At 72.4% G+C, this 114,572-nt stretch carries 98 protein-coding genes and 2 pseudogenes (2 of these 100 running past the window's edge); 38 read left to right on the top strand and 62 right to left on the bottom strand.

The genetic code is table 11. The features are described 5' to 3' along the window. The 3 genes from IF55_RS00740 to IF55_RS00730 form a co-directional block, all read right to left on the bottom strand. Positions 1–1,236, bottom strand: the 5' portion of a protein-coding gene (locus IF55_RS00740; protein WP_030879437.1) for an MFS transporter. Its footprint begins 111 nt before the window's first position; the window shows 1,236 of its 1,347 coding nt (coding positions 1–1,236); its start codon is at positions 1,234–1,236; its stop codon lies off the left edge, out of view. Beyond that, a complete protein-coding gene (locus tag IF55_RS00735) occupies positions 1,233–2,876 on the bottom strand; it encodes an acetate--CoA ligase (protein ID WP_030879435.1) in 1,644 nt (547 codons plus the stop codon). The genes IF55_RS00740 and IF55_RS00735 overlap by 4 nt, the downstream gene beginning before the upstream one ends. Positions 2,877–3,172: 296 nt before the next feature. Continuing rightward, a complete protein-coding gene (locus IF55_RS00730) occupies positions 3,173–4,006 on the bottom strand; it encodes an enoyl-CoA hydratase/isomerase family protein (protein ID WP_245661009.1) in 834 nt (277 codons plus the stop codon). A 221-nt stretch (positions 4,007–4,227) separates the two neighbouring features. On the opposite strand from IF55_RS00730, the gene IF55_RS00725 reads away from it, so the two are divergent. The 3 genes from IF55_RS00725 (at position 4,228) to IF55_RS00715 (ending at position 9,205) form a co-directional block, all read left to right on the top strand. Next, positions 4,228–5,205: a LysR family transcriptional regulator gene (locus IF55_RS00725; protein ID WP_030879432.1), complete on the top strand. Its 978-nt coding sequence runs from the start codon at positions 4,228–4,230 to the stop codon at positions 5,203–5,205. A gap of 201 nt (positions 5,206–5,406) precedes the next feature. Continuing rightward, a complete protein-coding gene (locus IF55_RS00720) occupies positions 5,407–7,497 on the top strand; it encodes a hypothetical protein (RefSeq protein WP_030879430.1) in 2,091 nt (696 codons plus the stop codon). Positions 7,498–7,582: 85 nt separating this feature from the next. Then, positions 7,583–9,205, top strand: a complete 1,623-nt coding sequence (locus tag IF55_RS00715; RefSeq protein WP_048831367.1) for a type 1 periplasmic-binding domain-containing protein — start codon at positions 7,583–7,585, stop codon at positions 9,203–9,205. Between the two features lie 53 nt (positions 9,206–9,258). Here the strand turns inward: IF55_RS00715 and IF55_RS00710 are convergent, their stop codons facing one another. Next, positions 9,259–9,852 carry a TetR/AcrR family transcriptional regulator gene (locus IF55_RS00710; RefSeq protein WP_030879425.1) on the bottom strand — a complete coding sequence of 198 codons (594 nt, stop codon included), beginning with the start codon at positions 9,850–9,852 and terminating at the stop codon, positions 9,259–9,261. A 160-nt stretch (positions 9,853–10,012) separates the two neighbouring features. On the opposite strand from IF55_RS00710, the gene IF55_RS00705 reads away from it, so the two are divergent. From IF55_RS00705 to tnpB, 3 genes are all read left to right on the top strand, one after another. Continuing rightward, positions 10,013–10,789: an SDR family oxidoreductase gene (locus tag IF55_RS00705; protein ID WP_398244017.1), complete on the top strand. Its 777-nt coding sequence runs from the start codon at positions 10,013–10,015 to the stop codon at positions 10,787–10,789. A gap of 67 nt (positions 10,790–10,856) precedes the next feature. After that, entirely contained in the window at positions 10,857–11,441 is a 585-nt protein-coding gene (locus IF55_RS00700; protein ID WP_030879412.1) for an IS607 family transposase, read from the top strand. Continuing rightward, positions 11,438–12,895 carry an IS607 family element RNA-guided endonuclease TnpB gene (gene tnpB / locus IF55_RS00695; protein WP_030879410.1) on the top strand — a complete coding sequence of 486 codons (1,458 nt, stop codon included), beginning with the start codon at positions 11,438–11,440 and terminating at the stop codon, positions 12,893–12,895. The genes IF55_RS00700 and tnpB overlap by 4 nt, the downstream gene beginning before the upstream one ends. A 160-nt stretch (positions 12,896–13,055) precedes the next feature. Here the strand turns inward: tnpB and IF55_RS00690 are convergent, their stop codons facing one another. Next, the gene (locus tag IF55_RS00690; protein ID WP_030879408.1) at positions 13,056–13,778 is read right to left on the bottom strand and encodes a GntR family transcriptional regulator; all 723 of its coding nucleotides are present in this window, start codon (positions 13,776–13,778) and stop codon (positions 13,056–13,058) included. Positions 13,779–13,863: 85 nt separating this feature from the next. Here IF55_RS00690 and IF55_RS00685 point away from each other — a divergent pair, with 85 nt between their 5' ends. Both IF55_RS00685 and IF55_RS00680 read left to right on the top strand, forming a co-directional pair. Further along, positions 13,864–14,460 carry a helix-turn-helix domain-containing protein gene (locus IF55_RS00685; RefSeq protein WP_030879407.1) on the top strand — a complete coding sequence of 199 codons (597 nt, stop codon included), beginning with the start codon at positions 13,864–13,866 and terminating at the stop codon, positions 14,458–14,460. A gap of 264 nt (positions 14,461–14,724) precedes the next feature. After that, positions 14,725–15,924 (top strand): beta-ketoacyl-[acyl-carrier-protein] synthase family protein, encoded by a 1,200-nt coding sequence (locus IF55_RS00680; RefSeq protein ID WP_030879404.1) that lies wholly within the window; start codon positions 14,725–14,727, stop codon positions 15,922–15,924. Positions 15,925–16,053: 129 nt separating this feature from the next. Here IF55_RS00680 and IF55_RS00675 read toward each other — a convergent pair whose 3' ends face one another. After that, entirely contained in the window at positions 16,054–16,509 is a 456-nt protein-coding gene (locus tag IF55_RS00675) for a carboxymuconolactone decarboxylase family protein (protein ID WP_030879402.1), read from the bottom strand. A gap of 106 nt (positions 16,510–16,615) precedes the next feature. Between IF55_RS00675 and IF55_RS00670 the strand changes: the two genes are divergently transcribed. The 3 genes from IF55_RS00670 (at position 16,616) to IF55_RS00665 (ending at position 18,387) form a co-directional block, all read left to right on the top strand. Continuing rightward, a complete protein-coding gene (locus IF55_RS00670; protein ID WP_078643320.1) occupies positions 16,616–17,578 on the top strand; it encodes a sigma-70 family RNA polymerase sigma factor in 963 nt (320 codons plus the stop codon). 345 nt (positions 17,579–17,923) lie between these two features. After that, positions 17,924–18,172 carry a hypothetical protein gene (locus IF55_RS39095; protein WP_157854308.1) on the top strand — a complete coding sequence of 83 codons (249 nt, stop codon included), beginning with the start codon at positions 17,924–17,926 and terminating at the stop codon, positions 18,170–18,172. Continuing rightward, a complete protein-coding gene (locus IF55_RS00665) occupies positions 18,169–18,387 on the top strand; it encodes a hypothetical protein (RefSeq protein ID WP_157857221.1) in 219 nt (72 codons plus the stop codon). The genes IF55_RS39095 and IF55_RS00665 overlap by 4 nt, the downstream gene beginning before the upstream one ends. Before the next feature lie 192 nt (positions 18,388–18,579). Here IF55_RS00665 and IF55_RS00660 read toward each other — a convergent pair whose 3' ends face one another. Further along, entirely contained in the window at positions 18,580–20,028 is a 1,449-nt protein-coding gene (locus tag IF55_RS00660; protein WP_030879381.1) for an aminotransferase-like domain-containing protein, read from the bottom strand. Here IF55_RS00660 and IF55_RS00655 point away from each other — a divergent pair. Continuing rightward, positions 20,027–20,923, top strand: a complete 897-nt coding sequence (locus IF55_RS00655) for a DMT family transporter (RefSeq protein WP_030879365.1) — start codon at positions 20,027–20,029, stop codon at positions 20,921–20,923. The two genes, IF55_RS00660 and IF55_RS00655, sit on opposite strands and share 2 nt — an antisense overlap. 124 nt (positions 20,924–21,047) lie before the next feature. Further along, positions 21,048–21,242 carry a DUF1918 domain-containing protein gene (locus tag IF55_RS00650; RefSeq protein ID WP_030879340.1) on the top strand — a complete coding sequence of 65 codons (195 nt, stop codon included), beginning with the start codon at positions 21,048–21,050 and terminating at the stop codon, positions 21,240–21,242. Positions 21,243–21,266: 24 nt separating this feature from the next. On the opposite strand, the gene IF55_RS00645 is transcribed toward IF55_RS00650, so the two are convergent. Continuing rightward, the gene (locus IF55_RS00645) at positions 21,267–22,502 is read right to left on the bottom strand and encodes a glycoside hydrolase family 10-like protein (protein WP_030879338.1); all 1,236 of its coding nucleotides are present in this window, start codon (positions 22,500–22,502) and stop codon (positions 21,267–21,269) included. A 171-nt stretch (positions 22,503–22,673) separates the two neighbouring features. Between IF55_RS00645 and IF55_RS00640 the strand changes: the two genes are divergently transcribed. Together IF55_RS00640 and IF55_RS00635 are read left to right on the top strand one after the other, a co-directional pair. After that, on the top strand, positions 22,674–23,531 hold the full coding sequence (locus tag IF55_RS00640; protein WP_030879336.1) for a 3-hydroxybutyryl-CoA dehydrogenase: 858 nt from the start codon (positions 22,674–22,676) through the stop codon (positions 23,529–23,531). Between the two features lie 193 nt (positions 23,532–23,724). After that, on the top strand, positions 23,725–23,982 hold the full coding sequence (locus IF55_RS00635) for a hypothetical protein (RefSeq protein WP_030879333.1): 258 nt from the start codon (positions 23,725–23,727) through the stop codon (positions 23,980–23,982). Positions 23,983–24,050: 68 nt separating this feature from the next. On the opposite strand, the gene IF55_RS00630 is transcribed toward IF55_RS00635, so the two are convergent. The 10 genes from IF55_RS00630 to infC form a co-directional block, all read right to left on the bottom strand. Continuing rightward, positions 24,051–24,581 (bottom strand): NUDIX hydrolase, encoded by a 531-nt coding sequence (locus IF55_RS00630; protein ID WP_030879329.1) that lies wholly within the window; start codon positions 24,579–24,581, stop codon positions 24,051–24,053. A 47-nt stretch (positions 24,582–24,628) separates the two neighbouring features. Beyond that, positions 24,629–25,966: an NsdA family TPR-like regulatory protein gene (locus tag IF55_RS00625; protein WP_030879324.1), complete on the bottom strand. Its 1,338-nt coding sequence runs from the start codon at positions 25,964–25,966 to the stop codon at positions 24,629–24,631. A 281-nt stretch (positions 25,967–26,247) separates the two neighbouring features. Further along, positions 26,248–27,462 carry a PP2C family protein-serine/threonine phosphatase gene (locus IF55_RS00620; protein ID WP_048831358.1) on the bottom strand — a complete coding sequence of 405 codons (1,215 nt, stop codon included), beginning with the start codon at positions 27,460–27,462 and terminating at the stop codon, positions 26,248–26,250. A gap of 472 nt (positions 27,463–27,934) precedes the next feature. Then, the gene (pheT, locus tag IF55_RS00615; protein ID WP_030879316.1) at positions 27,935–30,463 is read right to left on the bottom strand and encodes a phenylalanine--tRNA ligase subunit beta; all 2,529 of its coding nucleotides are present in this window, start codon (positions 30,461–30,463) and stop codon (positions 27,935–27,937) included. Next, on the bottom strand, positions 30,463–31,608 hold the full coding sequence (gene pheS, locus IF55_RS00610) for a phenylalanine--tRNA ligase subunit alpha (RefSeq protein ID WP_030879313.1): 1,146 nt from the start codon (positions 31,606–31,608) through the stop codon (positions 30,463–30,465). Before pheS ends, pheT begins: the two co-directional genes overlap by 1 nt. A gap of 160 nt (positions 31,609–31,768) precedes the next feature. Next, positions 31,769–32,959: a sensor histidine kinase gene (locus IF55_RS00605; protein ID WP_030879310.1), complete on the bottom strand. Its 1,191-nt coding sequence runs from the start codon at positions 32,957–32,959 to the stop codon at positions 31,769–31,771. A 39-nt stretch (positions 32,960–32,998) separates the two neighbouring features. After that, positions 32,999–33,853, bottom strand: a complete 855-nt coding sequence (locus tag IF55_RS00600; protein ID WP_030879307.1) for a TrmH family RNA methyltransferase — start codon at positions 33,851–33,853, stop codon at positions 32,999–33,001. Positions 33,854–34,011: 158 nt separating this feature from the next. After that, on the bottom strand, positions 34,012–34,395 hold the full coding sequence (rplT, locus tag IF55_RS00595; protein ID WP_030879305.1) for a 50S ribosomal protein L20: 384 nt from the start codon (positions 34,393–34,395) through the stop codon (positions 34,012–34,014). Positions 34,396–34,497: 102 nt separating this feature from the next. Then, positions 34,498–34,692 carry a 50S ribosomal protein L35 gene (gene rpmI / locus IF55_RS00590; RefSeq protein ID WP_030879301.1) on the bottom strand — a complete coding sequence of 65 codons (195 nt, stop codon included), beginning with the start codon at positions 34,690–34,692 and terminating at the stop codon, positions 34,498–34,500. Positions 34,693–34,818: 126 nt separating this feature from the next. Next, positions 34,819–35,514 (bottom strand): translation initiation factor IF-3, encoded by a 696-nt coding sequence (infC, locus tag IF55_RS00585; protein ID WP_078643317.1) that lies wholly within the window; start codon positions 35,512–35,514, stop codon positions 34,819–34,821. A 306-nt stretch (positions 35,515–35,820) separates the two neighbouring features. On the opposite strand from infC, the gene IF55_RS00580 reads away from it, so the two are divergent. Continuing rightward, positions 35,821–36,210 carry a DUF1844 domain-containing protein gene (locus IF55_RS00580; RefSeq protein ID WP_030879296.1) on the top strand — a complete coding sequence of 130 codons (390 nt, stop codon included), beginning with the start codon at positions 35,821–35,823 and terminating at the stop codon, positions 36,208–36,210. 204 nt (positions 36,211–36,414) lie between these two features. Here the strand turns inward: IF55_RS00580 and IF55_RS00575 are convergent, their stop codons facing one another. The 4 genes from IF55_RS00575 to IF55_RS00560 all read right to left on the bottom strand — a co-directional run bounded on the left by IF55_RS00575 (position 36,415) and on the right by IF55_RS00560 (position 40,395). After that, positions 36,415–37,134, bottom strand: coding sequence for an MIP family channel protein (locus IF55_RS00575; protein ID WP_037963808.1), 720 nt, complete (start codon positions 37,132–37,134; stop codon positions 36,415–36,417). Positions 37,135–37,220: 86 nt separating this feature from the next. After that, positions 37,221–37,955: an SseB family protein gene (locus tag IF55_RS00570; protein ID WP_030879292.1), complete on the bottom strand. Its 735-nt coding sequence runs from the start codon at positions 37,953–37,955 to the stop codon at positions 37,221–37,223. Positions 37,956–38,044: 89 nt separating this feature from the next. Next, on the bottom strand, positions 38,045–39,283 hold the full coding sequence (mycP, locus tag IF55_RS00565) for a type VII secretion-associated serine protease mycosin (RefSeq protein WP_245661008.1): 1,239 nt from the start codon (positions 39,281–39,283) through the stop codon (positions 38,045–38,047). Positions 39,284–39,552: 269 nt separating this feature from the next. Further along, on the bottom strand, positions 39,553–40,395 hold the full coding sequence (locus IF55_RS00560; RefSeq protein WP_048831356.1) for a hypothetical protein: 843 nt from the start codon (positions 40,393–40,395) through the stop codon (positions 39,553–39,555). A gap of 350 nt (positions 40,396–40,745) precedes the next feature. On the opposite strand from IF55_RS00560, the gene IF55_RS00555 reads away from it, so the two are divergent. Further along, positions 40,746–41,948 carry an amino acid deaminase/aldolase gene (locus IF55_RS00555; RefSeq protein WP_030879288.1) on the top strand — a complete coding sequence of 401 codons (1,203 nt, stop codon included), beginning with the start codon at positions 40,746–40,748 and terminating at the stop codon, positions 41,946–41,948. 37 nt (positions 41,949–41,985) lie between these two features. Here IF55_RS00555 and IF55_RS00550 read toward each other — a convergent pair whose 3' ends face one another. The 4 genes from IF55_RS00550 to IF55_RS00535 all read right to left on the bottom strand — a co-directional run bounded on the left by IF55_RS00550 (position 41,986) and on the right by IF55_RS00535 (position 47,006). Beyond that, the gene (locus IF55_RS00550) at positions 41,986–43,287 is read right to left on the bottom strand and encodes an HAD family hydrolase (protein ID WP_030879286.1); all 1,302 of its coding nucleotides are present in this window, start codon (positions 43,285–43,287) and stop codon (positions 41,986–41,988) included. A gap of 80 nt (positions 43,288–43,367) precedes the next feature. Continuing rightward, a complete protein-coding gene (locus IF55_RS00545; protein WP_030879283.1) occupies positions 43,368–44,153 on the bottom strand; it encodes a 3-oxoacyl-ACP reductase in 786 nt (261 codons plus the stop codon). A 70-nt stretch (positions 44,154–44,223) separates the two neighbouring features. After that, positions 44,224–45,585, bottom strand: a complete 1,362-nt coding sequence (locus tag IF55_RS00540; protein ID WP_030879282.1) for an aldehyde dehydrogenase family protein — start codon at positions 45,583–45,585, stop codon at positions 44,224–44,226. A 14-nt stretch (positions 45,586–45,599) separates the two neighbouring features. After that, complete coding sequence (locus tag IF55_RS00535) at positions 45,600–47,006, bottom strand: glutamine synthetase family protein (protein ID WP_030879279.1); 1,407 nt, start codon at positions 47,004–47,006, stop codon at positions 45,600–45,602. Between the two features lie 72 nt (positions 47,007–47,078). Between IF55_RS00535 and IF55_RS00530 the strand changes: the two genes are divergently transcribed. The 4 genes from IF55_RS00530 (at position 47,079) to IF55_RS00515 (ending at position 51,401) form a co-directional block, all read left to right on the top strand. Beyond that, positions 47,079–47,801 (top strand): FadR/GntR family transcriptional regulator, encoded by a 723-nt coding sequence (locus IF55_RS00530; RefSeq protein ID WP_030879276.1) that lies wholly within the window; start codon positions 47,079–47,081, stop codon positions 47,799–47,801. Between the two features lie 214 nt (positions 47,802–48,015). Then, the gene (eat, locus tag IF55_RS00525; protein ID WP_048831354.1) at positions 48,016–49,527 is read left to right on the top strand and encodes an ethanolamine permease; all 1,512 of its coding nucleotides are present in this window, start codon (positions 48,016–48,018) and stop codon (positions 49,525–49,527) included. Then, positions 49,524–50,222, top strand: a complete 699-nt coding sequence (locus IF55_RS00520) for a gamma-glutamyl-gamma-aminobutyrate hydrolase family protein (protein ID WP_030879268.1) — start codon at positions 49,524–49,526, stop codon at positions 50,220–50,222. The genes eat and IF55_RS00520 overlap by 4 nt, the downstream gene beginning before the upstream one ends. A 147-nt stretch (positions 50,223–50,369) precedes the next feature. After that, a complete protein-coding gene (locus IF55_RS00515; RefSeq protein ID WP_245661007.1) occupies positions 50,370–51,401 on the top strand; it encodes a methyltransferase in 1,032 nt (343 codons plus the stop codon). Here the strand turns inward: IF55_RS00515 and IF55_RS00510 are convergent. Further along, positions 51,391–51,933, bottom strand: a complete 543-nt coding sequence (locus IF55_RS00510; RefSeq protein WP_030879261.1) for an HAD domain-containing protein — start codon at positions 51,931–51,933, stop codon at positions 51,391–51,393. The two genes, IF55_RS00515 and IF55_RS00510, sit on opposite strands and share 11 nt — an antisense overlap. Before the next feature lie 18 nt (positions 51,934–51,951). Further along, positions 51,952–52,935 carry a LysR family transcriptional regulator gene (locus IF55_RS00505; RefSeq protein WP_078643311.1) on the bottom strand — a complete coding sequence of 328 codons (984 nt, stop codon included), beginning with the start codon at positions 52,933–52,935 and terminating at the stop codon, positions 51,952–51,954. Between the two features lie 70 nt (positions 52,936–53,005). On the opposite strand from IF55_RS00505, the gene IF55_RS00500 reads away from it, so the two are divergent. Continuing rightward, on the top strand, positions 53,006–54,121 hold the full coding sequence (locus IF55_RS00500; RefSeq protein ID WP_037963741.1) for a TDT family transporter: 1,116 nt from the start codon (positions 53,006–53,008) through the stop codon (positions 54,119–54,121). On the opposite strand, the gene IF55_RS00495 is transcribed toward IF55_RS00500, so the two are convergent. From IF55_RS00495 to IF55_RS00480, 4 genes are all read right to left on the bottom strand, one after another. After that, the gene (locus IF55_RS00495; protein WP_030879253.1) at positions 54,090–54,842 is read right to left on the bottom strand and encodes a helical backbone metal receptor; all 753 of its coding nucleotides are present in this window, start codon (positions 54,840–54,842) and stop codon (positions 54,090–54,092) included. The two genes, IF55_RS00500 and IF55_RS00495, sit on opposite strands and share 32 nt — an antisense overlap. Before the next feature lie 251 nt (positions 54,843–55,093). Continuing rightward, positions 55,094–55,852, bottom strand: coding sequence for an IclR family transcriptional regulator (locus IF55_RS00490; protein WP_245661006.1), 759 nt, complete (start codon positions 55,850–55,852; stop codon positions 55,094–55,096). 759 nt (positions 55,853–56,611) lie between these two features. Next, positions 56,612–59,239, bottom strand: a complete 2,628-nt coding sequence (locus tag IF55_RS00485) for an ABC transporter permease/substrate binding protein (RefSeq protein WP_030879248.1) — start codon at positions 59,237–59,239, stop codon at positions 56,612–56,614. Further along, positions 59,232–60,365, bottom strand: a complete 1,134-nt coding sequence (locus IF55_RS00480; RefSeq protein ID WP_078643452.1) for a quaternary amine ABC transporter ATP-binding protein — start codon at positions 60,363–60,365, stop codon at positions 59,232–59,234. The genes IF55_RS00485 and IF55_RS00480 overlap by 8 nt, the downstream gene beginning before the upstream one ends. Before the next feature lie 230 nt (positions 60,366–60,595). Here IF55_RS00480 and IF55_RS00475 point away from each other — a divergent pair, with 230 nt between their 5' ends. Beyond that, positions 60,596–61,501: a 5'-3' exonuclease gene (locus tag IF55_RS00475; protein ID WP_030879242.1), complete on the top strand. Its 906-nt coding sequence runs from the start codon at positions 60,596–60,598 to the stop codon at positions 61,499–61,501. Between the two features lie 48 nt (positions 61,502–61,549). Further along, entirely contained in the window at positions 61,550–62,401 is an 852-nt protein-coding gene (locus tag IF55_RS00470; protein WP_030879240.1) for a siderophore-interacting protein, read from the top strand. Between the two features lie 73 nt (positions 62,402–62,474). Here the strand turns inward: IF55_RS00470 and IF55_RS00465 are convergent, their stop codons facing one another. The 11 genes from IF55_RS00465 to IF55_RS00415 all read right to left on the bottom strand — a co-directional run bounded on the left by IF55_RS00465 (position 62,475) and on the right by IF55_RS00415 (position 74,151). After that, the gene (locus IF55_RS00465; protein ID WP_030879238.1) at positions 62,475–65,300 is read right to left on the bottom strand and encodes a DEAD/DEAH box helicase; all 2,826 of its coding nucleotides are present in this window, start codon (positions 65,298–65,300) and stop codon (positions 62,475–62,477) included. 212 nt (positions 65,301–65,512) lie between these two features. Next, entirely contained in the window at positions 65,513–66,502 is a 990-nt protein-coding gene (tatC, locus tag IF55_RS00460; RefSeq protein WP_030879234.1) for a twin-arginine translocase subunit TatC, read from the bottom strand. Between the two features lie 65 nt (positions 66,503–66,567). After that, positions 66,568–66,855 carry a Sec-independent protein translocase subunit TatA gene (tatA, locus tag IF55_RS00455; protein WP_030879231.1) on the bottom strand — a complete coding sequence of 96 codons (288 nt, stop codon included), beginning with the start codon at positions 66,853–66,855 and terminating at the stop codon, positions 66,568–66,570. A 213-nt stretch (positions 66,856–67,068) separates the two neighbouring features. Next, positions 67,069–67,275 (bottom strand): hypothetical protein, encoded by a 207-nt coding sequence (locus IF55_RS00450; protein ID WP_030879227.1) that lies wholly within the window; start codon positions 67,273–67,275, stop codon positions 67,069–67,071. 47 nt (positions 67,276–67,322) lie between these two features. Continuing rightward, complete coding sequence (locus tag IF55_RS00445; protein WP_030879224.1) at positions 67,323–67,562, bottom strand: hypothetical protein; 240 nt, start codon at positions 67,560–67,562, stop codon at positions 67,323–67,325. A gap of 165 nt (positions 67,563–67,727) precedes the next feature. Next, a complete protein-coding gene (locus IF55_RS00440) occupies positions 67,728–68,675 on the bottom strand; it encodes a helix-turn-helix transcriptional regulator (protein ID WP_030879222.1) in 948 nt (315 codons plus the stop codon). A gap of 17 nt (positions 68,676–68,692) precedes the next feature. After that, entirely contained in the window at positions 68,693–69,712 is a 1,020-nt protein-coding gene (locus tag IF55_RS00435) for a helix-turn-helix transcriptional regulator (protein WP_030879219.1), read from the bottom strand. A gap of 113 nt (positions 69,713–69,825) precedes the next feature. Next, positions 69,826–70,200, bottom strand: coding sequence for an FKBP-type peptidyl-prolyl cis-trans isomerase (locus IF55_RS00430; protein ID WP_030879214.1), 375 nt, complete (start codon positions 70,198–70,200; stop codon positions 69,826–69,828). Positions 70,201–70,345: 145 nt separating this feature from the next. Continuing rightward, positions 70,346–71,371, bottom strand: a complete 1,026-nt coding sequence (locus IF55_RS00425) for an FKBP-type peptidyl-prolyl cis-trans isomerase (RefSeq protein WP_030879210.1) — start codon at positions 71,369–71,371, stop codon at positions 70,346–70,348. Positions 71,372–71,520: 149 nt separating this feature from the next. Next, positions 71,521–72,882 carry a Pup--protein ligase gene (pafA, locus tag IF55_RS00420; RefSeq protein WP_030879208.1) on the bottom strand — a complete coding sequence of 454 codons (1,362 nt, stop codon included), beginning with the start codon at positions 72,880–72,882 and terminating at the stop codon, positions 71,521–71,523. Between the two features lie 9 nt (positions 72,883–72,891). Next, positions 72,892–74,151: an MFS transporter gene (locus IF55_RS00415; RefSeq protein ID WP_030879202.1), complete on the bottom strand. Its 1,260-nt coding sequence runs from the start codon at positions 74,149–74,151 to the stop codon at positions 72,892–72,894. Positions 74,152–74,393: 242 nt separating this feature from the next. On the opposite strand from IF55_RS00415, the gene IF55_RS00410 reads away from it, so the two are divergent. Continuing rightward, on the top strand, positions 74,394–75,377 hold the full coding sequence (locus IF55_RS00410; RefSeq protein ID WP_037963796.1) for a LacI family DNA-binding transcriptional regulator: 984 nt from the start codon (positions 74,394–74,396) through the stop codon (positions 75,375–75,377). Between the two features lie 82 nt (positions 75,378–75,459). Here IF55_RS00410 and prcA read toward each other — a convergent pair whose 3' ends face one another. The 6 genes and pseudogenes from prcA to arc all read right to left on the bottom strand — a co-directional run bounded on the left by prcA (position 75,460) and on the right by arc (position 81,472). Further along, positions 75,460–76,257 carry a proteasome subunit alpha gene (gene prcA / locus IF55_RS00405; protein WP_030879198.1) on the bottom strand — a complete coding sequence of 266 codons (798 nt, stop codon included), beginning with the start codon at positions 76,255–76,257 and terminating at the stop codon, positions 75,460–75,462. A gap of 78 nt (positions 76,258–76,335) precedes the next feature. Continuing rightward, a complete protein-coding gene (gene prcB, locus IF55_RS00400) occupies positions 76,336–77,181 on the bottom strand; it encodes a proteasome subunit beta (protein ID WP_030879183.1) in 846 nt (281 codons plus the stop codon). Then, positions 77,133–77,345: pseudogene (locus IF55_RS36600) on the bottom strand (endonuclease VII domain-containing protein); the annotation flags it as partial. The gene prcB and the pseudogene IF55_RS36600, both read right to left, overlap by 49 nt. A gap of 118 nt (positions 77,346–77,463) precedes the next feature. Further along, the gene (locus IF55_RS00395) at positions 77,464–77,682 is read right to left on the bottom strand and encodes a ubiquitin-like protein Pup (RefSeq protein WP_030879180.1); all 219 of its coding nucleotides are present in this window, start codon (positions 77,680–77,682) and stop codon (positions 77,464–77,466) included. Positions 77,683–77,825: 143 nt separating this feature from the next. Continuing rightward, positions 77,826–79,337, bottom strand: a complete 1,512-nt coding sequence (gene dop, locus IF55_RS00390; RefSeq protein WP_078643305.1) for a depupylase/deamidase Dop — start codon at positions 79,335–79,337, stop codon at positions 77,826–77,828. A 368-nt stretch (positions 79,338–79,705) separates the two neighbouring features. Continuing rightward, entirely contained in the window at positions 79,706–81,472 is a 1,767-nt protein-coding gene (gene arc, locus IF55_RS00385; RefSeq protein WP_030879177.1) for a proteasome ATPase, read from the bottom strand. A 253-nt stretch (positions 81,473–81,725) separates the two neighbouring features. Between arc and IF55_RS00380 the strand changes: the two genes are divergently transcribed. Next, complete coding sequence (locus IF55_RS00380) at positions 81,726–82,031, top strand: ferredoxin (protein WP_030879174.1); 306 nt, start codon at positions 81,726–81,728, stop codon at positions 82,029–82,031. A 64-nt stretch (positions 82,032–82,095) separates the two neighbouring features. Here IF55_RS00380 and IF55_RS00375 read toward each other — a convergent pair whose 3' ends face one another. The 3 genes from IF55_RS00375 to IF55_RS00365 all read right to left on the bottom strand — a co-directional run bounded on the left by IF55_RS00375 (position 82,096) and on the right by IF55_RS00365 (position 85,101). Next, a complete protein-coding gene (locus IF55_RS00375; RefSeq protein ID WP_245661005.1) occupies positions 82,096–82,704 on the bottom strand; it encodes a hypothetical protein in 609 nt (202 codons plus the stop codon). Between the two features lie 187 nt (positions 82,705–82,891). Continuing rightward, entirely contained in the window at positions 82,892–83,797 is a 906-nt protein-coding gene (locus tag IF55_RS00370) for a tRNA (adenine-N1)-methyltransferase (protein WP_030879171.1), read from the bottom strand. A 44-nt stretch (positions 83,798–83,841) separates the two neighbouring features. Continuing rightward, positions 83,842–85,101: a site-2 protease family protein gene (locus tag IF55_RS00365; protein WP_078643302.1), complete on the bottom strand. Its 1,260-nt coding sequence runs from the start codon at positions 85,099–85,101 to the stop codon at positions 83,842–83,844. Between the two features lie 197 nt (positions 85,102–85,298). On the opposite strand from IF55_RS00365, the pseudogene IF55_RS00360 reads away from it, so the two are divergent. Continuing rightward, a pseudogene (locus IF55_RS00360) lies at positions 85,299–86,114 on the top strand (RecB family exonuclease); the annotation flags it as partial. 317 nt (positions 86,115–86,431) lie between these two features. Then, positions 86,432–87,103: a response regulator gene (locus IF55_RS00355; protein WP_030879167.1), complete on the top strand. Its 672-nt coding sequence runs from the start codon at positions 86,432–86,434 to the stop codon at positions 87,101–87,103. A 127-nt stretch (positions 87,104–87,230) separates the two neighbouring features. On the opposite strand, the gene IF55_RS00350 is transcribed toward IF55_RS00355, so the two are convergent. The 3 genes from IF55_RS00350 to metH all read right to left on the bottom strand — a co-directional run bounded on the left by IF55_RS00350 (position 87,231) and on the right by metH (position 93,727). After that, on the bottom strand, positions 87,231–88,832 hold the full coding sequence (locus tag IF55_RS00350) for an ABC transporter substrate-binding protein (protein WP_030879164.1): 1,602 nt from the start codon (positions 88,830–88,832) through the stop codon (positions 87,231–87,233). A 418-nt stretch (positions 88,833–89,250) separates the two neighbouring features. Continuing rightward, positions 89,251–89,952, bottom strand: a complete 702-nt coding sequence (locus IF55_RS00345; protein WP_030879160.1) for an HAD family hydrolase — start codon at positions 89,950–89,952, stop codon at positions 89,251–89,253. A gap of 244 nt (positions 89,953–90,196) precedes the next feature. Then, complete coding sequence (gene metH, locus IF55_RS00340; RefSeq protein ID WP_030879158.1) at positions 90,197–93,727, bottom strand: methionine synthase; 3,531 nt, start codon at positions 93,725–93,727, stop codon at positions 90,197–90,199. A gap of 248 nt (positions 93,728–93,975) precedes the next feature. Between metH and IF55_RS00335 the strand changes: the two genes are divergently transcribed. The 7 genes from IF55_RS00335 to IF55_RS00305 all read left to right on the top strand — a co-directional run bounded on the left by IF55_RS00335 (position 93,976) and on the right by IF55_RS00305 (position 103,045). Beyond that, the gene (locus IF55_RS00335; RefSeq protein ID WP_030879155.1) at positions 93,976–94,740 is read left to right on the top strand and encodes an IclR family transcriptional regulator; all 765 of its coding nucleotides are present in this window, start codon (positions 93,976–93,978) and stop codon (positions 94,738–94,740) included. 392 nt (positions 94,741–95,132) lie between these two features. Then, entirely contained in the window at positions 95,133–95,918 is a 786-nt protein-coding gene (locus tag IF55_RS00330) for an MIP/aquaporin family protein (RefSeq protein ID WP_030879152.1), read from the top strand. Positions 95,919–95,956: 38 nt separating this feature from the next. Further along, positions 95,957–97,483, top strand: coding sequence for a glycerol kinase GlpK (glpK, locus tag IF55_RS00325; protein WP_030879150.1), 1,527 nt, complete (start codon positions 95,957–95,959; stop codon positions 97,481–97,483). Between the two features lie 5 nt (positions 97,484–97,488). Next, positions 97,489–99,099 carry a glycerol-3-phosphate dehydrogenase/oxidase gene (locus IF55_RS00320; protein WP_030879149.1) on the top strand — a complete coding sequence of 537 codons (1,611 nt, stop codon included), beginning with the start codon at positions 97,489–97,491 and terminating at the stop codon, positions 99,097–99,099. A 177-nt stretch (positions 99,100–99,276) separates the two neighbouring features. Next, positions 99,277–100,665, top strand: a complete 1,389-nt coding sequence (locus tag IF55_RS00315) for a PLP-dependent cysteine synthase family protein (protein WP_030879146.1) — start codon at positions 99,277–99,279, stop codon at positions 100,663–100,665. 247 nt (positions 100,666–100,912) lie between these two features. Then, entirely contained in the window at positions 100,913–101,584 is a 672-nt protein-coding gene (locus IF55_RS00310; protein ID WP_030879145.1) for a FadR/GntR family transcriptional regulator, read from the top strand. A gap of 345 nt (positions 101,585–101,929) precedes the next feature. Beyond that, positions 101,930–103,045 carry a PAC2 family protein gene (locus IF55_RS00305; RefSeq protein ID WP_048831330.1) on the top strand — a complete coding sequence of 372 codons (1,116 nt, stop codon included), beginning with the start codon at positions 101,930–101,932 and terminating at the stop codon, positions 103,043–103,045. Between the two features lie 130 nt (positions 103,046–103,175). Here IF55_RS00305 and mshC read toward each other — a convergent pair whose 3' ends face one another. The 4 genes from mshC to IF55_RS00285 all read right to left on the bottom strand — a co-directional run bounded on the left by mshC (position 103,176) and on the right by IF55_RS00285 (position 106,844). Further along, a complete protein-coding gene (gene mshC / locus IF55_RS00300) occupies positions 103,176–104,405 on the bottom strand; it encodes a cysteine--1-D-myo-inosityl 2-amino-2-deoxy-alpha-D-glucopyranoside ligase (protein ID WP_030879140.1) in 1,230 nt (409 codons plus the stop codon). Positions 104,406–104,501: 96 nt separating this feature from the next. Next, the gene (locus IF55_RS00295; RefSeq protein WP_030879138.1) at positions 104,502–105,446 is read right to left on the bottom strand and encodes an SCO1664 family protein; all 945 of its coding nucleotides are present in this window, start codon (positions 105,444–105,446) and stop codon (positions 104,502–104,504) included. Continuing rightward, on the bottom strand, positions 105,410–106,000 hold the full coding sequence (locus IF55_RS00290) for a DUF3090 domain-containing protein (protein WP_078643298.1): 591 nt from the start codon (positions 105,998–106,000) through the stop codon (positions 105,410–105,412). Before IF55_RS00290 ends, IF55_RS00295 begins: the two co-directional genes overlap by 37 nt. 142 nt (positions 106,001–106,142) lie before the next feature. Beyond that, positions 106,143–106,844, bottom strand: a complete 702-nt coding sequence (locus IF55_RS00285) for a histidine phosphatase family protein (protein WP_030879135.1) — start codon at positions 106,842–106,844, stop codon at positions 106,143–106,145. Positions 106,845–106,906: 62 nt separating this feature from the next. Here IF55_RS00285 and IF55_RS00280 point away from each other — a divergent pair, with 62 nt between their 5' ends. Then, on the top strand, positions 106,907–107,902 hold the full coding sequence (locus tag IF55_RS00280; protein WP_030879132.1) for a magnesium and cobalt transport protein CorA: 996 nt from the start codon (positions 106,907–106,909) through the stop codon (positions 107,900–107,902). A 259-nt stretch (positions 107,903–108,161) separates the two neighbouring features. On the opposite strand, the gene IF55_RS00275 is transcribed toward IF55_RS00280, so the two are convergent. The 3 genes from IF55_RS00275 to IF55_RS00270 form a co-directional block, all read right to left on the bottom strand. Next, positions 108,162–108,950 carry a hypothetical protein gene (locus tag IF55_RS00275; protein ID WP_030879129.1) on the bottom strand — a complete coding sequence of 263 codons (789 nt, stop codon included), beginning with the start codon at positions 108,948–108,950 and terminating at the stop codon, positions 108,162–108,164. Between the two features lie 229 nt (positions 108,951–109,179). Next, positions 109,180–109,287 carry a pentapeptide repeat-containing protein gene (locus tag IF55_RS41390; RefSeq protein WP_398244175.1) on the bottom strand — a complete coding sequence of 36 codons (108 nt, stop codon included), beginning with the start codon at positions 109,285–109,287 and terminating at the stop codon, positions 109,180–109,182. A gap of 41 nt (positions 109,288–109,328) precedes the next feature. Further along, positions 109,329–110,378 carry an LLM class F420-dependent oxidoreductase gene (locus IF55_RS00270; protein ID WP_030879127.1) on the bottom strand — a complete coding sequence of 350 codons (1,050 nt, stop codon included), beginning with the start codon at positions 110,376–110,378 and terminating at the stop codon, positions 109,329–109,331. A 270-nt stretch (positions 110,379–110,648) separates the two neighbouring features. Between IF55_RS00270 and IF55_RS00265 the strand changes: the two genes are divergently transcribed. Both IF55_RS00265 and IF55_RS00260 read left to right on the top strand, forming a co-directional pair. Beyond that, positions 110,649–111,632, top strand: a complete 984-nt coding sequence (locus IF55_RS00265) for an aldo/keto reductase (protein WP_030879124.1) — start codon at positions 110,649–110,651, stop codon at positions 111,630–111,632. A gap of 557 nt (positions 111,633–112,189) precedes the next feature. After that, positions 112,190–114,572, top strand: partial view of a helix-hairpin-helix domain-containing protein gene (locus IF55_RS00260; RefSeq protein ID WP_398243980.1) — the 5' portion only. Its footprint extends 152 nt past the window's final position; 2,383 of the gene's 2,535 nt are visible here — the first part of the coding sequence; its start codon is at positions 112,190–112,192; the stop codon falls past the right edge of the window.

The raw sequence follows: 114,572 nt of genomic DNA, 5'->3' as shown, positions 1-114,572 counted from the left end.
GGCGAGGGGGGTGCCGGCGAGGGAGACGAGACCGGTGGCCACGAAGGGGGCGGTGCCGCCGAAGAGGACGTAGGCGGCGGTGTAGCCGATGGCGGAGCCGCTGGCGCGGAGCTGGCTGGGGAACATCTCGGCCATCGCCGCCACGTTGGACGTGCCGATGATCGACACCAGTACCGCGAGGACGATCGTGCCGACGGCGGCGCCCGGCAGGCCGGTGCCGATCAGCCAGAAGGCGGGCAGTGTCGTGACCGCGAAGCCGCCGCAGGCCACGAGCAGCATCGGTTTGCGGCCGTAGCGGTCGCTGGCGGCGGCTGCCGCCGGGCAGGCCGCGCTGTAGGCGAGCATGGCCAGCATGCTCGTGAGCATGGCCTGCGATTTGGTGTAGCCGACCTCCTCCGACATGTACGCGATCATGTAGCTGCTCATGAGGTAGTAGCCGACGGCGTTGGTGATGCTGTAGCCGAACAGCGTCAGCACCTGCCGGCGGCAGACGCGCCAGGCCTCGCGCAGCGGGGCTTTCCGGACGTTGTCGCGTTCCTCCATGGCACGGAAGACGGGGGTGTCGTCGATCCGGCTGCGGAGGAACAGGCCGATGAAACCGAGCGGCCCGGCCAGCAGGAACGGGATGCGCCAGCCCCAGCTCCGCAGCGACCCGTCGTCGAGCGTGGAGGTGATCACGAGCCCGGTGAGCGCCCCGGCCACGGACGCCAGGCCGACGGTCAGCGCCACCACGCTCGCGTACCGGGCGCGGCGGCCGTCCGGCGCGTACTCCATGATGAACGCCGAGGCGCCGGTGTACTCGCCGCCCGTGGAGAAGCCCTGCATGGCCCGGAGCAGGAACAGCAGGATCGGGGCGGCGATGCCGAACGTGGCGTAGCTGGGCAGCACGCCGATGAGGAGCGTCGAGCCGCTCATGCACAGCACGCTCAGCGCCAGCATGCGGTTGCGGCCAATCCGGTCGCCGTAGCGGCCGAAGAATGCCGCCCCGATCGGCCGGGCGATGAAGCCGCCCGCGAAGACGGCCCAGGTCGCGAGCAGCGCCGCCGTCTTGTCGTACTGCGGGAAGAAGAGCCCGGCGATGGTGGCGGACATGATGGCGTAGGCCCCTGAGTCGAACCACTCCACGAAGTTGCCGATGGCCGTCGCCGTGGCGACCTTGCGGTGCACGGACGGCGTGGCGGGGGCCTCCTCGGCGGCGACGGGGGGCGCCGAGGGCGAGTGGCTGTCGGTGGTCATGGCCGGCCGTCCTTCCGGGGTGGTGTCACGTCCGCGGGGGCGGCGGATTCGAGGTCGCGGGCGCGCAGAGCGGCCCGCTGGATCTTGCCGGTGGCCGAGCGCGGCAGTTCGTCGACGAACTCGATCAGCCGGGGGTAGGCGAACTTCGAGTGCGCGGCGCGGGCGAACCGGGTGATGTCCCGGGCCAGGCTCTCATCCGCCGTGTGGCCGGGGTTCAGCTCGATCCACGCCTTGACCGCCTGGCCGCGGACGGGGTCGGGGACGCCCACGACTCCGGCGTCGGCGACGGCGGGGTGACGTCGCAGGACTGCCTCCACTTCGTACGGTCCGACACGGTACCCGGAGGTCTTGATGACATCGTCGGTGCGGCCGAGGAACCAGAAATATCCGTCCTCGTCCATCACGGCCTGGTCCTTGGTCCGGTACCAGGTCCCGCCGAACGACTCGGCGGACGCCTCGGGCCGCTTCCAGTAGCCGAGCGGGAACTGCGGGTTGGAGCCGGCCCGCAGACAGATCTCGCCGGGCTGCCCGACGGCGACCTCCCGCCCGTCGGCGTCCAGCAGCGCGACGTCCCACCCGGGCAGCGGCCGGCCCATGGAACCGGGCTTGACCGGCACCCCGGGAAAGTTGCCGAGCAGGGGGTAGGACTCGGTGGAACCGTAGTAGTCCAGCGGCGTCACGCCGAATTCGGCCCGGAACCAGTCGATCAGATCGGTGGTGAGCGGCTCGTTCGAGCAGCACACCACCCGCAGCGACTGCGGGTACCGGCTCCCCGCGTCCTCGACGTCCTGCTTCATCTTGCGCAGGAAGGTCGGGTTGACCAGGGCCGTGGTGACCTTGTTGCGGGCCATGCTCGCCAGCAGCCCTTCGGGGTCGAAGCCGCCGGCCGGCCGGTACACCAGATGCACGGCGCCCGCCCGGAGCGGCCCCATGAGCTTGGCCATGGACCAGGCCCAGTCCCCGGCGCCGTAGAAGACATCGCCGGGCCGCAGATCGTGGCAGTAGTGGAACTCGTTGTGCCCGAGCAGCGTGCGGTGGGCGTGCACGATGCCCTTGGCCTCGCCGGTCGTGCCGGAGGTGTAGAAGATCAGGGCCGGGTCGTCGGCGGCGGTGTCGGCCGTCTCGTACTCCGGGGGGCGCGCGGCGATCGCCGGGTCGTCGACGTTCACGACGGTCCCGTCGAACCCCTCCGTCCGCTCCAGCGCCGCCGTCTCGGTGACCAGCACGGTGGCGCCGGAGTCGCCGAGCCGGTAGCGGATCGGCTCGTCGGCCCAGAGCAGGGACATCGTCACCAGCACGGCGCCGGTGCGCAGGACGCCGAGGTACGTGGCCGGGGTGTCGGGCCGCTGCGGCAGCAGGACCGCCACCCGGTCACCCTTGCGCACGCCGAGCGCGTGGAGGTGGGCGGCGATCTGCCGCGAACGGTCCTGGACCTGCTGCCAGCGGACCTCCTCGCGGTGGCCGGTGTGGTCCTCGAAGACGAGCGCGAGCCGGTCGCCCGGGTGCCGGTCGGCGACGTCCGCCGCCATGTTGTACCGGTCCGGGACCTGCCACTGATGGTCTTCGACGAGGCGGCGGTAGGCCTGTTCGCCCTCGCCGGAGAGGGCTGCGCCGGGCTGCGGCGATGCGGTGGTCGTCATGAGAGTTTCCTCTGGTACGCGGGAGGGGTGCCGGGTCGGAGCACCACGTGACCCGCATCGAACGTTGCTCTGGTAGGTGGGAGGGCGGCGGGAGTTGGCGGGAGTTCGCGGTGGCGCGGCTCCGGGGCCCTGGCCGCGGGGGCTACGGGCCCGGCTACGGGCCTGGGCTCAGGCTCCGGGGCTATGGGCCTGGGCTACGGGCCCGGGGGCTCAGACTCCGGGGCTACGGGCCCGGGCTCAGGCCGGGGCTACGGGCCCTCGCGCTCAGGCTCCGGGCCGCGGGCGCCGCGGCGGCGTCAGCGGCGGCGGCCCGCGAGGAAGCGGGCCATCTCGCGCTGCGGCTCCCCGGTGGCGTAGGCGGCGATGTGCACCTTCTTGGCGGCGGCGATCGCGTCGTCGAGGCCGGCGTCGTCCAGCTCGCGGAGCCGGCCCTTGGTCAGCGCGAGGGCGCCCGGCGGCAGCTCCGCGAGGCGGGCGGCCTCGGCCAGCGCCTCGGCCTTGACCTGGTCCGCGTCGACGAGGCGGGAGAGCAGGCCGAGCCGCTGCGCCTCCGGCCCCTCGACGAGCCGGCCGGTGAGGGCGAACTCGGCGGTCTTCGCGCGGCCGAGGATGCCGCTCATGGCCCAGATGCCGGTGATGCTCGGGATGCCGGAGAGCACTTCCGGCTGGCCCATCCGGACGCCGGCGTGGCCGATGCGCAGATCGGCGAGGAGCGCGAACTGGAAGCCGGAGCCGGCGGCGACTCCGTTGACGGCGGCGATGACGGGCTTGTCGAGGGCGCGCACGGTGCGGAACAGCAGGCCGAAGTCGTCGATCCACGCCTCGGCGGCGGCGTGGTCGTCGGGGTCGATGGCCGCGGTCTCCGCGAGGTCCTGTCCGGCGCAGAAGGCGCGTCCGGCGCCGGTGAGGACGACGGCGCGACAGGTCTCGTCGCGGCCGATCTCCTGGAGCGCGGCGACGAGCCGGGCGCGCATCTCGCCGGTCCACGCGTTGAGCTTGTCGGGGCGGTTGAGGGTGACCTCGGCGACGTGGACGTCGCCGGGCAGGGCGGCCACCGGGTGGCGGGCCACGATCACGGTGCTGTCGGCGCCGGCGGTGGTGCTGTTCTCAGCCATGTGGTTCTCAGCCATGTGGCCAGGCCTTTCAGGAGACATCGATAGGCATATGGGGACGTGCGAAGACATGCGGAGACATACGGCGGCCGCCGTGCGCATGCGGGGCCGGAGCGGCGAAGTGACGGTTCGGTGTCCGGCGGAGGGCGTCCCGTGAGCAGCCATGCAAACAGGCGTTGATGTGATCCAGCCAACACCAATGGCGACTGACCGTGATATCGCAGCGATATGGTTGCCGCATGGAGCTCCGTCACCTGCGGTACTTCGCCGTGCTCGCCGATGAACTGCACTTCGGCCGGGCCGCGGCGCGGCTGCAAATGGCCCAGCCGCCGCTCTCGCAGCGCATCCAGGACCTGGAACGGGAGTTGAACGTCCGGCTCTTCGACCGCACCCGGCACCGCGTCCAGCTCACCGAGGCCGGCGCCCTGCTGCTGGAGCACGTACGGCCGGTGCTCGCCGGGGTCGAGACCGCCCGGGACGCGATGCGCAGGATCAGGCCCGGCGAGGCGGGCGTGCTCCGGGCCGGCGTGCCCCCGGACACCGAGCCGCGGGTGCTGCGCACGCTGACCGCGGAGTTCGCCGTGCGCGCTCCGGACGTACTGCTCGACGTCCACGAGTTCACGACCGACGAGCAGTTGGAGCGGCTGCGCAACGGCGAGCTCGACGCCGGTGTCGTGCGCCACCCGTCCGACACCGTGGGCCTCGAATCCGGCCCCGTGGCCCGCCGGGAGCTGGGCGTGGTGCTGCACGCCGACCACCCCGCGGCGGGCGGCGGCCCCGTGCGGCTGCGCGATCTGGACGGGGCGCCGCTGGTGATCTTCCCCCGGGCGATGGCCCCGCGCCTGTACGACCACATGCTGACCATCTGCCGCGACGAGGGCTACCTCCCGGGCTCCATCCGCCACGCGCGCAACCCGAACTTCGTCCACGGCCTCGTACTCGCCGGCCGCGGCATCCACCTCAACGAGGCCCCGTCCTCCCCGCTCACCGAGGGGCTGGTGTGGCGCCCGCTGAACGGGACGGCGCTGACGTGGCAGACGTCCGTGGTGTGGGTGCCGAGCCGCCACAACGAGTCGATCGCCGCGTTCGCCGAGGCCGTGCCGATGGGGCTCGCGGCGGCGGGGCACCTCTTCGAGCCGACGGGCGGCGACCAGGCCGCGGACCAGGCCGCCTTTCGAACCGCCGACCGGACCGCCACCCGAACCGACCAGGGCTGAACCTTCGTACGAGCGGAAAACCGACGGGCCGACGGGCCGACGGTCGGCTACCTACGCGATGCACTCATCAACGATCACATGACGTCACGAGTCCATAACTGATGGAAAGCCAACGCGCAGAAAACACACCCCAGTTGACGCCCGCGCCCTATCCTCCCCTCACCACGCACCGGGACCCGCGGCCCACCGCGAAGGGGGATCATGGCTGAACTGTACGGGCGGAAGGCGCTGCTCCAGGACGTGGTGCCCCCGCTCGTAGGACTGGACCACACCGGCAGGCGCCGCATCGCCCCGCCCCGCCAGGGGTACGCCCCCGTCCTCCACTGCGTCGGCGGCCAGGGCAGCGGCAAGACCGCGGTGCTGGAGGCGCTGGCCGAGCAGTACCGGCAGCGCGTACCCCAGGCGTACGCGGACCTGGCGGCGGCCGACTTCGGCCAGGCCGGCCTCACCACGGCCGTCACGGCCGACACGCCCAACGCCTCGGTCATCTCCGACCTGCTGTTCCTGCTCAGCTTCCGGCTCAGTCAGCCCCCGCGCGACTTCGGCAAGGCGCTGGCCCTTCCCCGGCTCACCCAGGGGCTCATCGCCATCAGCAGTTGGCAGGTCCAGGGCGCCGAGGACGGCGTGCCCGCGGCGGTACGGCCCGCCGAACTCGCCGCCGCGAGCGGCAGGCTGGCGGTGCTGCTCCACGGGAGCCAGCCCGACCCGCAGCAGCGGGCCGAGCGCGTCGGACGGTGGATCGGCAGGGCCGTCGAGGCCGTCGGCCCGCTGGCGGGGCTGCCCGCCGAGATGAACACGATGGTGCAGGCCATCGTCGAGACCATCTCCACCGAGCTGTTCGGCCAGCGCGCGCACCGCGCCGGGCTCGCCTGGTGGGCGGCGCTCGACGTCGCGCCGATGGGGGACGGGTACGACCACCTGACCGCGCTGGCCATGGACTTCCGCGACGAGGCCGTCAAGCGCACCCGGGCCGAACGCCATCTGCTGGCCGCCCTGCTGGCGGACATCGCGGACTACTACGGGCCGCTGCGCACCGCCAACGCGGTCCCGCGCCCGCTGCTGCTCCTGGACAACGTGCACACCGCGCCGGGCGCCAAGTTCCTCGACCTGCTGCTGACCGCGCACCACGACGCCGCGACGGCGCGCCGGACGATGCGCCCGGTCGTCGTCACCACGGCGCTGCGCGAATCCGGGGGCACCGCGCCCGACACCCGGACGATGCGCGGCCCGGGCTGGCGCGACGTGCGGCCCGCCGCGAAGGAGGACTGGCTGCTCCCCGTGCGCCTCGCGGCGCTGGAACTGGACGACATCTTGTACATGTTCGGCACCGAGAGCCCGCCGCCCGGCATCACCCAGTCGATCCTGCGGCTCAGCGCCGGCCGGGCCGCCGCCGTGCACGCCCTCGTCCACGCCGTCATCGGGCAACTGCGCACCGGCGGGACGGTGTCCCCGGCGGCCCTGCTCGACACCCCGGCCGCGGGCCGCCCGGAGACGCCCGTACACGCCCTCCTGCTGGAGCGGCTGCTCCCCGACGCCACCGCGCGCGGCCGCCTCACCTACTACGCGCCGGCGCTCGACGACGGCGCGGCCCACCGGCTCAGCGGCGCCTTCCCGCCGGGCGACGCCGGCGCCGTCCCCGTGCAGCAGGCCAAGAGCCACCTGCGCGACCACCACTGGGAGCAGCGCGCCTGGCCCGGCCTCGACGGCCCGTTCGTCGGCCACCACGCCCTGCGCGTCCTGCTGCTGCACGCCCTGCGCGACCTCACCGGCCGGGCCGCCGGGGCGGGCGACTGGCGCGACATCCACCGCCAGTTGCGCGCCCACTACGACCCGCAGGAGCTGGGCCCCGGCGCGTACACGCACGACAACCGCTATCTCCACCACTCGCTGGCCCTCGGCGAGAGCGACGTGGTCGTACGGACGCTGCACCGCCGTTTCGCGCAGGGCGACGCCCTGGCGTGGCTGGCCGCGGTCAACCTCGTGTGCGCCGCGCCGCATCCGCCGCCGTCCCTGCCGCCGTCGTCGGAGGACGCCTCGCCGTGTCCGGCCTGCGCGGCCGAGGGCGGCCCCGTGCCCGTACACCAGGCCATCGAGCTGCTGGTGCGGAACCTGTGGCGGCAGTCGGCGCCGCAGGCCGTGCCCGACGCCTCGTCGATCGACAGCATCGGGCTCCAGTTGCTCACCCTGTCCCAGTACAGCGATCCCGCGCCGCAGGAGATCTTCTACCGGGCCTACGCGCGGTGGCCCCAGCAGCTACGCGACTGGACGCAGGCGCCGGACCTGCTGACCTGATGCCCAGCCGGGCGGCGCGCCGTGGAGGGCGGCCCGCCGCACCGCACCGAAGACCGCAACCGTCGACGCGGAAGGAGCCCGGCCTATGACGCCGCTGCTCGCCGGCACGTTGTACCGCCTCCGGCAGGCCCTGCGGGCCCTCGCCGCGTTCTGCCGCCGCCTCCTGCCCGAGGGCAGGCTCTACCGCCGCCTGCTGGCCGTCGTCACGGTCGTCGTCGTGGGAGTGGGCGCGTACGTGGTCTACGCCTCCGTCATCCGGCACGACCCGTCGTGCGGGGCGGGGGTCGAGGAACGCGGCCCGAAGAAGGAGTGCACCGGCGTCACCGACGGCACGGTGGTCTTCGCCCCGCCGCTGAAACAGGTCAGCGAGCGCATCAAGGCCGAGAACGACGCGGTCGCCGGCAAGACGCCCGTCACCATCGCGCTGATGGTCCCCATGATCTCCAGCAACCCCGCCGAGCAGCGCGAACTCGTCGAACAGGTCCAGGGCGCGTATCTGGCCCAGTACCGCGCCAACCACCGCTCCAACAATCAGCGCCCGCCCGTGCGGCTGCTGCTCGCCAACCCCGGCCACAATTACGAGTTCTGGCGCCCGGTCGCCGACCGGCTCGTCGCCGCCGCGGCGTCCGAGACCGAGAACCTACGGGCCGTCACCGGCATCAACATCAGTCTCGACGCCACCAGCGCGGCGCTCTCCTACCTCACCAACACCAAGGGCATCCCCGTCGTCCCGGGCCCCCTCACCGGCAACGACTTCGCCAACACCGCCGAGCGCCCGCACGCCTACCGCGGCCTGGCCCGCGTCGTCCCCACCAACACCGACCAGGCGGCGGCCCTGGAGTCCTACAGCACCGGCGCCAAGAAGGACGAGACGATGGTCGTGGAGGACATCAGGGAGGGCGACAACTACCTCGCCACCCTGCGTCAGGCCTTCGAGCGCCTCGCCCGCGGGGCGAAGAACGCCCCGGAGACCTTCCGCTCGCCCCAGGACTTCAACGACGAGGGCAACCTCTCCAACGACTTCCACCAGATGGTCCCGGACATCTGCGCCTCCGACGCGACGACCGTCTACTTCGCCGGGCGGCCCGTACAACTGCGGCAGTTCCTGGTCGAGTTGGGGAAACGTACCTGCGACAAGCACTACACGGTGGTCAGCGGTTCGCACGCGGCGACGCTGACCGTGGACGCCGAGTTCGCCGACGAGTGGTCCTCGCTCACCAGGGGCGCGGGCATCACCGTGCGGTACGCGGGGCTGGCCCACCCCGACGCGTGGTCCGAGGGCAGCCCGGGGACCACCCGCGAGGCGCGGGAGGCGTTCAAGGAGTTCAGCGACCTGGCCGCGGAGTTCGCCCCCGGCTCCTCCCACCCGATCGGCCCGGTCTCCCTGACCGACTCCCGGACCATGGTCACCTACGACTCGGTCATCACGGCGGTCGCGGGCATCCGCAACACCACCGTCGGCGCGATCCGGATGCCCACCCTCGCCGAGGTGGCCGGCGGCTGGCTGCGGCTGCACGGCACCCACACGGTGCACGGCGCGAGCGGCTCGATCTGCCTCGACCGGTACGGCAATCCGTACAACAAGGCCATACCCATCGTGCACCTGGACCCGGTCGCCAAGAAGGCCGTCTTCGACCGTCTCGCCTGGCCGCAGGGCCGCCCGTCACCGGCCAACTGCACGGCGCCCAACAAGCCGGGCGGCAACTGAGCGGCGGCTGAACGGCCGGCGGTCTTCGAGGCCGCGCGATCCGCCTCGCCGCCTCAGGCTCCGGGCCGCGCTGACGGCGGCTCGGGTTCCAGGCCGCGCAGCGTGATGCCGATGAGGCGTTCGGCCTGGTCCCGCTGGTCGGGCGCGGCCGAGGTGAGGGCGATGCCGGCGAGGGCGGCGAACAGGTCGGTCGGGTGGATCTCGGGGCGGATCGTGCCCGCGGCGGCGCCCGCCTCCATGAGGGCCGAGAGGGCCGACTGGATCATGGTGCGGCTGTCGGCGTAGGGGTTGGCACCCGAGGCGACGGCGGCCCGCAGGGCGTCGGCCATGCCGAGTTTGGCGCCGGCGTAGTCGATGAAGCGGTACGTCCACTCGCGCAGCGCCTCGCGCGGCGGCAGCTCCGCCAGGAGTTCGGGGGCGGCGTCGCAGAGCCGGGCCACTTCGTTGCGGTAGGCCGCCTCGACCAGGGCCTCGCGGGTGGGGAAGTTGCGGTAGAGGGTGCCGGTCCCCACCCCCGCTTCCTTGGCGATGCGCTCAAGGTGCGCGTCGAGCCCTTCCTCGGTGAACACGCGCACCGCGGTGGCCAGGATCTTGTCCCGGTTGCGCTGTGCGTCGGCCCTCAGCGGGCGGCCTGGGTCTCGGGCCATCGGCGGCTCTCCTTCTCCGTCGCTGCCTCCCCGCTTGCTAAGTGGAGGCACCTCCACTTAGTCTCCGATAAGCGGCGGCGCCTCCACTTTAACGGCAGGGGCCTCTCCCCAGGCGCGCCCTGTCCACGCCCCCTCCCCTCCCCCGAAAGGGCTGTCGACCATGTCCGCAAGCACCACGAGCACCGAGAAGACCGACCACATGGGAGCTTCTGGAATCGACGGCAAAGTCATCGCGATCACGGGCGCCGGCAGCGGCATCGGCGAGGCCACCGCGCTCCTCCTCGCCGAGCGCGGCGCCAAGGTCGTCCTGGGCGCGCGCCGCCCGGAGCGGCTGGAGGCCGTGGCCGCCCGCGTCAAGGAGGCCGGCGGCGACGCCGCGTGGGTCCGTACGGACGTCCGGCGCAAAGAGGACCTGGCCGCCCTCGTCAAGGTGGCACGGGACCGGTACGGCAAGCTCGACGCCCTCGTCAGCAACGCCGGAGTGGGCCTGATCTCCCCGCTCGACGACCTGCGCGTCGAGGACTGGGAGGAGATGGTGGACGTCAACCTCAAAGGCGTGCTGTACGGGATCGCCGCCGCCCTCCCGGTCTTCCGGGAGCAGGGCTTCGGACACTTCGTCAACACCGTGTCCACGGCCGGGCTGCGCATCGTGCCGCTCCAGTCGGTGTACGCCGGCACGAAGAACGCCGTACGCACCATCTCCGAGGGCCTGCGCCAGGAGGCCGGCGACAGCCTGCGCGTCACCGTCGTCTCCCCCGGCGCCGTCCGTACGGACTTCACGGACCGCCTCGACCCGGCGCTGCGCGCCCAGACCGACAAGCTGATGGAGATCGCCCTGCCGCCGGAGGCGGTGGCCCGTGCCATCGCCTTCGCCATCGAGCAGCCGGACGGGGTCGACGTGGGCGACATCGTCGTACGCCCCACCGCACAGGGGTGAAAGCTGCTACAGATTCCCTAATCATTCATAGCCATCTCTAGTCGGACATCTCACATATCTTGGTCTTGTGAAACTTTCGGAGTGGGCGCGGCAGCAGGGCGTGAGCTACCAGACCGCCTGGCGATGGGTGAAGGACGGGAAGATGCCCGTTCCGGTCTGCCAGGCGCCGTCCGGTACGTGGCTGGTCGCCGAGCCCGCTTGGGCCGTCTCTGCGGCCTCCGGGCGGGTGGTGGCGTACTGCCGTGTCTCCTCTGCCGACCGGAAAGCCGACCTGGACCGGCAGGCGTCACGGGTGGTGGATGGCGCGAACGGGCTCGGTCTGCCGGTCGCGGAGGTCGTCACCGAGGTCGGGTCGGGACTGAACGGGCGGCGCCGCAGACTGCACCGCCTGCTGTCCGACCCGCAGGTGGCGGTGATCGTGGTCGAGCGTCGTGACCGGCTGGCCCGGTTCGGCGTCGAGCACCTGGAGGCCGTCCTGTCGGCGTCCGGGCGGCGCCTGGTCGTCCTCGACCCCACCGAGACCGCTGACGATCTGGTGCGCGACATCACCGAGGTGCTGACCTCGATGTGCGCCCGTCTGTACGGGCGGCGGGCGGCGAAGAACCGCGCCGCCCGCGCGGTGGCCGTGGCGACCGCCGAGGACGCCGAGTGAAGAAGTTCCGGCCGCAGCCCGGGTTCGTCGTGCAGGCGTACCGCTTCGCGCTGGACCCCAACGCCGCCCAGGAGCACGCGCTGCGTTCGCACTGCGGTGCCGCCCGTGCCGCCTACAACTGGGCTGTCGGCTGGGTGGAGGCGTCGTGGTGGCAGCGCCGCGCGGAGGAGTCCTACGGGATCGCCGAGGAGCAGCTGACGCAGTGGCGGCCGTGGTCGCTGCCGTCGCTGCGGAAGGCGTTCAACGAGGGCAAGCACACCGACCCGAGGTTCGCGGCCTGGTGGGAGGAGAACTCCAAGGAGGCGTACTCCACCGGCCTGGCGAACGCCGCCGCCGCGTTCGACAACTACGCGAAGTCCAAGCAGGGCAAGCGGCGTGGCCGGAAGATGGGCGCGCCGCGTTTCAAGTCGAAGCGGAAGGCACGTCTGTCCTGCCGGTTCACCACCGGCACGATCCGCGTCGAAGCGGGTGGCCGGCATGTGACGCTGCCCCGCCTGGGCACGATCCGTGTGCATGAGCCGACCGTGAAGCTCCTGGACCGTGTCCGGGCCGGGACGGCCCGGATTCTGTCCGCGACGGTGCGGCACGAACGCGGACGCTGGTTCGTGTCCTTCCAGGCCGAGGTGGAGCGGGACCTCGACCGCGTGGCGCGGCCGGATGCCTCGGTCGGTATCGACCTCGGGGTGAAGACCCTCGCGGTCATGGCCGACAGCACCGGCGAGATCCGCACCGTGCCCAACCCGAACCACTACGACCGGGCACGCAAGCAGCTGCGCCGCGCCTCCCGCACCGTGTCCCGACGCCAGCGCCCCGACCGGCGCACCGGACAGAAGCCATCGAAGCGGTGGGAGAAGGCCAACGCCGCCCGCAACAAGGTCCACCACCGCGTGGCGGACCTCCGCGAAGACGCCCTGCACAAGCTCACCACCGCCGTGGCCGCCGAGTACGGCACCGTCGTGATCGAAGACCTCAACGTCGCCGGCATGCTCCGCAACCGGCGCCTGGCCCGCCGGATCGCCGACGCGGGATTCGGCGAGATCCGCCGCCACCTCGACTACAAGACCCGCCAGCGCCACGCCACCCGCACCATCGTGGCCGACCGCTGGTACCCCTCCTCCAAGACCTGCTCCGGGTGCGGCGCGGTGAAAGCCAAACTGCCGCTGCACATCCGGACCTACGAATGCGACGCCTGCCACCTGGTCATCGACCGGGACGACAACGCCGCACTCAACCTCGCCGCTCTCGCGGCAGCCGTAGTAACTGGTACCGGAGTGGCCGGAGACCAGGACACCGCCCCGGCGGTGTCGAAGCCTCGTGGAGCCGACCAGAAGACCCGCGCCACCCGCACCCGCCGCAAGGCGAGCGCGGGGCGGGCAGGTGGCGCAACCCTGCCGCACCAACGGCAGACAGAAACGAGAGACCGTACTCAAGCCGAAGCTCTCCTGCTTTGGTGATGTGACGGACCTTCCGGGCCGAAATGCCCGGAATGCTGAGACCTGATTACGGTCTCGGCAACGGGTAGCCCGTCGAGGCGGCGCGCGCGGGGAGTCCATCTCGCCGCCCGTACGCCCCACCCCGCAGGGATAGGCCCCCTGTGCCGCGCGGCTCAGCCGATCAGCCCCCCGCCACCGGCCCCTCAGCGGGATCGTCCGTCAGCGCGGCCGCGGTCTGGGTGAGGTGCTGGGACAGCACCTCGGCGGCGGCGTCGGCGTCGCGGGCCACGGCCGCCTCCTCCAGCCGGCGGTGCTCGTCGGCGCCGGCCCGGCCGGGGTCGCGGTGGGCCGACCAGCGGCGCGCCAGTTCGCTCGCGGTCCACATCCGGTCGAAGGTCTCCAGCAGGACCGGGTTGCCGCACCCCTCCAGCAGGGTCCGGTGGAAGACCCGGTGCGCCTCGGACCACGCGGCGCTGTAGTACACCCCTGCCTCCGGTTCCTCCGGCCCGTACGCCGGGGTGCGGCTCAACCGGTGGTGGGCGGCGCGCACGCGGGCCTCCCAGTCGATGTCGCCGCGCTCCACGGACATGCGCAGCACGACGGGCTCGATGGTCCGGCGGGCCTCCGCGATCTCCTGCCAGCGGCGGTCGGAGTAGGCGGGGACGGCGAAGCCGCGGTTGGGCAGCCGGTCGGCCAGCCCTTCACCGGCCACCCGTACCAGCGCCTCGCGGACCACGGCCAGGCTCACGCCCTGCTCCTTGGCGAGGTCCTGGGGCTTGAGGGCCTCGCCGGGCGCGTACGTCCCGCGCATGATCGCATCGCGCAGATACGCGTAGATCTGCTCGGAGAGCATCCGCTTCCCGGACGCGGCCGGGGAGGCGGCCCTTCGGGTCGTCTGAGTCATAGCTACACCATAGATGATTCGATAAATAATCGATTATTTTCTGTCCTCTTCGCCCGTACTTTGCCGGTCCGGCAAAGATGGGGATATGAGCGAGGACGAATTCTCCCAGGTGCTGGCCGGCGTCGGGCCGCGGCTGCGCGCACTGCGGAAGTCGCGCGGGATCACCCTGGCCCAGCTCGGCGAGCAGACCGGGATCTCCCTGAGCACGCTCTCCCGGCTGGAGTCGGGGCGGCGCGAGCCGACGCTGAAGCTGCTGCTGCCGCTGGCCAAGGCGTACGGCGTGCCGCTCGACGAGCTGATCGGCGCGCCAGCGACCGGCGACCCGCGCGCCCACCCGCGGCCGTTCACGCGGCACGGCAAGACCTGGATCCCGCTGACCCGGCACCTCGGGGGGCTGCACGCCTACAAGCAGATCCTCCCCGTCGCCGGGGCCGACCGCCGCGACGAGCGGCCCGAGCAGTCCACGCACGAGGGCTACGAATGGCTCTACGTCCTCGCCGGCCGCCTGCGGCTCGCCCTCGGCGAGCACGAACTGCTGCTCTCCGCGGGCGAGGCGGCCGAGTTCGACACCCGCACCCCGCACGGCTTCGGCAACGCGGCAGACCAGCCCACCGAATTCCTCGTCCTCTTCGGACCCCAGGGCGAACGCATGCAGGTACGGGTGCGAACCACCGCCAAATGAAGCCCGCCCCCGGGTACCTCCCTGTGGGGTTTTCACAAACCTTGCGCATCGGACTCCGTTGATCGCGGCATCCGAATAACCGGAACCTCCCTGCCAGTGTGGCCAGTGAGTCGATCTCCACGGGCCGACGCCGGCGCGAGGAGCCGCGACGAGTTGTGATGCCACTACAAAGGGGGTTGCGCAGTGCGTACGACAGCGAACACCGGCGGAAACAGCGTCCCGGGCGCCGGCCACAGCCACGACGGCGACAGGGACAGCGACGGCGTGGTGGTCACCGGGCTCGGCGCCACCACGCCGCTCGGCGGGGACACCGCGTCGACCTGGGCCGCGATGCTCGCCGGAGAGTCCGGCATCCGGGCGATCGAGGAGGAGTGGGCGGCCGAACTGCCCGTACGGATCGCGGGCCGGCTGGCGGCCGAACCGGCCGAGGCACTGGACCGGGTGCAGGCCCGCCGCATGGACCGCTGCGAGCAGATCGCGCTCGTCGCCGCGCGCGAGGCGTGGGCCGACGCGGGCACGCCCGGCGTCGATCCGGAGCGGCTGGCGGTGGTGATGGGTACGGGCACCGGCGGCGCCCTCACCCTGCTGGGACAGGACGACATCCTCGAAACCCGAGGCGTGCGGCGGGTGTCGCCGCACACCGTGCCGATGCTGATGGCGAACGGGCCCGCCGCCTGGGTCAGCATCGATCTCGGGGCGCGCGGCGGCGCCCACACCCCGGTCAGCGCCTGCGCGTCCGGCGCCGAGGCCATCGCGATGGGCCTGGACCTGATCCGGCTGGGCCGGGCCGACGTGGTGGTGGCGGGCGGCGCCGAAGCCTGCGTCCACCCGCTGCCGCTGGCCGGCTTCGCCCAGGCCAAGGCCCACTCCACCCGCAACGACGAACCGGGGCGGGCGTCCCGGCCGTTCGACGCCGACCGCGACGGGTTCGTGATCGGCGAGGGCGGCGCCGTGGTCGTCCTGGAACGCGCCGGGTTCGCGGCCGCGCGCGGGGCCCGGCCGTACGCGGCGCTGGCCGGGGCGGGCGTCACCTCGGACGCCCACCACATCACGGCCGCGCACCCGGACGGGCAGGTCCGGGCCATGCGCCGGGCGGTGGCCCAGGCCGGGCTGTCGCCGCGCGACATCGACCACGTACAGGCGCACGCGACCTCGACGCCCATGGGCGATCTGGTGGAGGCCGGGTCGATCGCGGAGGCCGTCGGCGACCGCCCGGCCGTCACCGCGGTCAAGTCGATGACCGGGCATCTCTTCGGGGCCGCCGGGGCGCTCGGCGCGCTGGCCGCGGTGCTCGCGGTCCGCGACGGCGTGATCCCGGCGACGCGGAACCTCGACGCCCTCGACCCTGCCGTGGGGCTCGACATCGTGGCGGGAGAGCCACGCCGGGGCCGGGTGGCGGCGGCGCTCGCGAACTCCTTCGGCTTCGGCGGGCACAACGCGTCGCTCGTCTTCACCGCCACCTGAGAGCCCGTCAGCACTCGGCGGCGCCGGGCCGGACCGCCCCCCGCACGGCCCGGCCCGGCCCGACCTGAGCCGCCCCGCCCCTGCCCCGTCCCCTCCCCGTCCCTTCCTCCGTCCCTTTTCCGTCCGCCGCTACCAGCTCGCGCCGGCGGGCTGCCGGGTGGCGGCGTTGATCCGGTTGAAGAGATTGGTCAGGCCGATCCACAGGACCAGGCCCGCCATCTGCTTCTCGTCGTGGTGGCGGGCGGCCTCGTCCCAGACCGCGTCCGGCACCGGGTCCGTACGGTCGCTGAGCCGGGTGGCGGCCTCGGCGAGCGCGAGGGCGGCGCGTTCGGCGTCGGAGTAGTAGGGCGCCTCGTGCCAGGCCGCCAGCGCGAAGAGCCGTTCGTCGCTCATGCCCGCCTTCTTGGCGTTGCGGGCGCCGCCGTCGACGCAGTAGCTGCACCCGTTGATCTGGCTCACCCGCAGGTGCACCAGTTCGAGCGTCGCCTCCGGCACCCCGCCCTGCTTCGCGGCCTTGGCCACGTCGAGTACGGCCGGCAGCGCCTCGGGGATGAGCGTCGCGGGGTTCTTCATACGTGCCTGCATCGTCGTGCTCCTCTGCTCGTGTCTGATCGCGTCTGGTCTCGCTCGTCACATCCGCCGGGGCGTGACCGTCACAGTGCTGACGGATCGCGACGGGAGAATGTGACTGATGGACGAGAACGACTTTTCGGCGGGCCACTCGCAGGCCGACCGCTTGTCGACGGACCGCTTTCTGGCGGACCGCTTTCTGGCGGGCCGCTTCGAGGAGCACCGCGGCCGGCTGCGGGCTGTGGCGTACCGGATGCTCGGCTCGCTGGCCGAGGCGGACGACGCCGTGCAGGAGACGTGGCTGCGGCTGCACCGCTCGGACACCGGCGAGGTGGCGAACCTCGGCGGGTGGCTGACGACCGTCGTCGGCCGGGTCTGCCTGGACATGCTGCGTACGCGCGCGTCGCGGGGCGAACGGCCGCTGGACGCGCGGGTGCCCGACCCGGTGGTGAGCGGCCCGGCCGGGCCCGACCCGGAGCACCAGGCGCTGCTGGCCGATTCCGTGGGCCTCGCGCTGCTGGTCGTGCTGGAGACGCTGGGCCCGGCCGAGCGGCTGGCCTTCGTCCTGCACGACATGTTCGCGGTGCCGTTCGACGAGATCGCCCCGATGGTCGGGCGGTCACCGGCGGCGGCGCGGCAGCTCGCCAGCCGGGCGCGACGGCGGGTACGGGGCACGGAGACGGTTCCGGACGCCGATCTGGCCCGGCAGCGGGAGGTCGTCGACGCGTTCCTGGCCGCCGCTCGGGGCGGCGACTTCGAGGCGCTCGTGGCGGTGCTCGACCCGGAAGTCGTGCTCCGCGCCGACGCCGGGGCCGGTGTGGCCGCCGGTGCCGCGGCGGGCGGTTCCGCGGTGGTCCGGGGCGCGCGGGAGGTGGCCGGACGGGCCCTCTTGTTCCAGCGGGCGGCCGCCCGTCAGCCGCTGCCGGTGCTCGTCAACGGCGCGGCGGGGATCGTGTCGGTGCTCGACGGGCGGGCGGCGGCGGTCCTGGGCTTCACGGTCGCGCGCGGAAAGATCGTGGAGATCGACATCCTCGCCGATCCCGAGCGGCTGCGGCGCATCGATCTGGCACCGCTGGAGGGTTGACCGGCGCCGCTGGAGGGTCGACCGGCGCCGCTGGAGCGGTGACCGGTGCCGCTGGGGCGGTGACCGGCGCCGTTGGAGGTTCGACCGGCGCCGTTGGAGGGCCGACCGGCCGGTCGGCCCTCATCCGCTGCGTCCGAGAGGGCAGGGGGCTCCCCTGCGTTGGACGTACGCGAATGAGCCAAACCCTCCATAGGGGCCGCGCCGGGTGCGTGACTTATTGGTGATAAATCCGGTGAATTCCGTATTCCTCTTGCCCGTTTCGGACCCCGCCGGTGACGCTGGTATCCCGGTCCGCGTCGCGGGCGGGATTTCCGGTCAGCAGACCGACGCAGAAGGAGAATTCGGATGGCGTGGACAGCAGGAGGTGGCACCATCGCACCCGGTACCACCCAGGAATGGACTTTCGACTGGGGCGGGAATGGCGATGTCGGCCCGCAATTGATCCAGGCGCACCCGTTGAACCCCAACGGGCTGCTCTACACCTTTGAGATCGGCGAGGTCCTGGTGGGTTCGCACCTCTCCTACCGGGCCCGGGTCCGCAACGCCGGCTCCCTGACCGTCTCGTTCAACTGGCGCGGCGGGGGGGCTGTGTGACCATGGCGACGATTCAGATCCTGGTCGACGAGGCGGGCAACATCCTGGGCACCGCGCAGCAGCCGAGCGCGAGCGAGGGCGAGGGCGCGCCGGAAGGCGTGCGTCTCGTGGCGGGAGCCGGGCAGCAACTGGCCGAAGTGGAAGTCGCGGACGAACTGCTCGAAGGCTCCGCCGCCGACCTCTACGCACATCTCAAGCAGAATTTCCTGGGCTGACGGCTGACGTCTGACGACTGACGGCCGACACCGCCGGATGACCGTGCGCATTTCATGAATCACATGACCATGCGAACAATATGAACCATCCGCATCAGGTAATCACCCGCACCAGGTAATTCCATCATGGACGCCCCACGCCCGGTTTCCACACGGGCGCGGGGCGTTCCGCGCGCCCGGAATTTCCATGTCTCAGGTCAGGACTTCCGCGCAGGCGGTACGGAGCCGGGCCGCGCCCTCCGCGAGTTCGGCGGGGCCCGCCGCGGCGGCGAAGCTGAGGCGGAGGTAGGCGCCGGTCGGCTCGGCGGCGAAGTACGGGCGTCCTGGGGCGACGGCGACGCCCGCGCGCTGGGCGGCGGCGAACAGGGCGCCCTCGTCCGTACCGTCGGGCAGCCGGAGCCACAGGAAGCAGCCGCCCGGCGGGACGTGATCGACCGTCACCCGCGGCAGCTCCTGGCGCACGGCGGTGAGCAGCGCCTCGCGCCGGGCGCGCAACTGGGCGGCGACGGTGCGCAGATGGCGCGGCCAGGCGGGTGCGCCGACGAGTTCGAGGGCGGCTTCCTGCAGGGGTCTGGGGACGAAGAAGCTGTCCACGATCTGGGTTTCGCGCAGCCGCTCCAGGGCGGGGCCGCGGGCGGCGAGGGCGCCCACCCGCATGCTGGGCGAGGTGACCTTGGTCAGCGAGCCGACGTGGACGACGATGCCGTCGGGGTCGTCCGCGCAGAGCGTGGGCGGCAGCGGCGGCGCGCCCTCGTGGACGAGGCGGCGCGCGAAGTCGTCCTCGACGACGAACGCCCCGGCCGCGCGGGCCGCCTCGACGACCTCGCGCCGCCGTTCCTCGCCGAGCACGGCGCCGGTCGGGTTCTGGAACAGCGGCTGGCAGACGAAGACGCGGGCCCCGCTGGCCCGGAACGCGGCGGCGAGCAGGTCGGTCCGTACGCCGCGGGCGTCGACCGGTACGGGCACGGGGCGCTGGCCGCAGGCGCGGGCGGCGGCGAGGACGCCGGGGTAGGTCGGGGACTCCACGAGGACGGGGGCGCCGGGCGGGGCGAGGGCGCGCAGCGCCACGGTCAGGGCGCTCTGGCCGCCGGCGGTGATGAGCACGTCCCCGGCGGCGACGGCGCCCGCCGGGCCGCCGATCTCGCGCGCGAACCAGGCCCGCAGCTCGCCGACGCCGTCGATCGGCGGGCGGTCCCACGCGCCGGGGCGGCGGCCGGCCCGGGCGAGGGCGGCGGCCATGGCGCGTTCGGGCTGGAGGGCGGAGTGGAGGTAGCCGCCGTTCAGTTCGATGGCGCCGGCCGGCGGCACGGCGAGCGTGGCCAGCACCCCGGACGCGCCGATGGAGCGCGGCACGTACTCGCCGGCGGTCTCGGCGCTCAGCGCCACCTCCTGCCACGAGGTGTCGCCGACGCGCCGCTCGCCGCCGCGCGACCGGACGGCCCGGTACGCGCCGGCCCCGGGGCGGGTGACGACGAGCCCTTCGGCGGCGAGGGCGGCGAGCGCGCGGGTGACGGTCACGGGGCTGACATGGAACCGCTCGACCAGGGCCCGACTCGATGGCAGCTTCTCACCTTCGCGGTAGCGGTCGAGTTCATCTCGGAGAACTTTTGCCAGTTCAGCGACGCTGTTACGCTCATGCATGACTGTACAAGATAGCGCTACTCGTCCAGTTGCGATAGCAGTGAGCGGCGGTACCCTACTCGCCGCCCTCGGCGTGGCCGCCTTCTCGCTCACCTTCCCCGCCACCGCCTGGGCCCTCGAAGGACTCGGCCCGTGGTCCACGGTCGCCTGCCGGACCGTGCTGACCTCGCTCATCGCGATCGTCGCCCTGGCCGTGCTGCGGGTGCGGCCGCCCGCCCGCCGGCACTGGGGCGGGCTCCTCGTCGTCGCCTCGGGCGTGGTCGTCGGCTATCCGATCCTGACCACGCTGGCCCTTCAGACGTCCACGTCGTCGCACGCCGCCGTGGTGGTGGGCCTGCTGCCGGTGACCACGGCCGCGTACTCGGCGCTGCGTACGGGGACGCGGCACTCGCGTACGTACTGGGTCGCGGCGCTGGCCGGCGCGGCCGTGGTCATCGCGTTCGCCCTCCAGCAGAGCGGCGGGGCGCTCTCGGCGGCGGACCTCTATCTCTTCGGCGCCCTGCTGATCTGCGCGGCCGGGTACGCGGAGGGCGGCCGGCTGGCGCGGGAGATGCCGGGGTGGCAGGTCATCGGCTGGGCCCTGGTGCCGTGCCTGCCGGTGGGCCTGGCGGGCGCCGCCGTCGCGCTGTCCTTCGAGCCGGCCCGGCTGACGGGGCACGTGGTGGCCGGCCTGGTGTGGCTGGCGGCGGGCTCGCACTGCTTCGGGCTCACGGTCTGGTACCGGGGCATGGCCGCCATCGGCGTCGCCAGGGCCAGCCAGCTCCAGCTCGCCCAGCCGCTGCTGACGCTCGTGTGCTCCGTGCTGCTGCTCGGCGAGCACCTGACCCTGGCGGCGCCGCTCGCCGCCGTCGGCGTGCTGGTGTGCATCGTGGTGACGCAGCGCGCGAAGAGCTGAGCGGAACGGGCGCGACGCGGCGTACGGCGGACTCACCGGCATCGGCGTTTCCCTGCCGATGCCGCCTACGCGCCGTACAATGGCCGCCACTGACCGCATCCCTTCGGACGGAAGGTCGCCGCCGATGCATGCGAGTGTGGGAGACCGGCTGTTGGTGCACGGCAGGATCGTGGGCCAGCACGACCGGGTCGTGGAGATCATCGAGGTGCTGGGGCCGGAGGGCACCCCGCCCTACCGGGTCCGCGCCGACAACGGCCACGAGGCGATCATCTCGCCGGGGCCCGACGCGGTCGTCCAGCATTCGAAGCCGCAGCCGTAGGGCCGCAACAGCCGCCGCCCCGGCTCAGCGGGGCGGCCGCACCCGGTGCGGATAGTGGTCGGCGACCACTCGGGCCATCGCCCCGATCCGGTCGGCGACCACGTCCCGCGCGGTGAAGAAGACATTGCCGCGCACCTGCGGGTACCGCCGGTCGAAGGTGAGGTGGCGGGAGAGTTCCGCGGGGTCCTGCCAGGGGGCGGGCTGCGCCGGGTCGCCCGCCTTGTAGAGCGCCTCGCCGATGTAGAGGTGCACGTCGGTGCCGCGTACGGTCGCGGCCCACCAGGGCACGAGCTTGGCGTAGTCGGCGACGGCGAAGCCGAGGTGCCAGTAGACCTGCGGGACGATGTAGTCGATCCAGCCCTCCAGGACCCACTTGCGGGTGTCGGCGCACAGGTCGTCGTAGGTCTGCACGCCGGCGCGGGTGTCCGAGCCGAGCGGGTCGGTGGCGCGGTTGCGCCAGACCGCGAAGGGGCTGATGCCCAGCCGCGCCCGGCTGCCGCTCTCCCTGATCCGCTGCCCCGTCTCGCGCACCAGGCGGTCGATGTTGTCGCGGCGCCACGCGCCCCGGTCGGGGAAGCCCGCGCCGTACCGCGCGTACGCGGCGTCGTCGTCGAAGACCTGACCGGCGACCGGGTAGGGGTAGAAGTAGTCGTCGAAGTGGACGCCGTCGACGTCGTAGCGGTCCACGGCGTCGAGCATCGCGTCCTCGACGAAGCGCCGGACCTCGGGCAGGCCCGGGTTGTAGTAGAGCTTGCCGCCGTAGGGCACCACCCAGTCGGGGTGCAGCCGCGCCGGGTGGCCGGCCGCGAGCCGGGTGGGGTCGGTGTGGTTGGCGACGCGGTACGGGTTGAACCAGGCGTGCAGCTCCAGTTCGCGGGCGTGCGCCTCGCGGACCGCGAAGCCCAGCGGGTCCCAGCCCGGGTCCCGGCCCTGGGTGCCGGTGAGGTACTGCGACCACGGCTCGTACGGGGAGGGCCAGAAGGCGTCCGCGGTGGGCCGCACCTGGAGGATGACGGCGTTGAGCCGCCGCCGTACGGCCGTGTCGAGGAGCGCGAGCAGTTCGGCGCGCTGCTTCGCGACGCTGAGGCCGGGCTTGGAGGGCCAGTCGAGGTTGGCGACGGTGGCGAGCCACATGCCGCGGAACTGCGGCGCCCCGCGCGCCTGTCGGCCGCCCTTGGCCACCGCGTCCCCGGCGCCGAGCAGCAGGGCCGCCGAGCCCGTCGCGATCGCCGCGAATCCCCTTCGCGTCATACGTCCCATTGGGCGCCCCCTGACTGCCGACCGGGCCACACCGTCCGGTACCAGCATGCCCGCCCCGGACCGGTCGGGACCGTAAGGCGCGGGGTAACGTCTGCGCGGAGACGGCCGCCGGCACCCGCGGCGGCCGGCCGGTCGACGAGGATCAGCGAAGGGCACGAGGTGACGGACACGATGGCCGATATTGCACGCGTCGGAGTGGTGGGCTGCGGCCAGATGGGCGCCGGAATCGCCGAGGTATGCGCCCGGGCGGGGCTGGAGGTCATGGTCGCGGAGACCACCGGCGAGGCCCTGGAGCTGGGCCGCACCCGGCTGGTCAACTCCCTCGCCAAGGCCACCGAGCGCGGCAAGATGACCGTGGCGGAGCACGACGCGACCCTGGAGCGGCTGAGCTTCACCACGGATCTGGGCGAGTTCGCCGACCGGGACCTGGTCATCGAGGCGGTCGTCGAGAACGAGCAGGTCAAGACGGAGATCTTCCAGGTGCTCGACCAGGTGGTGACCCGCCCGGACGCCATCCTGGCCTCCAACACCTCCTCGATCCCGCTGGTGAAGCTGGCCGTCGCCACCTCCCGGCCGGACCAGGTCATCGGCATCCACTTCTTCAACCCGGCCCCGGTGCAGAAGCTGGTCGAGCTGATCCCCGCGCTGACCACCGGCGAGGAGACCATCAAGCGGGCCGAGGCGCTGGTCGGGGACGTGCTCGGCAAGCACGCGATCCGGGCCCAGGACCGCTCGGGCTTCGTCGTCAACGCGCTCCTCATCCCCTATCTGCTCTCCGCGATCCGGATGTTCGAGTCCGGCATCGCGAGCCGCGAGGACATCGACAACGGCATGGAGCTGGGGTGCGCGCACCCCATGGGCCCGCTGCGGCTGTCCGACCTGATCGGCCTGGACACCGTCGCCTCGGTCGCGGACTCGATGTACGAGGAGTTCAAGGAGCCGCTGTACGCCGCTCCCCCGCTGCTCCAGCGCATGGTGGACGCGGGTCGGCTGGGCCGTAAGACGGGCTCGGGCTTCTACCCGTACTGACCTCTCCGAGGGCCCGTATCCCGGCCGCTCCCGGCGGCGTGCGCCCCCTGTTCACACGGGGCGCACGCCGCTGACCCGCGGCTGTCCCCCGCACACGCTCCCGCCCCGCCCGGCCACGCGGTTGACTCGGTCCGCCGGCACACCCACGTCCGCCGGCCATCCCTTGGATGCTCTCCCGGAAGGGGTACGGACCGTGACCACCGATCCCGAGCAGGCCGTAGTGTCGGCGGAGCTCGCGGAAATCCGTCGAGACCTCGAAGTGGGCATCGCCCGCATCGATGGACAACTGGCGCTCCTCGCCCTGCGCGGCGACCAGAGCGAACAGGATCTGAGCACCGTGAACGTGCACGTGCGGGCATTGGAGCACGGCCGCTGGCCGCTGCCGTCGCTGGCCGCGCTCACCGGCCTGGCCGCCCTGGCGATCGCCTTGTGGCAAGCGCTCGGCCGATGAGCGCGGGGTGCGCCTCACCGCTGTGGGGCGCGGTGCACGCCGCTCCGTTCCGGCGTGCCGGGGGCTTTTCAGCCGAGCCGCATGTGGTGCAGCAGCAGAAGAGCGGCCGCCATATTGGCGGCCGGGACCTCACCACGCGCGATCAGATCGGGTACCACTTTGAGCGGCACCCACTCGCGCCGGTCCGATTCGAAGCCGTCCTCGGGCTGCCCGGTGTAGACGGCCTCCGGAGTCCAGTAGATGTGGTGGCGGGCGTCGGTGAGGCCGTTGGACGGCTCTACCGTCATGAGGTGCCGCAGCGCGCCCGGTCGCCACCCGGTCTCCTCCTCCATCTCGCGCGCTGCCGCGGACTCGATGCCCTCGCCGTCCTCGACGACTCCGGCGGCCAGCTCCCATCCCCAGTTGTCGGTGATGAAGCGGTGCCGCCACAGCAGCAGGACTTCGTTGGCCTCGTTGACCACCGTGGCGGCCGCGACGGGCCGCAGCCGGATCAGATAGTGGTCGAGGTGGGCGCCGTCGGGGAGTTCGACGTCTGCGAGGTTGACCCGGAACCACCGGTTCTCGTACACGGTCCGCTCCCTGAGATTCTTCCAACGCACGTGTGTGCCACCTTCCGGTCAAGGTGGCCACCTGCCCGGCATGGCCCTCACAGGGGCACGCGCAGCGCCCCGTCGATCATTTCGGCGGCCTCGGCCGTCGCCGCGCACCCGCTCTCGATCAGGTGCTCGCGCACCGCCCTCAGCCGGTCCCTCAGCCGTTGTGATTCCATTCCGCGTGCCTGCTCGGTCATCTCCCTGGCGGTGGCCACCGCCTTGTCCGCGTCTCCTTGACGCAGTTCGATGTGCGTGAGCATGGCGAGCCGGTGCACACGGCCCCGGTCGTGGGCCGGGGAGTCGACCGCCTGATCCGCGTGGACCCGGGCGGGTTCGAGGTCGCCGAGGCTGAGGAGGGCCTCGGCGACCTGCACATTGACCAGACCGGGCTGTACGTACCCGGTCTCGACGGGCTCCTGGCCGGGGCGGATGCGCTCGGCGGCGGACTCGGCGCGCCGGATGCAGGCGAGCGCCCCGGCTCCGTCGCCGAGCCGGGCGTACGCCTTGGCCTGCATCGCGTACAGATCCGCGGCGAGCGCCGGGGTGATGTGCGCCCCGACGGCCCGCAGCGCCGACTCCGCGAAGGCCACCCCTTGCCGGTACTCACGCAGGAACAGAGCCTGATTGACGAGCAGGGCGACCACGTACGCGCCGAGCCCGCGGTCCCCGCTGGCCTTGGCGAGCCGCAGCGCCTGGTGGAAGTAGCGCTGCGCGAGTCCGTGCGCGTCGGAGTCGTACGCGCAGATGCCGGCGACGGCGACCAACCCGCCGGTCGCCCGGTGCAGTTGGCGGCCGGTGGCATCGGTGTAGCTGCCGCGCAGCAGCGGCGCCGTCTCGAAGTTGAGGAAGCCCACGACGCGGGCGCGCGTCGCGACGCCGCCGGTCTTGCGGTACATCTGTTCGTAATGGGCGCGGGCCGCCCGCAGCATCTCGATGTCGGCCATGGTGACGCGGGTCAGCCCGTGCCGGGAGACGTCCGAGTCCTCGGGCGGGTTCTCCCACTCCCAGACGGGAATGACGGCCGGGGTGCCGGTGACGGCCGGCGCGCTGACGACGTGCGGCCGCTGCTGTTCGTCGGAGCGCCACAGCGCGGTGGCGCGCTCCACGAAGCCGGAGAGCGGGGTGCTGGGGGCGCGCGGGCTGCCGGGGGTGCCGAGCCCGATGTCGTCGAGGGTCAGCGCGCGGTGCAGCCGCTCGCCGAGCACCTCGCAGATCAGGTCGGGCACCTGGCCGCGCGGCCGCTGGCCCTTCAACCACCGTGCCACGGCGGTGTGTTCGTAGCGCAGCGACAGCCCCCGGTTCCGGCCCGCCGCGTTGACGTGGGCGGCCAGACCGGCGTGCGAGATGCCCGCCTCGTCCAGTAGTGCGTCGAGCAGTGCGTTGGGCTCCATCCTGCCCTCCTCTCGGGGCCCCGGCCGCCGGGCCGGGCGGGGCGAGCGGTTTCCGGGGGGCCGCGAGGGCGCGGCAGCGCTCCGCCGTCCACCGGGGTGCGGCAGGGACCGGCGGCCGCGTCAAGCCGCGGCGGCCGGGTGCGGGGTCCGTTCGTACACGAGGGGGAGGAGCCGACGCGCCCTGTCGATCCGCTCGGTGAGGACAGCGTAAACGAGCGGTCTTCGCACCGGGTGTGAAGTTTTTCCGATGGAATATGTCGCCGTGCGGCGGGCGGTGCGCGTCAGCCGCCGCACCGGCCGGTGCCGGCGAGGTGGACCACTCCGGAGCCGGTGGGCACCCGCTGCCGGTCGTTGCGGACCACGAGGAGGGCGGCGTCGTCGGCGAGCCTGCCGCCGGTGTGCCGCAGCAGCGCGGCCCGTACGCCCGTGATGACGTCCGCCGGGACGATGGGCGCGCCGCGCGCGGCGCGGGCGAGGGCGGGGCCGAGGGGGAAGAACCGGCCCGTCGCGTCGCGGGCGTCCTCCACGCCGTCGGTGTGCAGGACGAGCGCGTCGCCGGTCGGCAGCGGCGCGGCGCCGGCGGCGGGCAGTTCGGCGGGGAGCGGGAACATGCCGAGCGGCGGCAGGGTCTCCCCCATGGTCTCGACGGTGACGCGGCCGGCGCCGCCGGGCCGGGCGTGCAGCCGGTACGGCCAGGGGTGCCCGCAGTTGAGGGCGGCGACCTCGCCGTCCGGGCGGACCTCCAGCAGCAGGACGGTCACGAACTCCTCGGCGGCCAGGTGGTCCGCCTCGCCGCCCGCCGCCGGGTGCTCGGCCCGCGCCCGCTCCCGCAGGTGCCGCTGGAGGGCGCGCTCCAACCGGCGCAGCACGCCGCCGAGTTCGGGCTCGTAGTGCGCGGCCTCGCGGAAGCTGCCGAGCATCGCGGCGACGGTGCCGAGCGCGGTGAGGCCATGGCCGCGCACGTCGCCCATGACGACGCGCACGCCGTAGGGGGTGGCGAGCGCCGCGTAGAGGTCGCCGCCGATCAACGCCCCTTCGCTGGCGGAGAGATGGCCGGCCGCGAGCGCCAGCCCGTCGAGCCGCGGCGGCGGGCTGCGCAGCAGCGCCTCCTGCGCGGTGGCGGCGACCTCGCGGGCGCGGGCCAGCTCCAGGGTCAGCCGCCGGCGGCGGGCGGTGGCCAGGGCGCCGGCGGTGACGACGGCGAGGATGGCGGAGCAGGCGCCCAGCCGGCCGATCAGTTCGCCGCCGCCGACGGGCCCCAGCGGCACCAGGGCGAGCAGCACGCAGGCCGCGCCGAGGAGCAGGCAGAGCCGGCGGCCGGTGCCCGCGCAGGCGAGGGCGGGGGCGACGGCGAGGAATTGGACGGGTTGCGCGCCGGACGGGTCGAGCAGCGCCCAGCCGAGGACGCCCAGCACCCACAGGCCGGGCAGCGCGGACCACCAGCGGCGGCGCCGCGCCGCCGGCCGTGCGCCGGTCGCCGTTCCTGTCCCGATCATGGTCGGCCCCCCTGGCAGCCAATGATGCGGTCGCCCCGGACTCGGGTCCCCGCGCCGGGCCTCCGTATGCCCCGCGGCGCCCGGCGCGCGCCTCCGCCGCGGTCTCGGGTTCGCCCCCGCACGTGCCGTACGGGGATGAGCCTCCGCCTTGCGAGAGCGCGCGCCGTTCGCCGTGGGTCCGTCCTTCCTTCGGACGGATGACGGGGGTTCGACGACAGGGCCTGGAAGACCGATGGTTCAGCCCGATGCGGGCCAGGACGACCCGCACGATTCTTGCGACCGTACGCGCCCATGTGACCACTTGGCGTATATATCTCACCCGATCGGGTGAGCTGTACGAGCCGCCTCGCGCGCACGGCACACCGCGCGTTCCGGAGGGCGGCGCGGCCCACGCGCGAGGGGCGCCCCCGGCGAACCGGGTGCGCCCCTCACAACACATGCCAACCGCATCAGCCGTACGGCCCGGGCGGTATCACGCCCCGCGCAGCACCGCGCCCGTCCGCTCCCGCGCCGAGGCGACGGCCGCGTCGCGCGCGGCGGTGGCCTCCTCGGCGGTCAGGGTGCGGTCCGCGGCGCGGAAGCGCAGCGCGTAGGCCAGGGACTTCTTGCCCTCGCCGAGCTGCTCGCCGGTGAAGACGTCGAACAGCCGCAGCGATTCGAGGAGTTCGCCCGCGCCCGCGCGCAGTGCCGACTCGACGTCGGCCGCGGCGACCTCGCCGTCGACGACCAGCGCGACGTCCTGCGTGGCCACCGGGAAGGTGGAGACGCGCGGGGCGCGCACCGCGCCCGTGCCGGCCGGCTCCAGGCGGTCCAGATCGATCTCCATCGCGCAGGTGCGCTCGGGCAGGCCCAGCGCCTTGACCACGCGGGGGTGCAGCTCACCGGCGTTGCCGACGAGCACCTCCGCGCCGTCCACGAGGGCGAGCAGCGCGGCGCAGCGGCCCGGGTGGAACGGCGCGTGCTGGTCCTGACGGACGATCAGCTCGACGCCCGCCTCACGGGCGACCGTACGGCCCGCCTCGACGGCGTCCGCCCATGTCGCGGGGCGGCCCTTGCCCCACCAGCCGGCCTGCTCGCGCGCCCCGGCGAGCACGACGGCGACCCGGCGCGGCTGCGCGGGCAGCGCCGCGTTCAGGGCGGCGATCTCCTCGTCGGTGGGGCGGCGGTCGACGGGCAGCCGGACCGCGGGCGCCTCGTGGCCGGTGGGCCGGAAGACCAGGCCGGTCTCGAAGAGCGCGAGGTCGTGGTCGCCGCGGCCGTCGTTGCGGCGCAGGGCGGTGAGCAGCCCCGGCAGCAGCGTGGTGCGCAGCGCCGGCTCGCTCTCGGAGAGCGGGTTGACCAGCCGCACCACGGTGCGGCGCGGGTCGTCGGACGCCAGCCCCAGTTGGTCGAAGACGTCCTCGCTCAGGAAGGGGTAGTTCAGCGCCTCGACGTAGCCGGCGCCGGCCAGCGCGCGGCCGATCCGGCGGCGCAGCCGCTGCCGCTCGGTCAGCCCGCGCCCGGCGGGCGGCTGGGGCAGCGTGGACGGCAGGTTCTCGTAGCCCTCCAGCCGGATGACCTCCTCGGCGAGGTCGTTCGGGTCGGCGAGGTCGGGCCGCCAGCTCGGCACGGTGACGACCAGCTCGTCCTGCCCGTACACGTCGCAGCCGACCTCCTGGAGGCGGCGCACGACGGTCTCCCGGCCGTACTCGACGCCCGCCACCCGGTCGGGGTGGTCCGCGGAGACGCTGATGGTGCGGGGGCCGCTGGGCGCGACGACCTCGGTGACGCCGGCCTCGGCGGTGCCGCCCGCGAGCAGCACCAGCAGGTCGACGGTGCGCTGGGCGGCCGCCGACGCGGCGTTCGGGTCGACGCCGCGCTCGAAGCGCTTGGCCGCCTCGGAGGACAGCTTGTGGCGGCGGGCCGTACGGGCGATGGAGACCGCGTCGAAGTGCGCGGCCTCCACCACGATGTCGGTGGTGCCCCTGCTCTCGCCGGTCTCCGGGTCGCGGGTGACATCGGCGATCTCGGTGTCGGCCCCGCCCATGACGCCGGCGAGCCCGATGGGGCCGCTGTTGTCAGTGATGACGAGGTCCTCGGCGTCCAGGACCCGCTGGGCGCCGTCGAGGGTGGTGAGCTTCTCGCCCTGCTGGGCGCGGCGCACGCCGATCGGCCCGTCGAGGCGGGACCGGTCGTAGGCGTGCAGCGGCTGGCCGAGTTCGAGCATCACGTAGTTGGTGACGTCGACGGCGAGCGAGATCGGGCGCATGCCGGCCTTCTGGAGGCGGCGCTGGAGCCAGATCGGGGACCGGGCGTCGGGGTCGAGCCCGGTGACGGTGCGCGCGGTGAAGCGGTCGCAGCCGGCCGGGTCCGAGACGCCGACGAGGTAGCCGTAGGAGTTGGGCGGCGGCACGTCGAGGAGGGCCGGGTCGCGCAGCGGCAGCCCGTAGGCGATCGCGGCCTCGCGGGCGACGCCGCGCATCGACAGGCAGTCGCCGCGGTTGGCGGTGACGGCGATGTCCAGGACCTCGTCGACCAGTTCGAGCAGCGCGATGGCGTCGGTGCCGACCTCGTACTCGGGCGGCAGCACGATAATGCCCCCGCTGCCGTCGTCGCCCATGCCCAGCTCGTCGCCGGAGCAGATCATGCCGTGCGAGACCTTGCCGTACGTCTTACGCGCGGCGATCTTGAAGTCGCCGGGCAGCACGGCGCCGGGCAGCACCACGACGACCTTGTCGCCGACGGCGAAGTTGCGGGCGCCGCAGACGATCTCCTGTGGCTCGCCGGTGCCGTTGGCCGTGCCGACGTCGACCGTGCAGAAGCGGATGGGCTTCTTGAACCCCTCCAGCTCCTCGATGGTCAGGACCTTGCCGACGACCAGGGGGCCCTTGAGGCCGGCGCCGAGCTGTTCGACCGTCTCGACCTCAAGGCCCGTGGCGACGAGCCTCGCCTGCACGTCGCGGCCGGTCTCGGCGGCCGGCAGGTCGACGTACTCGCGCAGCCAGGAAAGCGGGATTCGCATCAGATCTCCATCCCGAACGGCCTGGTGAAGCGCACGTCACCCTCGATCATGTCTCGCATGTCCTCCACGCTGTGCCGGAACATCAGCATCCGCTCGATACCGAATCCGAAGGCGAAACCGCTGTACTTCCGCGGGTCCACGCCGCAGGCGACGAGCACCCGCGGGTTGACCATGCCGCAGCCGCCCAGCTCGATCCAGCCCTCGCTGCCGCACGTACGGCAGGGGCGGTCGGGGTCGCCGACCGACGCGCCGCGGCAGACGTAGCACTCCATGTCCATCTCGGCGGACGGCTCGGTGAACGGGAAGTAGTTCGGGCGCAGCCGGGTGGACATCCCCTCGCCGAAGAGCGCCTGCACCATGTGGTCCAGGGTGCCCTTGAGGTCGGCCATGGTCAGGCCCTCGTCGATGGCGAGCAGCTCGACCTGGTGGAAGACGGGGGTGTGGGTGGCGTCCAGCTCGTCCGTGCGGAACGTACGGCCCGGGCAGATGACGTAGACGGGCGGCTCGCGGTCGATCATCGAGCGGATCTGCACCGGCGAGGTGTGCGTGCGCAGCACGACGCCGGACTCCTCGCCCGAACCACCCTGGGCACCAGACGCGGTACCGGCCTCGCGTACGAAGAAGGTGTCCTGCATCTCACGCGCCGGGTGGTCCGGCGGGAAGTTCAGCGCGTCGAAGTTGAACCACTCGGCCTCGACCTCGGGCCCCTCGGCGACCTCGTAGCCCATCGCGACGAAGATGTCCTCGATGCGCTCGGAGAGCGTCGTGATCGGGTGCCGGGCGCCGGCGAGGACGCGGTCGTGCGGCAGCGTGACGTCCACCGCCTCCTCGACCAGCACGCGCGCGTCGCGCTCCGCCTCCAGTTCCTCCTGGCGGGCCGCGAACGCCTTGTTCACCGCGGCACGGGCCTGGCCGACCCGCTTGCCGGCCTCGGCCTTGGCGTGCGGCGGCAGCGCGCCGATCTCGCGGTTGGCGAGGGCCAGCGGCGAGCGGTCGCCGCTGTGCGCGGCCTTGACCTCGCGCAGGGCGTCGAGGTCGGCGGCGGCGGCGATGGCGGCGATCGCCTCGTCGCGCATCCGCTCGACCTCTTCCGGTTTCAGGGCCTCGACCTCGACCGGGTCATACGACTTATTGGGTGCGGACATCTCTTCCCGTGCTTCCGATTGGCTGCGCTTCGCTTCGCCTCGGCTCTTGACAAGTGCTGTGATGCCGAGCGGGTGCGCCGCTTAGCCCGACGACATTGATGCCAAAGGTGCCAAAGGTCGAGTCTAAAGGGCGCTGCTGGAGGGTGAGCCCGTGGGCCGCTCAGGCCAGGAAGGCCGGGGCGCCGACGGGCAGGGTAAATCGGAACTCCGCGCCGCCGCCGCGCGCCCGGCCGACCGTGATCGAGCCGCCGTGCGCCTCGACGATGCCCTTGACGATGTAGAGCCCGAGCCCCGTGCCGCCGCGCTTGCTGCCGCGCCAGAAGCGGGTGAAGACGCGGCCCACCGACTCGTCGGGGATGCCGGGGCCCTCATCGCTCACGGTGACCGCTGTCCTCTCCACGGCGGGTCCGACGGAATGATCCGCACTGTCCGCACAAACCCGCGCCGGCACTGGTGACACCTCTATCGTGACCGTTCCCTCACCGTGCCGCACGGCATTTTCCAGCAGGTTGCCGAGCACCTGGTCGATCTTGTCGGGGTCCGCCCAGAGCGCGGGCAGCGGCTCCCGGACCCGGATCAGGAACCGGTCGGTGCGCTGGCCCGCCGTGGTGTGCGCCTGTACGTGCCGGCGCACGGCGGCGGCGATGTCGACGGGCTGCTTGCGCACCTCCAGCCGGCCGGAGTCGATCCGGGAGATGTCCAGGAGCTCGGCGATGAGCCGGGTCACGCGGTTGGCGTCGGCGTCGACGGTCTCCAGCATCAGCCGCTTCTGGTCGTCCGTGAACCGCTCCCACTTGGCGAGCAGCGTCGCCGTGAACCCCTTGACCGATGTCAGCGGGGAGCGCAGCTCATGGGCGACGGTGGCGATCAGCTCGGCGTGGCTGCGCTCGGTGCGGCGGCGCGCCTCCGTGCCGCGCAGTTGCACGACCAGCCGGCGCACGGGGCCCGCGGGCCGGTCGCGTACGTACCGGGCGGAGACCAGGACCTCGCGGCCGCCGGGCAGCAGCAGATTCCGCTCGGGCTGCCCCGCGCGGATGGCGAGGCCGCCGTACGGATCGGTCAGCGCCCACCAGCGGCGGCCTTCGAGGTCTTCGAGCGGCAGCGCGCACTCCAGCGGCCGGCCGATGGCCTCGGCGGGCGGCACCGCGGTGATCCGCGCGGCGGCCGCGTTGAAGCAGGTGACCTTGCCGGTCTCGTCCGCGACGACCAGCCCGTCCGGCAGGTCGTCGGGGTCGAGGCCCAGCGCTGTGAGGCCGTCGGGGAGGCCGTCGCCGGGGTCCTGGCGGGCGCCGCGGGCGACGGGCGGGCAGGCGGCGCCGGCCGCGCCGCCGCCGGAGGTCCTGACATCCATCGCCGCACCCCCTCTCGGGCCCCCAGAGGGGCAACCCTACTAGGTGGATGTGACGGAGCGGCACCCTCCGGAAGCACGCTGCGCACGAGCCGACGCGTAGAGGCAGACGGCGGCCGCCGTAGCGAGGTTGAGGCTTTCCGCCCGGCCGTGGATGGGGACGCGCACCACCTCGTCCGCGAGTGCGCGGGTCTCCTCCGGCAGCCCCCACGCCTCGTTGCCGAAGATCCAGGCGGTGGGGCCGCCCATCGCGCCGCCGTCCAGTTCCCCGTCGAGGTCCCGCTCGCCCGCGCCGTCGGCGGCCAGCACCCGCACCCCGGCCTCCGCGAGGCCCCGCACGGCCCGTTCCACGGGGACGCCGACGGCGACCGGGAGGTGGAAGAGGGAGCCGACGGAGGCCCGTACGGACTTGGGGTTGTAGAGGTCCACGGAGGCGTCGGTGAGCACGACGGCGTCGGCGCCCGCGGCGTCCGCGCAGCGCAGCACCGTCCCGGCGTTGCCGGGGTCGCGTACGTTCGCGAGGACGGCCACCAGTTTGGGGCGGGCCGCGAGGATGTCCTCGAAGGGCGAGTCGAGGAAGCGGCAGACGCCGACGATGCCCTGCGGGGTGACCGTCTGGGAGATGTCGGCGAGGGTCTCGGCGTCCGCGGTGTGCACCCGGGCCCCGGCGGCGTGCGCGGCCGCGACGATCTCGGCGTAGCGCTCGGCGGCCTCGGGGGTCGCGAACAGCTCGGTCAGGGTGGGCTCGCCGCCGCCGCGGTGCGCCACCGCCTCGCGCACGGCCTGCGGGCCCTCGGCGATGAACCGGCGTTCCTTGCCCCGGAAGTTGCGGCGGGCCAGCCGGCGGGCGGCGGCGACGCGCGGGGAGCGCGGGGAGATCAGCTCGGGGGTGCCCATGGGCGGCGGCTCACTTCTTCGTGCGGCGGCGAGTGGTGATCGGGGGCTCGGCGGGGGCAGACAGCAGCGGACCCGCAGGCCGGGGCCTGCGGGTCCGCTCAGTTCAGCGTGCTGCTCTGCTCAACTGCAACGTGCTGCGACGTGCCTGAGGGCGCTGTTCAGGCGGCCTTCGGGGCGTTGACGTCGCTGGGCAGCGCCTTCTGGGCGACCTCGACGAGGGCGGCGAACGCGTTGGCGTCGTTGACCGCGAGCTCGGCCAGCATCTTGCGGTCCACCTCGATGTTGGCGGCCTTCAGACCCTGGATGAGGCGGTTGTACGTCATGCCGTTCTGGCGGGCCGCGGCGTTGATGCGCTGGATCCAGAGCTGGCGGAAGTCGCCCTTGCGCTTCTTGCGGTCGTTGTAGTTGTAGACCAGGGAGTGGGTGACCTGCTCCTTGGCCTTGCGGTACAGGCGCGAGCGCTGGCCCCGGTAGCCGCTGGCCTGCTCCAGGATCGCCCGGCGCTTCTTGTGGGCGTTGACTGCCCGCTTGACGCGTGCCACTTGTTAACTCCTTGTAGCGGGGCCGCGGTCGTCTCTCACGCGGCCCGAAAACGAATAGGTCCCGGTGTTCGACCCTGCGCGCCCCCTCGCGGGGCGCGCGGGTCACTTGCCGAGAAGCTTCTTGATCTTCTTGGCGTCGCCCGGGGCCATCTCGGCGTTGCCGGTGAGGCGACGCGTCAGCTTGGACGACTTGTGCTCAAGCAGGTGGCGCTTGCCGGCGCGCTCCCGCATCACCTTGCCGGAGCCGGTGACCTTGAAGCGCTTGCTGGCACCGCTGTGCGTCTTGTTCTTCGGCATGCGCCGTACTCTCCTCGTCGGTGGCGCTCCCTGGGCCGGCGGCGGGCCGGCGTGCGGGAGCGTCAGGTGTTTCGGTCGGTGTGCGGGGCCGCTGCCCCGGCACGGCCGGGGCGCTCGGCCCCCGCCTCACGCCTCGGCGGGCTCCTCGGCGGACGCCTGGTCCTGCTGCGCGTTGCCGCGACGCTCCGCCTTGCGGGCGTCGGCCAGCTCGCGGGCCTCGGCCATCGCCTCGGTCTTCTTCTTGTGCGGGCCGAGAACCATGATCATGTTCCGGCCGTCCTGCTTCGGGTTCGACTCCACGAAACCGAGGTCCTGGACGTCCTCCGCGAGCCGCTGCAGCAGGCGGAAGCCGAGCTCCGGCCGGGACTGCTCGCGACCACGGAACATGATGGTGATCTTGACCTTGTCGCCCTGCTTGAGGAACCGGACGACGTGACCCTTCTTGGTGTCATAGTCGTGCGGGTCGATCTTCGGCCGGAGCTTCATCTCCTTGATGACCGTGTGCGCCTGGTTCTTGCGCGCCTCACGGGCCTTCATGGCCGACTCGTACTTGAACTTCCCGTAGTCCATGAGCTTGCAGACCGGCGGGCGAGCGGTCGCCGCCACCTCGACGAGGTCGAGGTCGTACTCCTGCGCAAGCTCCAGGGCCTTGGCAAGCGGCACAATGCCTACCTGCTCGCCGCTGGGACCGACGAGTCGCACTTCCGGGACTCGAATCCGGTCGTTGATGCGGGGCTCGGCGCTGATGGGGCCTCCTCGGTTGCACCACGCGACCGCCTGGCGGACAGCCGCGTAACGTCTGTTTCGGTATGACCAGCCCATCGTTACTCGTGACGCGCAAAACGCCCCGGACGGGACACAGGCGGGCTCCTCACAAACCGGAACACCGCCGCGTTTCACCGCGGGGCGCATCGGGCGGTTCCACATCGTCCGTACGGAACGATGGGCACTGCCGGACCGGTGACCTGCCGTCCCGGAGGTCGGTCAGGTGGGAGATCGGAGCCTCCACTTGTGGGCCGGTCACATGAGTGTCCGGCCGGTCACGACCCACGATACCGCATCCGGGCGCGAGAGGCCGCGCCGTACGCTGGAGCGCACCGTCCAGCAGGAAGAAGCGGAAGAACCACCATGAGCGACGCCACCCCCGCCCCCACGCCCGCCGAGCCCGGCCCCGCCGGGGAGGCGCCGGACTTCGGGGCCATGACCCGCGACATCGCGGACGTGCCCGCGGTCGAGGTGATCACCACCGTCGCGGTGCACCTGATGAGCTCCGCCGCCGTGAACCTGGGCCTGGCCGAGGAGGGCGACAAGCACAAGGACCTGGACGAGGCCCGCAAGCTGATCCAGGCGCTCGCCGGGCTCGTCACCGCGAGCGCCACCGAGATCAGCTCCTTCCACGCCGGCCCGCTGCGCGACGGCCTCAAGTCGCTCCAGCTCGCCTTCCGCGAGGCGTCGGTGGTGCCGGACGAGCCCGGTCAGGGGCCGGGCGAGAAGTACACCGGCCCGGTCTTCGGCTGAGCGCCGCGGCGCCCTCACCCTCCGGCCCACGGCGGCCCGTACGCACCTTCCGTACGGGCCGCCGCGGGCCGTCGCGCTGTATGGGCGTCGCGGGCCGGGTGCGTCGCGCGTACGAGCGGTACGGGCGATACGGGCCGGGGTGCTCCGTACGGGCGCCACGCGCGGGCCGGGGCGTCGCGTACGGGCGCGGGCCGGGCGGCGGGGTCAGCCGGCCGCGTGGCGCTCGTCGGCGACCAGCTTGGGTTCCTGCGGCGGGTGGGTGACGTGGTGGGCCGCCGCGGCGATGGCGGCGCCCACCAGCGGCGCGACGATGAACAGCCAGAGCTGGGAGAGCGCGTCGCCGCCCGCGAAGAGGGCCGGGCCCAGGCTGCGGGCCGGGTTGACGGAGGTGCCGGTCAGCGGGATGCCGACCAGGTGGATCACGGCGAGGGCGATGCCGATCGGCAGGCCGTCGAAGCCGACGACCGCGACCCGGTGCGTCACCGCGAGCACCACGAAGACCAGCAGGAACGTCAGGATCACCTCGGCGAGGAACGCCCCGCCGAGGCTGATGTGCACGGCGGAGCGGCTGCCCCAGCCGTTGCTGCCGAACGTCCCGTCGGTCTTGAGCCCCGGCACCGTCTGGGCGAGCCAGTACAGCAGGCCCGCGCCCACGATGCCGCCGACGAGCTGCGCGATCCAGTACTCGATGGCCGCGCGGGGCGTGATGCGCCGGGCCAGCAGCATGCCGAGGGTGACGGCCGGGTTGACGTGGGCGCCCGAGACCGGACCGAGCGCGTACGCCACGGCCAAAAGGACGAAGCCGAAGGAGAGCGCGATGCCCAGGACTCCGATGTAGTCGGCGCCCAGGACCGCGGCTCCGACTCCGAAGAACACCAGCAGCAGCGTGCCGATGAACTCCGATGCGACAGTTCTCGTCTCCATGACGTCCTCCAGGCGGTGGATCTTGAACTGTCCCTGCATTGTCGGACGGCCCGGCCGGTTCCGCCTCTCGGGGCCGAGCGCCTGGATCAGCGGCTGAACAGCACCTCGCCGGAGTGCGCGGCCCCCGGCGGGAGCAGCGCCAGGTCCAGTCCCCGTACGAGCCGGGCGCGCAGCACCTCGTCCGCCGCCAGCGCCTCGGCGATGCGCCCGGCCACCTCGCGCGCCGGGGCGTCCGGGGCGACGGCCAGCGCCAGCGTCCCGTCGCCGTCCCCGGCCGCCGACAGCTCGGCGCTCAGCACGCCGGGCTCGGCCGCCAGCACGGCGCGCAGCGCGCCGGCCACCGCCGGGTCGGCGAGCGGGTCGGTGCTGGTGCGGCCCTCGGCGAGGGCCAGCAGGGCGGGGCCCGCCAGCGGGTACGTGACCGGGCCGGCCAGGTCGAGCACGATCGTGTCGGCCTTCTCGTGGGCGGCGGCCCGCAGCGCCTGGTGCAGCGGCACGGCCACCGGCCGCGCGTCGGCGCGCCAGCGGGCCAGGGTCTCGGTGGAGGTGAAGGCGGGCAGCGCCCGCCGCCCGCCGGGCGCCTCCAGCGTCGGCACGGCCATGTCGCTGGTCTTCTCGCGCCGCAGCCCGTCCGCCCCGGTCTCCGTCTCCCCCAGCACCGCCACGACCGGCACGAGCAGCCGCGCCCCCGCGAGCGCGGCCAGCACCCGCGGCTCGGCGGACGCGTCCCGCGACCAGGCGTCGAGCGCCTCGGCGAGCGCGGCGTCGGCGGAGCCGTCGTCGTCGGAGTAACCAGGGTCGGGAATGTTCTTGAGCGCCACGCGACGAGGGTATCCGGGGCCTCGCGGGGGCTCGGCCGCGGGCCGGTGGTGCGGGGCGGCGCGGGTGCTGCGGGTGGCCGGCCCGGGCGTCAGTACCGGCCGTATCCGCCGCCGTATCCGCCGCCGTGTCCGCCATATCCGCCGTATCTGTCGGCGGTTCCCCGGTCGCGGCGGAGGGCGTTGGGGGCGCGCCAGAGGAAGACGGCGGCGACGAGCAGGAAGGCGCCGGCGGTGGCGGCGCCGATGGCGAGCAGGCCGGGGGCCCGGCCGTCGTGGTCGGGGCGGGCGGTGTGGGGGCCGGCGCCGAAGTAGCGCTGGGCCTGACCGGAGGCGAGCGGGGCGCGGGACTCCGGGGCCACCCGGTCGCCGGCCGCGATGGCGGCGGCGGGGTCGACGAGCCCCGCGCCGAGCGCGTCGCTGCGGCCGCCCTCGGGGGCGTCCAGGGCGGTCTCGGTGAGCAGCCGGCGGATCTGGAGCGGGCTGAGGTCCGGGTGCGCGGCGCGGACGAGGGCGACCGCGCCGGAGACGAAGGCGGACGCCGCGCTCGTGCCCCACCCCTCGTAGTAGTGGCGGTCCGGGTCGGCGATGACGACGTCGACGCCGGGCGCGCTGACGGTGGAGTACCAGCGGCGGGTGGAGAAGGAGGCGCGGGTGCCGTACCGGTCGACGGCGGTCACGGCGATCACGCCGGGGTAGGCGGCCGGGTACGAGACGTGGTCGCCGCTCTCGCCGCCGTTGCCGGCCGAGGCGACGACGACGGCGCCCTTGCCGAGCGCGTACTGGACGGCGGCGTCCTCGCGGGGTTCCGGGTGCGCGGAGTCGCTGTCGTCGCCGAGGGAGAGGTTGATGACGTCCGCGCCGTGGTCGGCGGCCCAGCGGATGCCGTCGGCGAGCGCGCCGCCGCGCGTGGCGCGGGCCTGTTTGCGGGCCGGGTCGCCGTCCTCCAGGATCACCCGGACGGGGAGGATCTTGACTTCGGGGGCCACGCCGAGGATGCCCTCGTCGCCGCCGGGCCCGTGGCCGCGGCCCGCGACGATGCCGGCCATGGCGGTGCCGTGCCGGGCCCAGGACCGGTCGCCGCTGTGCGCGCCGAAGCCGATGAGGTCCTTGCCGGGGAGCACCTGGCCGGCGAGGTCGGGGTGGCTGCCGTCGACCCCGGTGTCGAGGATGGCGACGGTGATCCCCTTCCCCTTGGTGGTGCGCCACGCGTCGGTCGCGTGGATGGCGTCGAGCCCCCACTCCTGGTCGCGTATGGCATCGGCGCGCGCGGGGGCCGCGGTCAACGCGGGCAGAACGGCCAGCGCGGCGGCGGCCACGGCGAGCCCCACGCGGCGAACCGACCCGGTACGGCGAGTACGCCGCGTACGGCCGGCGGGCCGCGTAGGGCGGGCAGGCCGCGTAGGGCGGGCAGGGCCCGTCCCGCGGGCGGGGCTCGTGCGGCCGTCGAAGCCCGTACGGCCAGGGGGGCTCGTACGGTCGACAGGGGCCGAACCCGCACCGGGGCTCGTACGGGCGTCAGGGGCCGCGCGGAGCGCCGGAGACGTGGTGCGGGCGGAGCCCGGTCGGCGGCGCGGGGCAGCCGAGTCGGCGGGTGCGGTCATCGGGACGCCTCCTCGGTCGCTTTCTTCACGCCTTGAACAAAGGCGTGTTCGACCTGGTCGCAGACGCCCTTCGCGTCGTGCCCGAGCCCGGCCTGGGCCGCGACCGACGTGCCGCCGGGCGTGATGGCCCGGAGGGCGGGCTGCGGGTCGGCGACCTCGCGGCCGTCGGCGAAGCCCGTCACCGCGTAGAACACCGTGGGGGTGTCCGTACGGATCTTGAGCTGCCAACTGGCGCGCTGCGCGTCGCCGAACCCGGCCGCCGCCGTGCCCTTCGCCGCGTACGGCCGGGGCAGCAGATCGGCGCGGTCCGCCAGCCCCTCCTCCTCGAACCGCCGTTGCAGAGCGCCCATTTGCCCGGCGTCGGCCTTGGTGACCAGCACCCCGACCGTCGTCACGCTGGTCGTCGTCGCGTCGGCGTACGTGGCGCGCAGCAGCCGTTCGCAGCCGACCGGCGCCAGCGCCTTGGCGAGCAGCGGGTCGAACGCCCCGGCGCAGCCGCCGTCCGGGGCGACCGCGATCCGCCGCCAGGTACGGTCCGCGCCGCCGGGCCCCGCGGCGTCACCGTGCAGGGTGGGCGGGAAGATCGCGTCCACGGGCGCCGTGCGCCACCGGGCGCCCCCCTGCTCGTACGTCGCCTCGGCGGCCGACTGGGCCCCGGCCTCGCCGCCCAGCAGGCTGCCCGTCGCGGCGCCGCCGAGGAGGCCGAGGCCGAGCACGAGGCAGAGGGCGGCCGCGACGGCGCGCCCCCGGCCGCGCCCGCGCGGCGGCGGTGCGCCGGGGGCGGGGCCGGTGAAGGCGGGGTCCGGGGTCGCCGAGCGGTACCAGGGAGGTGTGGGCATGTGCTCCGCGAGTTCCGGGTGCGTGCTGACGGGCCGCGCCGCCGGGGCGGGGGCGGCGGGCGGGTGCGCGGGCGGCGCGGGTGACGGGGGCAGCGCCGGCGGCGGTGGCGGCGCGGGCGACCGGGACGAAGAGCCCAGCACGCCTCGCGCCTCGGTGCTCAACTGCGCTCCCCCTCGCGAGCGGCCCGCCGTACCGCCCGACGGCCTCGGTGGGCGGACCGGTCCGCAGGCGGGGAGCACCCCGCTGACCTGCCGGTCGCCGTGTGGACGCCACTCTACGGGGCGTCGGCCGCCGCGCGCACGGGCCGTACCCCTACCCAGCGGCGGAGCCCCTCTGGCAAGCTGCGGCCATGTGCGCCATAGCCGCTGACCGGGCCCGTTACGACCGGGCCACCGCCCACCTCGACGCCCCTCTCGCCCTCGTCGACCTGGCGGCGTTCGATGCCAACGCCGAGGACTTGGCGCGGCGGGCGCGCGGCAAGCCGATCCGGGTGGCGAGCAAGTCGGTGCGGTGCCGGGCGCTGCTGGAACGGGTGCTGGCGCGGGACGGGTTCGCCGGGATCATGAGCTATACGCTCGCGGAGTCGCTGTGGCTGGCGCGGTCCGGGTTCGAGGACGTCCTGCTGGCGTATCCGTCGGCCGACCGGGAGGCGTTCGCGCTGCTGGCGGGCGATCCGAAGCTCGCGGGCGCGGTGACGGTGATGGTCGACGACGTCCGCCAGCTCGATCTGATCGACGCGGCGCGGTCCGGCGGCGGCGAGGAGATCCGGGTCTGCCTGGAGCTGGACACGGCGCTGCGGCTGCTGGGCGGCCGGGTACGGATCGGCGCGCGCCGCTCGCCGCTGAGCGCCCCCGCCCAACTGGCCGACCTGGCCCGCGCGATCGGCCGCCGGCCCGGCTTCCGGCTGGTGGGCCTGATGGCGTACGAGGCGCATGTGGCGGGCGTCGGCGACCGGCTGGCGGGGCGGCCGCTGCGGTCGCGCACCATCCGGCTGGTGCAGGCGGCGGCGCGCAGGGAGTTGGCCGCGCGGCGGGCCGAGACCGTACGGGCGGTACGGGCGGTCGCCCCGGACCTGGAGTTCGTCAACGGCGGCGGCACGGGCAGCGTGCAGTACACCGCGGCGGAGGACGCGGTCACGGAGGTCGCGGCGGGGTCCGGGCTGTACGTGCCGCGGCTGTTCGACAACTACACGTCCTTCCAGGGCCGTCCGGCCGCGCTGTTCGCGCTGCCGGTGGTGCGGCGGCCGGGCGTGGGCGTGGTGACGGTGTCGGGCGGCGGCTACCCGGCGTCGGGCGCCGCGGGCAAGGACCGGTCGCCGGTGCCGTACCTCCCGGCCGGGCTGCGGCTGGACGCGCAGGAGGGCGCGGGCGAGGTGCAGACCCCGCTGCTGGGGCAGCCCGCGGACGATCTGCTGATCGGCGACAAGGTGTGGTTCCGGCACGCGAAGGCCGGGGAGCTGTGCGAGCGCTTCGAGGCGCTGCACCTGGTCGACGGGGACCGGATCGTGGAGACGGCCCCCACCTACCGCGGTGAGGGCCGTACGTTCCTGTGACCGCCCGGCCTCCTTGAGGACCGGGCGGCGGCGGGCTCTAGAGGTGCGCCCGGTCGTGCTGGTCCGGGACGACCGTGCCGTCGGCGCGGCGGACCGGGCCGCCCGTGCCGTCCGTGTTCACGTACGCCGTCGTCGAGCACGGGTATGTACCGGACTTGGCCGGCATCGGGGCGATGAACATCGGCTGGGCGACCCAGCGGTGGTCGGCGTCGTCGTAGGCCCGGCACATCAGCTCGCCCTGGTTGCGGTTGATGGCCAGGTGCGCGCCGGTGGCGTCGTTCACGAACGTCACGTCCGTGTTGGCGTCGCCGCCGCCCAGCGCGATGCGGTGCGCCGGGTCCTGGAGGCGCCACGCCTCGGCGCCCTTCTTCTTGAAGATCTCCTGGTTGATCCAGCAGCGCTTGCCGTCCATGAACGGGATCGCGTCACCGCCGGTGCCCTTGACGTCGCCGCAGGGGCGGATGCCCGTGGTCATCTTGCCGTGGCGGGTGAGGCTGCGGATGCCGATGGTGTGCTTGCGGTCCAGGCCGACGCCGCCCGACCACGCCTGGGCGATGGGCTCGGAGGAGGCGGAGACGATGTAGACGTCGAAGCCGGCCGCCTTGAGCGTGCGGATGAGGTCCTTCTGCTGGTCGTAGTAGCGGACGTACCCGGCGATCTTGTGGGTGCCGACCGTCTGCGTGGAGCCGATCGGGGCCGCCAGCGCCTCGGCGCGGGCCTGCTCGGCGTAGGAGGTCAGCGCGGCGGGCCGCTGCCCGGCGAACAACTGCGGGATCCAGGCGTACGAGGGCACCGTGCGGCGGTGGTTCCACTCGCCGGCGAACGCCGCCTTGCCGCTCATCGTGCGGGACTCGGCGCGGATCTCCATGATCTCGTCCGTGCAGGCGGTGTTGCGGGAGGTGTGCAGGGGCTTGCCGACCGGCACGGAGGTGCCGCAGGCTCTGGTGAGGGCGCGCGCGGCGGCCGGCGTCAGCCACTTGCTGGTGTCCCGCCAGTTCGCGGGCCGCAGGATCTTGTCGTGCTTGAGCGCCCAGGCGAGCGTCGCGTCGGTGACGTCGTTCTTGACGACGGTGTTGTCCCAGTCGAAGGCGGCGACGGGGCGGGGCCCGCCGTGACCGGAGCAGCGGCCGCGCTCGTCGATCATCCGCTGGAGCTTGTGCCGGTTGTCGCCGAACCACGTGAGGTTCTTGTCGAGCTGCGGGCAGTGCGTGTGCGCCGAACGGGCCGCGGTCGCGTTCCCGGCGGGGGCGGCGGCGGAGGGGGCGGCGGTGGCGGGGACCGCGGCGGCGAGGGCCGAGGCGGCGGCGAGCGAGGCGACGAGAGCGTGCTTGACGCGCATGCGTCCTCCAAGACGTGGGGGGGCCAGGACTGACACCGAAAACCAGCCGTTCGGCCGGTTTTCGGTGTTGATCATGGACCTTACATCGGGGTTACGTAAGCGCCCGCGATTCCGCCGTCGACCAGGAATTCGGCCGCGTTGACGAAGGAGGAGTCGTCGCTCGCGAGGAAGGCGACGGCCGCGGCGATCTCCTCGGGCTCCGCGAAGCGGCCCACGGGGACGTGGACGAGGCGGCGCGCGGCGCGCTCGGGGTCCTTGGCGAACAGTTCCTTCAGGAGCGGCGTGTTGACCGGGCCCGGGCACAGCGCGTTGACCCGGATGCCCTCGCGGGCGAACTGCACGCCCAGTTCGCGGGACATGGACAGCACGCCGCCCTTGGAGGCGGTGTAGCTGATCTGCGAGGTGGCGGCGCCCATGACGGCCACGAAGGAGGCGGTGTTGATGATGGAGCCGCGGCCCTGCGCGCGCATATAGGGGAGCGCGGCCTTGCAGCAGAGGTAGACGGAGGTGAGGTTGACCTCCTGGACGCGCTTCCAGGCGTCGAGGCCGGTGGTGAGGATGGAGTCGTCCTCGGGCGGCGAGATGCCCGCGTTGTTGAAGGCGATGTCGACCGCGCCGTACGTGTCGTGGGCGGTCCTGAAGACCGCCTCGACCTGCTCCTGGTCGGTGACGTCCACCTTCACGAAGAGGCCGCCGACCTCTTCGGCCGCCGCCTTGCCGGTGCTCTCGTCGATGTCGGCGACGACGACGTGCGCGCCCTCGGAGGCGAGGCGGCGGGCGGTGGCCAGCCCGATGCCGCTGCCGGCTCCGGTGATGACGGCGGTACGGCCCACCAGGCGGCGGCACACGGGGGTCTGGTCGCTCACTTGCTCTCCTCCATCGGGATCGGGCGGCGTTGACGGAATTGGCTTGGCGGCATCGCGCCGGAGCCGGTGTTCACGCGTCGGTGCTCAGGAAGACGTTCTTGGTCTCGGTGAAGGCGGCGAGCGCGTCCGGGCCCAGCTCCCGGCCGAGCCCGGACTGCTTGAAGCCGCCGAACGGGGTCGCGTAGCGGACGCTGCTGTGCGAGTTGACGGACAGGTTGCCCGCCGCGACGGCGCGCGAGACGCGCAGCGCACGGCCCACGTCGCGGGTCCAGATCGAGCCGGAGAGCCCGTAGTCGGTGGCGTTGGCGAGGCGCACGGCGTCGGCCTCGTCGTCGAAGGGCAGGACGACCGCGACGGGCCCGAAGATCTCCTCGGTCGCCGTCCGGTCGCCGGGCGCGGCCTCCAGGACCGTCGCCGGGTACCAGAACCCCTTGCCCGCGGGGGCGTCGCCGCGGATGGCGGCGGGCGCGGACTCGGGTACGTACGCCCGTACGCGCTCCCGGTGCGCGGCCGAGATCAGCGGGCCCATCCGGGTGGCGGGGTCGGCGGGGTCGCCGGCGGTGAAGGCGCGTACGGCGGGCTCCAGCAGCTCCATGAAGCGGTCGTAGGCGGTGCGCTGGACCAGGATGCGGCTGCGGGCGCAGCAGTCCTGGCCGGTGTTGTCGAGGAAGGAGCCGGGTGCGGCAGCGGCGGCCGCTTCGAGGTAGGCGTCGGCGAAGACGATGTTGGGGCTCTTGCCGCCGAGTTCGAGGGTCACCGGCTTCACCCGTGCGGCGCACTCGGCCATGATCCGCTTGCCGACGGCGGTGGAGCCCGTGAAGACGACCTTGGCGACGCCGGGGTGGCGGACGAGGGCCGCGCCCGCGACGGGGCCGGCGCCGGGCAGGACGTGGAAGAGCCCTTCGGGGAGCCCGGCCTCCAGGGCGAGTTCGGCGAGCCGGAGCGCCGTGAGCGGGGTGGTCTCGGCGGGTTTGAGGAGGACGGCGTTGCCGGCGGCGAGCGCGGGGGCGGCGCCCCAGGCGGCGATCGGCAGGGGGAAGTTCCACGGGGCGATGACGGCGACGACGCCGAGGGGTTCGTGGAAGGTGACGTTCAGCCCGCCGGCCACGGGGATCTGGGCGCCGGTCAGCCGCTCCGCCCCGCCGGCCGCGTAGTCGAGGAGGTCGCGTACGTTGCCGGCCTCCCAGCGGGCGTTGCCGATGGGATGGCCCGCTTCCCGGACCTCCAGGCGGGCCAGTTCTTCGAGGTGGGCGTCGACGGTCGCGGCGAAGCGGCGCAGTTGCCGGGCGCGGTCGCCGGGGGCGAGGGCCGCCCAGGCGCGCTGGGCGCGGCCGGCCGCCGCGACGGCGGCGTCGACGTCCTCGGCGGTGGCGGCGGGGACGGTGGCGATGACCTCTTCGGTGGCGGGGTTGAGTACCTGGTGCTCGTGCACGTCGTCGGGTTTCCTCACATGCGCTCGAAGGAGCGGAACCGCTCCCAGTCCGTCACGGCGGTGTCGTAGGCGTCCTGTTCGACGCGGGCCATGTTGAGGTAGTGCTCGGCCACCTCGGCGCCGAAGGCCGCGCGGGCGAGGGGGCTCGCGGACCACAGGTCGGCGGCCTCGCGCAGGGTCGCGGGGACGTGTTCGGCGTCGCCCGCGTAGGCATTGCCGGTGCACGCCTCGGGGAGTTCCAGCTCCGCCTCGATGCCGTGCAGCCCGGCGGCGATCATGCCGGCGACGGCGAGGTAGGGGTTGACGTCGCCGCCGGGCAGCCGGTTCTCGAAGCGGTGGGCGTGGCCGCGGCCGACGACGCGCAGCGCGCAGGAGCGGTTGTCGGGGCCCCAGGCGACGGCGGTGGGGGCGAAGGAGCCGGGCCGGAACCGCTTGTAGGAGTTGATGTTGGGCGCGTACAGCAGGGTGAACTCGCGCAGCGCGGCGAGCTGTCCGGCGAGGAAGTGCTCCATGGTCCGTGCCATGCCGTACGTGCCGTACCTGCCGCGCCCGCCGTCGTCGCCGGCCAGCACGGGGCGGCCGGCCTCGTCGCGGAGCGAGAGGTGGATGTGGCAGGAGTTGCCCTCGCGCTCGTCGTACTTGGCCATGAAGGTGAGCGCCCGGCCCTCCTGGGCCGCGATCTCCTTGGCGCCGGTCTTGTAGACGGAGTGCTGGTCGCAGGTGGTGAGGGCGTCGGCGTAGCGGAAGGCGATCTCGTGCTGGCCGAGGTTGCACTCGCCCTTCGCGGACTCCACGGTCATGCCGGCCGCGCCCATCTCGTTGCGGATGCGGCGCAGCAGCGGCTCCACGCGGCCGGTGCCGAGGACGGAGTAGTCGACGTTGTACTGGTTGGCGGGGTGCATGCCGCGGTAGCCGCGGCTCCAGGCGTCCTCGTAGCTGTCGTTGAAGACCATGAACTCCAGCTCTGTGCCCACCTGCGCGCTCCAGCCGCTGCCCGTGCGCTCCAGCCCCGCCTGGTGGAGCCGGTCGAGCTGGCGGCGGAGGATCTGCCGGGGCGAGGCGGCGACGGGTGAGCCGTCGTGCCAGGCGAGGTCGGCGGTGACCATGGCGGTGGCCGGGTGCCAGGGGACGCGGCGCAGGGTGGAGAGGTCGGGGCGCATCGCGAAGTCGCCGTAGCCGCGGTCCCAGGAGGACATGGCGTAGCCGTCGACGGTGTTCATGTCGGTGTCGACGGCGAGGAGGTAGGTGCAGCCCTCGGTGCCGTGCTCCAGCGCGTCGTCGAGGAAGAAGCGGGCGGCGAACCGCTTGCCCTGGAGCCGTCCTTGCATGTCGGTGAAGGCGAGGACGACCGTGTCGATCTCTCCGGCGGCGACGAGCCCGCGCAGCTCGTCGACGGGGAGCGGGGGCGTGCGGTCTGCCACGGGACGGCCTCCTGTCTGCGCAACCGGAGTCATAAGGTAGGCCGGTAGACCATTGGTTGGGAAGGGGGCTCGATGAACGGCGCTGAGGACCGTCTCGCGACGGTGCTGCGGCCGGTACGGGCGGGCAACGGCTTCGAGGAGGCGCTGGAGCAGATACTCCAGGTCGTCCGGCTGGGCCTGGTGCCGGACGGCGAGCGGCTGCCGGCCGAGCGGGAGCTGGCCGAGCGGCTGCGCATCAGCCGGGTGACGCTGCGCGAGGTGCTGAAGGTCCTGGCGGACCAGGGGCTGGTGGAGAGCCGGCGCGGCCGGTACGGCGGTACGTTCGTACGGGCCCGGGCGGCCGGGTCCACCGGCCCGGCGGAGCTGCGGCGGCGGCTGGGGGCGGTGGACGTGGAGGACACGCTGCGCTTCCGCGAGGTGCTGGAGGTGGGGGCGGCCGGGCTGGGCGCATCCCACGGGCTGACGCCGAATCAGGCGGCGCGGCTGCGGGCGGCGTTGGACGCGACGCGCGAGGCGCCGCTGCCGGACTACCGGCGCCTGGACACGCTGCTGCATCTGACGCTGGCGGACGTCTCGGGGTCGGCGACGCTGGCCGCGCAGTACGCGGCGGTCCGGGCGACCGTCAACGACCTGCTGGACTGCATCCCGCTGCTGGTGCGGAACCTGGAGCACTCGCAGCGCCAGCACGCCGCGCTGGTGGAGGCGGTGCTGGAGGGGGACGCGGACGGGGCGCGCGAGGTGATGCGGGAGCACTGCCGGGGGACGGCGGCGCTGCTGCGGGGGTTTCTCGCGTAGGACGGCGTGGGCGCTTCCGGGCGGATCGCGGGGTGCGGGGAGGTTGCCGTCCCGGCGGATCGCGGGGTGCAGGGAGGGGTGCCGCTCCGGTGGATCGCAGGGGGCAAGAGGGTTGCCGTCCCGGCGGATTGCGGCGTGCAAGAGGGTTGCCTTCCGGCTGCCGTCGCGGCAAAGGTATGGCCTCAAACCTTAACCTCGCAGGCAGGAGCGGTTCATGCCCGATCGGCCCGATCGCCCGGAGTCCCCCACCGCACGGCCTGCCGCCGGCTCCCACGGCTCCCCCGCGGACGCGTCGTACCTCGAAAAGCGCGCGCTGCGGCGCGGCAGCGCCGGGCCGCTGCTGCTGACCGGTCTCGGCGTGGCCTACGTCGTCTCCGGCGACTACTCCGGCTGGAACTTCGGGCTGGCGCAGGGCGGGTTCGGCGGGCTCGCGGCCGCCGCCGCGCTGATGGGCCTGATGTACACGTGCATGGTCTTCTCCCTCGCCGAACTGGCCTCCGTGCTGCCCACCGCCGGCGGCGGCTACGGCTTCGCGCGCCGCGCGCTGGGCCCGTGGGGCGGCTTCCTGACCGGCACCGCGATCCTCATCGAGTACGTGCTCGCGCCCGCCGCCATCGCCATCTTCATCGGCGACTACGTGGAGTCCCTGCACCTGTTCGGCCTCACCTCCGGATGGCCCGTCTACCTCGCCTGCTTCGCCGTCTTCATCGGCATCCACCTGTGGGGCGTCGGCGAGGCGCTGCGCTTCAGCTTCGCCGTCACCGGCATCGCCGTCGCCGCCCTCCTCATCTTCGCCGTCGGCGCGTTCACCGACTTCGACGCGGGGCGCCTGACCGACATCCCCGTGCACGCGGACGCGCTGGGCGCGGGGTCCTGGCTGCCGTTCGGGATTCTGGGCATCTGGTCGGCGTTCCCCTTCGGGATGTGGTTCTTCCTGGGCGTCGAGGGCGTGCCGCTGGCCGCCGAGGAGACGCGGGACCCGGCGCGTACGCTGCCCAAGGCGATGGCCGCCTCGATCTGCGTGCTGCTGCTCCTCGCGCTGCTCACCTTCCTCGCCGCTACGGGGGCGGGCGGCGCGAACGCCGTGAAGGACGCGGGGAATCCGCTGGTGGCGGCCCTTCAGCCGGACGGCCGCGCCACGGCGCTCAGCCGGATCGTCAACTACGCGGGGCTGGCGGGCCTGGTGGCGTCGTTCTTCTCGCTGATCTACGCCGGTTCGCGCCAGCTCTTCGCGCTCTCGCGGGCCGGCTACCTCCCCCGCTTCCTCTCCCTCACCAGCCGCCGCAAGGCCCCCTACCTGGGCCTGCTGGTGCCCGGCGCGCTCGGCTTCGCGCTGGCCGCGGCGACCGGGGACGGCGCGCGGATGCTCAACGCCGCGGTGTTCGGGGCCACCATCTCGTACGCGCTGATGTCGCTCTCGCACATCGTGCTGCGCCGCCGCGAGCCGGGGCTGCCGCGCCCGTACCGTACGCCGGGCGGCGTGCTCACCTCCTCCGTCGCCTTCGTGCTGGCCTGTTCGGCGCTGGCGGCGACGTTCCTGGTGGACAAGGACGCGGCGGTCATCGCGCTGGCGGTGTACGCGGCGGCCCTGTGCTACTTCGCCCTCTACTCGCGGCACCGGCTGGTGGCGGCGGCGCCGGAGGAGGAGTTCGCGGCGCTGGCGGAGGCCGAGGCGGAGCTGGACCGTACCCATGCAGTCTCCCGAGCGGATGGAGGACAGCCGTGACCGAGCCGTTGATCGGCATCAGCACCTATCTGGAGGACCCCGTGCGCTGGGGCGTGTGGCGGATGCCGGCGGCGGTGCTGCCGGTCGGGTACCACCGGCTCGTACAGCGCGCGGGCGGGCTCGCGGCGCTGCTGCCGCCGGACGCCCCGGCGGCGGCGGACGCCGTCGTGGCGCGCCTGGACGGCCTGGTGATCTCGGGCGGGCCGGACGTGGATCCGGCGCGGTACGGTGCCGAGCCCCGCCCCGAGACCGGGCCGCCCGCCCCCGAGCGCGACGCCTGGGAACTCGCCCTCATCGAGGCCGCGCTGGACCGCGGCACCCCGCTGCTGGGCATCTGCCGCGGCCTGCAACTGCTCAACGTGGCGCTCGGCGGCACGCTCGTCCAGCACCTGCCGCACGTCCGCGGGCACAGCGGCCCGCCCGGCGTCTTTGCGCACCACACCGTCAAGCCGGTGCCCGGCACCATGCTCGCGGCGGCGCTCCCCGAGGAGGTGTCGGTGCCGACCTTCCACCACCAGGCGGCGGACCGCCTCGGCACGGGCCTGGTGCCCAGTGCGTACGCCGACGACGGCACGGTGGAGGCGGTGGAGCTGCCGGGGGCGCGGGGCTACACGCTGGCCGTGCAGTGGCACCCGGAGGCGGGCGACGACGTGCGGGTGATGTCGGCGCTGGTGGGGGCGGCGGCGGCCGGCTGAGGTCCGTACCGCTGACCGTGCCGCTGTCCGTACCGCTGGTGGCGGCGGCCGGGGGCTGATCCACTGGGAGGTGGCGGCCGTCTCCTTTCGGCCACCGCCCCGGGGGCGCGCGGCCCCCGGGCCCCGGCCCAGCGCGAGGAGGACGCCGTGACGGACCCGGGCAGCACCCCCACCCCGCCCCACCGGCTGATGGACATCGTGACGGGGCTCTGGGCGGCGAAGGCGCTCGCCGTCGCCACCCGGATGGGCCTGTTCTCCGATCTGTCCGCGGCCCCCGGTCTGCCGGTCGCCGAGGTGGCCGCCCGGCACGGCATCGCGGAGCGCCCGGCGGAGCTGCTGCTCACCGCGTGCGCGGGGCTGGGCCTGCTGGTACGCGAGGGCGAGGGGTACGCGAACACGCCGGAGGCCGAGCGGTACCTGGTGCGGGGCCGGCCGGAGTACTTCGGCGACGCGGTGATCTCCTTCGACCGGCGGTACGCGGGCTGGATGCGGCTGGAGGAGGCCGTGGCCGGAAACGTCCCCACGAACTTCGACCCGCGGGCCAAGGAGTCGATGTTCGACGCCCAGGACGCGGCGCTGAAGAAGACCTACTGGTCAGCGATGTACGCTCTGTCGGCCCCGAGCGCCCGGGCCCTCGGCGAGGTGCTGGACCTCGGCGGGGTGCGGCGGCTGCTGGACGTCGGGGGCGGCGGTGCCGCGTACGACATCGAACTCTGCCGCCGCTACCCCGACCTGCGGGCCACCGTCCTCGATCTGCCGTTCGTCTGCGAGCTGACCCGCGAGTGGGTCGAGGAGGCCGGCCTCCAGGACCGCATCGCGCTGGCGCCCGGCGACTTCCTGCGCGACGCCGCCCTGCCCACCGGCCATGACGCCGTGCTGCTCTCCCAGGTCATGCACAACTGGGACGAGCCGACCAACCGCTCTATCCTCCGCAAATGCCACGATGCCCTGCCCCCCGGCGGCCTCATCGTCATCAGCGAACTCCTCGTCGACGACACCAAGGACGGCCCCCGCCTCCCCGCCCTCATGAGCCTCCACATGCTCGTCAGCACCTGGGGCCAGAACTACACCCCCAGCGACTACACCCACTGGCTCACCGACACCGGCTTCACCGACATCCACACCCTCCGCTTCTCGGCCCCGGGCGCGGACGGCGCGGTGGTGGGCGTCAAGGCGTAGCACCCGCGCCCAGCGAGCGGGCGAAGGCGGCGAGCGCCCCGAAGTCGTCGGCGCGCAGCCCGATCCGCGGGTTGACGTGGTGCAGCAGGCCGGGCGCGCGGTGGTGGGCGGTCACGTACGCCTGGTCCAGGTCGCTCTGTTCATCGTCGACCCACGCGAAGGGGCGGCCTCGGGCGTGCTCCACGAGGGGCGCCGTCTTCCAGTGCACCCCGTCGGGGCGGTCCTGGAACAGGGCGGCGCCGAAGTCGACGAAGGGCAGCCCGAGCACCGGTGCGAGCCACCGGTTGGCGTCCGCCATCCACGACGTCGCCCAGCACAGCTCGTAATCGAGGAGCAGCAGCTCCCGCCCGTGCTCGGGGTCGAGCCGGACCCGCGCGGGCCGCCTCCGGACCGACAGCCCCTGGTTCCCCTCCGCGGCCCACCCGCCTTCCGGCGCCGCCAGCGTCGTGTACCCCTCGGACAGCGTCCCCGGCTCGGCCGCGTACGGACTGAGCGGCCCGTCCACGTCGAGGAACAGTATCGGTCGGCTCATGGTCTCCCTCTCCCCCTCTCACCCGCTCCCCCGCGTCAGTCCCAGCAGGTCGCGGGCCGGGCCCGCCGGGCGTTGGCCGGTGGGCCAGACCGCGCGGAGGTCGCGGCCGAGGCGGACCGCCTCGACGGGGATCTGGACGAGGCGGCGGGCGGCGAGTTCTTCGCCGAGGGCGAGTTCGCTGAGGACGGAGGGGCCGGCGCCGCTGACGACGGCGGCTTTGACGGCGGTGGTGGAGGCGAGTTCGAGGAGGGGGGCGGTGAGGCCGCCGTGGGCGGCGAGGGCCGCGTCGAGTACCTGGCGGGTACCGGAGCCGCGCTCGCGGAGGAGCAGCGGGGTGGCGGCGAGTTCGGCCGGGTCGAGGGGGGCGCGCCGGCGGGCCCAGGGGTGGGTGGGGGCGACGACCACCACGAGGTGGTCGTGGCCGATGACGGCGCCGTCGAGGCCGGGGGCCACGCTCAGCCCCTCGACGAAGCCGAGGTCGGCCGCGCCGCCCAGGACGCGTTCGGCGACGGCCGTGGAGTTGCCGGCGAAGAGGGAGACCGCCGTGTCCGGGCGGCTGCCGCGCAGCGCGATCAGCCAGCCCGGCAGCAGGTACTCGGCGATGGTCATGCTGGCGGCCACCCGCAGCCGCGAGTCGCGCCGCCCGCGCAGGGCCTGCGCGCCCACGTCGAACGCCTCGGCGGCCTCCACCACGCGCCGCGCCCAGTCCGTGACGAGCGCCCCGGACGGCGTGAGCGTCGAGCCGCGCGGCGAGCGCTCCACGAGCGAGACGCCGAGCATCCGCTCCATGGAGCGGATTCGGCTGCTGGCGGCGGGCTGGGTGATGCCGAGTTCGCGGGCCGCCCGGCCGAGGCTGCCGAGCCGCGCCACCGCGAGGAGCAGTTGCAGCGCGGCGAGGTCCGGCACCCGGTGCGCGAGGGAGCCGGTGCGGGGGTGCGGGCCGTCCGCGTCCCGCCGCGCCCCGTCGTCGTCCCGACCGGTCTCCGCCCGCCCATCGCTCATAACCCCAGTTTATGCCCTCATAGACGCAAGATCCCTGGTGAGCGGCGCCCGCGCGGAGCACCTTGGTGTCATGACCACTATCGCGCAGCCGCGCTCCGCCCCCCTTTCAGAGAACCGCCCCCGCGGGTCCGTCCGCATGCTCGGACCCAACTGGTACGCGTCCGTCATGGGGACGGCGATCGTCGCGAACGCGGGCGCCGTCCTGCCGCTGCACTTCTGGGGGCTGCGCGTGGCGTACCAGGTGGTCTGGGCGCTGGGCGCGCTGCTGCTGGTCGTGCTGTTCGTCGGGCGCGGCGCGCACTGGGCCCGCCACGGCGACCAGGCACGCAAGCACCTCCTCGACCCGGCCGTCGCGCCGTTCTACGGCTGCCTGTCGATGGGGATGCTCGCCGTCGGCGCGGGCAGCCTCTCGGTCGGCTCGGACGTCATCGGCGTCTCGGCGGGCGTCGCCGTCGACACGGTGCTGTGGATCGCGGGCACCCTCATCGGTGTCGTCGCCGCCTCCGCCATCCCGTATCTGATGGTGACCCGGCACCAGATCGACGCGGGCACGGCCTCCCCGGTCTGGCTCCTGCCGGTGGTCGCGCCCATGGTCTCCGCGGCCTGCGGCCCGGCCCTGATCGCCCACCTTCCGGCGGGCCAGTGGCGGGAGGCGATGCTGCTGGGCTGCTACGCGATGTTCGGGCTGTCCCTGCTCGCCACCTTCGTCATGCTGCCGATCATCTTCGCCCGCCTCGTCCACCAGGGGCCGCTGCCGCTGGCCCTGACCCCGACGATGTTCCTGGTGCTCGGCCCGCTGGGGCAGTCGACGACCGCGGTGGGCAACCTCGCCGACGCCGCGCACGGCGCGATCGGCGACACGTACGCGCACGCCATGCTGCCCTTCGCGGTCCTGTACGGCGTGCCGGTGATGGGCTTCGCGCTGCTGTGGCTCGCGATCGCCGCGGCGACGGTGGTCCGCGCCTTCCGGAACGGCATGAAGTTCTCGATGACCTGGTGGGGCTTCACCTTCCCCGTCGGCACCTGCGTGACCGGCGCGGCCGGGCTCGCCAAGCACACCGGACTGCACCTCTACACCTGGCTCGCGGTCGCGCTGTTCGCCGTCCTGGTCGTGGCGTGGCTGGTCGCCGGGGTACGGACACTGCGCGGCGTCTTCAGCGGCGCGCTGCTCGCACTGCCGCGCTGAGCACCTCGGGCGCCTCCGCCAGCGAGGGCCCGTACCAGGTGAGATGGCGACCGCTGACGAGGGCGACGGGCACAGCCTCGGGGAAGGCTTCGGGCCCGTCGTCCGCCGTGAAGCGGTACGGCTCGTCCGGGAGGACGACGAGGTCGAGGCGGGCGGCGCGCAACTCCTCGATCGGGACGCGCGGGTACCGCTCGGCGTGCGCCGCGTAGGCGTTGTCGATGCCGAGCCGGGCCAGCACGTCGCCCGCGAAGGTGTCGCGGCCGAGCACCATCCAGGGCCGCCGCCAGATCGGCACCGCGGCCCGGAGCCGTACGGGCGGCGGCGGCACGGGAGTCGGGTCCCGCCAGGCGGCCTCCGCGCGGTCCAGCCACTCCGGCCGGGCCAGCCCGCAGCCCTCCACCAGAACCCGTTCCAGTTCGCTGAACGCCTGCTCCAGGGTGCGGACTTCGGTGACCATGACGCGCAGCCCCGCGGCGCGCAGCGCGGCCAGGTCCGGCGCGCGGTTCTCCTCCTCGTTGGCGATGACGAGATCGGGGGCGAGCCGCACGATCCGCTCCGTGTCGGGGTTCTTGGTGCCGCGGACGCGCGTCACGGCGAGGTCGGCGGGGTGGCTGCACCAGTCGGTGGCCCCGACGAGGAGGTCCGGCGCGGTGGCGGCCACGGCCTCGGTGAGCGAGGGCACGAGGGACACCACGCGCCGTACGGCAGTGCGACGGGTCATCGCCCCACCGTACGGCCCCGTGCGGGCCGGCCGACACCACCGCCCGTACCCTCGACGCCCCGCGCAGAAGGGCCCCTCGGCCCTCTCAACGCCCTGCACAGGACGTCCCCTCCGCACCCTCAACGCCCCCGCGCGGTACGGCCGACGCGACCGCTCCGCACCTTCAACGCCCCCGCGCTGTACGGCCGACGCGACCGCTCCGCACCCTCAACGCCCCCGCGCGGTACGGCCGACGCGACCGCTCCGTACCCTCAACGCCCCCGCAGCCCCGTGCTGATGGACTGGCCCGCCTGGGCCAGCGGCTCCGCGAGGCGCGTCAGTTGGCCGGCCGAGGCCGTCACGGCGCAGACGGATGCCACGACGGCCTCGTCCGCGCCGAACAGCGGCACCGCGGCGCAGAAGACACCCGGCACGATCTCCTCGTGGTCGAAGGCGATGCCCTTGTCCCGGATGGCGGCGGCGGTACGGGCCCAGGTGCTCGGCAGCGGGCCCAGCGGCAGGCCGGGCCGGGCGCCGGCCACGAGCACCTTGCCGGCGGCCGTCGACCACGGGTACATCGCGCCGGGCCGCTGCGGCGCGACCTCGCCCGCCTGGCCCCCGACCCCGGCGACGACCATGGTGCGGCCCTCGCGCAGTACGCACAGGCCCACCGTCGCGCCCGTGGTGTCGGCGAAGTGCCGTACGGGCGCGCGGGCCGCGCCGAGCAGGGCGGGGTGGGGCTGCCAGCGCCGGCCGAGGCGGAAGATGCGCGAGCCCATGCGGTAGCGGTCGCGGCACCGTTCGACGGCGCCGAGTTCCACAAGCTGCGACAGGAGCCGGTGGGCGGTGGCCTTCGGCAGGCCGCTGTCGGCCGCCAGCCGGGTCAGTCCGGCCTCCCCGGCCCGTTCCACCGCTTCCAGCAGGGAGAACGCGCCTTCCAGCACTCCGCGCCCACCGACGCGTCCCCCGACGGTTGTCCCCACGGCCGGCCGCTCCAGTTCGGTGAGGCGACCGGTGCTGCTGAACGACAAGGCTCTCTCCCCCCGTGCGCGCCCGCCGGATCGCGGCGGTGGCGCCCGTCAGTACCACTCAATGGGCCTCCGGCGACCGCCGCCAGCCCGAAACCGGCCAATGGCCCGCGCGAGGGCGGGCCCGGTGTGCCGTGTGGTCACCCCCGACCTGAACCCGGGCCTGAATCCGGCCCTGGGCCCGGCCCCCGGAGCTCGGCCCTCACGCCCCCGCCGCCGCTCAAGCGGCCCGGAGCTGCTGGATTCGGCCCGGAGTTCTGGGATTTCGGCCGCGAAATCGGCGATCGCCGCGGTCGTCCCGGCTTCCTTCATCGCCTCGGCAACCTTCACCAACTGGGTCGATATTCGGCGAGCCGCGCACCGCGCACAAGGCCGGTTCCGCTGAGCGGACCGTTTATCGAAGGAGGGGAATCATTCCGCCGTCACCTGTCAAGCGGCCTTTGCCTATTCATAGTTGAAAGTTTACTGACCTTGTTCCATTGTAGAGCACCGCCACGGAACTCACCTCGATCGTCGCAGGTGACATGGCCCGTACGGCGGGCGGCGCGGCGCGGGACACAATGACGGGGAAATCTCGTACCGCCCCGAAAATACCCCGAGGATGCCCTGAAAACTCCCCACCGGAACGCCGGAGAACACCCCCGTACAACGAACAGCCCACACAACAAACAGTCCGCACAGCGAAGAGCCCCGCCCCCGGTACGAGACCGGAAGCGGGGCTCAGTGTCGATCCGCGGCGCGGAAGTACGAGCGGCGAAAGCGTTACGAGCCGACGGGCGCCATCTTGTCGACGAGGTCGCGGTGGTCGTCCATCCACTTGCGGGCGGACGCCTTCTCGTTGCCCTTGCCGCCCTTTTGGATCTGGTCCTCCAGGGACGCGAGGTCCTTGTCGTCCATGTGGAAGTTCTTCAGCCAGCCGTTGAGCTCCGGGAAGTCCTTGCCGAAGGTCTTCTTGCCCACGACGTGGATCTTCTCGCCCTTGCCCCAGGCGCCCTTCGGGTCCTTGAGCTTCTTCAGGTCGTACTTGTTGTACGCCCAGTGCGGCGACCACAGCGAGACGACGACCGGCTTCTTCTGCGCGATCGAGCGGTCCAGGTCGGCGAGCATCGTGGCCGTCGAGGACGAGACGAGCTTGTAGTCGTCGTCGAGCCCGTAGGCCGGCATGACCTTGTCCTTGAGGATGCCCATCTCACCGGCGCTGGACTCGATGCCGGTGATCTTGCCGCCGAACTCGCCGGCCTTCTCCTTGAGGTCGTCGAGCGTGTTGACGTCCTTCATGTAGGACGGCACGGTCAGCTCCAGCGACGTCGGCCCGTACCAGGCGCCGATATCGGAGAGTCTGTCCCCGTACTTGTCCATGTACTGCTTGTGCGTGGTCGGCAGCCAGGAATCGAACTGGACGTCCATCTGGCCCTGCGCCAGCGCCGTGTAGAGCGGGCCGGGGTCGAGCTGCTTGACCTTCGGCTTGTAGCCGCGGTCCTCCAGAAGGTTCTCCCAGAGGTACGTGGTGGCGATGGCCTCGTCCCACGGGAAGTAGCCCATGTTGACGACCTTGCCGGCCTCCTTGCCCTTGGCCGTCGCGCCCTTGTCCTTGGGCAGCGGCGCGAGGGTGTCCGCGACCTTCGGGTTCTTCTTGAGCCAGGTGCGGACGCCGTCCTGCTCCTTGCCCTTGCCGGCCGACTGGATGGTGTTCTCCAGGCTGGAGAGCTGCTTCTCGTCCATGTGGAAGTTCTTCAGCCAGCCCGCGACCGTCGGGTCCTTGGACTCGAAGCCCTTCGCGGCGACGGTGTGCAGCTCGTCGCCCTTGCCCCAGGCGCCCTTGGTGTCCTTGAGCTTCTTCAGGTCGTACTTGCTGTACGCCCAGTGCGGGGACCACAGCGGGACGAGGATCGGCTTCTTCGCCGCGATCTGGCGGTCCAGGTCGGCGAGCATCGTCGCGGTCGACGAGGAGACGATCTTGTACTCGCCGTCCAGCCCGTACGCCGGGAGGACCTTGTCCTTGAGCAGGCCCATCTCGCCGGCGCTGGACTCGATGCCGGTGATCTTGCCGCCGAACTCGCCGGCCTTGCCCTTGAGGTCATCAAGCGTGTTGATGTCCTTCATGTAGGCGGGGACGGTCAGCTCCAGCGTCGTCGGCCCGTACCACGCGCCGAGGTCCGTCATCTGGGAGCCGTACTTGGCCCAGTACGCCTTGTGCGTCGTCGGCAGCCAGGCGTCCGTCTGGAAGTCGATGTCGCCCTTGGCGATGCCGGAGTACAGCGGGCCGGGGTCGAGCTGCTTCACGTTCGGCTTGTAGCCGCGCTGCTCCAGCAGCTCCTTCCACAGGAACGTGGTGGCGATGCCCTCGTCCCAGGGGATGTAGCCCATGTTGATCTGCTTGCCGTGGCCCACGTTCGTGGAGGCCGAGGCGCTCGGCTTGTCGTCGTTCTGGGCGAGGTTCATGCCGCCCGCGATGAGCGCGAGGACCACGACGCCGACGGTCGCGACCGCCGTGCCGGGCCGGTAGTGCCAGAGCTTCGCGCCGCGCATGGCGGCGGCGGCCTTGGCCAGGGCGCGCCGGCCGAGCGGGGAGACCCGCTGGTTGAGCGCGCCGGTCATGCGGTCCAGGTACATGGCGAGGATGACGACGGCCAGGCCGCTCTCCACACCGCCGCCGATGTTGACCTGGGTGACCGCGGCGTAGACCTGCTCGCCGAGGCCGCCCGCGCCGGCCATGCCGGCGATGACGACCATGGACAGCGCCAGCATGATGACCTGGTTGATGCCGGCCATGATGGTGGGCAGGGCGAGCGGCAGTTGGACCCGTATGAGCGTGTCGCGGGGCGTCGTGCCGAACGCCTCGGCGGCCTCCACCAGCTCGCCGTCGACCTGCCGGATGCCGAGCTCGGTCATCCGGACGCCGGGCGGCATCGAGAAGATGATGGTCGCGATCAGACCCGGCATCGGGCCGATCGAGAAGAACATCACGCCGGGGATCAGGTAGACGAAGGCGGGCATCGTCTGCATGAGGTCCAGTACGGGCCGCAGCACACCGCTGACGGTGCGGTTGCGGGCCGACCAGATGCCCAGCGGCACCGCGATCACGATCGTGATGACGGACGCGACGAGCACCAGCGAGAGGGTCGACATGGCGTCGTCCCAGAGCTGGAGCGAGTCGATCAGCGCGAAGCCGACGAAGGCGAGAACCGCGGGGACCAGGCCGCGCAGCCAGAACGCGATGACCGCGAAGATCCCGGCCATCAGCAGCGGCTCGGGCGCGCCCAGCACCTTGTCGACGCCGTCGTACATCCCCGTCAGCACCTTGCTGACGAAGTCGAACAGCCATTCCATGTGGGTCTGGAGCCATTTGACGGCGTCCTCGACCCAGTTGCCGAAGTTGAGCCTAGGCACCGGCGATCACCTTCGCCTTGGCCTCGCCGGTCGGCGGTTCGTCGGCGGGCGGGGCGGTGTGCGGCTGCTCGCCGAGGACCGACAGCAGCCGCTCGCGGGTCACGACGCCGGCCAGCGCGCCGTCGGCGCCGGTGACGGCGACCGCGTCGTCGCTGCTGGAGAAGGGCGTGAACAGCTCGGCTATCGGGGTCTCGGTGGTGACCGTGGCGGGCGCGGCGTCCAGGACGTCCTGGTCGGTACGGACCGTGCTGCCGTTCCCGGCGCGGGCGCCCTTGGCGGTGCTCGGCTCGGCCATGATCGAACCGGCGGTGAGCACCCGGGACCGGTCGACGTCCTGGATGAAGGACGCGACGTAGTCGTTGGCCGGGCGCACCAGGATGTCCTCGGCGGTGCCGTTCTGCACGATCCGGCCGTCGCGCATGACGGCTATTCGGTCGCCCAGGCGCATGGCCTCGTTGAGGTCGTGCGTGATGAAGATGATCGTCTTCTTGAGCCGGGCCTGGAGCTCCAGGAGCTGGTCCTGCATGTCGCGGCGGATCAGCGGGTCGAGCGCGCTGAACGACTCGTCCATCAGGAGCAGGTCGGCGTCGGTGGCGAGCGCGCGGGCCAGGCCCACGCGCTGCTGCATGCCGCCGGACAGCTCGTCGGGCCAGGACTTCTCCCAGCCCTTGAGGCCCGCCAGCTCCAGCGCCTCGATGGCACGGCGGTCGCGCTCCTCGCGCGGGACGCCCTGCACCTCCAGGCCGTAGGCCGCGTTCTCCATCACACTGCGGTGCGGGAAGAGCGCGAAGTGCTGGAAGACCATGCTGATCTTCTGCGAGCGCACCTTGCGCAGCTCGCGCGGGGTCAGTTCGGTCAGGTCCTGCCCGTCGAAAAGGACGCGTCCGCTGGTCGGCTCCGAAAGCCCGTTCAGCATGCGCAGCAACGTGGACTTGCCGGACCCGGACAGACCCATGACAACGAAGATGTGGCCGGCCTCGACGGAGAACGAGGCATCGATCACGGCCGCGGTGGTGCCGTCGGAGCGCAGCTCTTCGCGGCTGGTGCCGCCTTCGAGCCGTTTCACGGCGGCTTCGGGTCGTCTGCCGAACACTTTGTACAAGTGCTCGGCTTGCAGCCTGGACACATACACCTCTCGAATTGAACTCAAAACGACCCGCCTCCCCCGTGGGCGGGTCGTGGAGCGGTGCGGATTCGGCCGCGCGTCCGATCAGCAGTAGTAGTTGAAACCGCTACCGGGTCCGCTCCGATTGCGCGCCTGCCCCCACTCGGAGGGAGCAAACCGAACCGTGACCCAGTTCACATTCCCTTCACATTCGCTGGATACGGCATCATCGACGGGTGACGCGACGCCTGATGCTCCTCGACACCGCCTCCCTCTACTTCCGCGCCTACTTCGGCGTACCGGAATCGGTCAAGGCGCCCGACGGCACCCCGGTCAACGCGGTGCGCGGCCTCCTCGACTTCATCGCCCGCCTCGTCCAGGATCACCGCCCGGACGCCCTGGTCGCCTGCATGGACTTCGACTGGCGGCCGCAGTGGCGGGTGGACCTGATTCCCTCCTACAAGGCGCACCGGGTCGCCGAGGAGGTCCCGGGCGGCCCCGACGCCGAGGAGACCCCCGACACGCTGGCCCCGCAGGTGCCGGTGATCGAGGACGTGCTGGACGCGGTGGGCATCGCCCGCGTCGGCGCCGAGGGGTACGAGGCCGACGACGTGATCGGCACGCTGACCGCCCGGGCCCGGGGGCCGGTCGCGATCGTCACCGGCGACCGGGACCTCTACCAGCTCGTGGACGACCGGCGCGGCGTCCGCGTCCTCTACCCGGTCAAGGGCGTGGGCACGCTGCAGGTCGTGGACGAGGCGCTGCTGCGGGAGAAGTACGGGGTCGACGGCCCCGGCTACGCCGACCTCGCGCTGCTGCGCGGCGACCCGAGCGACGGCCTTCCGGGGGTGCCCGGCATCGGCGAGAAGACCGCCGCCAAGCTGCTCGCGGCCCATGGCGACCTCGCCGGGATCATGGCCGCGGTCGACGACCCGGCCGCCAAGCTCACGCCGACGCAGCGCAAGCGGCTGGACGAGGCCCGGCCCTATCTCGCGGTCGCGCCGCGGGTGGTGCGGGTCGCCTCGGACGTGGCGCTGCCGGAGTTCGACGCCGCGCTGCCGCGCGAGCCGCGCGACCCCGAGGCGCTGGAGGCGCTGATCGCCCGCTGGGGGCTGGGCGGATCCGCCCAGCGACTGCTCTCCTCTCTGCACGGCTGAACTGTTAAGTTAGGTACAACTAACTATTGGCGTGTCAGGGGAGTCGACGTGGCAGCAGAACGCCCGGTCCGCAAGAAGCCGCAGCAGAACCACGCGGAGGTCGTCCGCACCGAGCGCCTCACCCCGCACATGGTGCGGGTGGTGCTCGGCGGCGAAGGGCTGGCGGGGTTCACCGCCGGCGAGTTCACCGACCACTACATCAAGATCGTGTTCCCGCTCGAAGGCATCGAGTACCCCCAGCCCTTCGACATGGCCCAGATCCGCGCCGACCTCCCGCGCGACCAGTGGCCGACCGTACGGACGTACACCGTGCGCGCCTGGGACCCGACGGCCCGCGAACTGACCGTCGACTTCGTCGTCCACGGCGACGAGGGCGTCGCGGGCCCCTGGGCCGTACGCGCCCGCCCCGGCGAGAAGGTCTACTTCATGGGCCCGGGCGGCGCCTACGCCCCCGCCGAGGACGCCGACTGGCACCTCCTCGCCGGTGACGAGAGCGCCCTGCCCGCCATCGCCGCGGCCCTGGAGCGCATGCCCGCGGGCGCGCCCGTACGGGCCTTCATCGAGGTCGCGGACGCCGCGGAGCAGCAGGACCTGAAGCTCCCCGCCAACGCCGAGGTCGTCTGGCTGCACCGCGGCGCCTCCGCCGTCGGCGAGCAGCTCGTCGACGCCGTCCGCCGGATGGACTACCCCGCCGGCGACGTCCACGCCTTCGTCCACGGCGAGGCCGGCTTCGTGAAGGAGCTGCGCCGCTACCTCCGCGTCGAACGCGAGGTCCCCCGCGAGCGCCTCTCCATCTCCGGCTACTGGCGCCGCGGCCACGACGAGGACGGCTGGCAGGCCTCCAAGCGCGAATGGAACCAGCAGGTCGAAGCCGAACAGGAAACCGCCCCGGCGTCCTGAACGACGGCGCACACACACGACGGCGGCGGGCCCCGGAGGGGGACCCGCCGCCGTCGTCATGGGGCAGGCGCCGCTACCCCACCGAGCTGTACGCCACCACGCCCCGGAGCAGGCCGTCGACGGCGCGGCGGGCGTTGCGGGCAACGGTGGAGCCGGGGGGCGCGGCGGCGGCCACCTGGCCGAGGACGTCGATGAGCTGCTTGCACCAGCGCACGAAGTCCCCGGCCGGCATCTCGATCTCGCGCAGCACCTCGTCGAGGCCGTGCCCGGAGGCCCAGCGGTAGGCGGCCCAGGCGAAGCCCAGGTCGGGCTCGCGCTGCCCCACCCCCTCGGCCTGGTTGATCTTGTGCTCCTCCTCCAGGGCGTCGAGCCGGCCCCAGATGCGGACCATCTCCCCCAGGGCGCGCTTCGCGTCGCCCGTGGGGAGCTTCGGCGGCATCGCGTCATCGGCGGCGCGCGCCTCGTACACGAGCGCCGAGGCGCAGGCCGCCAGCTCGGCGGGGCGCAGCCCCTCCCACACGCCGTCGCGCAGGCACTCCGAGGCCAGCAGGTCCAGCTCGCCGTAGAGCCGGGAGAGCCGGCGGCCGTCCTCGGTGACCTCGTCGCCCCGCAGATAACCGAGATCGGTCAGCAGCGCGCAGATCCGGTCGAAGGTGCGCGCGATGGTGTTCGTACGGCCCTCGATGCGCCGTTCGAGCTGACGGGTGTCGCGCCGGAGCCGGTCGTACCGCTCCGCCCACCGCGCGTGGTCCTCGCGCTCGTCGCAGCCGTGGCACGGGTGGGCCCGGATCGCGGCGCGCAGCCGCAGGATCTCGGTGTCATCGGCGGCGGGCGCCCGCTTCTTGCGGTGCCGCCCCGGCTCGATGTGTCCGGCCTTGGTGCGCAGCGCGGAGGCGAGGTCCCGCCGGGACTGGGGGCTGCGCGGGTTGAAGGACTTGGGGATGCGCATCCGCTCCAGCGCCTCCACCGGCACCGGGAAGTCGATCGCGGCCAGCCGCTTGACCTGCCGCTCCGCGGTGAGGACCAGCGGCCGCGGCCCGTCGTGATGCTCGAAGCCGCGGTGCCGGTCCGTACGGCCGGCGGCCAGGCCCGGGTCGAGGACCAGCGCGAGGCCCGCGTACTTGCCCGTCGGCACATGGATCACGTCGCCCGGCTTGAGCTTCTCCAGCGCCGCCGCCGCGGCGACCCGGCGCTGGTTCGCCCCCTGCTTGGCCAGCTCCGTCTCGCGGTCCTTCAGCTCGCGCCGCAGCCGCATATACGCGTCGAAGTCGCCCAGGTGGCAGGTCATGGAGGCCCGGTAGCCCGCCATGCCCTCCTCGTTCTTCTGCACCTGCCGGGAGATCCCGACGACCGACTTGTCGGCCTGGAACTGCGCGAACGACGTCTCCAGCAGCTCCCGCGAGCGGTGCCGCCCGAACTGCGAGACCAGGTTGACCGCCATGTTGTAGGACGGCTTGAAGGACGAGCGCAGCGGGTACGTGCGCGTGCCCGCCAGCCCCGCGAGGCCGCCGGGGTCCATGGCGCGCTGCCACAGCACGACCGCGTGCCCCTCGACGTCGATGCCACGCCGCCCGGCGCGCCCGGTGAGCTGCGTGTACTCGCCGGGCGTGATGTCGGCGTGCTGCTCGCCGTTCCACTTGACGAGCTTCTCCAGCACCACGGAGCGGGCGGGCATGTTGATGCCGAGCGCCAGGGTCTCGGTCGCGAAGACGGCCTTGACCAGCCCCTTGACGAACAGCTCCTCGACGACCTCCTTGAACGTCGGCAGCATCCCCGCGTGGTGCGCGGCGATGCCCCGCTCCAGCGCCTCCAGCCACTCGAAGTAGCCCAGGACGTGCAGGTCCTCGTCCGGGATGGCGGCCGTGCGCTCCTCCACGATGGAGCGGACCCGGGCGCGCGCCGCGTCGTCGTTGAGCCGCAGCCCCGCGTACAGGCACTGCTGGACGGCGGCCTCGCAGCCGGCGCGGCTGAAGATGAAGGTGATGGCGGGCAGCAGCCCGTCCGCGTCGAGGCGCTCGATGACCTCGGCCCTGCTGGGCGTCCAGATGCGGCTGCGCTGGCGGCGCTCGCGCTCGCGGTCGGCCTCCCGCAGGTTCTTGCCGCGGCGGCGGTCCCGGCCGCCGAAGGGGCGGCTGTTCTCCATTCTGGCCAGCCGTACGAGGTCGGGGTTGACCTCCCGTCTGCCGCCGGTGCCGCTCCCCGAGGCGTCGCGCTCCTCGAAGAGGTCGTACATCCGGCGGCCCGCCAGGACGTGCTGCCACAGCGGCACGGGCCGGTGCTCGGAGACGATGACCTCGGTGTCACCGCGCACCGTGTCCAGCCAGTCCCCGAACTCCTCCGCGTTGGAGACCGTCGCCGACAGGGAGACCAAGGTCACCGACTCCGGGAGGTGGATGATGACCTCCTCCCACACCGCGCCGCGGAACCGGTCGGAGAGGTAGTGCACCTCGTCCATGACCACATAGCCGAGCCCGACCAGCGACTGGGAGCCCGCGTAGAGCATGTTGCGCAGCACCTCGGTGGTCATGACGACCACCGGTGCCTCCGCATTGACGCTGTTGTCGCCGGTCAGCAGGCCGACTTTGTCCGCGCCGTAGCGCTTGACGAGGTCGCTGTACTTCTGGTTGGAGAGCGCCTTGATGGGCGTGGTGTAGAAGCATTTACGGCCCTGGGTCAGGGCCAGGTGGACGGCGAACTCGCCCACGATGGTCTTGCCGGAGCCCGTGGGGGCCGCGACCAGCACGCCCTTGCCGGCCTCAAGGGCCTCACAGGCCTCGATCTGGAAGGGGTCCAGCTCGAAGTCGTACATCTCGCGGAAGGGCGCGAGTGCGGTGGCCAGGTCGGCGGCGCGCAGCCGGGCAGCGGCGTAACGCTCGGCTGGGGACATGTCGTCGGTCATCTTGAGTACGAGCCTACCGGCCGCCTCCGACAGTCACGCGATCTTTATCGCGCTCCCGTTCGCCCACCGGAACCCGCGGCCCCGCATACCACGCGACGGACCGCGGGCCACAAGCCGACGGGCCGCGGGCCGCGCCGCGCGGGCGCCGGGCCCGCGGCCCTCAGCGGCCGTCGGCCCGGCCGGGGCCGGGGCCCCGCCGGATCGGATCACGGTCAGGTGGCGTCGTCGTAGCCGTTCCGCCGCGTCGGCTCGACGCCCGTACCGCTGTCGGCGCCACCGCCCGACTGGCCGGGGAGCGCCGTGCCGGCCCTGCTGGCCCGTACCGGCTCGATCTCGCCGACGTCCTGCGGCGTGAGGTCGAGGTGGGACGCCTCGTCGGGATCGAGATCGGCGTCGGGGTTGGCGGCCCGCTTCCGCTTGTCGTTGAACAGCGCGATGAACACGGCGATGAAGTAGAGCATGACGATCGGGATCGCCAGCATCAGCATCGAGAAGGGGTCCACGCTGGGGGTGGCGACGGCCGCGAAGACCGTGACGCCCATGATCATGCCGCGCCACCAGCCGAGCATCCGGCGGCCGGTGAGAATGCCGCCGAAGTTGAGCATCACCAGCAGCAGCGGCAGCTCGAAGGAGAGACCGAAGACGACCACCAGGCGGGTGATGAAGTCGATCAGCTCGTCGAGGGGCAGCAGGTTGTCCACGTCCGACGGCGTGAACTCGATGAGGACCGTGGACGCCGCAGGCATGATCTTGTACGCGAAGAAGCCGCCGGCCGCGAAGAGCGGGGCGCCCGCGGCGACGAAGCTCAGGGCGTACTTCTTCTCGGTGCGGTGCAGCCCCGGCGCGAGGAACGCCCAGAGCTGGTACAGCCAGATCGGACTCGCCACCACGAGGCCGGACATCAGCGACACCTTGATCATCAGCGAGAACGGCCCCATGAGGCCGGACATCGTGATGTTTCCGCAGGTCTGCCGCTTGTCCTTGGTGGACAGCTCCGCGAACGAGACCTTGCAGCCGATCGCGTCCTCGATCGGCTGCTTGAAGAGCTCGACGATGTCCTTGTAATAGAAGGCAGCGACCACCGCGACGACCACGATCGCGAGCACGGCCTTGCCGAGACGGTTGCGCAGCTCACGCAAGTGCTCCGTGAGCGGCATCCGCCCCTCGGGGTCCTTCTGCTTCTTGCGGGCAGACTTGAGCAACCCACGTCCCTATCTCGTGCGTCCGGCGGCAGTACTCGGACGGCCGCCTCGAAGTCGGCCCTCGGTCAGCGCTGCGTCGTGCTGTCGGTCGGCTCGGCCACCGGGCGGGAGCCGGTCACGTCGCCGGGAGCGGCCTTGATCGTACGGGGCGCCTGCGCCGCGTCGTGCGGCGGGTCGGCCGGGGCGGCCGACTTGTCCTGGCCCTCGGACTTCATGGCCTTGGCCTCGCTCTTGAGAATCCGCGCGGACTTGCCGAGCGAACGCGCCATGTCCGGAAGCTTCTTCGCGCCGAACAGCAAGATCACGACGACGAGAATGAGGATGATCTCGGGTGCACCGAGCCTGCCAAACATAAGCGTTACCTTTTCACCGAGGCGGCATGGAATGGGTCTGTGGGGCCAGTCGGACAGGCGTCCGGCTCCGCCGTGCTGGCAGCGATCGTAACGCGCAGGGGTGAACACGGGGCAATCCCTGTGCATACTCCCGATTCCGACCTCCGCCGCGGAATCAGGGCCGCCGATGTTTCAGCGTACCGCCCGGACCAGGCGAGCAGCAGGGCGCGACGCTCACTTCGCGCGGAGGGTCTCGGCCGCCTGCGAGGCGAGCGGCGCCGCCGCGCGTTCGAGATCCTCGGCGGCCCGGGAGATCCGCCGCGACGCCGTGTCCACCTCTCGGGCCAGCCGCCGCACCTCGGTGAAGACGCGCATCGCGAGGACGCCGAGCACGGCGATCCCGCAGAAGCCGAGAACGATGGCGATCATGGGCCAGAGCATGGGAGGAGCCTAACGGGCAGGGACGGAGCGGACACGCACGCGGGCGCTCACGCGGTGGAGTGCAGCCGCAGCGTGGAGACGCCGCCGCCGGTGAGCAGCTCGATGATCCGCTCACCGGCCGGCTTGCGGACCGCGGAGCCGCAGTCGGGGCAGGTGAAGGAGTAGAAGGTGGTGCGGCGGGTGGCACCGATCGCCAGGCGCAGCGCCCCGGCGCCCAGCTCGAAGCAGCCCCGGCAGTCGGGGCAGGCGGCCTTGAAGAGCACCGCCGCCGTCGTCATCGCCGTCATCACGACCCCTTCCTCGGCTTCCCCGGCTTTCCGGGCCTTCTCGGCTTTCCCGGCTTTCCCGGCTTTCCCGGCTTTCCCGACTCCGCTGACTTCTCCGGCTTTCTCACCGTTCGTCTTCTCACGCCGCTCGTGCTCTCACGCCGCTCGCGTCACACGCCTCTCACGTCACTCGCCGTACGCCGCGAGGGCCTCACGTGCCGCGGCCCGCGCGCTGTCGGCCAGCCCCCGCGGCGAGACGATCCGCCCGTCCCGGCCGAGCCGCAGCGCCAGCCGGCGCAGCGAGGCGGGGTCGGGGGTGCGCAGCGTGATCCGCAGACCGCCGTCGGGCAGCTCCTCCGCGCTGTCGTGCGGGTAGTACTCGGCGACCCAGCGGCCGCCCGGCCCGACCTCGGCGACCACCTCGGGGTCCTCCGCGGCCGGCTGCACCAGCCCTTCGGACAGGTCGCGCAGCTCGACGGGGGGCGGGTCGCTGGGCTCGTCGAGGAGTTTGATCTCGGCGACCCGGTCGAGGCGGAAGGTGCGCCGCGCCTCGGAGAGCCGGCACCACGCCTCCACGTACGTATGGCCGACGGCGAACAGCCGGATCGGGTCGACCTCGCGCTCGGTCAGCTCGTCGCGGGCGGGCGAGTAGTAGCGCAGCCACAGCCGGCGGCGCTCGGCTATGGCCCGGTCGACGTCCGCGAAGACGCCGCCCTCGGACTCGAAGGTGACCGAGAGCCGGGAGCTGGCCCCCGCCGCCTCGCCGGCCGCCGCCTCCAGCTTGGCCGTGGCGCGCAGCAGCGCCTGCCGGTCGCCCTCGCGCAGCCCCGGCAGGGTGGCGACGGCGCGGGCGGCGACCAGCAGCGCCGTGGCCTCGTCGGCGGCGAGACGCAGCGGCTCGGCGACATCGTCGGGGTTGTGCCACCAGATGCGGTCGCCGTCGGTGTCGATGTCCAGGAGGTCCCCGCCGCGGAAGCTGGTGCCGCACATGGGCAGCACGTCGAGGTCGGAGATCAGCTCGTCCTCGGAGATGCCGAAGGCGCGGGCGACGTCCGTGACGCGCGCGCCGGGGCGCTCGCGCAGGTAGGTCACCAGCGAGAGCATCCGGCGGGTCTGGTCGATGGCGTTGGCCATGTCGCTGTGTGTACCTCTCAGCCCTTGGCGACCGCGCGCAGCCGGTCGATGACATCGGCCCGCAGCTCGGCGGGTTCCAGCACGATCACGTCGGGGCCGAACTCCACGAGCCAGGCATCCAGCCCATGTCCGTACGGAACCTCCAGCTCGTCCCAGCCGTCTGACAGGGCGTGGGTGGTGAGGGCCTTGGCACGCAGCGGGTATCCGTGGCCGGCGCGCAGCTTGATGCGGGCGGTCGCGGTGGCGTTCTCGCCGGCCCAGCTCTCCACCGTCTCGCGGACGGTCACGTGGTCGGGCACGGGGGCGGTGAAGGCGGCGGCACGGGAGCGGACCTTACCCGTGATGCGCGAGAGCCGGAAGACCCGCTCGGCGCCCCGGTCGCGGTCCCAGCCGGCCAGATACCAGTGGCCGCGGCAGAACTCCAGCGTCCACGGCTCGACATGGCGCTGCTCGGGACGGGCCGCGTTCGATTTGCGGTAGTCGAAGACGACGGGGCGGCGGTCCCGGGCGGCCAGCATCAGCGGCTCGAACGCGGCCTCGTGCGCGGCGATCCGCGGTTCGAGCGCCCCCGGGCTCTCGTACGAGTCGGTGTCGGCGAGCGGCATCCCGGCGGCGCGCAGCTTCTGGAGCGCGCCGCTGGCCGCGCCCGCGAGCCGGGCCTGCTGCCAGACCTTCGCGGCGAGACCGAGCGCCGCGGCCTCCTCGGCGTCGAGGGTGATGGGCGGCAGGCGGTTGCTGTCCCGGCGGGCGAGATAGCCGGTGTCCCCGTCGAGCATGTCGACGGTCTCGATGATCAGGCCGAGTTCGCGCAGGTCTTCCTTGTCCCGCTCGAACATCCGGTTGAAGGACTCGTCGCCGGACATGACGGCGCCGGACCGCGGGGCCGCGCCCGCCCCCGCTCCCCCGCCGTTCCCCGGGCCGAACGCCTCCAGGTACGCCTCGATGGAACTCCGCAGCTCCCGCTTGCTGAGCGGGCGGCGTGTCCCCAGCAGGCACAGCGCCAGATTCATCAGCCGCTCGGCCTTGGCAATCGCCATCGACGCCCTCTCTCTTGTGCTCCCGACCGCTGACCGTACCGCTCGCGGCACGTGCCGCAAAAGCCGAGGGCCCACGCCGGTCGGCATGGGCCCTCGGTCCGTTGTGACCAGTCTCAGACAGCGACCAGGTCGCAGACGAAGATCAGCGTCTCGCCCGGCGCGATCCGGCCACCGCCGGCGCCGCGGTCGCCGTACGCGAGGTGCGCGGGGATCGTCAGCCGGCGGCGACCGCCGACCTTCATGCCCTGCACGCCCTGGTCCCAGCCGGGGATGACCTGGCCGGCGCCGAGCTGGAACTGGAGCGGCGTGCCGCGGTTCCAGCTCGCGTCGAACTCCTCACCGGTGGAGAACGAAACGCCGACGTAGTGCACGGAGACGTTGTCCCCGGCCTTGGCGACGGCGCCGTCGCCCTCCCACAGGTCCACGACCTCCAGCTCGGTGGGGGCCGGCCCGTCCGGGAAGTCGATCTCGGGCTTGTCGATGTTCACGAATTTTCTCCTACGGAAGACACGTTCGGTCAGCCCGCCAAGTCTGGCAGATCATGGCGCGAAAGCGCTGATCAGACCCCTCCACGGCGAACAGCCCCGCCGCGCCTCGCCGACGCGGCCCCGGCCCGTCGGCCCTCGCCGACGATCAGGCCTTGCCGAGGATGTCGACGACGAAGACGAGCGTGGCGCCCTTGGGGATGCCGCTGCCCTCCCCCGGCTTGTCGCCGTAGGCCAGCTTCGCCGGTACGACCAGTTCGACCCGGTCCCCCACATGCTTGCCGACCAGGCCCTTGTCCCAGCCCGGCACGACCTGCCCCACACCGATCTGGAAGGCCGTCGCACCGGCGTGGTCCCAGGACGAGTCGAACTTCTTGCCGCCGTCCCACAGGACCCCGGTGTACTGGGCGATGAGCCCGTCACCGGCCTTGATCTCCTCGCCCTTGCCCTTGATCAGCACCTGCTCCTTGAGCTCCGAGGGTGCCTTCTCGCCCTTGGGCATGGTGATGGTCGCGGCCTTCTGCGGCTCGGCCTTCACCTCCGGCATCCCCTCGTCCGGCTTCGCCTGGTCGCCCTTGGCCTCGCTCTTGGGGTCGACCTTCTGCGTGCCCGCGATGTCGAGGACCCAGACCAGGCCGTCGTCGGGCTTGAGGACGTCCTTGTTGAGCCCCTCGCCGAGGAGCGCCTTCGCCGTGCCCTCCACCTCGACACGGCTGCCGGCCTGCTGCCCGACGAGCGCGTCGAAGATCTTCGGCGGCAGCGGCGCCGGCTGCTGCATCTGCGCCGCCTGCTGCGCCCCCTCCTGGTTCATCGGCAGGAGGATCTGGGGGCGCGGACCCTTGCCGCCGCCCTGCTGCTGAAGGTCCCAGCTACTGCCCAGGTTCTTGTCGTCCTTCATGGTCTGGCCGGCGAAGTCGAACCGCGTATAGGAGTCCTTCTCGACCTTCGGACCATTGCCCTTGCTGATGGTCTTCACGACGAGCTTGCCGGACGCCTTGGCGTCCTTGGGCGCGGAGATCTCGGGCTTCTCCCCGAACTTCCCCGACACCTTGGCCACGGCCTTGCCGTCCGACGAGCCGCCGTCTTCCGAGCCACACGCCGAGGCGGTGAGCAGCAGTGCGGGGACGGCCAGCGCCACGGCGAGGCGGCGCCGTGTGTTCTTCGTGTGCTTCATCAGTCCAACTCGGGCTAGAGGGGGCGGCGGGGGAACGCCCGCCACTCTACGGCCTGCGCACCGCCTATCAACCCAGCCGGACACGGCTGTGCGCCGGCGTCCGCGACACCGGCGCACAGCGGGCACACAGCCCCTGCACAGATACGGGATCACATCCCCGCGATCAGCTTCTCCACCCGGTCGTCCACCGACCGGAACGGGTCCTTGCACAGCACCGTCCGCTGCGCCTGGTCGTTCAGCTTGAGATGCACCCAGTCCACGGTGAAGTCCCGGCGCTGCTCCTGCGCCCGCCGGATGAAGTCACCGCGCAGCCGCGCCCGAGTGGTCTGCGGCGGCACCGACTTCCCCTCGAAGATCTTCAAGTCGTCGCACACCCGCGCCGCCTGACCCCGCCGCTCCATCAGGTAATACAGCCCCCGACGACGGTGGATGTCGTGGTACGCGAGATCTATCTGAGCCACCCGCGGATGCGACATCGTGATGTTGTTCTTGGCCCGGTACCGCTCGATGAGCTGATACTTCATGACCCAGTCGATCTCCGTGGAGATCCGGTCCAGGTCCTCCTCCTGGATCGCGTCGAGGGTACGGCCCCACAGCTCCAGCACCCGCTCGACCGTGCCCGTACGAATCCCGCGGCGCTCGCAGAAATCGACGGCCTTCTCGTAATACTCGCGCTGCACGTCCAGCGCGGACGCCTCGCGCCCGCTGGCGAGCCGCACCTTGCGCTGTCCCGTTATGTCGTGGCTGACCTCGCGGATCGCCCGGATCGGATTCTCCAGCGTCAGATCCCGCATCACCGTGCCCGCCTCGATCATGCGCAGCACGAGATCCGTGGCACCGACCTTCAGCAGCATCGTCGTCTCGGACATGTTGGAGTCCCCGACGATCACATGCAGCCGGCGGTAGCGCTCGGCGTCCGCGTGCGGCTCATCACGCGTGTTGATGATCGGACGCGAGCGCGTGGTGGCCGAACTGACGCCCTCCCAGATGTGCTCGGCCCGCTGGCTGACGCAGTACACCGCGCCGCGCGGCGTCTGGAGCACCTTGCCCGCACCGCACAGCAACTGCCGGGTGACGAGGAACGGAATGAGGATGTCCGCGAGCCGCGAGAACTCCCCGTGCCGGGCGACCAGGTAGTTCTCATGGCAGCCGTAGGAGTTGCCCGCCGAATCGGTGTTGTTCTTGAAGAGATAGACGTCGCCCGCGATCCCCTCCTCGTGCAGGCGGCGCTCGGCGTCGACGAGGAGCCCTTCGAGAATGCGCTCGCCCGCCTTGTCGTGGGTGACGAGCTCCGTCACGTTGTCGCACTCGGGAGTCGCGTATTCCGGGTGCGAACCCACATCGAGGTAGAGACGGGCGCCGTTCCGCAGGAAGACGTTGCTGCTGCGGCCCCAGGAAACAACTCGGCGGAAGAGGTAGCGCGCCACTTCGTCAGGTGACAGTCGGCGCTGTCCCCTGAACGTGCACGTGACGCCGTACTCGTTCTCCAGCCCGAAAATGCGGCGGTCCATGACTGAACATTACGCCTGATGGCCTGCTCTGAAACCGGGTTCGACAACCGCGTTTCGATCATTTTCCGCCCCCCGTCCGCCCACCACCGGACCCTCGGCGACCGCCAGGAAGCCCCGCGTCACCAGCAGCACGGCCAGCGCCGCGCACCCCCCGAAACCCGCGACCGCGAAACCCGCCGCCGTCCCCCCGTACTCCACCGCGGGCCCCACCACCGCGCCCCCGATCGCCGCCCCCACCCCGAAGCTGGTCACCAGCCAGGAGAACGCCTCCGTCACCGTCCCCCGCGGCGCGTGCCGGTCCACCACGACGAACGCGCACGCCAGCGCCGGCGCCAGGAAGACCCCCGCCAACGCCGCCAACGCGGTCATCGCGACGACCCCCGGCACCAGCATCAGCGGCAGATACCCGGCGGCCAGCGCCGTCACCAGCAGCCGCAGCCGCCGCTCCGGAACGCCCGGCCACTGCCGCGCCCCGTACACCACACCCCCGACCAGAGCCCCCACGCCCAGCCCCGACAGCAGATAGCTCGACACCAGGCCCCCGCCATGCCCCTCCGCGTACGACACCGCCGCCACCGCGATCGAACCGAGCGCCAGGCCCACGAAGAAGAACGAACCGAGCAGCACGAGCAGACCCGGCGAGCGCAGCGCCCCCAGCCAGTGCGCCTCACGCGGCGCGCTGCGCCAGCGCCGCGACGGCGGGGAGACGACCACGGACAGCGCGCCCGCGATCCCGAGCGCGTTGACGGCCAGCAGGGCGGCCGTCGGCGACCAGGCCGCCACCAGAAGCGTCACCAGCAGCGGACCGACCGCGAACATCACCTCCTGCGCCACCGCGTCGAGCGCGTACGCGGCGTGGATACGGTCCTCGCGCCCCAGCACGCTCGGCCACAGCGCCCGCAGCCCCCCTTCCAGCGGCGGCGTGAAGAACCCCGCCAGCAGCATCGCGGCGAACACCACCGGCAGCGGACTCAGCCCGCAGACCGTGAAGAGCGCCACCGACAGCGCGGACAGCACCGACGCCGGCAGCATCACCCTCGGCTGCCCGTAGAGATCCACGGCCCGGCCGAGCAGCGGCTGACCGACCGCGTTCCCCACCCCGTAGACCGCCGTCAGCGCCCCCGCCAGCCCGTATCCACCGCCCTCCGCACGCGCGAAGAGCACGATCGCCAGCGTGGCGGTGGCATTGGGCAGCCGCCCCAGCAGCGTCCCGCACAACAACCGCGCCGCGTGCCGCGTCCGCAACAGATCCCCATAGCCCGCCGCCATCGCCCGCCCCTTCACGACCCCTGACCACGCCCGAGGTGTTACGTATAACGTTCGGGGTCACACCTATCACGGCCAACAACCCCCGGTCCACCCCCGATAAGCTCACCACCGCACCGAACGGGGAACGAAGGAGCGGCGACGTGACAGCCGAGGGCGGCACACCACACGGACACGGCGACCCGACAACCGAACCCACCACCCCGGCCCACCGGCCCACCGCCGACCGCACCACCAGCCGCGACGTGGCCCGCGCCGCCGGCGTCTCCCAGGCCACCGTCTCCCTCGTCCTCGGCGACAAATGGCGCGGCCGCGTCTCCGAACGCACCGCCGACTCCGTACGCGCCTTGGCCCGCGAACTCGGCTACCGCCCCAACCTCGCCGCCCGCAACCTCCGCCTCGGCCGCACCAGAACCGCCCTCCTCGTCGTCCCCGCCCTCACCAACGAGTTCTTCGCCCGCGTCCACGCCGGAGCCGCCCACGCCGCCGCCGAACACAGCGTCGGCGTCGTCCTCTACCCCTCCCCCGACGGCATCGGCCCCGCCCGCGACCCCTTCGACTCCGCACGCGCCGCCGTCGACGGAATCATCGCCTCCTCCATGGCCGCGAACGCCCTCGCCACCCTCCGCGGCGGCGGACTCCCCCTCGTCATGCTCGACAGCGACCCCCTGCGCTCCGACGCCGCCGCCACCGTCAACCTCGACATCGCCGACGGCATGCGCCGCACCGCGGAACACCTGCTCGCCCTCGGCCACCGCCGCTTCGCCCACATAGCCGCCGGCATCGACTCATGGACCTTCCACGTACGAGCCGAAGCACTCGCCACCGCGGTCCACCAGGCCCCCGACGCCACCCTGCGCACCGAACCCACCGCCCTCGGCGTCACCGAAGGCCGCGCCGCCGCCGAACGCGCCCTCAGCGGACCAGGCCCCCGCCCCACCGCCCTGGTCTGCGACGACGACCTCATCGCCGCGGGCGCCTGCAAAGCCGCCCGACGTCTCGGACTGCGCGTCCCCGACGACCTCTCGATCACCGGCTTCGACGACCTCTCACTCGCCACCGCCCTCGAACCGGAACTGACGACCGTACGGCTGCCGGCCGCCGCCGTCGGCGAAGCCGGCATACGGGCCCTCATCGCCGTACTCGACGGCCGCGCCCCCGAACCCACCGAGCTCCCCGGCGAACTGGTCGTACGCGACTCCACGGCCCCGCCCCCCGCGGACAGGTGAAGGCCGCCCCCGAAACGCGGCGCGCCCGCGGCGGACAACAGCCCGCCACGGGCGCGAAGAACCACGAACGAAGGGCCGCCGGCTACTCCCCGGCGTCCGAGCCCGACCCGGAATCCGAGCCCGAATCCGAGCTCGCCGACCCCGGCTCCGAAGAGTCCTCGGCCGCCACCGCGCCCGCGTCGCCATCCGCCAGCAGCCGCGTGAGCTGACTCCCCAGCAACCGCTTGAACTTCCGCTGCTGCGGCCGCGTACGATCCAAGATCGCCACTTCCAACTGCTCGGCGGTCAGCGTGCGCTCCCCGCCGTTGTTGTCCCGGGACAACGACTCGACGGCGAGCTTCAGCGCCTCGCCGAGCGTCATACCGTCCACATGCCGCTGATCGAGATAGCTGCTGATCTGATCGGCATTGCCACCGACCGCCACCGAACCATGCTCGTCCACGATCGAACCATCATGCGGCAGCCGGTAGATCTGATCATCCTCGGGGCCCTCCCCGGCCTCCGCGACAATCAGCTCCACCTCATACGGCTTCTCCGCCGCACTGGAGAAAATCGTGCCCAGCGCCTGGGCATAGACATTGGCCAGCCCGCGAGCCGTCACATCATGCCGGTCGTAGGTATAACCACGCAGATCCGCGTAGCGCACACCCGCGATCCGCAGATTCTCGAATTCGTTGTACTTGCCGACCGCGGCGAAAGCGATCCGGTCATAGATCTCGCTGACCTTGTGCAGCGCACGGGACGGGTTCTCGGCGACGAAGACGATGCCGTCGGTGTACTGAAGCACGACGACGCTTCGGCCGCGCGCGATGCCCTTGCGGGCGTACTCGGCGCGGTCGGCCATGGCCTGCTGGGGTGAGACATAGAACGGCGTCGACACCGGCTATCCGTCCCTTTCTGTCAGTGGCTGGGGTACCGCCCAGCGGCGGCTGGGGAACATTCCGGCAGGTCCGCGGGGCTAGAGCAACTCGGCCCGCGGGCCGTCCGGCTCCTGGAGCCGCCGCTCGTGGATCGCGCGGACGGCCTCCGACGCCTCCTCCTCCGTCAGCCTCCGGAACCCCTCATCGGAGATCACGGTGAGCACGGGATAGATACGGCGCGCCAGATCCGGCCCACCGGTCGCCGAGTCGTCGTCGGCGGCGTCGTACAGCGCCTGGGTCACGAGCGTAATGGCCTGACTCTCCGTCAGGTTCTCGCGGTAGAGCTTCTTCAGCGCCCCGCGCGCGAACACCGAACCGGAACCGATGGCCGCGAACCCGAACTCCTCCGAGCGCCCGCCGGTGACGTCATAGGAGAAGATCCGACCCTTCCCCCGCCCCACGTCCCACCCCGCGAAGAGCGGCACCACGGCGAGCCCCTGCAGGGCCATCCCGAGATTGCTGCGGATCATGGTCGACAGGCGGTTGGCCTTGCCCTCCAGCGAGAGCGTGGCCCCCTCCACCTTCTCGAAATGCTCCAGCTCAAGCTGGAACAGCTTCACCATCTCCACGGCCAGCCCGGCCGTACCGGCGATACCGACGGCCGAGTACTCATCGGCCGGGAACACCTTCTGCACATCCCGCTGCGCGATGATATTGCCCATCGTCGCCCGCCGGTCCCCGGCGAGCACCACGCCGCCCTCGAACGTCACCCCGACAATGGTCGTCCCATGCGGCAGCTCCACCGCCCCCTGCACCGACGGCACCTCCCGATTCCCTGGCAGCAGCTCCGGAGAGTGCTCGGTCAGAAAGTCCAGGAACGAGGACGAGCCGGGCGTCAGGAAGGCAGCCGGTAGACGCCCTGAGCTACGAGTGTTGGCTTCCACGCGTTTCCTTCCAGGTATGCGATGGCCCGACGCAAGGTGCCGGGATCGTCTCCCAACTTGCCGATGGCCGAATTGCAGTTGAAGCACAGTACGCCACGGACCCTACCCGTCTGATGGCAGTGATCCACATGCACTGCTGGAGCCGCGAGACAGATCACGCAGATACTTGTTGGCCGCGAAGGCTGCCCGCGGCCGGTGCTCCTTGCACCGCGAGCAGCGCTTCTCCCCCTGCTCTTCAGACACTCCCCGGCTCCCCCTCAAGCCTTGGATTCAAAGGTGAAATCACTCTCCACCCTTCTGAACGAACGAGCGCACGAAGTCCTCGGCATTCTCCTCAAGGACGTCGTCGATTTCGTCCAGGACGGAGTCCACGTCGTCGCTGAGCTTCTCCTGGCGCTCCTTGAGGTCTTCCGCGGCCTGCGCGTCCTGCGCCTGCTCCTCGACCTCCTCGGTGGAGCGCGTCGCCTTCTGCTGTCCGCCGCCGGTGTCCTTGGTCGCCATCTACCTCACCCCGCTCGGTTCGATGCACTTGATCAGACCCTACAAGCAGGGTCCGACATTGGCCCTTTTACTTCCCCAACGTCCGGGAACCGCCTCTATGATTCCCACGCGCCGGGCCTTTCAGCCCCGGTTCGTCCCCTGGTTCAGCCCCCGGACAGTACGCGCACCAGGTCCTCCGCCGTGCGGCAGCGGTCCAGGAGCTCCTTGACGTGGTTGCGGGTGCCGCGCAGCGGTTCCAGGGTGGGGACGCGCTGGAGGGAGTCGCGGCCGGGGAGGTCGAAGATGACCGAGTCCCAGGAGGCCGCGGCCACGTCGTCGGCGTACTGCTCCAGGCAGCGGCCGCGGAAGTACGCGCGGGTGTCCTCGGGCGGCTTCGTACGGGCCTTCTCGACGTCGCCCTCGTCCAGGAGCCGCTTCATCCGGCCGCGGGCCGCGAGGCGGTTGTAGAGGCCCTTGTCGGGGCGTACGTCCGCGTACTGGAGGTCCACGAGCTGGAGCCGGGCGGCGTCCCAGTCGAGGCCGTCGCGGCGGCGGTAGCCCTCCAGGAGTTCGCGCTTGGCGACCCAGTCCAGCTCGCCGGCGAGGCTCATGGGGTCGTGCTCCAGCCGGTTCAGCACGTCCTCCCAGCGGGTGAGGACGTCGCGGGTCTGCTCGTCGGCGTCGACGCCGTAGCGGTCCTCCACGTACTTGCGGGCCAGCTCGAAGTACTCCATTTGGAGCTGTACGGCGGTGAGCGTACGGCCGTTGCGCAGCGTGATCAGGTGTTGCAGAGAGGTGTCGTGGGAGACCTGGTGGAGGGTGCGTACGGGCTGGTCGACGGCGAGGTCGGCGGCGATGAAGCCGTCTTCGATCATCGAGAGGACCAGTGCGGTGGTGCCGAGTTTGAGGTAGGTGGAGATCTCGGAGAGGTTGGCGTCGCCGATGATGACGTGGAGGCGGCGGTAGCGCTCGGCGTCGGCGTGGGGTTCGTCGCGGGTGTTGATGATGGGCCGTTTGAGGGTGGTTTCCAGGCCGACCTCGACTTCGAAGTAGTCGGCGCGCTGGCTGAGCTGGAAGCCCTGTTCGTGGCCGTCCTGGCCGATGCCGACGCGGCCGGCGCCGGTGACGACCTGGCGCGAGACGAAGAACGGGGTGAGGTGGCGCACGATGTCGGAGAACGGGGTGTCCCGTTTCATGAGGTAGTTCTCGTGGGTGCCGTAGGAGGCGCCTTTGTTGTCGGTGTTGTTCTTGTAGAGGTGGATGGGCTGGGCGCCGGGGAGGCCGGCGGCGCGTTCGGCGGCTTCGGCCATGATGCGTTCGCCGGCCTTGTCCCAGAGGACGGCGTCGCGGGGGTTGGTGACCTCGGGGGAGCTGTATTCGGGGTGGGCGTGGTCGACGTAGAGTCGTGCGCCGTTGGTGAGGATGACGTTGGCCAGGCCGATGTCCTCGTCGGTGAGCTGGCTGGAGTCGGCGGATTCGCGAGCGAGGTCGAAGCCGCGGGCGTCGCGCAGCGGGTTCTCCTCCTCGAAGTCCCAGCGGGCTCGTCGCGCCCGGTGCATCGCCGCCGCGTAGGCGTTGACGACCTGGGACGAGGTGAGCATGGCATTGGCGTTCGGGTGGCCGGGGACGGAGATCCCGTACTCCGTCTCGATGCCCATTACTCGCCGTACGGTCATGCGGCCCTCCTTGCCCGGCGGCGCCCCCGGATGGGGTAGGCGCTCAAGTACCGCTGCGCTTCCGGTCCGTGTGCGGTCCCGATCCCCCACTGCGCTTCGCGGCGGTACCGAAGAGCCTAGAACGGCTTTGCGGCGGTGGGGAGATCATTACAGTCTTTGCTCGGGTCGGGCCCTTGGGGCGGGCGTCCGGTTTTCGCTGCGGTCGCTGGGTTGACGTTCGGTGCGGTTCGTTGGGGTGGGTTGGATTATGTCGCGGAACCGCTGTGGGGTGCGTCGGTGTCCGTGGGTATGGGGCGGTTTTGGTTGAGCCGAAAAATACGTCCGGCCGCGGACGCCCCGTGCAGGACATCCGCAGCCGGACGGTGGTGTTACAGGTACTGGCCGGTATTGGCCACTGTGTCGATGGAGCGGCCGGTGTCGGCGCCCTGCTTTCCGGTGACGAGGGTGCGGATGAAGACGATCCGCTCGCCCTTCTTGCCGGAGATGCGGGCCCAGTCGTCCGGGTTGGTGGTGTTGGGCAGGTCCTCGTTCTCCTTGAACTCGTCGACGCAGGCGGCGAGCAGGTGGGCGACGCGGATGCCCTTCTGGTTGTGGTCGAGGAATGCCTTGATCGCCATTTTCTTGGCACGGTCGACGATGTTCTGGATCATCGCTCCGGAGTTGAAGTCCTTGAAGTAGAGGACTTCCTTGTCGCCGTTGGCGTAGGTGACCTCCAGGAAGCGGTTCTCCTCGGATTCCGCGTACATCTGCTCGACGACCGACTGGATCATGCCGGAGACCGCGGAGGCGCCGGAGCCGCTGTGTTCGGCCAGGTCGTCCGTGTGGATCGGCAGGGTCGGGGTCAGGTACTTCGAGAAGATGTCCTTGGCGGCCTCGGCGTCGGGGCGCTCGATCTTGATCTTCACGTCGAGTCGGCCGGGGCGCAGGATGGCGGGGTCGATCATGTCTTCGCGGTTGGAGGCGCCGATGACGATGACGTTCTCCAGCCCTTCGACGCCGTCGATCTCGGCGAGGAGCTGCGGGACGATGGTGTTCTCGACGTCCGAGCTGACGCCGGAGCCGCGGGTGCGGAAGAGCGACTCCATCTCGTCGAAGAAGATGATGACGGGGGTGCCTTCGCTGGCCTTCTCCCTGGCTCGCTGGAAGACGAGGCGGATGTGCCGCTCGGTTTCGCCGACGTACTTGTTGAGCAGTTCGGGGCCCTTGATGTTGAGGAAGAAGCTCTTCCCCGCGGGCTTGCCGGTGACTTCGGCGACTTTCTTGGCGAGGGAGTTGGCGACGGCCTTGGCGATGAGTGTCTTGCCGCAGCCGGGCGGGCCGTAGAGCAGGACGCCCTTGGGGGGCCGGAGTTCGTGCTCTTTGAAGAGGTCGGGGTAGAGATAGGGGAGCTCGACCGCGTCGCGGATCAGTTCGATCTGGTTGCCCAGGCCGCCGATCTTCGTGTAGTCGATGTCCGGGACCTCTTCGAGGACGAGTTCTTCGACCTCGCTCTTCGGGATGACTTCGTAGACGTAGCCGGATCGGGGTTCGAGCAGCAGTGCGTCGCCGGGTCGGATGGTGATGTCCAGCAGCGGCTCGGCGAGCCTCACCACCCGCTCCTCGTCGGTGTGCCCGATGACCAGGGCGCGCTCGCCGTCTTCAAGGATTTCCTTGAGGGTGACGATGTCCCCGGCGCTTTCGAACTCCATGGCTTCGACCACATTGAGCGCCTCGTTGAGCATGACCTCCTGGCCGCGCCTGAGATCTTCGAGCTCGACGCTCGGGCTGACGTTCACGCGGAGCTTGCGGCCGCCGGTGAAGATGTCGGCGGTGCCGTCCTCGTTCGCCTGCAGGAAGACCCCGAAGCCGGCCGGCGGCTGTGCGAGCCGGTCGACCTCCTCCTTGAGGGCCACGATCTGGTCGCGGGCCTCACGGAGTGTGTTGGCGAGCCGCTCGTTCTGAGCGGACACTCCGGCCAGGTTGGTCTGCAGCTCGACGATCCGCTCTTCGAGAATCCTCGTGTGACGCGGCGAGTCGGCGAGCTTGCGCCGCAGGACGGCGATTTCCTGCTCAAGATAGGCAACCTGACCGGCGGGGTCCTCAGACCCTCGCCCCGGCCGGATGCCGCGGTTGATGTCGTCGTCGTGGGCTGCCACGGTCCTCACCTCCTCCAAGGGGAGCTGGACGCTTCCTGACCCTACCTGGGCCGGTGCAGGTTGAAACCCCTAGATCACAAACCCGGTCGGGGTGTGTCCGATCTTCACCCTTGCGCACGTCCTTACGTCAGGGGAATACCCACCCAACAACATCAGAAAGCGGGCGGTTGTATCGTCGAGTCGGTCAACACCCGTCAGGGCTGGCACGACTTACCGCAAGATTTTGACGCTCACGCAGGGAACGGCAGGCGAGATGACCGTGCAGGACGAGGCCCGGGACAGCACCGAGGATCTTGAGGTCTGGATCGATCAGGACCTGTGCACCGGCGACGGGATCTGCGCGCAGTACGCCCCGGAGGTCTTCGAACTCGACATCGACGGTCTCGCGTATGTCAAGAGCGCCGATGACGAGCTGCTGCAGGAGAAGGGCGCCACGACGCCGGTGCCGCTGCCGTTGTTGAACGATGTGCGGGACTCGGCGAAGGAGTGCCCCGGGGACTGCATCCATGTGCGGCGGGTCGCGGACCAGGTGGAGGTTTACGGGCCGGACGCCGACTGAGGCGACCGGCCGAACACGCCGTGTGACCAGCGGGCACGCAGGGTGACCTGTCGGGCGTACGGCGTCAGACGCTGCCGGGCGCGGGGAGGGCGGTGAGGGCGAACTTCCCGTCCTCCCACTGCCATTTGACGCCGCGCCGCTTGTCGGGGCAGCAACGCGGCACGTCGTTCGAGGAGTAGCCGAGCAGGGTCGCCGAGATGGTGGCCCCGAAGACGCGGAAGTCCGTGACGTTCATCCGCTGCGCGGGGTCGAGGAGGGTCGCGGCGACGGTGGGCCGCCCGCCCTCGGCGGCCGGCGGCGTCAGGACGTACACGCCGTTGGGCGGGGTGCCGCCCTGGGCGTGGCAGCGCACCACGGCGACCGTCTCGGGTCGTCCGTCGCCGTCGAAGTCGGCCGAGCCCTTCCCCATGACGTCCACTTCCGTGTGGCCGCAGTCCAGCGGATACCGTGCGGCGTGGGCGTCGGGTGCTCCGCCGGCGGGCGTACCGGGGCGTGGTGCGGTGGTGGTAGCGGTGGCGTCCGGGGGCTGGACGAGGGCCGCGCCGGCGATGACGAGGGCGAGTGCGGCGGCGGTCGCGATCCAGTGCACGGGGCGGGTACGGGCGTGTGTGGGGCCGTGGGAGGGGTCGGTGCCGGGCGTGGGGAAGGGCCCAGTGCCTGCCGGGGGCTGCACGCGGGGTGACTCCTGTGAGAGCTGTGGCGTCGGGGTGTCCAGCATCGTGCCATACGGTGCGGGGCCGGGGAACCACGGGGCGTGTGTGGCCGGCGATCGTTCAACGCGTCGGCCCCGCCGCCGAGTTCCGCTGGCGCGGGGTTCGGGCGGCGGGGCCGGGGTGGAGTGGGTACGGGCGGTGCCGGGGTCAGCGGTCGGCGGAGCCGCTCTGGCTGCCGGGGCCGGTGTAGTCGTCGCCGTAGGCGCCCTTGGCGGGGCGGCGGCGGCGCAGCGGGGGCTCGACGCCGTCGGCGAGGCGGCGGGCGGTGAGCAGGAACCCGGTGTGGCCGATCATGCGGTGGTCGGGGCGTACGGCCAGGCCCTCGACGTGCCAGGTGCGGACCATGGTCTCCCAGGCGGACGGTTCGTTGAACGTTCCGTGTTCGCGGATCGCCTCGACGGTGCGGGCGAGCTGGGTGGTGGTGGCGACGTACGCGCAGAGGATGCCGCCGGGCACGAGGGCCTTGGAGACGGGCTCCAGGCATTCCCAGGGGGCGAGCATGTCGAGGATGACGCGGTCGACGTCGGTGTCGGAGAGGTTGTCCTGGAGGTCGCCGACGGTGAGCGTCCAGGCGGGGTGGGGTGCGCCGAAGTAGCGCTGCACGTTCTGGGTGGCGATCTCGGCGAAGTCGGCCCGGCGCTCGTAGGAGTGGAGCATGCCCTGGTCGCCGATGGCGCGGAGCAGGAAGGTGCTCAGGGAGCCGGAGCCGACGCCTGCCTCGACGACGCGGGCGCCGGGGAAGATGTCGGCCATCGCCAGGATCTGCCCCGCGTCCTTGGGGTAGACCACGGCGGCGCCGCGCGGCATGGACAGGACGTAGTCGGGGAGCAGGGGGCGCAGCGCGAGGTAGGCGACGTTTCCCGTGGTTCGGACAACACTGCCCTCGGGGGCACCGATCAGCTCGTCGTGGGGGAAGGCACCCTTGTGGGTGTGGAACTGCTTCCCGGCTTCGAGCGTGAAGGTGTAGTGGCGTCCCTTGGGGTCGGTGAGCTGGACCTGGTCCCCGACCTGGAAGGGGCCGCGACGGCGGGCGGCACCGGTCGGTTCGGACATGTGACCAGCCTACCTGGGGTCGGGGGCGGGGTCGTCCGGGGTCGCTAGCGCTGCGGGCGGGCCATGGCGGCGACGAAGGCGCGTTCGACGTCGGAGGTGGACAGGACGCCGTAGATCTCGCCGGTCTCCTCGACGACCAGGTATTCCGTGGCGGGGGTGGCGCGGAGGGCGTCGAGGAGTTCTTCGCCGGCGAGCTCGGCGGAGACGCGCATGCCGTCCTTGAGCTCCTGGGCGAGGCCGCTGACGGGGACCCAGGGGCGTCGGTGTTCGGGGACGGCGACGATGGCGGATTCGCGGACGAGGGCGGTGGGGGCGCCGGCGGTGTCGACGACGACGAGGGCGCGGGCTCCGGCGTCGTTGGCGCGGCGGAGGGCTTCGGAGAGCGGGGTGGCGGCTTCGACGGGGACGGCGCGGCGGGTGAGGGTGCGGACGGTGAGGCCGGGGAGGCGTTCGCGGAGCCGGGCGACGCGGAGGCTGTTGCCGGCGCCGGTCCAGATGATCGCGGCGAGGATCGCGGCGAGGAGGGCGTCGGTGAGGGAGTCGACGCCGCCGAAGCCCTCGTTTCCGTCGCCGAGGTGGCCGGCCTGGGTGAGCAGGGGGAGGCCGATGAGGACGGCGACGGCGAGGCCGCGGCCGACCCAGGCGGCGGCGACGGTGCCGCTCATCGGGTTGCCGGTGATCTTCCAGACGACGGCGCGGAGCATGCGGCCGCCGTCGAGGGGGAGGCCGGGCAGCAGGTTGAAGATCGCGACGATCAGGTTGGAGATCATCAGTCCGGCGAGCAGGACGCCGGGTACGGTGCCGGGCTCGACGGTCCACATGGCGAGGTAGAAGACGCCGGCGAGGACGAGGGAGAGGAGCGGGCCGACGAAGGCGAGGACGAATTCGCGGCCGGGGGTCTCGGCGTCCTTCTCGATCTCGGAGACGCCGCCGAAGAACTGGAGCTGGATGCGGCGGACGGGGAGCTTGAAGCGGAGGGCGGCGATGGTGTGGGCGAGCTCGTGGACGAGGACCGAGGCGTAGAAGGCGACGGCGAAGAAGAGGGAGACGAGGTAGCGGGCGCGGCCGAGCTCGGGCAGGACGCGGTCGAGCTGGCCGCCGAAGACCCAGGTGATGAGGGCGGCGACGAGGAACCAGCTCGGGGCGACGTAGACGGGTACGCCGAAGGGGCGGCCCATGAGGATGCCGCCGCCCTGTTCGCGGGGGCGGCGTGGGCGGCGTGGTTCTCGGCCCTCGGGCTTTTTGGGCTCCTCGGCCTGGGGGCCCGCTCCCCCGCCGGACTGGCCCTGCCCGCTGTTCTCCACGGTGTCCCCTCGTCGGCGTTCGGCCCCGCACCGGCCTGGCGCGTTTCCACGATCATGCAGTGTGAGACGGTCTGCCGTCGATGGTATGCGGATCGTTGTCGGTGGGGGGCCGTAGGGTCTGCGGCATGGGAAGCAGCTTCGAGAAGATTCCGCGGGCCGGGGCGAGCGGCCGGCGGGCCGGGTCGGCCGAACGGCCGATGGCGTTGTCGCCGTCGCGCGCGGGCGATTTCATGCGGTGCCCGCTGCTCTACCGCTTCCGGGTGATCGACAAGCTGCCGGAGAAGCCGAGTGCCGCGGCGACGCGGGGCACGGTGGTGCACGCGGTGCTGGAGCGGCTCTTCGACGCGCCGGCGGCGGAGCGTACGGCCGCGGGCGCGCGGGCGATGGTGCCGGACGAGTGGGAGAAGCTGCTGGCCAAGCGGCCGGAGCTGGCGGAGCTGTTCGAGGACGATCCGCGGGGGGAGCGGCTGGCCGGGTGGCTGGGCGACGCGGAGCGGCTGGTGGAGCGGTGGTTCACGCTGGAGGACCCGACGCGGCTGGAGCCCGCCGACCGGGAGCTGTATGTGGAGACGGTCCTGGATTCGGGGCTGACGCTGCGGGGGTTCATCGACCGGGTCGATGTGGCGCCGAGCGGCGAGGTGCGGCTGGTGGACTACAAGACGGGGAAGGCCCCGGCGCCGCGGTTCCGGTCGGAGCCGTTGTTCCAGATGCAGTTCTACGCGCTGGTGATGTGGCGGCTGCGGGGCGTGGTGCCGCGCCGCCTCCAGCTCGTCTATCTGGGCAGCGGTGATGTGCTGACGTACGACCCCGGCGAGGAGGAGCTGCGGGCGGTGGAGCGCAAGCTGCTGGCCCTGTGGGAGGCGATCGCGCTGGCCACGGAGACGGGCGACTGGCGGCCGAAGCCGAGCCGGCTGTGCGGTTGGTGCGACCACCAGGCGGTATGCCCGGAATTCGGCGGCACACCGCCGCCGTATCCACTGCCGGTGGTGGACGCCGGGGCGGCGTCCGCCGCAGGGACCGGGTTCGGCTCCGGGGCACCGGCCGACGCTGAGGAGGCCGTGCCCGACGCCGGGGCGGCGTCCGCCGCGGAGGCCAGGTCCGGCGCGGGCACGGACGCCGGAGTCGACGCGGGCGCGGAGGCCGGGGCCGACGCGGGCGCGGAGGCCGGGCTCGACGCGGGCGCGGTGACCGGAGTCGACGCGGGCGCGGAGGCCGGGGCGGGCGTCGACGCAGAGGCCGCGGCGGGGGCCGAGGTCGGGGTCGGGGCTGTGGCTTCGGGGCAGGGGGCGCAAGGCAGAATGGGGCAGGTCTAGCGAAGGAGAGAGTCCCTGTGGCTATCCGCGTCCTGCTGGTCGACGACCAGCCGCTGCTGCGCACCGGTTTCCGGATGATCCTGGAGGCCGAGCAGGATCTCGCGGTCGTCGGCGAGGCCGGCGACGGCTTGCAGGCGCTCGACCAGGTGCGGGCGCTGCAGCCCGATGTGGTGCTGATGGACATCCGGATGCCCCGGATGGACGGCGTGGAGGCGACCCGGCAGATCACCGGGCCGGGCCGGGACGGTCCGGCGAAGGTGCTGGTGCTGACCACCTTTGACCTGGACGAGTATGTGGTGGAGGCGTTGCGCGCGGGGGCCAGCGGCTTTCTGCTGAAGGACGCGCCGGCCGACGAGCTGGTGCAGGCGATCCGGGTGGTGGCGGGCGGCGAGGCGATGCTCGCGCCGAGCATCACGCGGCGGCTGCTGGACAAGTACGCGGGGCATCTGCCGTCGGGTGAGGAGAAGGTCCCGGACACGCTGGACACGCTGACCGAGCGCGAGGTGGAGGTGCTCAAGCTGGTGGCGCGCGGCCTGTCGAACGCGGAGATCGCGGCGGATCTGTTCGTGAGTGAGACGACGGTCAAGACGCATGTGGGGCATGTGCTGACGAAGCTGGGCCTGCGGGACCGGGTGCAGGCCGCGGTGTACGCGTACGAGAGCGGGCTGGTGCGCCCCGGCTCGCAGTAGGCGGGGCCCGCGGCGGCGGAGAACAGCGCGATGGCCGGCGGCCCGCTCTCACAAGCGGGCCGCCGGCCGTTTTTCTCGCGGAGGCCCGGGCCGGTGGCGGCCCGGTCCCTCCTGCGGTGGCTCGGACTCAGACGCCGTGGCCGAGTTCCCAGGGCTGGATCTGGGAGGAGGAGTTGAGCGCCCACTCCACGCCGGTGATGTTCTCGCGCGCGGCCACGTACTGCTTGCCCTGCCACAGCGGCAGGATCGGCACGTCGTCGGCGACGATGTCCTGGGCCTGCTGGAAGAGCGTGGCCGCCTCGTCGCGCCGGCGCTCCTCGCGGGTCTCCGGGATGAGCTTGTCGGTGATCTTCTTGTTCCGGTAGGGGGACTTGAGGAAGTTGCCCTCACCGAAGAACGGCGCGATGAAGTTGTCGGGGTCCGGGAAGTCGGGGAACCAGCCCATGCCGTAGACGCTGTACTCGCCGTTGATGCTCGCGGGGCGGAACTTGGACCACTCGACGCCCTGGATCTTCACGTCGAAGAGCTTGCTGCCGTTGAGCTGGTCCTGGAGCCCCTTGAACTCCTTGGCGGTCGCCTCACCGTAGTGGTCCGTGGTGTAGGTGAGGGTGATCGGCACCGGGGTGGTGATGTTCGCGGCCTGGAGGATGGAGCGCGCCTTGTCGACGCTGGGGGTGGTCCCGTACTTGTTGGAGAAGGAGTTCTGGTGGCTGGTGATGCCGCTGGGCACCAGCGAGTACAGCGGCGTGGTGGTGCGGCCGTAGTCGTCGCGGGTCAGCGCCTGCCGGTCGATGACCTGCGCCATCGCCTGGCGTACGGCCTTGTTCTTCACCGACGGGTCGTTGGTGTTGAAGGCCAGGAAGCTGATCTCCTGTCCCGGCGACTCGACGATGTTGATGTCCTTGGACGTGGAGGCGCGCAGCCGGGTGATCTGCTCGGGCGACATCGAGCGGTTCATGACGTCGATGTCGCCTGCCTTGAGCGCCTTCTCCATCGAGGTGGAGCTCTCGAAGAAGCGCATCTCGGCCTTGTTGTTCTGGAGCTTGAGGCCGCCCTTGTAGTTCGGGTTCTTCGAGAAGACGACCTTGGCGACCCGGCCGTCCGCCTCCTCGGCCTTCAGCGTGTACGGGCCGGAGCCGACGATGTCGTAGCCCTCGCGGACCTTCTTGGGGTCGTAGACCTCGCTGTCGACGATGCCGCCGGCGGGGGTGGAGATCTTCTGGGCGAACGTCGCGTCGGGGGTCTTGAGGTGGAAGACGACCTCGCTGTCGCTGGGCGTCTCCACCCGGTCGACGTTGTCGAACAGCGAGGCGGGGCCGTTCTTGAAGTTGATGTTGCGGACGCGGTCGATGGAGAATTTCACGTCCTTGGCGGTCAGGTCGTGACCGTTGGAGAATTTCAGGCCCTCGCGCATCGTGCAGCGGAACTGCTCGTTCTTGCGGTCGGCGAACCCGCACTTCTCGGCGGCGTCGGGGACCGGGGTGGTACCGGAGCGGGGCAGCCGCAGCAGCGTCTGGAAGGTGCTGCGCAGCACGGTCAGACCGGCGATGTCGTAGACCTCGGCGGGGTCGAAGGGGGCGGGGGTGTCCTTCGACAGCTCGAACCGGTCCGTGCTGCCGATGACGATGGCCCCACCATCCTTGCCGGCGCCGCCGGACCCGCCACAGGCGACGAGCACAGGGGCCAAGAGGCCCGCCACGGTCGGCAGCACCAGCGTCTTGCGGTTCATTGTCGGGGCTCTCCCTGCGATCGATCCCGGGACCATACCGACGTCGGGTGCGCTGGCCACAGGGTCAGTGGTGAAGTTCTCGCGACGACATTAGTGCGCGCGGCCAGCATCTTTGGAACGGGGCCGAGTTGACGTGATATCACGCCCCGATAACGGGCGGCCATTCACCGATATCCGGACGCCGGAACGATTCGTACGCGAGATGATCAATCGGGACACAAGGGTGCGCCATGACCGGTTTGCGGGGGTGCCGCGACGATCTCCACCCACCCTGTCGACGCCGCCGCCCGTGATAAAACTCACTCCCCCGAAGGGGTTGAACCGTCACGCAATTCGGACGGGCTATTCGTCACGGAAAATAAGCGGTCCTGCGCCGAGCGTTCCCCAGCGCATTACCCGGCCCACGCTCGGTACCGGATCAGTGCATTGCTGTAATCAGCGACCGGAGATAAGCGAGGTCGACTTCCTCCAGCGATCCGACGACGCTGCGCCCGGCCGCGGCGGGGATCGGCGCCAGCGAGGGCACGGCCACGACGCGGCAGCCGGCCGCCTCCGCCGCCGCCACGCCCGTGGCGGTGTCCTCGATCACGGCGCACCGGGCGGGGTCCACGCCGAGCCGGGCGGCGGCGAGCAGATACGGGTCCGGGTGCGGCTTCGTGCGCTCCAGCTCGTCCCCGGCGACGGTCAGCGTGAAGTTCTCCGACCCGAGGGTGGCCAGCACCCGGTCGATGATCTGCCGGTGCGAGGCGGAGACCAGCGCGGTCGGCACCCGGTGGGCGGCCAGCTCCGTCAGCAGCCGCCGCGCGCCGGGCATCAGCGGCACCCCGCCGCCGATCGTCTCGGCGAACCGCGCGTTCAGCAGCACGCTCAGCTCGGCGAGGGCGATCCGGGCGCCGGTGGCCTGGATCAGGTACGCGGCGCTGCGCGTCATCGGCCCGCCGACGACGACCTCGCGGTACTCGTCGAGGAGCGTGTGCCCGAGCTCCGCGAAGACCGCGACCTCCACGTCCCACCAGAAGCCCTCGGTGTCGACCAGGGTGCCGTCCATGTCGAGCAGCACGGCCTGCAGGGTGGATTCGTCGGCCGTACGGGTGTCGACGGCGGGAATGCTGCTGGTCATCCGCACACACCTCACAGAAGGGACGCGAAGGCCGGTCGCCGCCCCCGAGGGGGAAGACGACCGGCCTTTACCGGACCGACAAGTGTACGTCGGGCGGGCGCGGTGCGCGGGGGATCTTTTCCGGGCCGCCCGGGGCGGTGCGCGGACGGTCCTCTCCGGGCCGCCCGGGGCGGTGCGCGGGGGATCCTCTCCGGGCCGCCCGGGGCGGTGCGCGGAGGGCTCTTCTCCGGGCCGCCCGGGGCGGTCAGCGGGCGTTGAAGTACTTGGCCTGGGGGTGGTGGATGACGATGGCGTCCGTGGACTGCTCGGGGTGGAGCTGGAACTCCTCCGAGAGCAGCACACCGATTCGCTCGGGCTCCAGCAGCTCGGCGATCTTCGCGCGGTCCTCCAGGTCGGGGCAGGCCCCGTAGCCCAGCGAGAAGCGCGCTCCGCGGTACTTGAGGGCGAACATGTCCTCGACGTCGGCGGGGTCCTCGCCGCCGAAGCCGAGCTCGGCGCGTACCCGTGCGTGCCAGTACTCGGCGAGGGCCTCGGCGAGCTGTACGGACAGGCCGTGCAGCTCCAGGTAGTCGCGGTAGGCGTTGGCGCCGAAGAGCTCGGCGGTGGCCTCGCCGATCTTCGAGCCGACGGTGACGACCTGGAAGCCCACCACGTCCGTCTCGCCCGACTCCTGCGGCCGGAAGAAGTCGGCGAGGCACAGGCGGCGGCCGCGGCGCTGGCGCGGGAAGGTGAAGCGGGTGCGTTCGGAGCCGTCCTCGTGCAGGACGATCAGGTCGTCGCCCTTGGAGACGCACGGGAAGTAGCCGTAGACGACGGCGGCTTCCAGGAGGTTGTCGGTGTGCAGCTTGTCCAGCCAGCCGCGCAGCCGGGGCCGGCCCTCGCTCTCCACCAGCTCCTCGTAGCTGGGCCCGTCGCCCGTACGGGCCTGCTTGAGGCCCCATTGGCCCTTGAACAGGGCGCCCTCGTCCAGCCAGGACGCATAGTCCTTGAGGCCGATGCCCTTGATGACCCGGGTGCCCCAGAAGGGCGGGGCGGGTACGGGGTTGTCGGTGGCGGTGTCGGAGCGTACGGGCCCCTCGTCGGTCTCCTCCGGGGCGTCCGGGAGGGGCGTCTCGCGCTGGGGCACGCGGCGCTGCTTGAGTTCGGGGAGGGTGGCGCCGGGCACGCCGCGCTTGACGGCGATGAGGGCGTCCATCAGCCGCAGCCCCTCGAAGGCGTCGCGGGCGTAGCGGACCTCGCCCTCGTAGATCTCGTGCAGGTCCTGTTCGACGTAGGCGCGGGTGAGCGCGGCGCCGCCGAGGATGACGGGGAAGTCGGCGGCCATGTTGCGCTGGTTGAGCTCCTCCAGGTTCTCCTTCATGATCACCGTGGATTTGACCAGCAGCCCGGACATGCCGATGACGTCGGCCCGGTGCTCCTCGGCGGCCTCCAGGATCGCGGAGACGGGCTGTTTGATGCCGAGGTTGACGACGTTGTAGCCGTTGTTGGACAGGATGATGTCGACGAGGTTCTTGCCGATGTCGTGGACGTCGCCGCGGACGGTGGCCAGCACGATGGTGCCCTTGCCCTCGTCGTCGGACTTCTCCATGTGGGGTTCGAGGTAGGCGACGGCCGTCTTCATGACCTCGGCGGACTGCAGGACGAACGGGAGCTGCATCTGCCCGGAGCCGAAGAGTTCGCCGACGACCTTCATGCCGGCCAGCAGGGTGTCGTTGACGATGTCGAGGGCCGGGCGGTCGGCGAGCGCCTCGTCGAGGTCGGCGGCCAGGCCGTTCTTCTCGCCGTCGATGATGCGCCGCTGAAGCCGCTCCTCCAGCGGCAGGGCGAGCAGTTCCTCGGCCTTGCCGGCCTTCATCGACTTGGTGTCGACGCCCTCGAAGAGCTCCAGGAAGCGCTGGAGGGGGTCGTAGGCGGGCGTGTCGCCCACGGCGGGGCGGCGCCGGTCGTAGATCAGGTCGAGGGCCACCTCGCGCTGCTCGTCGTCGAGGCGGGCGATCGGCAGGATCTTGGAGGCGTGCACGATCGCCGAGTCGAGGCCGGCCTTGACGCACTCGTCGAGGAAGACGGAGTTGAGGACCATCCGGGCGGCCGGGTTGAGGCCGAAGGAGATGTTGGACAGGCCGAGGGTGGTCTGTACGTCGGGGTGGCGGCGCTTGAGTTCGCGGATCGCCTCGATGGTGGCGATGCCGTCCTTGCGGGACTCCTCCTGGCCGGTGCAGATGGTGAAGGTCAGGCAGTCGATGAGGATGTCCGGCTCCAGGATGCCCCAGTTGCCGGTGAGGTCGGCGATGAGGCGTTCCGCGACGGCGACCTTGTCCTCGGGGGTGCGCGCCTGGCCCTTCTCGTCGATGGTCAGGGCGATGAGGGCGGCGCCGTGCTCGGCGGCCAGGGTGGTGATCCGGGCGAAGCGGGACTCGGGGCCGTCGCCGTCCTCGTAGTTGACGGAGTTGATGACGGCCCGGCCGCCGAGCTTCTCCAGGCCGGCCTGGAGCACGGCGGGCTCGGTGGAGTCCAGGACGATGGGCAGGGTGGAGGCGGTGGCGAACCGGCCGGCGATCTCCGACATGTCGGCGACGCCGTCGCGGCCGACGTAGTCCACGCAGAGGTCGAGGAGGTGCGCGCCCTCGCGGATCTGGTCGCGGGCCATCTCCACGCAGTCGTCCCAGCGCTCGGCGAGCATGGCCTCGCGGAACTTCTTCGAGCCGTTGGCGTTGGTGCGCTCGCCGATGGCGAGGTACGCGGTGTCCTGGCGGAACGGCACGGTCTGGTAGAGGGAGGCGGCGCCCGGTTCGGGGCGCGGGGTGCGGGCGGTGGGCTCCATGCCGCGGACCCGCTCGACGACCTGGCGCAGGTGCTCGGGGGTGGTGCCGCAGCACCCGCCGACCAGCGACAGCCCGTACTCGCGGACGAACGTCTCGTGGGCGTCGGCCAGCTCGCCCGGGGAGAGCGGGTAGTGCGCGCCGTCCTTGCCGAGCACCGGCAGGCCCGCGTTGGGCATGGCGGAGACGCGCGTACGGGCGTGCCGGGAGAGGTAGCGCAGGTGCTCGCTCATCTCGGCGGGGCCGGTGGCGCAGTTCAGGCCGATCATGTCGATGCCGAGGGGTTCCAGGGCGGTGAGGGCCGCGCCGATCTCGGAGCCGAGCAGCATGGTGCCGGTGGTCTCGACGGTCACCTGGACGAGCAGCGGCAGGTCGGCGCCGGCGGCGGCCAGCGCGCGGCGGGCGCCGATCACGGAGGCCTTGGTCTGGAGCAGGTCCTGGGTGGTCTCCACCAGGATGGCGTCCGCGCCGCCGGCGATCAGGCCCTCGACGTTGCGCTGGTAGGCGTCGCGGAGCGCGGGGTACGGGGCGTGGCCGAGCGTCGGCAGTTTGGTGCCGGGGCCGACGGAGCCGAGCACCCAGCGGGGGCGGCCGTCGGCGGCGAACTCGTCGGCGACCTCGCGGGCGATGCGCGCGCCGGCCTCGGAGAGTTCGAAGATGCGCTCGGGGATGTCGTATTCGCCGAGTGCGGCGAGGTTGGCGCCGAAGGTGTTGGTCTCGACGCAGTCGACGCCGACGGAGAAGTACTCCTGGTGCACCGATCGGACGATGTCCGGGCGGGTGATGTTCAGGATCTCGTTGCAGCCTTCGAGGTTCTGGAAGTCCTCCAGGCTGGGGTCCTGCGCCTGGAGCATGGTGCCCATCGCCCCGTCCGCCACCACCACGCGCGAGGCGAGAGCCTCACGGAGTCCGGCTGCTCGGGCTGCGCTTGCGGAAGACGGCGGTTTCACGGCCATGGAACTGCTCCCAGGGTTGCGACGGCTGTCGGCTTTGCGCCTTCCGGTGGATGGCGCACCCGGCCAGGGTAGCGGGCGGCACAAGGGGCGGTACGGGCGTCCCAGGGGGCGGACGGGCCCGGGGAGGGCGGCTGGACGGCGGCGCGATGATGCCGAGGATGCTGAGCCGGCTTCCGACGGGTACCGCTGGGTCGGCATCGACCGATAGTGTTCAGCATTGTCGAACGGCTTGTGTAGGAGGTTGCGCGGTGGCTCGGACCATCCAGTCGCTGGAGCGGGCAGCGGCGATGTTGCGGCTGCTGGCCGGCGGCGAGCGGCGCCTGGGCCTGTCGGACGTGGCGTCGTCGCTGGGGCTCGCCAAGGGGACCGCCCACGGCATTCTGCGCACTCTGCAGCAGGAGGGTTTCGTCGAGCAGGACCCCGTCTCGGGCCGCTACCAGCTCGGCGCGGAGCTGCTGCGGCTGGGCAACAGCTTCCTCGATGTGCACGAGCTGCGCGCCCGCGCCCTGGTGTGGACGGACGACCTGGCGCGCGCCAGCGGCGAGAGCGTCTATCTGGGCGTGCTGCACCAGCAGGGCGTGCTGATCGTCCACCACGTCTTCCGGCCCGACGACAGCCGCCAGGTGCTGGAGGTGGGCGCGATGCAGCCGCTGCACAGCACGGCGCTGGGCAAGGTGGTCGCCGCGTACGACCCGGTGGCGCACAGCGAGGCGATCGAGGCGGAGCGGGAGGCGTTCACCTCGCGGACGGTCACCGACCTCGGCGGCTTCGAGGGGGTGCTGGACCTCACCCGGGCCCGCGGCTGGGCCTCGGACGTGGAGGAGACCTGGGAGGGCGTCGCGTCGGTGGCGGCGCCCATCCACGACCGGCGGCGGACGCCGGTGGGCGCGGTCGGCATCACGGGCGCGGTGGAGCGGGTGTGCGAGGACGGCGAGCTGCGGGCGCAGTTGGTCGCGGCCGTACGGGACTGCGCCCGCGCCGTCTCGCGTGATCTCGGGGCGGGCCGCTTCTGAGCCACGGGGCCGCTCCCGGGGGCACGGGCTGCCTATGGGGCGGGGGCCGCCTATGGGGCGCGGGTTCCGGCGCGGGGGCCGCTTCTGAGCGGCGAGTTTCGGCGCGGGGGCCGCTTCTGAGGCGTCCGGCGCGCCAGGGGACGCCCGTACGACCGAAAAGTTACGCCCGTTTGGCCGGGAGTTTTCGGTCACATGACTCTTGACGGGCACTTAGCAGTGGACAAAACTGCCGTTCGTCGGTCGGCATTGTCGAACACCTAACGACAATATTCGCTATGGTGGACATTGCCGCGGGCCGACCCACCGCCCTCACCGAGGGCGCGGACCACCGGAGGGACCCGGGGTACGGCGTTTCTCGGTGTCCATCTGGACGAAGGACAAAGGAGTCACTGGTGTCCAGCTCCGATATCTTCACTGGCGAGACCATCGGCACCGCCGTGCTGGTTCTGCTCGGTGGCGGCGTCTGCGCCGCTGTCACCCTCAAGCGCTCGAAGGCTTTCGAAGCCGGCTGGGTCGCCGTCGCCTTCGGCTGGGGTTTCGCCGTTCTGACCGGCGCGTACATCGCCCAGCGGTCCGGCGCCCACCTGAACCCGGCCGTCACGGTCGGCCTGGCCATCGAAGGCACGACCAAGTGGAGCGACGTACCGCTCTACTTCGGTTCCCAGATCCTCGGCGCCCTGATCGGCGCGGTGCTGATGTGGATCACCTACTACGGCCTCTTCAAGGCCCACCTCACCGACCCCGAGGTCCTGGCCGAGCACAACGGCCAGGAGGGCATGGTCGACAAGAAGGTCGCCCCCAAGGCCGGCCCGGTGCTCGGGATCTTCTCCACCGGCCCCGAGGTCCGCAACGCCGTACAGAACCTCGCCACCGAGATCATCGCCACCACCGTGCTCGTCCTCGCGATCCTCACCCAGGGCCTCACCAAGGGCCTGGGCGTCTCCGGGACCGGCGTGCTCATCACCGCTCTCGTCGTGACCAGCATCGGCCTCTCGCTGGGCGGCCCGACCGGCTACGCCATCAACCCGGTACGTGACCTCGGCCCCCGCATCGTGCACGCTTTGCTGCCGCTGCCGAACAAGGGCGGCTCCGATTGGGGCTACGCCTGGATCCCCGTCGTCGGCCCGCTGCTCGGCGGCGCCCTCGCCGGAGGCATCTACCAGCTCGCCTTCGCCTGAGCCCCCCGCCGAGACCACAGAACTTCCAGGAGCACACCGTGACCGACGCACACACCACCGGCCCGTTCATCGCCGCGATCGACCAGGGCACCACCTCCAGCCGCTGCATCGTCTTCGACCGGGACGGCCGCATCGTGGCCGTCGAGCAGAAGGAACACGAGCAGATCTTCCCGAAGCCGGGATGGGTGGAGCACGACGCCACCGAGATCTGGGAGAACGTCCAGTACGTGGTGGCCGGCGCCATCGAGAAGGCGGGCATCACCGCCGCCGACGTCAAGGCCATCGGCATCACCAACCAGCGCGAGACGACGCTGCTGTGGGACAAGGCCACCGGCGAGCCCGTGCACAACGCCATCGTCTGGCAGGACACCCGTACCGACGCGCTCTGCAAGGAGCTGGGCCGCAACGTCGGCCAGGACCGCTTCCGCCGGGAGACCGGCCTCCCGCTGGCCAGCTACTTCGCCGGCCCCAAGATCCGCTGGATGCTCGACAACGTCGAGGGGCTGCGCGAGCGCGCCGAGCGCGGCGAGATCCTCTTCGGCACCATGGACTCCTGGGTCATCTGGAACCTCACCGGCGGCACCGACGGCGGCGTGCACGTCACCGACGTCACCAACGCCTCCCGCACCATGCTGATGAACCTGCGCGGCCTGGAGTGGGACCCGAAGATCCTCTCCTCCATGCAGATCCCGGCCGAGGTGCTGCCCAAGATCCGCTCCTCCGCCGAGGTGTACGGCACCGCCAAGGGCGGCGCGCTGGACGGCGTGCCGGTGGCCTCCGCGCTCGGCGACCAGCAGGCCGCCCTGTTCGGCCAGACCTGCTTCTCCGAGGGCGAGGCCAAGTCCACCTACGGCACCGGCACGTTCATGCTGATGAACACCGGCCACGAGCCCGTCAACTCCTACAACGGGCTGCTGACGACCGTCGGCTACCGCATCGGCACCGAGAAGCCCGTCTACGCCCTTGAGGGCTCCATCGCCGTCACCGGCTCGCTGGTGCAGTGGATGCGCGACCAGATGGGCCTGATCAAGAGCGCGGCGGAGATCGAGACGCTCGCCAGCTCGGTCGACGACAACGGCGGCGCGTACTTCGTGCCCGCCTTCTCCGGCCTCTTCGCCCCCTACTGGCGCGCCGACGCGCGCGGCGTCATCGCCGGTCTGACCCGCTACGTCACCAAGGCGCACATCGCCCGCGCCGTGCTGGAGGCCACCGCCTGGCAGACCCGCGAGATCACCGACGCCATGACCAAGGACTCCGGCGTCGAGCTGACCTCCCTCAAGGTCGACGGCGGCATGACCTCCAACAACCTGCTGATGCAGACCCTCTCGGACTTCCTGGACGCCCCCGTGGTGCGCCCGATGGTCGCCGAGACCACCTGCCTCGGCGCGGCCTACGCCGCCGGCCTGGCCGTCGGCTTCTGGCCGGACACCGCCGCCCTGCGCGCCAACTGGCGCCGGGCCGCCGAGTGGACCCCCCGGATGGACGCGGCCACGCGTGACCGCGAGTACAAGAACTGGCTCAAGGCCGTCGAGCGGACCATGGGCTGGATCGAGGACGAGGAGTAATCAACATGAGCACCCTGCAGAGCGTCCCGGCCCTCGGGACGCACCCGGCTGCCGGTTCGAACCCGAGCCGCGCCGAGACCCGGGACCAGCTGAACAAGGCTACGTACGACCTCCTGGTGATCGGCGGCGGCATTCTGGGCATCACCGTTGCCTGGCACGCCGCGCAGTCCGGACTGCGGGTGGCCATGGTGGACGCCGGCGACTTCGCCGGCGCCACCTCCTCCGCCTCCTCCAAGCTGCTCCACGGCGGCCTGCGGTACCTCCAGACCGGTGCCGTCAAGCTCGTCGCCGAGAACCACTTCGAGCGCCGCGCCGTCTCCCACGACGTCGCCCCGCACCTGTCCAACCCGCTGACCTTCTACCTGCCGGTCTACAAGGGCGGCCCGCACGGCGCGGCCAAGCTCGGCGCGGGCGTCTTCGCCTACTCCGCGCTGTCCGCCTTCCGCGACGGCGTCGGCCACGTCATCAGCGCCGAGAAGGCCGCGCGCGATGTGCCGGAGCTGCGGACCGACAACCTCAAGGCGGTCGCGGTCTACGGCGACGGCCAGATGAACGACGCCCGCATGGCGCTGATGACCGTACGGGCCGCGGTCGAGGCCGGCGCGACGGTCCTCAACCACGCCGAGGTCACCGGCCTGCGCTTCACGCACGGCAAGGTCACCGGCGCGGACCTCAAGGACGGCGTGGACGGCACCGAGTTCGGCGTCGACGCCCGCCTGGTGCTCAACGCCACCGGCCCCTGGGTGGACCACCTCCGCGCGATGGAGGACAAGAACGCGGCCCCCAGCATCCGCCTCTCCAAGGGCGCGCACCTCGTCCTCAAGCGCACCTCCCCCTGGAACGCGGCGCTGGCGACCCCGATCGACAAGTACCGCATCACCTTCGCCCTCCCCTGGGAGGACATGCTCCTGCTCGGCACCACCGACGAGGAGTACGAGGGCGACCCGCGCGATGTCGCCGTCAACGACAAGGACATATCCCAGATCCTCGACGAGGCCGCGTTCTCCGTCCGCGACCAGCAGCTCTCCCGCGACCTGATCACGTACTCCTTCGCGGGCCTGCGGGTGCTGCCGGGCGGCCCCGGCGACACCTCCAAGGCCAAGCGCGAGACGGTCGTCACCGAGGGCAGCGGCGGCATGCTGTCGGTCGCCGGCGGCAAGTGGACGACCTTCCGGCACATCGGCCGCACGGTGATGAACAAGCTCGCGCAGCTCCCGGGCCACCCGCTCGGCAGCGACATGGAGCCCGTCTCGCAGCTCCCCAAGCACATGCCGCTGCCCGGCATCGCCAACCCGGACGCGGTCACCCACCGGCTGCTGGTCGACGGCGGCGCGAACGGCGTCCGGATGGCCCCGGAGACCGCCCGCCACCTGGCCACGCACTACGGCTCGCTGTCCTTCGAGATCGCCCGCATGGCGAACGAGAACCCGGAGCTGGCCGAGCGCATCCACCCGGAGGCCCCCGAGATCTGGGCACAGGCCGTCTACGCCCGCGACCACGAGTGGGCCGAGACCGAGGACGACGTGCTGCGCCGCCGCACCACCCTGACCATCCGCGGCCTGGCCACGGACGACGTCCGCGCCAAGGTCAAGGACCTGCTGGACAAGAAGGGCTGACACGCGGTCGGCCGCTGAGCGCATCGAGGGGAGGGCCGTCCGCTACGGGCGGCCCTCCCCTCTCGCGTACGGTCGCGCCTGCCCCGGCGCGTACGGTCGCCGCCTCCCCGTCGCCTACCGCCGCCGCCGTACGAGCGGCCCTCCCCCGGCGCGTCGCGTTGCGCCTACGATCCGGGCATGGACGTGTACGCATCCCTGGTCGACGCCGTCGGCGGCACCCCCCTGGTCCGGCTCAACCGTGTGACGGGCGCCCTGACCGCCCCCGTCTACGCGAAACTGGAATATGTCAATCCGGGCGGCAGTGTGAAGGACCGCGCCGCCGTGGCCATGATCGACGCGGCCGAGGAGGCCGGCCTGCTGCGCCCCGGCGGCACCGTCGTCGAGGGCACCTCCGGCAACACCGGCGCGGGGCTGGCCATGGTCGCCGCCCAGCGCGGCTACCGATGCGTCTTCGCGATCCCCGACAAGAGCAGCGCCGAGAAGATCGCGCTGCTGCGCGCCTACGGCGCCGAGGTCGTCGTCTGCCCGAGCGGCGTCCCGCGCGAGCACCCGGACCACGTCCACGAGACGGCGGCGCGCATCGCCGCCGAGACCCCCGGCGCCTGGCACGCCGACCAGTACGACAACCCCGCCAACCCGCTGGCCCACTACCGGAGTACGGGCCCGGAGATCTGGCGGCAGACCGCGGGGCGCGTCACCCATCTGGTGGCCGGGGTGGGCACCGGCGGCACGATCACCGGGACCGGCGAGTACCTGAAGGAGGTCAGCGGCGGCCGGGTCACGGTCGTCGGCGCGGACCCCGAGGCGTCGGTCTACTCGGGCGGCGACGGACGCCCGTACTTCGTGGAGAGCATCGGCCACTTCGTGCACCCGGAGACGGTGGAGGACCTTTGGCCGTCCTCCTACCACCCGCCGGTCGTCGACCGGTTCGAGACGATCCCCGACCGGGAGTCGCTGCTGACGGCGCGTCGGCTGGCGCGCGAGGAGGGGCTGCTGGCCGGCGGCTCGGCGGGGACCGCGGTGGCCGCCGCGCTGCGGGTCGCGGCCGGGCTCGGCCCCGACGACCTCGTCGTGGTGCTGCTGCCGGACTCGGGCCGCAACTACCTCTCCAAGGTGCACGACGACGACTGGCTGCGGCGCTGGGGGTTCCTGGACGCGGACGGCGCGCTGCCCTCGGTGGGCGACGCGCGGATCGCGGCCGTGGGCCCGCACGTACGCCCCACCGACACCGTCGAGCGGGCGCTGGCCACCGCGCACGGGGCGGCGGGCCCGGTGCTGGTCACCACGGTCGCGCTCCGCCCGGACCGGCCCGTCATGGCGCCGGAGGTGATCGGCGCGGTCTCCGCGGAGCGGCTGCGGGCGGCGATCGCGTCGGGGACGGCGCGCGGCGACGACCCGGTGGCCCCGCACGCGGCGCCCGCGCTGCCGGTCGTGGGCCGCGGCGAGTCCGCGGCGGCGGCGCTGGCGGCCCTGGAGGAGCAGGCCGCCGAGGCGGCGGTGGTGCTGCTCGACGGCACGGTGCACGGCCTCGTGGGCCGCTCCGCGCTGCGTACGGCCGTGGGGTGAGCGCCCCGGCCGGTCCGCGCGGGGCCCGCGCCGGGTGACGGACGTACGGTTTTCGGCCACACCGGCGGCCCGGGCGGGGCCGCCGGTCACCGGCTCCGCCGGAACGCGGTCGAGGTGTGCACCGGGGAACTCGGGGGACGGCAGGTCCATAATGAGGCCATACATCGGATGTATCGACGGGGTGCCGAGACGGCACGGGAGCGGCGGCGCGTCGAGTCCGTCCGGGTCCGGCGCGGGGAGGGTCAAGATGGCGGTCACTGACGAGGCGATCGAGAAGATCAAGGGGATGATCGTCTCCGGGGCGCTGCGGCCGGGCGACCGGCTGCCCAAGGAGAGCGAACTCGCGGCGGAGCTGGGCCTGTCCCGCAACTCGCTGCGCGAGGCCGTACGGGCGCTGTCGCTGATCCGCATCCTGGACGTGCGCCAGGGCGACGGCACGTACGTCACGAGCCTCGATCCGCAGCTCCTGCTGGAGGCGCTGAGCTTCGTCGTCGACTTCCACCGGGACGACACCGTGCTGGAGTTCCTGGCGGTCCGCCGCATCCTGGAGCCGGCGGCCACGGCGATGGCCTGCGCGCGCATCGACGACGCCGCCCTGGACGCGCTCGGCGCCCAGTTGGACGCCCTGGGGCCGCGGCCCTCCGTGGAGGAACTGGTCGCCTGCGATCTGGAGTTCCACCGCCGCATCGTCCAGGCGGCCGGCAACTCGGTGCTGTGCTCGCTGCTGGACGGGCTCTCCGGACCGACCACGCGCGCGCGGGTGTGGCGCGGGCTGACCCAGGAGGACGCGGTGAGCCGCACCCTGCACGAGCACCGGGCGATCCTGGGCGCGCTGCGGGACCGCGACGTGGAGGCGGCCCGGTCCTGGGCGACGGTGCACATCGCGAGCGTGGAGCAGTGGCTGCGCTCGACCCTGTAGCGTTCCGCGCCGCCCCGGGGCGGCCCGCGCCAGGGCCCCGCCCGCGGCGCTCGTCCGACGGTCGAGTGGCGGTCGCGAGGCGGTCGTGAGGCGGTCGTGAGGCGGTCATCAGGGGCCGCGGGGACGTCGGACGTTTCGGGTGCCGTACCGCCCTGGAAGGCGACAGTTGTGGTGCAAGTGAAGTTGGCCGGGAGAGGCCCGGAGACACCTCGGATGAATGGGTACTCGTCCGTGCACAGGGGCTGCGGTGAGGGGCCCTGGAAGCCGTAGGCTTGGGGCGCATGTACTGGAACTGCGAACCGGAAGCGGCACGAGCCGTCCGCCCCGGTCGGAAGGGAGCGCTGGGTGATCGAGCTTGAGGGGGTTCCCGAGCTGATCGACCCGGTCATGATCTGTGCCTTCGAAGGGTGGAACGACGCCGGCGACGCCGCCTCCTCCGCGGTCGGGCACCTGGACCGGGAGTGGAAGGGCGAGGTCTTCGCGGCGCTCGACGCCGAGGACTACTACGACTTCCAGGTCAACCGGCCCACGGTGTGGCTGGACGGCGGGGTCCGCAAGGTCACCTGGCCGACGACCCGGCTCTCCGTGGTCCGCACCGGCGGCGCGAAGCCGCGCGACCTCGTGCTGGTGCGCGGCATCGAGCCGAGCATGCGCTGGCGCTCGTACTGCAACGAGATCCTGGGCTTCGCGCACGAGCTGGGCGTCGAGATGGTCGTGGTGCTCGGCGCGCTGCTCGGCGACACCCCGCACACCCGGCCGGTCCCGGTCAGCGGCGTGACCTCCGACGCGGACCTGGCGCGCACCATGGATCTGGAGGAGACCCGGTACGAGGGCCCGACCGGCATCGTGGGCATCCTCCAGGAAGCGTGCACGCACGCGGGCGTGCCGGCCGTGAGCCTGTGGGCGGCGGTGCCGCACTACGTGTCGCAGCCGCCGAACCCGAAGGCCACCCTGGCCCTGCTCAACCGGCTCGAAGACCTCATCGACCTGCGCGTACCGCTCGGGGAGCTGGCGGAGGACGCCCGCGCCTGGCAGTTGGGCGTGGACCAGCTCGCGGCGGAGGACAGCGAGGTCGCGGAGTATGTGCAGTCGCTGGAGGAGGCGCGGGACACGGCCGAGCTGCCGGAGGCGTCCGGCGAGGCCATCGCCCGCGAGTTCGAGCGCTATCTGCGGCGGCGCGACGGCCAGCCGGGACCGGGCCAGCCGGGCGGGCACGCCACGGAGGGCGGCGTCGCGGACGGCCGCGACGGATCGTATCTCCGGGACACGTCCAGCGGCCGTACGCGCCCGCGCAAGCCGACGGCGAAGGACGAGCCGCCGGGGCTCCGCCCGGGCCCCGGCCGCGACCCGGACCGCGACGCCAAGGACGGCCCCAACGGGGGCGACGGAAACGACAAGGGCGACGACGGCGGCAAGCGCGCCGGGTCCGACGGGGACGAGAAGAAGGACGGCGAGGACTGAGGGGCGGCCCGTCGCATAGAGGGCACCCAAGTACGTAAGACCGGGCGCCCAAGCACGTAGAAGGGCGCCCAGGCGCGTGAAAAGGGGCGCTTCCCGCGATGGGAAGCGCCCCTGCCCGTACCCGGTCCCGTCAGAGCGCCACGCCGAGCAGCGCGTCGACGGCGCGGGAGACCACGCCGGGCGCGCCCTCGTCGGCGCCGCCGCCGGCGGCCTGCGCGGCGGCCCAGCGGTCGACCGCCGCGAGCGCGGCCGGCGCGTCGAGGTCGTCCGCGAGCGCCTCGCGGATCTCCTCGACGAGCGCGTCGGCCGACGGCCCGTCGGGGCGCGAGACGGCGGCGCGCCAGCGGCCGAGCCGCTCCACGGCCTCCGCGAGGACGCCGTCCGTCCACTCCCAGTCCGCGCGGTAGTGGTGGGCGAGGAGCGCGAGCCGGATGGCGACGGGGTCCACGCCGTCCCGGCGCAGTTGGGAGACGAAGACGAGGTTGCCCTTGGACTTGGACATCTTCTCGCCGTCCAGGCCGACCATGCCGGCGTGGACGTACGCCTTGGCGAAGGGGTACTCGCCGGTCAGCGCCTGGGCGTGGGAGGCACCCATCTCGTGGTGCGGGAAGGCGAGGTCGGAGCCGCCGCCCTGGACGTCGAAGCCCATGCCGAGGTGGTCGAGGGCGATGGCCACACACTCGATGTGCCAGCCGGGGCGGCCCCGGCCAAGCGAGGCGCCGTCCCAGCTCGGCTCGCCCTCGCGGGCGGCCATCCACAGCATCGGGTCGAGGGGGTTCTTCTTGCCGGGCCGCTCGGGGTCGCCGCCGCGCTCGGCGGAGAGCAGCCGCATGGCCTCGGCGTCGAGCCCGGAGACGCCGCCGAAGTGCGGGTCGGACTCGACGGAGAAGTAGACGTCGCCGTCGAGTTCGTAGGCGGCGCCGATGTCGCGCAGCCGCTCGACGAGGGGGACGATGCCGGGTATGGATTCGACGGCGCCGACGTAGTGCTGGGGCGGGAGCATGCGCAGCGCGGTCATGTCCTCGCGGAACAGGGCCGTCTCGCGCTCGGCGAGGGCTGTCCAGTCCTGGCCGTCGCGCACGGCCCGCTCCAGCAGCGGATCGTCGACGTCGGTGACGTTCTGGACGTACTGAACCTGCCGCTTGGTGTCGAGCCACACGCGCTGCACGAGGTCGAACGCGTTGTAGGTCGCCGCGTGCCCCATATGGGTGGCGTCGTAGGGCGTGATGCCGCAGACGTAGATACGGGCGACGGGACCGGGGGCGAGGGTGACTCGGCCGCCGGTCGCGGTGTCGTGGATTCGGAGGTCGCGGCCACTGCCAGGCAGGGCGGGCACCTCAGAAGCGGGCCAGGCATACATGCCTTGAGCGTAACCGGATGCAGTGTCCGTATACGAACCGGATAGCGGTCGTTGGCTCGATAGGCGGTCTTGCGCGGACCTCGCCCGCGTGCAAGGTCAGACCGGCGGCCAGGGGATCGCGGGCCACTCCCCGCTGGGCACGGGGTGTCGCCCGGTCCGCAGAAGATCGGCGACGCGGCCCCTGAGGGCGTCGATCTCGGCGGCGGTGATCAGTTCGGCCAGTCGGGCGACGAGCGGCCCGCCGTCGGCGAGGTCGGCCGAAAGCCGCCGCAGCGCGTCCAGCGCCTCCGCGGGCAGCGGCTCGCCCGCCCAGCCCCACAGCAGGGTGCGCAGCTTGTCGTCCGCGTTGAAGGTCACGCCGTGATCGATGGCGTAAAAGTGACCATCGGAGGCGGGCAGGAGATGGCCGCCCTTGCGGTCGCCGTTGTTGATCACGGCGTCGAGCACGGCCAGCCTGCGCAGCCGCACGTCGTCCGCGTGCACCAGCAGCGCGGTGCGGCCCTCGCCGACCTCGGCGAAACCGATGGCCTTCCAGCCGGGGCCGGGCTCCTCGCCGTCGATCAGCGCCAGCAGCCCGCCGCCGCCGAGCCCGATCGCCTCGGAGCGGCCGCCGTCGCCGGTGCCATTTCCGTCGACATCGCCGCCATCGCCGTCATCGCCACCGAGGCCGTCGGCGTCACCGACATCGCCGTCACCGAGACCGTCGGCCGAAGGCTCGATCCACAACTGGCACATGCCCTGCCCGTACGGCCCGTCGCGCAGCACGGTCTGCGGGATCAGGCTCCAGCCCATGGCCTCGGACAGCTCGTACGCCGCCACCTCGCGCTGCGCGAGGGTGCCGTCGGGGAAGTCCCACAGGGGCCGCTCCCCCGCCACCGGCTTGTAGACGCAGGCCGCGCTGTGGCCCTCGTACGCGACCGTGCAGTACAGCACCGCGTTGGACGCCTCCCGCACCCTCCCGTGCACCGTCAGCTCGCCGAGCGCCAGCAGCTCCGGCGGCGGCGTCACGCCCCGCGGCGATATCCGTTCTGGCGCGGGCATACGTGTCCCTCCGGGTCGAGCGGCAGACTGCACAGCGGGCACGGCGGGCGGCCGGCGTTGACGAGTTCCAGGGCGCGCTTGGCGAATTCGCGGGCCATCAGCCCGGTGAGCCGTACGCGGAGCATCGGCGGACCGTTCGCCTCGTCCTGGAGCAGCCGCTCCTCGGCCTCGGCGAGGTCTTCCTCGGAGTCGGCGTCGAGCTCGACGAGGGCCTGCGCCTCGACCACCATGCGCTGCTCCTCGCCGTCCCAGGCCAGGGCCATGGTGCCGACCCGGAACTCCTCCTCGACGGGGGTGTCCAGGGGCGCGGTGTCGGCGACCTCGGCGGGGGCGACGGCCGGCACCGGGGCATTGCCCCCGGTGCGGCGCACCACCTCGTCGAGGAGTTCGTCGATGCGCTCGGCGAGCGCCTCGACCTGCGTCTTCTCCAGCGCGACGCTGGTCGTCCGGCCGGCCGCGGTGGCTTGCAGGAAGAAGGCACGGCGGCCAGGCAGCCCGACCGTGCCGGCGACGAAGCGGTCCGGCGGGTCGTAGAGGAACACCTGACGGGACAACGTCCTGCTCCATTTGTCATCGACTGCGAAAGCTAAGAAATATACAGAATGGTCAGCAACACGGCCTAGGGCCGTCTCGGGTGGCGCTCGGGTCGTGCTCGGGTCGCCCGACTCCGCGCCACCACCCTACTGCGCCCGTCGATCACGGCGCTCCGGAGCCGCCGCCCACCGCCGCGTCACCCGCCTCGCCGCCCTCGGCGGAGGGCCCCTCGGGCGGCAGCAGGCCGGCGAAGTCGCCGGTGTCGCCGAGGCGCAGCAGGAACGGGCGCATGGGCGTGTACCGGATCGCGGTCACCGAGCAGGGGTCGACGGCGATGCGCTGGAACAGGTCGAGGTGGGTGCCGAGGGCGTCGGCGACGATGGCCTTCACGATGTCGCCGTGCGTGCACATGAGGTAGACGGCGTCAGCGCCGTGCTCGTCCTCGACCCGCTGGTTCCACTCGCGGACGGCGTCCACCGCGCGCGCCTGCATCTGCCGTATGGACTCGCCGCCGGGGAAGGCCGCGGCGGACGGGTGCTGCTGGACGACGGTCATCAGCGGTTCGTCGAAGAGCTCCGCGAGCTTGCGCCCGGACCAGTCGCCGTAGTCGCACTCGCCGATCCGGTCGTCGGCGTGCAGGGCGAGGTCCGGCCGCTCGGCGAGGAGCGGGGCGAGCGTCTCCCGGCAGCGCTGGAGGGGGCTGGTGACGGCGGCGGCGAGCGGCAGCCCCGCCAGCCGGGCCGGCAACCCGGCCGCCTGGGCCGCGCCGCGCTCGTCGAGGGCGATGCCGGGTGTCCGGCCCGCGAGCACTCCCCCGGTGTTGGCGGTGGACCGGCCGTGCCGGACAAGGATCAACGTGGGCATGGCGCCAGCCTACGACTCGCCTTTGCCAGGGCCTGGTGTACATCGCGACAGGGGGCGGAAGAATGCCCTGCGTGATCGTGGACTGTGCCATTTACCGCGACGGACGCCGCACCGACGGCCACCCCGCCGACTTCTCGGACGCCCTGGCCGAGGCGCGCGCCGACGGGCATTCCTTTCTGTGGATCGGGCTGCACGAGCCCACGGAAAGCGAATTCTCGCTCGTGACCTCCGAGTTCGACCTGCATCCGCTGGCCGTGGAGGACGCGCTCGCCGCCCACCAGCGGCCCAAGCTGGAGGTCTACGACGACTCGCTCTTCCTGGTCCTCAAGCCGGTCGAGTACGACGAGGACGCCGATACGGTCGCCACGGGCGAGCTGATGGTCTTCGTCGGCGACTCCTTCGTGGTGACCGTCCGGCACGGCCACGGCAACCCGCTCACCCAGGTGCGGCACCGGCTGGAAGCCGACCCCGAGGTGCTCCAGCACGGCCCCACGGCGGTGATGTACGCGGTGAGCGACGCGGTCGTCGACACCTATATCGACGTGGCGGCGGAGCTCCAGGTGGACCTGGAGGAGTTGGAGGCCGAGGTGTTCGCCCCGGCCGGCGGCGACACCAAGCGCATGGCCGGCCGGATCTACGCCTTCAAGCGCCAGGTCGTGGAGTTCCGCCGGGCCACCGGCCCGCTCGCCGAGCCCATGTCCCGGCTCGCCGGCTCCGGCCTGCGCTATGTGAACGCCGCCTCCCAGCCGTTCTTCCGCGACGTCAGCGACCACCTGACGCGCGCGAACGACTACGTGGAAGGGCTGGACCGGCTGCTCTCCGACATCCTCTCCGCGCATCTCGCGCAGACCGGCGTGCGGCAGAACGACGACATGCGGAAGATCTCGGCCTGGGCGGCGATGGCGGCGGTCCCGACGATGGTCGCGGGGATATACGGCATGAACTTCGAGCACATGCCGGAACTGGGGTACTCCTGGAGCTATCCGGCGGTGGTCCTGATCATGGCGGGCCTCGTCTTCGGCCTGCACCGCTTGTTCAAGCGGCGGGGATGGCTGTAGGGGCGATGGCTGTAGGGGCGGTCGATCGCCGGCAGAGGCGGAGGCGCGGGCTCGTACGGGCGGGGCGCGGGGGCTCGTACGGGTCCGGGGACTCGTACGGACGCGGAGGCTCGTACCGGCGCGGGGGCTCGTACGGGCGCGGGGGCTCGTACGGGTGCCGGGGCTCGTACGGGTGCCGGGGCTCGTACGGGTGCCGGGAACTCGTACGGACGCGGGGGCTCGTACCGGCGCGGAGGTCCGTACTGGTGGGGCTGGGCTCTCAGGCCAGTCCGACGGCGCGGGGCGCGGGGCCGCCGAGGGCGTCGCGGCGCTCGGGCATGCGGAGGTTGACCATCCGCCGCCAGCCACCGGCCCATTCGTACGCGTACATGGCGCGGATGGCCGCGGCGAGCACCGCGGCCTTGGGGCGCGGCCAGCCCAGGATGCGGCCCATGCGGGCCATGACGGCGAGCGAGACATCCCGGTAGATGGCGATTTCGGCCAGGGCGCTGTGGCGCAGGGCCACATGGATCTCCCGGCCGTGTCCGAGGGCGGCGAGGCGGAGCAGTTCCTCGTGGCAGTAGCTGAGGTGGTTCTCCTCGTCGCGGCAGATGACCCGGATCGCCCGGCCGATCTGCGGGTGCTCGCCGAAGTGCCCGGTCAGCATGTCCATCTGGTCCGCGGCGCGCTGCTCGGTGACCCGGCTGTGCGCGAGGTAGGTGATGACGTCCTGCTCGGTGAGGTGTTCGGCGGCGCGCAGCCGCTCGTGGGCGAGGCCGATGCCGCGGCGTTCGAGGAGCATCGTGTAGTCGGTGCTCGGCGGGACCTCGACCGGTTCCAGCCCCCGGTTGCGCAGCAGGGCGAGGAAGATGCGGCCGTGCTTGTCCTCGTCCGCGCCGTGCCGCGCGATCTTCGGTGCGAGGTCGCGCATGCCCTCGGGGACGAGGGCGGCGATACGGCCGTTCTCCCAGCCGCCCTGGCTCTCGCCGCCGGCCGCGATGGAGCAGAAGAGCTGAAACGAATCGTCGTTGTCGAGAATCTCCTGGAACAAGCCCTTGGCCGAAAGCATCTCTACCACCTCCGAGCACCTCCGAGCACGACAATCGCCAAGGGAAGTCAAACGCCGCCAAGGGGCCCGGGCAACAGGAGGTCCGGCCGAATGGCGGAGGCGGTGGGCGCCGGCGGCGCGTAACCGCCGGGGCGGTCGGGGCGTTGTGCTCGGTGACGGCCGTGGCGGGGAAGACCCCCGAGCCCCCACCACGGCCGCAGACTTTTTCCCGATCAGGTCGGCGCCGGCGTCAGGACGGCGCCGACGGCTCGGTGCCGATCAGGTCGGCGTCGGTCAGGTCGGCGTCGGTCAGGTCGATGCCGCTCAGGCCGGCGCCGGTCAGGTCGGCGTCGGTCAGGTCGATGCCGCTCAGGCCGGCGCCGGTCGGCTCGGTACTGGTCAGGCGAGTCCGGCCCGTTCCAGGGCCTCGACGCCGGCGCGCAGCCCCGCGATCCGCTCGTCGAGGGTGAAGCCGGCGGGGGTCAGCGAGAGAGTGGTGACCCCGGCCTCGGCGTAGGCCTGCATGCGCTCCGCGATGCGTTCCACGGGGCCGAGCAGGGTGGTGGAGTCGATCAGCTCGCGCGGGATCGCGGCGGCAGCGCCGTCCTTGTCCCCGGCGAGGTACCTCTCCTGGATCTCGGCGGCCTCCCGCTCGTACCCCATGCGCCGCGCGAGCTTGTTGTAGAAGTTCTGCTTGGGGCTGCCCATGCCGCCGATGTAGAGGGCGGTGTACGGGCGGAAGAGGTCGGCCAGGCCGTCCGCGTCGTCGCCGACGGCCATGGGGACGGTGGGTACGAGATCAAAGCCGTCGAGGTCCTTGCCGGCCTTGGCGCGGCCGGCGCGGAGCGCGCCGAGCGTGGTCTCCTCGGCGTGCTCGGGCGAGAACAGGACGACCAGCGCGCCGTCGGCGATCTCGCCGGTCTGCTCCAGGTTCTTCGGGCCGATGGCGGCGATGTAGAGCGGGATGTGCTCGCGCACCGGGTGCACGGTGAGCTTGAGCGGCTTGCCGGGGCCGCCGGGGAGCGGCAGGGTCCAGTGCTCGCCGTCGTGGCTGAGGCGCTCGCGGGCCATGGCCTTGCGGATGATCTCGACGTATTCGCGGGTACGGGCGAGCGGCTTGTCGAACTTGACGCCGTACCAGCCCTCGGAGACCTGCGGCCCCGATACGCCGAGGCCGAGCCGGAAGCGGCCGCCGGAGAGCGTGTCGAGGGTGGCGGCGGTCATCGCCGTCATCGAGGGGGTACGGGCGGGGATCTGGAAGATGGCGGAGCCGACGTCGATCCGCTCGGTCTGCGCGGCCACGTAGGAGAGCACGGTGGCGGCGTCCGATCCGTACGCCTCGGCGGCCCAGCAGACCGCGTAGCCGAGGCGGTCCGCCTCGCGGGCGACCGCGAGGTTGTCCGCGTCCATCCCGGCGCCCCAGTAGCCGAGGTTGATGCCAAGCCGCATACCGCTCCCCTTACTCATCAGTAACGTACCTGTAGCGGGGACTCTAGCGCGCGTGCTGGGGATACGTCAGTGCGGCGGGGGCCGCGGATAAGGGGAAGGCCGGAGGGAAAGGCCGGGAGAGAAGCCACGGGGAGACGCCAGGGGGAACGACGCGAGGAAACCACGGGGAAGCATCGCGGGAACGACGCGGGGAGCGGCCTGTGGATAAGCCGGCGCCGAGTTATCCACAGGCGGCCACGGAAATTGTCCTGCCCACTAATCTGAGCGCTCATGGAGCAAAGGCATCTCGGCCGCACGGGGCTGCGCGTATCCCGGATCGGGCTCGGCACGCTCACCTGGGGCCGGGACACCGGCGAGCACGACGCGGCGGATCAGATCAAGGCCTTCTGGGAGGCCGGCGGCACCCTGATCGACACCGCGGATGTGTACGCGGACGGCGGCGCGGAGTATCTGCTCGGGCAGTTGATGGAAGGGCTGGTGCCGCGGCGGGATCTGGTCATCGCGACGAAGGCGGGCAGCGTCCCCGATCCGGAGCGGCGTTTCGACGGCTCGCGGGGCCATCTGCTCGCCGCCCTCGACGCGTCGCTGGAGCGGCTGGGCACCGACCATGTCGATCTTTGGCAGGTGCACGCCTTCGATCCGGCGACGCCGCTGGACGAGACGCTGCAAGCGCTGGACATCGCGGTCAGCAGCGGCCGGGCGCGGTACGCGGGGGTGTCCAACTTCTGCGGCTGGCAGCTCGCCAAGGCCGCCACCTGGCAGCTCAGCGCGCCCGGCGTGCGCACCCGGCTGGCGAGTACGCAGATGGAGTACTCCCTGCTCCAGCGCGGCGTGGAGCGCGAGGTGCTGCCCGCGGCGCTGGATCTGGGCGTGGGTCTGCTGCCGTCCTCGCCGCTGGGGCGGGGCGTGCTCACGGGTAAGTACCGGCACGCGACCCCGGCGGACTCGCGCGGCGCGTCCGAGGCGCTGGCGCCCTTCGTGGCGCCGTATCTGGACGAGGCCGCGGGCCACATCGTCGACGCCGTCGCCACCGCCGCGGACGGCCTCGCCACGACCTCCCTCCAGGTGGCCCTGGCCTGGGTGCGCGACCGCCCCGGCGTGGTCGCCCCCATCGTCGGCGCGCGCAACGCGAAGCAGCTCAGAGCCGCGTTGTCAGTGGAGGCCCTTACGCTTCCTGACGAGATCTGCCAGGCGCTCGACGACGTGTCGGCGCCCGTGCACCGCTATCCCGACCAGGACTGGAGCACGCTGTGAACACGGACCGCCTCGCCCCCGAGGCCGCCGCCCCCACGGCCCCCACCCCGGCCGACGGCCCCCAGCGCGCCCCGGCCCCAAAGGCCACCGGGCCACAGCCCCCAACGGCTGACACCGGGCCCACGGGCGCGTCCGTCGCCGCCGAAGAGACCGGGTCGCCTGCGGCGGGCGTCGGGGGGTCGGGGATGTCCGGTCCGACCGGGTCGCCTGCGGCGGGCGTCGAGGGCTCGGAGGTGTCTGGCCAGACCGGAGCGACCGGGGCCCCTGCGGCCGGCACCGGAGGGACGGAGGTGCCCGAGCCGACCGGGGCGCCAGCAGCGGGCATCGGGGGGCCGGAGGCGCCCGGCCCGACCGGAGCGACCGGGGCCCCTGCGGCCGGCACCGGAGGGACGGAGGTGCCCGAGCCGACCGGGGCGCCAGCAGCGGGCATTGGGGGGCCGGAGGTGCCCAGTCCGACCGGAGCGGACGGGGCCTCTGCGGCTGCCGCTGGAGGGGCGGAGGTGTCCGGCCCGGCCAAAGCCGCCGTGGCGCCTGCGGCGAACGCCGAAGAGTCAGGGGTGTCCGGCCCGGCCGGAGCGGCGTCTGGAGGTGAGGGGCCCACGGCTGCCGTAGAGGCGGCGAGGGCGTCCGGCCCCTCCCCGGAGACGCCGGGAAGTGAGGGCCCCGCGGCTGCCGCGGAGGCGCCGGGGGCAGCCGGGCCGACCGGGGGCGCGCCGGGGGTGCCCGCACTCGTCCGGGAGGGGGCGCGGGCTTCGGCGTCGGGCGACGATGTCTCCGGGGCCACGGAACCCGCGCCGCGCGGTGAGAAGTCGGGGTCTCCTGCGCCGGATGCTGACGGCGCAGAGGTGGCCTCGCCGGGCGCCGGCGCTTCTGAGGCTGGCGCTGCGGGAGCACCCGCCCCGGGCCCCGAGGGCCCCGGTCCCGGAACACCCTCGCCGAGCGAGGACCGACCGGAGGCCGCCGCGCAGAGGGCCAATGAGGCCGCGGGCCCCGCGCAGGGTGCCGACGGGGCGGCCGCGCCGGGCGGCGGGGACGCGGCCGGCGGTGGGCGTCCCGGGCGGTCCGCCGCCGCTGAGGCATTGGCTGCGGCGGTGCGGGCCGTCGAGAGCGGGGAGCGGTCGGCCGCGTCGTTCTTCAGCGCGCCGAACGGGCCGACGCGGAATCGGCCGAAACCGGCGCAGGCTCCGGCGGCCCCGCCATCGGCCCCCGCGCAGCCGTCGGCGGCCCGGCCCTCCGCCGCGGCCCCGCCTCGTACGGTGTCAGCCGCCGGGCTCGACGGGGTGCGGCAGGTGCTCGCGGCAGGCGGCGCGCCGGAGCAGTTGGCGGAGAAGGCCGTGGACGCCCTCGGGGAGCGCGCCGCCGAGGCGCTGCGCGAGGACCCCTGGCAGTTGCTCGGGGTGCCCGGCGTACGGCCGGAGCAGGCGGACGGGTTCGCGCGGGCCCTGCTCGGCGGCGAGTGCGGGCCCGGCGACGAGCGGCGGGCCCAGGCGCTCGTCGCATGGCTGCTGGAGCGCGCCGCGCTCGAAGGGCACACGGTGCTGGAGTCCTCGGCGCTGCGGGCGGCGCTCGCCCAGCAGTCCGTACCGGACCCGGACGAGGCGCTGCAGACCGCCATCGCCGACGGCGCGGTGCTCGTCTTCCAGGAAGCCCTGGAGAACCCCGCCGGAGCCGGGCGCGCGTCGACCGGCGGTGACGACGAGGAGGAGGAGACCCCGGTCCGCGTCCTGCTGGGCCTGGACCGCTACGCCATGGCCGAGGAAAGCCTCGCCGACGGCCTGGCCCGGCTCATCAACGCCCTGCCCGACGCCCTGGCGCACGACGCTCAGTCGACGGAGGACGGCGCCGGCCTGGGCCCCGAGGCGTGGGAGCGGGCGGCGGCCGGTGCCCCGTCCCCCTCGGCGGCCGAGCTGATCCGGGCCGTGGCCGGCAGCGGCCTGGTGACCCATACCGGCGGCGAGGCCGCCCGCGCCGAGCCCGCCGCCCTGGTCGCCGCCGCGCGCGCCGCCGGGCTGCGGGCGTACGCGGCCACGCACAGCGAGGACGGCAGGCGGCGCATGGCCGCGCTGATCGGCCCGGCGCCGGCCGACGAAGCCCCGGCCGCCCACTCCGCCCAGGCGGCGCAGGCGGCCTCGTACGACCCGGCGGTCACCGTCTCCGGGCTGCTCGCCGGCCGCGAAGGCCCCGGGCGTGACGCGGACGGCGCCCTCGCCCTCGACCTGCTCGTCGTGCTGGACGCTCCGCGACTCGACGTGGAGACCGCGGCGATGCTGGTGGAGTCGCTGGCGGACGGCGCGCGGCTGGTCCTCAGCGGCGACGCCGGAACGCTCTGGTCGGCGGGGCCCGGCCGGGTGTTCGCGGATGTCGTAGCGGCCCGCGTCTGCCCCGCCGTCGTCTCGCGCACCCCGGACCCGGGGCCGATCGGCGAGCTGGTCTCGGGCATCGGCATCGGTGAGCTGAACCAGGTCGAGGCGCCCGGCAAGGAGGTCGTCATCGTCCCGGTGCGGGACGCGGGCGAGGCGGTGCACCGCACGGTGCAACTGGTCGCCGACTCGGTCCCGCGCGCGATCGGCGTCCCCTCGGACCGTACGCAGGTGATCACGCCGGGCCATGGCGGATCGGCCGGTACGCGCGCGCTCAACGCGGCGCTCAAGGAGCGGCTGAACCCGGGGCCGGGCCGGTTCGGCGGATTCGACCCGGGCGACCGGGTCGCGTACGTACCGGCGCCGGGCCGGATGACGGCCGGCACCGTGGTCTCGGCGGACGCCGAAGGGCTGCGGCTGGAGTGCGGGGGCACGCCCGTCCTCGTGCCGCGCGAGCGGGTGGCCGAGACGGTGCGGCACGGCTGGGCCGTGACCGCCCACCAGGCGGCGGGCATCCGCTGGCTCGCCGCCGTGGTGGTGCTGCCGGGCGACGCCGCCCAGGCGCTGAGCCGTGCCTGGG

It is taken from the genome of Streptomyces varsoviensis, assembly GCF_000718635.1.
Classification (GTDB): domain Bacteria; phylum Actinomycetota; class Actinomycetes; order Streptomycetales; family Streptomycetaceae; genus Streptomyces; species Streptomyces varsoviensis.
This window is presented reverse-complemented; position numbering and strand designations above follow the sequence as displayed.

What these genes read in the sequence shown, in the direction of transcription:
- IF55_RS00735 (WP_030879435.1), bottom strand. Translation starts at nt 2,876, where the DNA reads ATGACGACCACCGCATCGCCGCAGCCCGGCGCAGCCCTCTCCGGCGAG.
- IF55_RS00730 (WP_245661009.1), bottom strand. Translation starts at nt 4,006, where the DNA reads ATGGCTGAGAACCACATGGCTGAGAACAGCACCACCGCCGGCGCCGAC.
- IF55_RS00725 (WP_030879432.1), top strand. Translation starts at nt 4,228, where the DNA reads ATGGAGCTCCGTCACCTGCGGTACTTCGCCGTGCTCGCCGATGAACTG.
- IF55_RS00720 (WP_030879430.1), top strand. Translation starts at nt 5,407, where the DNA reads ATGGCTGAACTGTACGGGCGGAAGGCGCTGCTCCAGGACGTGGTGCCC.
- IF55_RS00715 (WP_048831367.1), top strand. Translation starts at nt 7,583, where the DNA reads ATGACGCCGCTGCTCGCCGGCACGTTGTACCGCCTCCGGCAGGCCCTG.
- IF55_RS00710 (WP_030879425.1), bottom strand. Translation starts at nt 9,852, where the DNA reads ATGGCCCGAGACCCAGGCCGCCCGCTGAGGGCCGACGCACAGCGCAAC.
- IF55_RS00705 (WP_398244017.1), top strand. Translation starts at nt 10,013, where the DNA reads ATGTCCGCAAGCACCACGAGCACCGAGAAGACCGACCACATGGGAGCT.
- IF55_RS00690 (WP_030879408.1), bottom strand. Translation starts at nt 13,778, where the DNA reads ATGACTCAGACGACCCGAAGGGCCGCCTCCCCGGCCGCGTCCGGGAAG.
- IF55_RS00685 (WP_030879407.1), top strand. Translation starts at nt 13,864, where the DNA reads ATGAGCGAGGACGAATTCTCCCAGGTGCTGGCCGGCGTCGGGCCGCGG.
- IF55_RS00675 (WP_030879402.1), bottom strand. Translation starts at nt 16,509, where the DNA reads ATGCAGGCACGTATGAAGAACCCCGCGACGCTCATCCCCGAGGCGCTG.
- IF55_RS00670 (WP_078643320.1), top strand. Translation starts at nt 16,616, where the DNA reads ATGGACGAGAACGACTTTTCGGCGGGCCACTCGCAGGCCGACCGCTTG.
- IF55_RS39095 (WP_157854308.1), top strand. Translation starts at nt 17,924, where the DNA reads ATGGCGTGGACAGCAGGAGGTGGCACCATCGCACCCGGTACCACCCAG.
- IF55_RS00655 (WP_030879365.1), top strand. Translation starts at nt 20,027, where the DNA reads ATGACTGTACAAGATAGCGCTACTCGTCCAGTTGCGATAGCAGTGAGC.
- IF55_RS00660 (WP_030879381.1), bottom strand. Translation starts at nt 20,028, where the DNA reads ATGCATGAGCGTAACAGCGTCGCTGAACTGGCAAAAGTTCTCCGAGAT.
- IF55_RS00650 (WP_030879340.1), top strand. Translation starts at nt 21,048, where the DNA reads ATGCATGCGAGTGTGGGAGACCGGCTGTTGGTGCACGGCAGGATCGTG.
- IF55_RS00645 (WP_030879338.1), bottom strand. Translation starts at nt 22,502, where the DNA reads ATGGGACGTATGACGCGAAGGGGATTCGCGGCGATCGCGACGGGCTCG.
- IF55_RS00640 (WP_030879336.1), top strand. Translation starts at nt 22,674, where the DNA reads ATGGCCGATATTGCACGCGTCGGAGTGGTGGGCTGCGGCCAGATGGGC.
- IF55_RS00625 (WP_030879324.1), bottom strand. Translation starts at nt 25,966, where the DNA reads ATGGAGCCCAACGCACTGCTCGACGCACTACTGGACGAGGCGGGCATC.
- IF55_RS00620 (WP_048831358.1), bottom strand. Translation starts at nt 27,462, where the DNA reads ATGATCGGGACAGGAACGGCGACCGGCGCACGGCCGGCGGCGCGGCGC.
- pheT (WP_030879316.1), bottom strand. Translation starts at nt 30,463, where the DNA reads ATGCGAATCCCGCTTTCCTGGCTGCGCGAGTACGTCGACCTGCCGGCC.
- pheS (WP_030879313.1), bottom strand. Translation starts at nt 31,608, where the DNA reads ATGTCCGCACCCAATAAGTCGTATGACCCGGTCGAGGTCGAGGCCCTG.
- IF55_RS00605 (WP_030879310.1), bottom strand. Translation starts at nt 32,959, where the DNA reads ATGGATGTCAGGACCTCCGGCGGCGGCGCGGCCGGCGCCGCCTGCCCG.
- IF55_RS00600 (WP_030879307.1), bottom strand. Translation starts at nt 33,853, where the DNA reads ATGGGCACCCCCGAGCTGATCTCCCCGCGCTCCCCGCGCGTCGCCGCC.
- rpmI (WP_030879301.1), bottom strand. Translation starts at nt 34,692, where the DNA reads ATGCCGAAGAACAAGACGCACAGCGGTGCCAGCAAGCGCTTCAAGGTC.
- infC (WP_078643317.1), bottom strand. Translation starts at nt 35,514, where the DNA reads ATGGGCTGGTCATACCGAAACAGACGTTACGCGGCTGTCCGCCAGGCG.
- IF55_RS00580 (WP_030879296.1), top strand. Translation starts at nt 35,821, where the DNA reads ATGAGCGACGCCACCCCCGCCCCCACGCCCGCCGAGCCCGGCCCCGCC.
- IF55_RS00575 (WP_037963808.1), bottom strand. Translation starts at nt 37,134, where the DNA reads ATGGAGACGAGAACTGTCGCATCGGAGTTCATCGGCACGCTGCTGCTG.
- IF55_RS00560 (WP_048831356.1), bottom strand. Translation starts at nt 40,395, where the DNA reads ATGCCCACACCTCCCTGGTACCGCTCGGCGACCCCGGACCCCGCCTTC.
- IF55_RS00555 (WP_030879288.1), top strand. Translation starts at nt 40,746, where the DNA reads ATGTGCGCCATAGCCGCTGACCGGGCCCGTTACGACCGGGCCACCGCC.
- IF55_RS00550 (WP_030879286.1), bottom strand. Translation starts at nt 43,287, where the DNA reads ATGCGCGTCAAGCACGCTCTCGTCGCCTCGCTCGCCGCCGCCTCGGCC.
- IF55_RS00530 (WP_030879276.1), top strand. Translation starts at nt 47,079, where the DNA reads ATGAACGGCGCTGAGGACCGTCTCGCGACGGTGCTGCGGCCGGTACGG.
- eat (WP_048831354.1), top strand. Translation starts at nt 48,016, where the DNA reads ATGCCCGATCGGCCCGATCGCCCGGAGTCCCCCACCGCACGGCCTGCC.
- IF55_RS00510 (WP_030879261.1), bottom strand. Translation starts at nt 51,933, where the DNA reads ATGAGCCGACCGATACTGTTCCTCGACGTGGACGGGCCGCTCAGTCCG.
- IF55_RS00505 (WP_078643311.1), bottom strand. Translation starts at nt 52,935, where the DNA reads ATGAGCGATGGGCGGGCGGAGACCGGTCGGGACGACGACGGGGCGCGG.
- IF55_RS00500 (WP_037963741.1), top strand. Translation starts at nt 53,006, where the DNA reads ATGACCACTATCGCGCAGCCGCGCTCCGCCCCCCTTTCAGAGAACCGC.
- IF55_RS00495 (WP_030879253.1), bottom strand. Translation starts at nt 54,842, where the DNA reads ATGACCCGTCGCACTGCCGTACGGCGCGTGGTGTCCCTCGTGCCCTCG.
- IF55_RS00475 (WP_030879242.1), top strand. Translation starts at nt 60,596, where the DNA reads ATGCTCCTCGACACCGCCTCCCTCTACTTCCGCGCCTACTTCGGCGTA.
- IF55_RS00465 (WP_030879238.1), bottom strand. Translation starts at nt 65,300, where the DNA reads ATGACCGACGACATGTCCCCAGCCGAGCGTTACGCCGCTGCCCGGCTG.
- tatA (WP_030879231.1), bottom strand. Translation starts at nt 66,855, where the DNA reads ATGTTTGGCAGGCTCGGTGCACCCGAGATCATCCTCATTCTCGTCGTC.
- IF55_RS00450 (WP_030879227.1), bottom strand. Translation starts at nt 67,275, where the DNA reads ATGCTCTGGCCCATGATCGCCATCGTTCTCGGCTTCTGCGGGATCGCC.
- IF55_RS00445 (WP_030879224.1), bottom strand. Translation starts at nt 67,562, where the DNA reads ATGACGGCGATGACGACGGCGGCGGTGCTCTTCAAGGCCGCCTGCCCC.
- IF55_RS00440 (WP_030879222.1), bottom strand. Translation starts at nt 68,675, where the DNA reads ATGGCCAACGCCATCGACCAGACCCGCCGGATGCTCTCGCTGGTGACC.
- IF55_RS00435 (WP_030879219.1), bottom strand. Translation starts at nt 69,712, where the DNA reads ATGGCGATTGCCAAGGCCGAGCGGCTGATGAATCTGGCGCTGTGCCTG.
- IF55_RS00425 (WP_030879210.1), bottom strand. Translation starts at nt 71,371, where the DNA reads ATGAAGCACACGAAGAACACACGGCGCCGCCTCGCCGTGGCGCTGGCC.
- pafA (WP_030879208.1), bottom strand. Translation starts at nt 72,882, where the DNA reads ATGGACCGCCGCATTTTCGGGCTGGAGAACGAGTACGGCGTCACGTGC.
- IF55_RS00415 (WP_030879202.1), bottom strand. Translation starts at nt 74,151, where the DNA reads ATGGCGGCGGGCTATGGGGATCTGTTGCGGACGCGGCACGCGGCGCGG.
- IF55_RS00395 (WP_030879180.1), bottom strand. Translation starts at nt 77,682, where the DNA reads ATGGCGACCAAGGACACCGGCGGCGGACAGCAGAAGGCGACGCGCTCC.
- dop (WP_078643305.1), bottom strand. Translation starts at nt 79,337, where the DNA reads ATGACCGTACGGCGAGTAATGGGCATCGAGACGGAGTACGGGATCTCC.
- IF55_RS00380 (WP_030879174.1), top strand. Translation starts at nt 81,726, where the DNA reads ATGACCGTGCAGGACGAGGCCCGGGACAGCACCGAGGATCTTGAGGTC.
- IF55_RS00370 (WP_030879171.1), bottom strand. Translation starts at nt 83,797, where the DNA reads ATGTCCGAACCGACCGGTGCCGCCCGCCGTCGCGGCCCCTTCCAGGTC.
- IF55_RS00350 (WP_030879164.1), bottom strand. Translation starts at nt 88,832, where the DNA reads ATGAACCGCAAGACGCTGGTGCTGCCGACCGTGGCGGGCCTCTTGGCC.
- IF55_RS00345 (WP_030879160.1), bottom strand. Translation starts at nt 89,952, where the DNA reads ATGACCAGCAGCATTCCCGCCGTCGACACCCGTACGGCCGACGAATCC.
- metH (WP_030879158.1), bottom strand. Translation starts at nt 93,727, where the DNA reads ATGGCCGTGAAACCGCCGTCTTCCGCAAGCGCAGCCCGAGCAGCCGGA.
- IF55_RS00320 (WP_030879149.1), top strand. Translation starts at nt 97,489, where the DNA reads ATGAGCACCCTGCAGAGCGTCCCGGCCCTCGGGACGCACCCGGCTGCC.
- IF55_RS00315 (WP_030879146.1), top strand. Translation starts at nt 99,277, where the DNA reads ATGGACGTGTACGCATCCCTGGTCGACGCCGTCGGCGGCACCCCCCTG.
- IF55_RS00310 (WP_030879145.1), top strand. Translation starts at nt 100,913, where the DNA reads ATGGCGGTCACTGACGAGGCGATCGAGAAGATCAAGGGGATGATCGTC.
- mshC (WP_030879140.1), bottom strand. Translation starts at nt 104,405, where the DNA reads ATGTATGCCTGGCCCGCTTCTGAGGTGCCCGCCCTGCCTGGCAGTGGC.
- IF55_RS00295 (WP_030879138.1), bottom strand. Translation starts at nt 105,446, where the DNA reads ATGCCCGCGCCAGAACGGATATCGCCGCGGGGCGTGACGCCGCCGCCG.
- IF55_RS00285 (WP_030879135.1), bottom strand. Translation starts at nt 106,844, where the DNA reads ATGCCCACGTTGATCCTTGTCCGGCACGGCCGGTCCACCGCCAACACC.
- IF55_RS00280 (WP_030879132.1), top strand. Translation starts at nt 106,907, where the DNA reads ATGCCCTGCGTGATCGTGGACTGTGCCATTTACCGCGACGGACGCCGC.
- IF55_RS00275 (WP_030879129.1), bottom strand. Translation starts at nt 108,950, where the DNA reads ATGCTTTCGGCCAAGGGCTTGTTCCAGGAGATTCTCGACAACGACGAT.
- IF55_RS00270 (WP_030879127.1), bottom strand. Translation starts at nt 110,378, where the DNA reads ATGCGGCTTGGCATCAACCTCGGCTACTGGGGCGCCGGGATGGACGCG.
- IF55_RS00265 (WP_030879124.1), top strand. Translation starts at nt 110,649, where the DNA reads ATGGAGCAAAGGCATCTCGGCCGCACGGGGCTGCGCGTATCCCGGATC.